This window comes from Streptomyces sp. NPDC048142 (assembly GCF_043202835.1).
GTDB lineage: Bacteria > Actinomycetota > Actinomycetes > Streptomycetales > Streptomycetaceae > Streptomyces.
Window position 1 is genome coordinate 283,066 of record NZ_JBIDBC010000003.1, and the last position, 113,709, is coordinate 396,774.

95 protein-coding genes, 3 tRNA genes and 3 pseudogenes (2 of these 101 cut by a window edge) are annotated in these 113,709 nt (G+C 71.3%); 44 read left to right on the plus strand and 57 right to left on the minus strand.

The window, feature by feature from the left end:
* On the minus strand, positions 1-448 hold the 5' portion of the coding sequence (locus ACGF2Y_RS06170; protein ID WP_392943509.1) for an NADP-dependent oxidoreductase. Its footprint begins 572 nt before the window's first position; 448 of the gene's 1,020 nt are visible here — the first part of the coding sequence; its start codon is at positions 446-448; its stop codon lies beyond the left edge, outside the window.
* 128 nt (positions 449-576) lie between these two features.
* Here ACGF2Y_RS06170 and ACGF2Y_RS06175 point away from each other — a divergent pair, with 128 nt between their 5' ends.
* Positions 577-1,008, plus strand: coding sequence for a MarR family winged helix-turn-helix transcriptional regulator (locus ACGF2Y_RS06175; RefSeq protein ID WP_392943510.1), 432 nt, complete (start codon positions 577-579; stop codon positions 1,006-1,008).
* Between the two features lie 95 nt (positions 1,009-1,103).
* Here ACGF2Y_RS06175 and ACGF2Y_RS06180 read toward each other — a convergent pair whose 3' ends face one another.
* A complete protein-coding gene (locus tag ACGF2Y_RS06180; protein ID WP_392943511.1) occupies positions 1,104-1,961 on the minus strand; it encodes a hypothetical protein in 858 nt (285 codons plus the stop codon).
* A gap of 124 nt (positions 1,962-2,085) precedes the next feature.
* On the opposite strand from ACGF2Y_RS06180, the gene ACGF2Y_RS06185 reads away from it, so the two are divergent.
* The 3 genes from ACGF2Y_RS06185 (at position 2,086) to ACGF2Y_RS06195 (ending at position 5,631) form a co-directional block, all read left to right on the plus strand.
* Positions 2,086-2,655, plus strand: a complete 570-nt coding sequence (locus tag ACGF2Y_RS06185; protein WP_392943512.1) for a hypothetical protein — start codon at positions 2,086-2,088, stop codon at positions 2,653-2,655.
* A 197-nt stretch (positions 2,656-2,852) separates the two neighbouring features.
* Positions 2,853-3,890 (plus strand): rod shape-determining protein, encoded by a 1,038-nt coding sequence (locus ACGF2Y_RS06190; protein WP_392943513.1) that lies wholly within the window; start codon positions 2,853-2,855, stop codon positions 3,888-3,890.
* Between the two features lie 97 nt (positions 3,891-3,987).
* Positions 3,988-5,631, plus strand: a complete 1,644-nt coding sequence (locus ACGF2Y_RS06195; protein WP_392943692.1) for a GAF domain-containing protein — start codon at positions 3,988-3,990, stop codon at positions 5,629-5,631.
* Positions 5,632-5,653: 22 nt separating this feature from the next.
* Here ACGF2Y_RS06195 and ACGF2Y_RS06200 read toward each other — a convergent pair whose 3' ends face one another.
* Positions 5,654-6,085 (minus strand): Lrp/AsnC family transcriptional regulator, encoded by a 432-nt coding sequence (locus ACGF2Y_RS06200; RefSeq protein ID WP_103533951.1) that lies wholly within the window; start codon positions 6,083-6,085, stop codon positions 5,654-5,656.
* A 329-nt stretch (positions 6,086-6,414) separates the two neighbouring features.
* On the opposite strand from ACGF2Y_RS06200, the gene ACGF2Y_RS06205 reads away from it, so the two are divergent.
* Both ACGF2Y_RS06205 and ACGF2Y_RS06210 read left to right on the plus strand, forming a co-directional pair.
* Positions 6,415-7,893 (plus strand): acyl-CoA synthetase, encoded by a 1,479-nt coding sequence (locus tag ACGF2Y_RS06205; RefSeq protein ID WP_392943514.1) that lies wholly within the window; start codon positions 6,415-6,417, stop codon positions 7,891-7,893.
* The gene (locus ACGF2Y_RS06210) at positions 7,883-9,253 is read left to right on the plus strand and encodes a carboxyl transferase domain-containing protein (RefSeq protein ID WP_392943515.1); all 1,371 of its coding nucleotides are present in this window, start codon (positions 7,883-7,885) and stop codon (positions 9,251-9,253) included. Before ACGF2Y_RS06205 ends, ACGF2Y_RS06210 begins: the two co-directional genes overlap by 11 nt.
* A gap of 232 nt (positions 9,254-9,485) precedes the next feature.
* Here the strand turns inward: ACGF2Y_RS06210 and ACGF2Y_RS06215 are convergent, their stop codons facing one another.
* Positions 9,486-10,115 (minus strand): TetR/AcrR family transcriptional regulator, encoded by a 630-nt coding sequence (locus tag ACGF2Y_RS06215; RefSeq protein WP_392943516.1) that lies wholly within the window; start codon positions 10,113-10,115, stop codon positions 9,486-9,488.
* A 100-nt stretch (positions 10,116-10,215) separates the two neighbouring features.
* On the opposite strand from ACGF2Y_RS06215, the gene ACGF2Y_RS06220 reads away from it, so the two are divergent.
* The 6 genes from ACGF2Y_RS06220 to ACGF2Y_RS06245 all read left to right on the plus strand — a co-directional run bounded on the left by ACGF2Y_RS06220 (position 10,216) and on the right by ACGF2Y_RS06245 (position 17,830).
* A complete protein-coding gene (locus ACGF2Y_RS06220; RefSeq protein WP_359151746.1) occupies positions 10,216-10,956 on the plus strand; it encodes a 3-oxoacyl-ACP reductase family protein in 741 nt (246 codons plus the stop codon).
* 93 nt (positions 10,957-11,049) lie between these two features.
* On the plus strand, positions 11,050-11,364 hold the full coding sequence (locus tag ACGF2Y_RS06225; protein ID WP_392943517.1) for a DMT family transporter: 315 nt from the start codon (positions 11,050-11,052) through the stop codon (positions 11,362-11,364).
* Between the two features lie 341 nt (positions 11,365-11,705).
* A complete protein-coding gene (locus ACGF2Y_RS06230) occupies positions 11,706-14,213 on the plus strand; it encodes an AAA family ATPase (RefSeq protein WP_392943518.1) in 2,508 nt (835 codons plus the stop codon).
* Between the two features lie 147 nt (positions 14,214-14,360).
* Positions 14,361-14,723, plus strand: a complete 363-nt coding sequence (locus tag ACGF2Y_RS06235; RefSeq protein WP_030078093.1) for a VOC family protein — start codon at positions 14,361-14,363, stop codon at positions 14,721-14,723.
* Between the two features lie 342 nt (positions 14,724-15,065).
* Positions 15,066-16,793 carry a class I adenylate-forming enzyme family protein gene (locus ACGF2Y_RS06240; protein ID WP_392943519.1) on the plus strand — a complete coding sequence of 576 codons (1,728 nt, stop codon included), beginning with the start codon at positions 15,066-15,068 and terminating at the stop codon, positions 16,791-16,793.
* Entirely contained in the window at positions 16,790-17,830 is a 1,041-nt protein-coding gene (locus tag ACGF2Y_RS06245) for a methyltransferase (protein WP_392943520.1), read from the plus strand. Before ACGF2Y_RS06240 ends, ACGF2Y_RS06245 begins: the two co-directional genes overlap by 4 nt.
* A 149-nt stretch (positions 17,831-17,979) precedes the next feature.
* On the opposite strand, the gene ACGF2Y_RS06250 is transcribed toward ACGF2Y_RS06245, so the two are convergent.
* The 3 genes from ACGF2Y_RS06250 to ACGF2Y_RS06260 are packed head-to-tail and all read right to left on the minus strand — an operon-like array spanning position 17,980 to position 21,249.
* Positions 17,980-19,089, minus strand: coding sequence for a 3-dehydroquinate synthase II family protein (locus ACGF2Y_RS06250; protein WP_392943521.1), 1,110 nt, complete (start codon positions 19,087-19,089; stop codon positions 17,980-17,982).
* Positions 19,090-19,141: 52 nt separating this feature from the next.
* Positions 19,142-19,969, minus strand: a complete 828-nt coding sequence (locus ACGF2Y_RS06255; protein WP_392943522.1) for a 2-amino-3,7-dideoxy-D-threo-hept-6-ulosonate synthase — start codon at positions 19,967-19,969, stop codon at positions 19,142-19,144.
* Between the two features lie 29 nt (positions 19,970-19,998).
* Entirely contained in the window at positions 19,999-21,249 is a 1,251-nt protein-coding gene (locus ACGF2Y_RS06260) for an aspartate kinase (protein WP_392943523.1), read from the minus strand.
* A gap of 250 nt (positions 21,250-21,499) precedes the next feature.
* Here ACGF2Y_RS06260 and ACGF2Y_RS06265 point away from each other — a divergent pair, with 250 nt between their 5' ends.
* Entirely contained in the window at positions 21,500-23,680 is a 2,181-nt protein-coding gene (locus ACGF2Y_RS06265) for an FAD/NAD(P)-binding protein (protein ID WP_392943524.1), read from the plus strand.
* Positions 23,677-25,116: a 3-carboxy-cis,cis-muconate cycloisomerase gene (gene pcaB / locus ACGF2Y_RS06270; protein WP_392943525.1), complete on the plus strand. Its 1,440-nt coding sequence runs from the start codon at positions 23,677-23,679 to the stop codon at positions 25,114-25,116. The genes ACGF2Y_RS06265 and pcaB overlap by 4 nt, the downstream gene beginning before the upstream one ends.
* Positions 25,117-25,170: 54 nt before the next feature.
* Here the strand turns inward: pcaB and ACGF2Y_RS06275 are convergent, their stop codons facing one another.
* Positions 25,171-26,790, minus strand: a complete 1,620-nt coding sequence (locus ACGF2Y_RS06275) for an FAD-binding oxidoreductase (protein WP_392943526.1) — start codon at positions 26,788-26,790, stop codon at positions 25,171-25,173.
* 232 nt (positions 26,791-27,022) lie between these two features.
* Between ACGF2Y_RS06275 and ACGF2Y_RS06280 the strand changes: the two genes are divergently transcribed.
* The gene (locus ACGF2Y_RS06280; protein ID WP_392943527.1) at positions 27,023-27,475 is read left to right on the plus strand and encodes a cupin domain-containing protein; all 453 of its coding nucleotides are present in this window, start codon (positions 27,023-27,025) and stop codon (positions 27,473-27,475) included.
* A 110-nt stretch (positions 27,476-27,585) separates the two neighbouring features.
* Here ACGF2Y_RS06280 and ACGF2Y_RS06285 read toward each other — a convergent pair whose 3' ends face one another.
* The 3 genes from ACGF2Y_RS06285 to ACGF2Y_RS06295 are packed head-to-tail and all read right to left on the minus strand — an operon-like array spanning position 27,586 to position 30,310.
* A complete protein-coding gene (locus ACGF2Y_RS06285) occupies positions 27,586-28,272 on the minus strand; it encodes a DsbA family protein (protein WP_392943528.1) in 687 nt (228 codons plus the stop codon).
* A complete protein-coding gene (locus ACGF2Y_RS06290) occupies positions 28,269-29,189 on the minus strand; it encodes an NAD(P)H-binding protein (protein ID WP_392943529.1) in 921 nt (306 codons plus the stop codon). The genes ACGF2Y_RS06285 and ACGF2Y_RS06290 overlap by 4 nt, the downstream gene beginning before the upstream one ends.
* On the minus strand, positions 29,186-30,310 hold the full coding sequence (locus ACGF2Y_RS06295) for an NAD(P)/FAD-dependent oxidoreductase (RefSeq protein WP_392943530.1): 1,125 nt from the start codon (positions 30,308-30,310) through the stop codon (positions 29,186-29,188). Before ACGF2Y_RS06295 ends, ACGF2Y_RS06290 begins: the two co-directional genes overlap by 4 nt.
* Positions 30,311-30,535: 225 nt before the next feature.
* On the opposite strand from ACGF2Y_RS06295, the gene ACGF2Y_RS06300 reads away from it, so the two are divergent.
* Entirely contained in the window at positions 30,536-31,345 is an 810-nt protein-coding gene (locus tag ACGF2Y_RS06300; RefSeq protein ID WP_392943531.1) for a potassium channel family protein, read from the plus strand.
* A 24-nt stretch (positions 31,346-31,369) separates the two neighbouring features.
* On the opposite strand, the gene ACGF2Y_RS06305 is transcribed toward ACGF2Y_RS06300, so the two are convergent.
* From ACGF2Y_RS06305 to ACGF2Y_RS06345, 9 genes are all read right to left on the minus strand, one after another.
* Positions 31,370-31,507 (minus strand): methionine/alanine import family NSS transporter small subunit, encoded by a 138-nt coding sequence (locus ACGF2Y_RS06305; RefSeq protein WP_392943532.1) that lies wholly within the window; start codon positions 31,505-31,507, stop codon positions 31,370-31,372.
* On the minus strand, positions 31,507-33,039 hold the full coding sequence (locus ACGF2Y_RS06310; RefSeq protein WP_392943533.1) for a sodium-dependent transporter: 1,533 nt from the start codon (positions 33,037-33,039) through the stop codon (positions 31,507-31,509). Before ACGF2Y_RS06310 ends, ACGF2Y_RS06305 begins: the two co-directional genes overlap by 1 nt.
* 275 nt (positions 33,040-33,314) lie before the next feature.
* Positions 33,315-35,438 carry a choline BCCT transporter BetT gene (gene betT / locus ACGF2Y_RS06315; protein ID WP_392943534.1) on the minus strand — a complete coding sequence of 708 codons (2,124 nt, stop codon included), beginning with the start codon at positions 35,436-35,438 and terminating at the stop codon, positions 33,315-33,317.
* Between the two features lie 793 nt (positions 35,439-36,231).
* Positions 36,232-37,917, minus strand: a complete 1,686-nt coding sequence (locus tag ACGF2Y_RS06320; RefSeq protein ID WP_392943535.1) for an SWIM zinc finger domain-containing protein — start codon at positions 37,915-37,917, stop codon at positions 36,232-36,234.
* A 248-nt stretch (positions 37,918-38,165) separates the two neighbouring features.
* Positions 38,166-38,591 carry an endo-1,4-beta-xylanase gene (locus ACGF2Y_RS06325; RefSeq protein ID WP_392943536.1) on the minus strand — a complete coding sequence of 142 codons (426 nt, stop codon included), beginning with the start codon at positions 38,589-38,591 and terminating at the stop codon, positions 38,166-38,168.
* A gap of 27 nt (positions 38,592-38,618) precedes the next feature.
* Positions 38,619-39,146: a glycoside hydrolase family 30 beta sandwich domain-containing protein gene (locus ACGF2Y_RS06330; protein ID WP_392943537.1), complete on the minus strand. Its 528-nt coding sequence runs from the start codon at positions 39,144-39,146 to the stop codon at positions 38,619-38,621.
* Entirely contained in the window at positions 39,100-39,411 is a 312-nt protein-coding gene (locus ACGF2Y_RS06335) for a hypothetical protein (RefSeq protein ID WP_392943538.1), read from the minus strand. Before ACGF2Y_RS06335 ends, ACGF2Y_RS06330 begins: the two co-directional genes overlap by 47 nt.
* Positions 39,408-40,262: a carbohydrate ABC transporter permease gene (locus tag ACGF2Y_RS06340; RefSeq protein WP_392943694.1), complete on the minus strand. Its 855-nt coding sequence runs from the start codon at positions 40,260-40,262 to the stop codon at positions 39,408-39,410. Before ACGF2Y_RS06340 ends, ACGF2Y_RS06335 begins: the two co-directional genes overlap by 4 nt.
* A 246-nt stretch (positions 40,263-40,508) precedes the next feature.
* Entirely contained in the window at positions 40,509-41,555 is a 1,047-nt protein-coding gene (locus ACGF2Y_RS06345) for a nuclear transport factor 2 family protein (protein ID WP_392943539.1), read from the minus strand.
* 122 nt (positions 41,556-41,677) lie between these two features.
* Here ACGF2Y_RS06345 and ACGF2Y_RS06350 point away from each other — a divergent pair, with 122 nt between their 5' ends.
* Complete coding sequence (locus tag ACGF2Y_RS06350) at positions 41,678-42,706, plus strand: GlxA family transcriptional regulator (RefSeq protein WP_392943540.1); 1,029 nt, start codon at positions 41,678-41,680, stop codon at positions 42,704-42,706.
* A gap of 135 nt (positions 42,707-42,841) precedes the next feature.
* Here the strand turns inward: ACGF2Y_RS06350 and ACGF2Y_RS06355 are convergent, their stop codons facing one another.
* Together ACGF2Y_RS06355 and ACGF2Y_RS06360 are read right to left on the minus strand one after the other, a co-directional pair.
* Complete coding sequence (locus ACGF2Y_RS06355) at positions 42,842-43,330, minus strand: DinB family protein (protein WP_392943541.1); 489 nt, start codon at positions 43,328-43,330, stop codon at positions 42,842-42,844.
* 55 nt (positions 43,331-43,385) lie between these two features.
* Positions 43,386-44,027 (minus strand): class I SAM-dependent methyltransferase, encoded by a 642-nt coding sequence (locus ACGF2Y_RS06360; protein WP_392943696.1) that lies wholly within the window; start codon positions 44,025-44,027, stop codon positions 43,386-43,388.
* Between the two features lie 102 nt (positions 44,028-44,129).
* Here ACGF2Y_RS06360 and ACGF2Y_RS06365 point away from each other — a divergent pair.
* Positions 44,130-44,739, plus strand: a pseudogene (locus ACGF2Y_RS06365) (helix-turn-helix domain-containing protein).
* Positions 44,702-45,157: pseudogene (locus tag ACGF2Y_RS06370) on the plus strand (alkene reductase); the annotation flags it as partial. The pseudogenes ACGF2Y_RS06365 and ACGF2Y_RS06370, both read left to right, overlap by 38 nt.
* Before the next feature lie 922 nt (positions 45,158-46,079).
* Here the strand turns inward: ACGF2Y_RS06370 and ACGF2Y_RS06375 are convergent.
* Together ACGF2Y_RS06375 and ACGF2Y_RS06380 are read right to left on the minus strand one after the other, a co-directional pair.
* On the minus strand, positions 46,080-46,382 hold the full coding sequence (locus ACGF2Y_RS06375) for a hypothetical protein (protein WP_392943542.1): 303 nt from the start codon (positions 46,380-46,382) through the stop codon (positions 46,080-46,082).
* 319 nt (positions 46,383-46,701) lie between these two features.
* Entirely contained in the window at positions 46,702-47,085 is a 384-nt protein-coding gene (locus tag ACGF2Y_RS06380) for a winged helix-turn-helix transcriptional regulator (protein ID WP_392943543.1), read from the minus strand.
* 101 nt (positions 47,086-47,186) lie between these two features.
* Here ACGF2Y_RS06380 and ACGF2Y_RS06385 point away from each other — a divergent pair, with 101 nt between their 5' ends.
* The gene (locus ACGF2Y_RS06385; protein WP_392943544.1) at positions 47,187-47,588 is read left to right on the plus strand and encodes a RidA family protein; all 402 of its coding nucleotides are present in this window, start codon (positions 47,187-47,189) and stop codon (positions 47,586-47,588) included.
* A gap of 1,035 nt (positions 47,589-48,623) precedes the next feature.
* Positions 48,624-48,821 (plus strand): hypothetical protein, encoded by a 198-nt coding sequence (locus ACGF2Y_RS06390; protein WP_109198464.1) that lies wholly within the window; start codon positions 48,624-48,626, stop codon positions 48,819-48,821.
* A 345-nt stretch (positions 48,822-49,166) separates the two neighbouring features.
* On the opposite strand, the gene ACGF2Y_RS06395 is transcribed toward ACGF2Y_RS06390, so the two are convergent.
* The 5 genes from ACGF2Y_RS06395 to ACGF2Y_RS06415 form a co-directional block, all read right to left on the minus strand.
* Entirely contained in the window at positions 49,167-56,114 is a 6,948-nt protein-coding gene (locus tag ACGF2Y_RS06395) for an RHS repeat-associated core domain-containing protein (protein WP_392943545.1), read from the minus strand.
* A 131-nt stretch (positions 56,115-56,245) separates the two neighbouring features.
* Positions 56,246-60,505: a LamG domain-containing protein gene (locus ACGF2Y_RS06400; RefSeq protein ID WP_392943546.1), complete on the minus strand. Its 4,260-nt coding sequence runs from the start codon at positions 60,503-60,505 to the stop codon at positions 56,246-56,248.
* 675 nt (positions 60,506-61,180) lie between these two features.
* Positions 61,181-61,254: transfer RNA gene (locus ACGF2Y_RS06405), tRNA-Ile, on the minus strand.
* Between the two features lie 236 nt (positions 61,255-61,490).
* Positions 61,491-61,563, minus strand: a tRNA-Asn gene (locus ACGF2Y_RS06410).
* Positions 61,564-61,568: 5 nt separating this feature from the next.
* Positions 61,569-61,641 (minus strand) — tRNA-Asn (locus tag ACGF2Y_RS06415).
* Between the two features lie 182 nt (positions 61,642-61,823).
* Between ACGF2Y_RS06415 and ACGF2Y_RS06420 the strand changes: the two genes are divergently transcribed.
* From ACGF2Y_RS06420 to ACGF2Y_RS06435, 4 genes are all read left to right on the plus strand, one after another.
* Positions 61,824-62,129 carry a YtxH domain-containing protein gene (locus ACGF2Y_RS06420; RefSeq protein ID WP_392943698.1) on the plus strand — a complete coding sequence of 102 codons (306 nt, stop codon included), beginning with the start codon at positions 61,824-61,826 and terminating at the stop codon, positions 62,127-62,129.
* A gap of 89 nt (positions 62,130-62,218) precedes the next feature.
* Positions 62,219-63,670 carry an FGGY family carbohydrate kinase gene (locus ACGF2Y_RS06425; protein WP_392943547.1) on the plus strand — a complete coding sequence of 484 codons (1,452 nt, stop codon included), beginning with the start codon at positions 62,219-62,221 and terminating at the stop codon, positions 63,668-63,670.
* Between the two features lie 276 nt (positions 63,671-63,946).
* On the plus strand, positions 63,947-65,680 hold the full coding sequence (locus ACGF2Y_RS06430; protein ID WP_392943548.1) for an ABC transporter ATP-binding protein: 1,734 nt from the start codon (positions 63,947-63,949) through the stop codon (positions 65,678-65,680).
* Positions 65,680-67,608, plus strand: coding sequence for an ABC transporter ATP-binding protein (locus tag ACGF2Y_RS06435; protein ID WP_392943549.1), 1,929 nt, complete (start codon positions 65,680-65,682; stop codon positions 67,606-67,608). Before ACGF2Y_RS06430 ends, ACGF2Y_RS06435 begins: the two co-directional genes overlap by 1 nt.
* 18 nt (positions 67,609-67,626) lie before the next feature.
* On the opposite strand, the gene ACGF2Y_RS06440 is transcribed toward ACGF2Y_RS06435, so the two are convergent.
* The 5 genes from ACGF2Y_RS06440 to ACGF2Y_RS06460 form a co-directional block, all read right to left on the minus strand.
* On the minus strand, positions 67,627-68,718 hold the full coding sequence (locus ACGF2Y_RS06440) for an RNA polymerase sigma factor (protein WP_392943550.1): 1,092 nt from the start codon (positions 68,716-68,718) through the stop codon (positions 67,627-67,629).
* 243 nt (positions 68,719-68,961) lie between these two features.
* Complete coding sequence (gene dnaG / locus ACGF2Y_RS06445; RefSeq protein WP_392943551.1) at positions 68,962-70,902, minus strand: DNA primase; 1,941 nt, start codon at positions 70,900-70,902, stop codon at positions 68,962-68,964.
* A 109-nt stretch (positions 70,903-71,011) separates the two neighbouring features.
* Positions 71,012-72,271: an NAD(P)/FAD-dependent oxidoreductase gene (locus ACGF2Y_RS06450; protein WP_392943552.1), complete on the minus strand. Its 1,260-nt coding sequence runs from the start codon at positions 72,269-72,271 to the stop codon at positions 71,012-71,014.
* 125 nt (positions 72,272-72,396) lie between these two features.
* The gene (locus tag ACGF2Y_RS06455) at positions 72,397-73,839 is read right to left on the minus strand and encodes a deoxyguanosinetriphosphate triphosphohydrolase (protein WP_392943553.1); all 1,443 of its coding nucleotides are present in this window, start codon (positions 73,837-73,839) and stop codon (positions 72,397-72,399) included.
* A 54-nt stretch (positions 73,840-73,893) separates the two neighbouring features.
* Positions 73,894-74,820, minus strand: a complete 927-nt coding sequence (locus ACGF2Y_RS06460) for a sirohydrochlorin chelatase (protein ID WP_392943554.1) — start codon at positions 74,818-74,820, stop codon at positions 73,894-73,896.
* Between the two features lie 224 nt (positions 74,821-75,044).
* On the opposite strand from ACGF2Y_RS06460, the gene ACGF2Y_RS06465 reads away from it, so the two are divergent.
* The gene (locus ACGF2Y_RS06465) at positions 75,045-75,881 is read left to right on the plus strand and encodes a vancomycin high temperature exclusion protein (protein WP_392943555.1); all 837 of its coding nucleotides are present in this window, start codon (positions 75,045-75,047) and stop codon (positions 75,879-75,881) included.
* Positions 75,882-76,020: 139 nt separating this feature from the next.
* On the opposite strand, the gene ACGF2Y_RS06470 is transcribed toward ACGF2Y_RS06465, so the two are convergent.
* The 3 genes from ACGF2Y_RS06470 to ACGF2Y_RS06480 all read right to left on the minus strand — a co-directional run bounded on the left by ACGF2Y_RS06470 (position 76,021) and on the right by ACGF2Y_RS06480 (position 77,569).
* Positions 76,021-76,533: a gamma-glutamylcyclotransferase family protein gene (locus tag ACGF2Y_RS06470; RefSeq protein WP_392943556.1), complete on the minus strand. Its 513-nt coding sequence runs from the start codon at positions 76,531-76,533 to the stop codon at positions 76,021-76,023.
* Entirely contained in the window at positions 76,530-76,871 is a 342-nt protein-coding gene (gene cutA / locus ACGF2Y_RS06475; RefSeq protein ID WP_392943557.1) for a divalent-cation tolerance protein CutA, read from the minus strand. The genes ACGF2Y_RS06470 and cutA overlap by 4 nt, the downstream gene beginning before the upstream one ends.
* A gap of 71 nt (positions 76,872-76,942) precedes the next feature.
* Entirely contained in the window at positions 76,943-77,569 is a 627-nt protein-coding gene (locus ACGF2Y_RS06480; protein ID WP_392943558.1) for an NADPH-dependent FMN reductase, read from the minus strand.
* A 170-nt stretch (positions 77,570-77,739) separates the two neighbouring features.
* Between ACGF2Y_RS06480 and ACGF2Y_RS06485 the strand changes: the two genes are divergently transcribed.
* The 4 genes from ACGF2Y_RS06485 (at position 77,740) to ACGF2Y_RS06500 (ending at position 80,803) form a co-directional block, all read left to right on the plus strand.
* A complete protein-coding gene (locus tag ACGF2Y_RS06485) occupies positions 77,740-78,552 on the plus strand; it encodes an aminotransferase class IV family protein (RefSeq protein ID WP_392943559.1) in 813 nt (270 codons plus the stop codon).
* Between the two features lie 89 nt (positions 78,553-78,641).
* Complete coding sequence (locus ACGF2Y_RS06490) at positions 78,642-79,106, plus strand: DUF5990 family protein (RefSeq protein WP_392943560.1); 465 nt, start codon at positions 78,642-78,644, stop codon at positions 79,104-79,106.
* Between the two features lie 445 nt (positions 79,107-79,551).
* Positions 79,552-80,088 (plus strand): hypothetical protein, encoded by a 537-nt coding sequence (locus ACGF2Y_RS06495; protein ID WP_392943561.1) that lies wholly within the window; start codon positions 79,552-79,554, stop codon positions 80,086-80,088.
* Between the two features lie 82 nt (positions 80,089-80,170).
* Positions 80,171-80,803 (plus strand): class F sortase, encoded by a 633-nt coding sequence (locus tag ACGF2Y_RS06500; RefSeq protein ID WP_392943562.1) that lies wholly within the window; start codon positions 80,171-80,173, stop codon positions 80,801-80,803.
* 54 nt (positions 80,804-80,857) lie between these two features.
* Here the strand turns inward: ACGF2Y_RS06500 and ACGF2Y_RS06505 are convergent, their stop codons facing one another.
* Complete coding sequence (locus ACGF2Y_RS06505; protein ID WP_392943563.1) at positions 80,858-81,649, minus strand: TSUP family transporter; 792 nt, start codon at positions 81,647-81,649, stop codon at positions 80,858-80,860.
* 186 nt (positions 81,650-81,835) lie between these two features.
* Between ACGF2Y_RS06505 and nirB the strand changes: the two genes are divergently transcribed.
* The 3 genes from nirB (at position 81,836) to ACGF2Y_RS06520 (ending at position 86,139) form a co-directional block, all read left to right on the plus strand.
* On the plus strand, positions 81,836-84,448 hold the full coding sequence (nirB, locus tag ACGF2Y_RS06510; RefSeq protein ID WP_392943564.1) for a nitrite reductase large subunit NirB: 2,613 nt from the start codon (positions 81,836-81,838) through the stop codon (positions 84,446-84,448).
* Entirely contained in the window at positions 84,448-84,807 is a 360-nt protein-coding gene (gene nirD, locus ACGF2Y_RS06515) for a nitrite reductase small subunit NirD (RefSeq protein ID WP_392943565.1), read from the plus strand. Before nirB ends, nirD begins: the two co-directional genes overlap by 1 nt.
* 165 nt (positions 84,808-84,972) lie before the next feature.
* Complete coding sequence (locus ACGF2Y_RS06520; protein WP_392943566.1) at positions 84,973-86,139, plus strand: alkaline phosphatase PhoX; 1,167 nt, start codon at positions 84,973-84,975, stop codon at positions 86,137-86,139.
* A 146-nt stretch (positions 86,140-86,285) separates the two neighbouring features.
* On the opposite strand, the gene ACGF2Y_RS06525 is transcribed toward ACGF2Y_RS06520, so the two are convergent.
* From ACGF2Y_RS06525 to ACGF2Y_RS06560, 8 genes are all read right to left on the minus strand, one after another.
* Positions 86,286-86,696: a VOC family protein gene (locus ACGF2Y_RS06525; protein WP_392943567.1), complete on the minus strand. Its 411-nt coding sequence runs from the start codon at positions 86,694-86,696 to the stop codon at positions 86,286-86,288.
* Positions 86,697-86,830: 134 nt separating this feature from the next.
* Complete coding sequence (locus ACGF2Y_RS06530; protein WP_392943568.1) at positions 86,831-87,874, minus strand: ArsR/SmtB family transcription factor; 1,044 nt, start codon at positions 87,872-87,874, stop codon at positions 86,831-86,833.
* 633 nt (positions 87,875-88,507) lie between these two features.
* Complete coding sequence (gene ppdK, locus ACGF2Y_RS06535) at positions 88,508-91,219, minus strand: pyruvate, phosphate dikinase (RefSeq protein ID WP_392943569.1); 2,712 nt, start codon at positions 91,217-91,219, stop codon at positions 88,508-88,510.
* A gap of 340 nt (positions 91,220-91,559) precedes the next feature.
* Complete coding sequence (locus tag ACGF2Y_RS06540; protein WP_392943570.1) at positions 91,560-92,252, minus strand: HAD family hydrolase; 693 nt, start codon at positions 92,250-92,252, stop codon at positions 91,560-91,562.
* Positions 92,249-93,412, minus strand: a complete 1,164-nt coding sequence (locus ACGF2Y_RS06545) for an ABC transporter ATP-binding protein (RefSeq protein WP_392943571.1) — start codon at positions 93,410-93,412, stop codon at positions 92,249-92,251. The genes ACGF2Y_RS06540 and ACGF2Y_RS06545 overlap by 4 nt, the downstream gene beginning before the upstream one ends.
* Positions 93,413-93,418: 6 nt before the next feature.
* A complete protein-coding gene (locus tag ACGF2Y_RS06550; protein WP_392943572.1) occupies positions 93,419-94,435 on the minus strand; it encodes an ABC transporter permease subunit in 1,017 nt (338 codons plus the stop codon).
* A complete protein-coding gene (locus ACGF2Y_RS06555; RefSeq protein WP_392943573.1) occupies positions 94,423-95,346 on the minus strand; it encodes an ABC transporter permease in 924 nt (307 codons plus the stop codon). Before ACGF2Y_RS06555 ends, ACGF2Y_RS06550 begins: the two co-directional genes overlap by 13 nt.
* Complete coding sequence (locus tag ACGF2Y_RS06560; RefSeq protein WP_392943574.1) at positions 95,346-96,524, minus strand: ABC transporter substrate-binding protein; 1,179 nt, start codon at positions 96,522-96,524, stop codon at positions 95,346-95,348. The genes ACGF2Y_RS06555 and ACGF2Y_RS06560 overlap by 1 nt, the downstream gene beginning before the upstream one ends.
* A 291-nt stretch (positions 96,525-96,815) precedes the next feature.
* Between ACGF2Y_RS06560 and ACGF2Y_RS06565 the strand changes: the two genes are divergently transcribed.
* On the plus strand, positions 96,816-97,571 hold the full coding sequence (locus ACGF2Y_RS06565) for a GntR family transcriptional regulator (protein ID WP_392943575.1): 756 nt from the start codon (positions 96,816-96,818) through the stop codon (positions 97,569-97,571).
* Between the two features lie 18 nt (positions 97,572-97,589).
* On the opposite strand, the gene dusB is transcribed toward ACGF2Y_RS06565, so the two are convergent.
* Positions 97,590-98,738, minus strand: a complete 1,149-nt coding sequence (gene dusB, locus ACGF2Y_RS06570) for a tRNA dihydrouridine synthase DusB (RefSeq protein WP_392943576.1) — start codon at positions 98,736-98,738, stop codon at positions 97,590-97,592.
* Positions 98,735-99,697 (minus strand): helix-turn-helix domain-containing protein, encoded by a 963-nt coding sequence (locus tag ACGF2Y_RS06575; protein ID WP_392943577.1) that lies wholly within the window; start codon positions 99,695-99,697, stop codon positions 98,735-98,737. Before ACGF2Y_RS06575 ends, dusB begins: the two co-directional genes overlap by 4 nt.
* A gap of 101 nt (positions 99,698-99,798) precedes the next feature.
* Between ACGF2Y_RS06575 and ACGF2Y_RS06580 the strand changes: the two genes are divergently transcribed.
* A complete protein-coding gene (locus tag ACGF2Y_RS06580) occupies positions 99,799-101,289 on the plus strand; it encodes an MFS transporter (RefSeq protein ID WP_392943578.1) in 1,491 nt (496 codons plus the stop codon).
* A gap of 105 nt (positions 101,290-101,394) precedes the next feature.
* Here the strand turns inward: ACGF2Y_RS06580 and ACGF2Y_RS06585 are convergent, their stop codons facing one another.
* The 4 genes and pseudogenes from ACGF2Y_RS06585 to ACGF2Y_RS06600 form a co-directional block, all read right to left on the minus strand.
* The gene (locus tag ACGF2Y_RS06585) at positions 101,395-102,363 is read right to left on the minus strand and encodes a glutaminase (RefSeq protein WP_392943579.1); all 969 of its coding nucleotides are present in this window, start codon (positions 102,361-102,363) and stop codon (positions 101,395-101,397) included.
* A gap of 246 nt (positions 102,364-102,609) precedes the next feature.
* Positions 102,610-103,152, minus strand: a pseudogene (locus tag ACGF2Y_RS06590) (GntR family transcriptional regulator); the annotation flags it as partial.
* A gap of 268 nt (positions 103,153-103,420) precedes the next feature.
* On the minus strand, positions 103,421-103,630 hold the full coding sequence (locus tag ACGF2Y_RS06595; RefSeq protein WP_392943580.1) for a DUF397 domain-containing protein: 210 nt from the start codon (positions 103,628-103,630) through the stop codon (positions 103,421-103,423).
* On the minus strand, positions 103,627-104,466 hold the full coding sequence (locus tag ACGF2Y_RS06600; protein ID WP_392943581.1) for a Scr1 family TA system antitoxin-like transcriptional regulator: 840 nt from the start codon (positions 104,464-104,466) through the stop codon (positions 103,627-103,629). Before ACGF2Y_RS06600 ends, ACGF2Y_RS06595 begins: the two co-directional genes overlap by 4 nt.
* Positions 104,467-104,559: 93 nt before the next feature.
* Between ACGF2Y_RS06600 and ACGF2Y_RS06605 the strand changes: the two genes are divergently transcribed.
* From ACGF2Y_RS06605 to ACGF2Y_RS06620, 4 genes are read left to right on the plus strand one after another with little or no spacing between them, the layout of a single operon-like run.
* Positions 104,560-104,820 (plus strand): hypothetical protein, encoded by a 261-nt coding sequence (locus ACGF2Y_RS06605; protein WP_392943582.1) that lies wholly within the window; start codon positions 104,560-104,562, stop codon positions 104,818-104,820.
* Positions 104,817-105,125, plus strand: coding sequence for a hypothetical protein (locus ACGF2Y_RS06610; protein WP_392943583.1), 309 nt, complete (start codon positions 104,817-104,819; stop codon positions 105,123-105,125). Before ACGF2Y_RS06605 ends, ACGF2Y_RS06610 begins: the two co-directional genes overlap by 4 nt.
* Positions 105,122-105,565 (plus strand): hypothetical protein, encoded by a 444-nt coding sequence (locus tag ACGF2Y_RS06615; protein ID WP_392943584.1) that lies wholly within the window; start codon positions 105,122-105,124, stop codon positions 105,563-105,565. The genes ACGF2Y_RS06610 and ACGF2Y_RS06615 overlap by 4 nt, the downstream gene beginning before the upstream one ends.
* Before the next feature lie 23 nt (positions 105,566-105,588).
* A complete protein-coding gene (locus tag ACGF2Y_RS06620; RefSeq protein ID WP_392943585.1) occupies positions 105,589-106,014 on the plus strand; it encodes a hypothetical protein in 426 nt (141 codons plus the stop codon).
* 99 nt (positions 106,015-106,113) lie between these two features.
* Here the strand turns inward: ACGF2Y_RS06620 and ACGF2Y_RS06625 are convergent, their stop codons facing one another.
* Positions 106,114-106,677, minus strand: coding sequence for a TetR/AcrR family transcriptional regulator (locus tag ACGF2Y_RS06625; protein WP_392943586.1), 564 nt, complete (start codon positions 106,675-106,677; stop codon positions 106,114-106,116).
* A gap of 91 nt (positions 106,678-106,768) precedes the next feature.
* Here ACGF2Y_RS06625 and ACGF2Y_RS06630 point away from each other — a divergent pair, with 91 nt between their 5' ends.
* Positions 106,769-107,149, plus strand: coding sequence for a DUF6463 family protein (locus tag ACGF2Y_RS06630; protein ID WP_392943587.1), 381 nt, complete (start codon positions 106,769-106,771; stop codon positions 107,147-107,149).
* A gap of 182 nt (positions 107,150-107,331) precedes the next feature.
* On the opposite strand, the gene ACGF2Y_RS06635 is transcribed toward ACGF2Y_RS06630, so the two are convergent.
* The 3 genes from ACGF2Y_RS06635 to ACGF2Y_RS06645 form a co-directional block, all read right to left on the minus strand.
* The gene (locus ACGF2Y_RS06635; protein WP_392943588.1) at positions 107,332-107,655 is read right to left on the minus strand and encodes a hypothetical protein; all 324 of its coding nucleotides are present in this window, start codon (positions 107,653-107,655) and stop codon (positions 107,332-107,334) included.
* 378 nt (positions 107,656-108,033) lie between these two features.
* Entirely contained in the window at positions 108,034-108,252 is a 219-nt protein-coding gene (locus ACGF2Y_RS06640; RefSeq protein ID WP_392943589.1) for a DUF6243 family protein, read from the minus strand.
* 329 nt (positions 108,253-108,581) lie between these two features.
* Positions 108,582-109,964 carry a glycine--tRNA ligase gene (locus tag ACGF2Y_RS06645; RefSeq protein ID WP_392943590.1) on the minus strand — a complete coding sequence of 461 codons (1,383 nt, stop codon included), beginning with the start codon at positions 109,962-109,964 and terminating at the stop codon, positions 108,582-108,584.
* A 176-nt stretch (positions 109,965-110,140) separates the two neighbouring features.
* Between ACGF2Y_RS06645 and ACGF2Y_RS06650 the strand changes: the two genes are divergently transcribed.
* From ACGF2Y_RS06650 to ACGF2Y_RS06665, 4 genes are all read left to right on the plus strand, one after another.
* Complete coding sequence (locus tag ACGF2Y_RS06650) at positions 110,141-111,181, plus strand: metal ABC transporter substrate-binding protein (RefSeq protein ID WP_392943591.1); 1,041 nt, start codon at positions 110,141-110,143, stop codon at positions 111,179-111,181.
* Complete coding sequence (locus tag ACGF2Y_RS06655; protein ID WP_392943592.1) at positions 111,178-112,095, plus strand: metal ABC transporter ATP-binding protein; 918 nt, start codon at positions 111,178-111,180, stop codon at positions 112,093-112,095. Before ACGF2Y_RS06650 ends, ACGF2Y_RS06655 begins: the two co-directional genes overlap by 4 nt.
* Positions 112,095-112,994 carry a metal ABC transporter permease gene (locus ACGF2Y_RS06660; RefSeq protein ID WP_392943593.1) on the plus strand — a complete coding sequence of 300 codons (900 nt, stop codon included), beginning with the start codon at positions 112,095-112,097 and terminating at the stop codon, positions 112,992-112,994. The genes ACGF2Y_RS06655 and ACGF2Y_RS06660 overlap by 1 nt, the downstream gene beginning before the upstream one ends.
* 103 nt (positions 112,995-113,097) lie before the next feature.
* Entirely contained in the window at positions 113,098-113,532 is a 435-nt protein-coding gene (locus tag ACGF2Y_RS06665) for a Fur family transcriptional regulator (protein ID WP_371623345.1), read from the plus strand.
* A gap of 95 nt (positions 113,533-113,627) precedes the next feature.
* Here ACGF2Y_RS06665 and ACGF2Y_RS06670 read toward each other — a convergent pair whose 3' ends face one another.
* Positions 113,628-113,709 carry the end of an isoprenyl transferase gene (locus ACGF2Y_RS06670; RefSeq protein WP_392943594.1) on the minus strand. Its footprint extends 764 nt past the window's final position, so only the last 82 of its 846 coding nucleotides appear in the window; its start codon lies off the right edge, out of view; it ends in the stop codon at positions 113,628-113,630.

A 113,709-nucleotide genomic window follows, 5' to 3' on the forward strand; every position in this document is an offset into this window, starting at 1 on the left:
CCTTGAAGGAGGCCACCTCGAACAGGCCCGCGTAGGCGGTGAGTCCGGTCATGCCGAGCACACCGAGGTAGGCGGAGAGCGGCGCGAGGTCGGGGTCGACCTTGACCGCGTGCTTGGCGGGCAGGTCGGCGATCTCACGCCAGCCGAGTCCGTGCAGGACGTGGTCGCCGACGGCGATCCCCTCGGCGTTCGAGGCGATGACCTCGCCGACCGCGCCGCCGTCCATGGGGTGGTCGAGCTTGAAGGGCGGGGTGTAGGACTTCACGTCGTTCATCCGGCCGCGCATGTACGGGTCGACCGAGAAGTGCTTGTTGCGGACGAGGATGCGGCCTTCGGCCGGAGCGGCGACCGCGGCCTCACGCAGCGCGAAGTCCTCGGCCTTGGGCCAGCCGTGCGGGCGGGCGACGAGGTGCCATTCACGGCTGGACGTGGGAAGTGCTGCAGACATGGGCTCGGGTTCTCCTCAATGTCCTACGGGGGAGGCTTCCGCGCCCACTGGCGCGAAAGCTTCATGACATGAAACAACCATGCTCTTGAATATTTCATGTTGTCAAGTAAATCGGTACGCTGTCGTCCATGGCCACTCGCACAGACACCCTGACCCTTGAGGTCGTCGAGCTCATCGGAACCGTCGTGGCGCGCTACCACGAGGAGTACGACCGGGCCGCCGCCGAGCACTCCCTCACGGGCGCGCAGGCACGGGTGCTCGGGCTGCTCTCACTGGAGCCCCTGCCGATGCGGAAGATCGCCGTCAGGCTGAAGTGCGAGCCGTCGAACGTCACCGGGATCGTCGACCGGCTGGAGAACCGGGAACTGGTCGAGCGCAGGCCCGACCCGGCGGACCGGCGGGTGAAGCTGGCCGCCCCGACGGAGAAGGGCCGGCGCACGGCCCGCGAGCTGCGGGACGCGCTGGACTTCGCCCGGGAGCCGCTGGCGGGGCTCTCCGACGCCGAGCGCACGGTCCTGCGGGACCTGCTGCGCCGGATGCTGGGCGAGGCGCCCCTCTAGGGTCTGTCACCCCTCATAGGGCGTGTCGCCCCTCTAGAGCCTGTCCGGGCCGTGCCGATGTGTCCGGGCTGCGCTGACGTGCACCAGGACTGTGCTTACGTGCACCACCACAGGAAGCGGGTGCAGGTCGGGGACGGGGACGGGGTTGGGGTGGACGTCGGCCCGGCCGGGGGCGGGGGTGCGGGCGCGGTCGTCGGCTCCTGCGGGTCGCCCGGTCCCGGCAGGCCGGCGGTCGGGCTGCCGGAGGCGTCGGACGGGTCCGCCTTCCCGGGGTCCGGGGAGGCGGTGGGCTCGTCCGTGGCGGAGGCCTCGGGGCTCGGCGACTCCGAGGGGCTCCCGCTGCGGGTGCCCGCCGGTGAGTCGTCCGTGCCGGGGCCCGCGGCCGCCCCGGCCCGCGATCCGACCGGGCCGGGATCGTGGGGTGCGTCGGCGGACGGCCGCCGGGGCGGGGCGTCGGTCGGGCCGCCCGGCGCCTCGCGTACGAAGTCGGCGGCGGTGTCCTCCCGCGCGGGCTCCATGGCCAGTTCCGCCAGGCCCAGCGCGCCCGCCGCGAGGAGCAGCCCGAGGGCGGCGAGCAGCACGGTCCGGCCGCGCCGGCGATGGCTGCCGCGGGCCCGCCGCCGCGAACCGGGGCGGGCGTCTCGTGGGGCGTGGCGTGAGGCCTCGTGCCGGGACTCGTGTACGGCTTCGCGTGCGGCGTCATGCCGGGACTCGTGTACGGCTCCGCGCCGGGACTCGCGTGTCGCTTTCCGCCGGGTGCCGCGTCGGGATTCGGACGCGTCGGTCAGGGCGGCCGTCCCGTCCGTCCTGTCCGGCCCGTCCGGTGTGGGCCCGGCGGACGCGGGCACGGGCACGGGCACGGCGTAGGGGCCCAGCGCCTCGGCGGGAGTTCCGCACCCGGCGCAGGCCAGGGCTCCGTTGAGATGCCGTCGGCACGGGTGGCAGTAATCCATGGCGCCCGCAGAGTAGGCGTGCGCGGAACCACCGGGGAAGCCGCACAGGTGTGGATCCTGTGAGGAAGTCCGGATTCCGCGGACACCCGGTCCGATACGCCTGACACGCGGGAGGATGGGAGGCATGACCGCTCCCACCCCCTTCGGCCCCCTCCAGTTCCAGCTCGTCCTGCTGCGTCGGATGGCCGACCACCAGCCCGGCCTGGTCGAGGAGGCCCGGCACGAGCTGAGCGCCTCCCTCGCCGATCTGCGGGAGGCCAACCGCCGCTGGCAGGCCATGGTGCGCGCACCCCGGGGGCGGGGATCGCTGCGGCGCTACCGCTCGGTGCTCGGCGAACCGGAACTGACCCTGCCGCGCCGGGTCGGGGACCTGGCGTGCGAGGCGCTGCTGTGGCCGGTGCCGCTCTGGCCGGACCTGCGGTTCGAGGTGATGGCCGGTCCCGGCGGGGCCGTGTGGAACGAGTGGCTGGTCCGGGCCCCGGGCGCGGCCGGGCCCGAGCTGACCTCGACGGACGCGCTGCGCCCGTGGTCGTGCACCGTGGACGAGGCGGCCCGCGCCTTTCCCCCGGCCCGGCCGATGGAGGGCAGCGCCCCGACCCGGTGGTCGCTGGCCGTCACCGACCCGGCCACCGGCCGGGAGCGCGTCGCCGAGTTCACCTGGGGCCTGTTCCAGCGGCTGCTTCCGGCCCGATGACCCGGGGAGCAGCCGAGGAGGCCCCTGCGAGGAGCCGAAGCGGAGTCAGGGGAGAACCGAGGGAGAACTGAGGAGCCGTCAGCTTCTGCCCCCCTTACGGCGCAGCTCAGCGCGCGCGGCGGACGGGAGAGCGCGACCATGCAAGGAGAGACCGGCTGCCGCCGGTGCCCCCATCCGCGCTCTCGGGAGAACTCTCCGTGACCGTCAGCCTTGAGCAGTTGCAGCGTTGCCATGTCGCCGTCGATCTGGGGGCCGCGAGGACCCGGGTGTACATCAAGGGGCTCGGGCTCGTCGTCGACGAGCCGAGCGTCGCCGCCGTCAACACCCGTAACGGCTCCCTCATCGCCGTCGGCGCGCTCGCCGAGCAGATGACCGGCCGCACCCCCGAGTACATCCGGGTGGCCCGCCCGGTGTCCGGGGGGACCGTCGTCGACATCGAGATGGCCCAGCGGATGCTGCGCCACCTGCTGGGCGACAAGCTCCGCCGCCAGTTGCGCCGCAAGCCCCGGCTGCGCGCCGCCGCCTGTACCCCGCACGACGCGGATCCGCTGGCCCAGCGCGCGACGGTGGAGACCCTGGTCGGGCTCGGCGCCCGCCGGGTCGAGCTGGTGGACACCCTGATCGCGGCGGCCGTGGGCTGCGGGCTGCCGGTCGAGCAGCCGACCGCCACCATGATCATGGTGTGCGGGGCCGCCACCACCCAGATCGCGGTGCTCTCGCTCGGCTCGATCGTGACCGCCGCCCGGATCCCGGTGGGCGGCAACGCGATCGACGAGGCGATCATCCAGCATCTGCGCCAGCACCACGAGCTGCTGCTCCCGAGCCAGTCCGTGCGCCCGCTCCAGCTGGCACTGCACGGCAACGGCCTCCAGCTCACCGGCCCCGCCCTCACCGAGATCCACGGCCGCGACGTGGCGACCGGCCTCGCCCGCTCGGTGCAGGTCGACACCGCCGCCGTACGGCAGGCCATCCACACCCCGCTCACGGCGGTGCTCGACGGGGTGGGCAAGGTGCTCCGCGACTGCCCGCCCGATCTGGTGGCCGACCTCGCGGACCGCGGGATCATGATGGTGGGCGGCAGCGCGCTGCTCCCCGGCCTCGACCAGATGCTGCGCGACGCGACCGGGATGCCGGTGCACATCGCGGAGCGCCCCGACGTCTGCTCGGTGCTCGGCCTGGGCGCGATGCTGGACGGCAAGATCCAGCCGATGGTCCTCAACCCGCTCGCGGGGTGAGACCGTCGGCAGGGACCGGACGCCGGCACGGACGATGCGGACGGCTCGGGTGAAAGGGCCCGTGGAGCCCGGTCCGGCCGCGGCCGGGCGGCTGCCGATGCTCCTGGAGGCGGTCCTCAGCGTCGGCAGCGACCTGGAGCTGGGCTCCACCCTCCAGCAGATCGTGGACACCGCCATCGCCCTCACCGGGGCCCGCCACGGTGCGCTCGGGGTACTGGACCCGGACCGGGACCGGATCGACGGGCTGTACACCGCCGGGATGACGAAGGCGGAGCGGCAACACCTCGACCTCTTCCCCGACGACGCCTCCGGGGGACCCGCCGCCCTGGTCAAGGACCCCCGGCAAGCCCGTACGCCGGGCCGTACGCCGGGCCGTACACCGGTGCGGAGCTTCCTCCGGGCCCCGATCCTGGTGCACACCGAGGTGTTCGGCCATCTCTGCCTCGCCCGGAAACCGTCGGGGCCGTTCACCGACACGGACCTGGCCCTGCTGCGGGTCCTCGCCGCCCAGGCCGGCATCGCGATCGGCAACGCCCGGCTGTACGCGAGCGCCCGGCAGCGCGAACGCTGGATCGAGGGAGCGGCGGCCGTCACCACGGCCCTGCTGACCGGCACCGACGCGGCCGACGCGCTGATGACGGTGGCCGAGCAGGCCCGGGTACTGGCGGGCGCGTCGGCCGGGGTGATCCTCCAGCCGACGGAGGGAGGCGGGATGGAGATCGTCACCGCGTCCACGCCGGACGATCCGGCGGGCATCGTCGGCACGGTGATCGAGCCGGGTTCCGCCGTGCTGGTGCAGCTGCTCGGCGGCGAACCGGTCTTCATCGACGACTCGGCCACCGACCCCCGGATGACCACCGGCGTACGCTCCCGGTTCGGGCCGAGCATGATGCTGCCGCTGCAGAGCGGCGGGCGGCTGATCGGCACGCTCGCCCTGCCTCGGCGGCGCGGCGAGCGGCCGTACACGGACGTGGACCGGCTGCTGGCGACCCAGTTCGCCTCGCAGGCGGCGCTGGCGCTGGTGCTGGCGGACGCGCAGGCCGACCGGGAGCAGCTCGCGGTGTACGAGGACCGCGACCGGATCGCCCGTGACCTGCACGATCTGGTGGTCCAGCGGCTCTTCGCGACCGAGATGATGCTGGAGTCGACCCGGCGGCGGGCCGCTTCGGAGGAGACCCACGGCACCGGGGACGGCGGCGGGGCCAGGACCCGCGATGGCCGGGAGGCGGAAGCCGCGGACGGCGGGGAGACGCAGACCGGGGACGGCGGCGGGGCGCAGGCCGGCGACGGCCGGGAAGCGGAAGCCGGGGACGGCGGCGAGGCGGAGGCCGGCGTTCTGCTGGGCCGGGCCGTGGACGAGCTGGACTCCACCATCCAGGAGGTCCGCACCGCGATCTTCGCCCTCCAGCAGCCGCCCGCCGAGGCCCCGAGCACCTTCCGGGGCCGGGTGCTGCGCGAGACCGGGGGCGCGGCGGCCCTGCTGGGCTTCCCGCCGTCGGTGCAGTTCACCGGGGCGGTGGACACCCTGGTGGGCGAGGAGACGGGCCGGGAGCTGCTGGCCGCCCTGCGCGGGGCGCTGGCCGCCGCGCACCGCAGGCCAGGAGTCTCGGCCATCGAGGTGGAGGTGGACGCCACGGTCCGGCTGCCGGACGGGCGGACCGGGGTGCGGCTGGTGGTCGCGGACGACGGGCGCGGCGAGGACGGCCGGCCGACGACGGTGACCTGGCAGGCCCCGGTCTGACAGTAAGGGATTGCCGGGGGCCTCAGCGTTTCGGGGCCGCCCGCAGGGCGATCCGGGTGTTGGAGTGGGCGATGCCCGCCTCCCGCTTCAGCCGGCGCAGCAGGGTGTCCAGCGCTCCCGGGTCGGCGGCGGTGGCCCGTACGAGATAGTCGTGGCCGCCCGTCACGTGCACCACCTCCGTGATCCCGGGCAGCATCAGCACCGAGCGCTCGAACTCCTCGTTCGTCGTGTCGAGGCGCAGCGTCACATCGATGAAGACGACCAGGCCCGAACGGGTGTCTGCGGCCGGGTCGACGATGACGGTGAAGCCGCGGATGACCCCGTCACGGCGCATCCGGCGGACCCGGTCGCCCGCCGCGTTGGCGCTGAGTCCCACACGTACGCCCAGATCCCGGTACGAGATCCGGGCGTCCTCCTGGAGAATGCCGAGGATTTCCCTGTCCAGCCGATCCATACCGCGATTGTCCCAGCTTGTGACGATATTGGCTGAGGGAACTCTCTGCCCCGGGCCGGCGCAGCCCGGGGGGCGTGGGCGCCCCGCACCCTTGACCCGCCCCTGTGGACACCCCTGCCCTTCCGGTCCGCCCTTCCGGGCGTGGAACGCGGCGACGATCGTGATCGGCTTCCCGCTCGTCCCGCTCCGGGACACGCTTCGCGCCGAGCGTGCATGTGCGTGTGCGTGTGCGCTCCGGCTCCCGCTTGCCGGGCTCACACCGAAAGCGCGGTTGGGTGCCCCGTACATCGATTTCGGCGGGGCTTCCCCCGACGCCCTAGGCTCCCGGTGTGACCCACCTTCTTCCCGCGCTCCAGTCCCCCGCCGGCCCGGCAGCCTCCCGGGAGGCCGTCCGCTTCGGGGGTGTCTCCCTGACCTACGGCCGGCTGGCCGGGGCCTCCGCCACGCTCGCCGCCCGCATCGCGGACGCGGGCCGGGTCGCCGTCTGGGCCACCCCGACGCCGGAGACGGTGCTCGCGGTGGTGGCGGCGCTGCGGGCCGGGGTCCCGGCCGTCCCGCTCAACCCCCGTACCGGAGAACGCGAGTTGGCGCACATCCTGGCCGACAGCGAGCCCACGGCCGTGCTGGCGGGCCCGGACGACGTGCTGCCGCCCGCGCTGGAGAAGCTGCGGCGCGTGACGGTGGACGCGCGGACGGAGACCGAAGCCCCGAAGGGGCACGGGGCGGGCGATGCGGACCCCGAGTCCCCCGCCCTGATCGTCTACACCTCGGGCACCACCGGCCCGCCCAAGGGGGCCGTCCTGCCCCGCCGGGCCATCGCCGCGTCACTGGACGCGCTGGAGGACGCCTGGGGGTGGACCGGCGACGACGTCCTGGTCCACGCTCTGCCGTTGTTCCACGTCCACGGCCTGATCCTGGGCGTCCTCGGCCCGCTGCGGCGCGGCGGCTCCGTGCGCCACCTGGGGAAGTTCTCGGCCCAGGGCGCGGCCCGCGAGCTGGGGTCCGGGGGCACGATGCTGTTCGGTGTGCCGACGATGTACCACCGGCTGGCGGAGGTGCTGGACGAGCCCGCGGGCAGCGCCGAACGGGACGTACTGGCAAGGGCGTTGACGGGGGCCCGGCTGCTGGTCTCCGGGTCGGCGGCGCTGCCCGTGCACGACCACGAGCGCATCGCGGCGGCGACCGGGCGCCGGGTGATCGAGCGGTACGGGATGACGGAGACCCTGATGAACACGGGGATCCGGGCGGACGGCGCCCCGCGCCCCGGCACGGTGGGCCCGCCGCTCGCCGGGGTGGAGCTGCGCCTGACGGAGGAGGACGGCACGGTGCTCGACACGGCCGGGGCGATCGGTGAGATCCAGGTCCGGGGCCCGAATCTGTTCACCGGCTACCTCAACCGGCCCGACGCCACCGCCGCCGCGCACACGGCGGACGGCTGGTTCCGTACGGGCGACATCGGCACGGTGGACGCCGACGGGTACGTCACGATCGTCGGGCGCAGCGCCACCGACCTGATCAAGAGCGGCGGCTACAAGATCGGCGCGGGTGAGATCGAGAACGTGCTCCTCACCCACCCCGGGGTCCGGGAAGCGGCCGTGACCGGCGAGGAGGACCCGGACCTCGGCGAACGGGTCGTGGCCTGGGTGGTCGCGGCCGACCCCGGCGCTCCGCCGCTCGCCGAGGAGCTGGCGGACCATGTGGCGGACCAGCTGGCCCCGCACAAACGCCCGCGCACCGTGCGCTATCTGGACGCCCTGCCCCGCAACGACCTGGGCAAGATCATGAAGAGGTCGCTCCATGCCGGATGAATCCCTCACCCAGCACGACGAAGCCCCCTTCCGGCCGACGGCCCGGGAGATGATCGCGCTGCTCACCGCTGGCGCGGGCTTCACCGAGCACCGCCCGCCGCCGCGCCCCCTGCCGCCGGACGGTCCGCTCGGCTGGTCGGGGTACGACGCGGCGCGGGAACGGGCCGGGACACGGACCGGCGAGGAGGAGTCCGTGGTGTACGGCACCGGGGTCGTCGGAGACCGGGCGTGCGTCCTGCTCTCCTTCGAATTCGGCTTCCTGGGCGGCTCGTTGGGCCGGCTGACCGGAGACCGCCTGGCGGCCGCGTACGAACTGGCCCTGACCCGGCGGCTGCCCCTGCTCGCTCTCGTCGCCACCGGCGGCAGCCGGATGCAGGAGGGCATGGTCGCGCTCACCCAGCTCCAGCGGGTGGCCGCCGCCTCCGCCCGGCTGCGCGCGGCCGGGCTCCCGCAGATCGCCGCGGTCCGCGACCCGACGACCGGCGGCGGCTGGGCCACGGTGGGGGCGGGCGCCGATGTGGTGCTGGCGCTGCCCGGCGCGCAGGTCGGTTTCGCCGGTTCCCGGGTACGGCCGCCGGGTGCGGATCCTCACGCGTACAGCGCCGAGGGCCAGTTCGCGGCGGGCCAGGTGGACGCGGTCGTCCCGCCGGGAGAGCTGGCCGCCACGGTGACGCACTGGCTGCGCGCGCTCGGCCCGCACGACGTCCTCCCCGCCGCCCCGTTGCCCCGTGCGTTGTCGGCGGCCCCGCTGCCGGAGACCGGGCGGGACGCGGTGGCGCGGGCCCGTGATCCGCGGCGGCCGCGCGCGGAGGCGTATCTGGCCGACCACTTCGCCGTACGGCTCCCCCTTCACGGGGACCGGTGCGGCGGCACGGACCCGGGGCTGCTGTGCGGTTTCGGGCTGCGCCCGGACGGGCTGCCCGTCGCGTACGTCGCCCAGTGCGGGACCCCGACCCGCCCGGCCGGATACCGGGCGGCGGCCCGGACGATCAGACTGGCGGACCGGCTCGGCGTCCCCGTCCTCACCCTCGTCGACACCCCGGGCGCGGCCAACGACGCCGAGGCGGAGCGGGCGGGGGCGGGCGCGGCCATCGCGGACACGTTCGCGGCCATCGCCTCGGCCCGGGTCCCGGTGACGACGCTGGTGATCGGCGAGGGCGGCTCGGGCGGGGCGCTGGCGCTCGCCGCGCCGGACAACACCCATGTCACGGCGGACAGTTACTTCTCCGTCATCGCCCCGGAACTGGCCGCCGCGATCCTCAAGCGGCCGCCGTCGGAGACCGGCGCCACCGCCGACCAGCTGCGGCTGCGCCCGCAGGACCTCCTGGAGCTGGGGTTCGCCCGCTCGATCGTCGGCTGAGCGACGCCACCACCGGCTGCGCCTACGAGCTACGGCTGAGGGTCACGGGTGCCGTAGCGGGCGAAAACCCGCCACTTCAGCGCGAGCAGGGGCACCCCGGTCACGCCGGACACGCCCGTCACGCAGAGGGCACCGCCGCCGGTGGCGGCGGCGGTGGCGGCGGCGGCGGCATCGGGCGGGAGAAGGCCGGCGACGGAGCCCGTCAGGAAGCCCCCGAGGCGGGGGCCGGCCGTCAGCCCACCGTCGGCCGCGGGGCCGGCTGCCGCACCAGGGAGTCCCACAGGGCCACCGCGTGGTCCACGGTGGAGCGGAGCCGTTCCAGGCAGACGCCGTCGCGGGCCTCGATCGACAGCCCGTGCAGGATCGTCGCGTAGAAGGCGGCGATCGAGCGGACGTCCGTGCCCGGAGCCAACTCACCCTCCTCGATGGCTCGTTCGAGCCGCTTCTCCAGCTCCCCGACCGAGGTCCGCCGCCACCAGGCCAGATGCTCGGCCACTTTCCTGTTCTGGTGCGAACAGTTCGTGGCCGACAGCACGATCATGCAGCCGCTGGGCGTCCCCGGGTCGGTGAAGGTGTCGATGTTGCCGCGCAGCATGGCCTCCACGGCGGCGCGCGCCGTCGGCGCCTCGCGCAGGGCCCGGTTGGTCGCCGAACCCGTGGTGCGGTCGTAGAGCGCGACGGCCTCGCGGAACAACTGCTCTTTCGAGCCAAAGGTGTTGTACAGGCTGGCGGAGTTGATGCCCATGGCGGCGGTCAGGTCCGTGAGCTTCGCGCCCTCGTACCCGAACTCCCAGAACGTCTCCATCGCACGCCGCAGTGCCGCGGCGCGGTCGAACGCGCGCGGTCGGCCTCTTTCGGCCATCTCAGCCTCCTCGGGGAAGGGTTGACCCCCGGTCATCCTGCCTGTTTAGTATTTCTGGATCGTCCGACCTAGATATATACCTTAGCGTGAATGGAGCGAGATGCCTCAGCTTGCGGGCAAGGTGGCACTGGTGACCGGAGGAAGCCGCGGCATCGGTGCCGCGACGGCCCTCCGACTGGCGGAGGAGGGCGCCGACGTCGCCCTGACGTATGTGAGCGCGGCCGACAAGGCCCAGGAGGTCGTCAAGTCGATCGAGGCCCTCGGACGCAAGGGCCTGGCCATCCAGGCCGACAGTGCGGACCCGGCGGCCGTCGTCCGGTCCGTCGAGCAGACCGCGGCCGAGCTCGGCCGGCTCGACATCCTGGTGAACAACGCCGGGATCTTCCCCTACGGCCCGATCGAGGGCGTGACGCTGGAGGAGATCGACCGCACGCTGGCCGTCCATGTGCGGGCCGTCTTCCTGGCCACCCAGGCCGCCATCCCCCACCTGGGACACGGCGGACGCATCATCAGCATCGGCAGTTGCTGGGCCAACCGGGTGCCGGTGCCGGACGTGACGCTGTACGCCATGAGCAAGTCGGCGCTGATCGGCTTCACCAAGGGGCTGGCCCACGACGTGGCGTCCAAGGGGATCACCGCGAACATCGTGGACCCCGGGCCCACCGTCACCGACATGAACCCGGACGGCACGGACGAGGCCGAGGAGGAGCGTCTGAGGACCGCGGCGAAGGTGCTGGGCGCGGGGGCCGACACCGCGAAGGCCGTGGCCTTCCTCGCCGGTCCGGACGCCCAGTGGATCACCGGTACCTCACTGGCGGTCGACGGTGGCTACACCGCCTGACCGCGACCGGGTCGCCGGACGGCGACGGACAGCGAGTGACGGTGCGTCGCCATGACCACCGACGGACCGGCGACACGGACGAGGGGAGGAGCGATGGCGTGGGTGATCCTGACGGTGGCCGGTCTCCTGGAGATCGTATGGGCCCTGGCCCTGAAGGAATCGAACGGCTTCACCAAGCTCTGGCCCAGCATCATCGGCGTCACCTTCTCCATGCTGAGCTTCGCCCTGCTGACCTTCGCCCTGCGTGAGGTGCCGGTCGGCACGGGCTACGCGGTCTGGGTCGGCATCGGCGCGGCGGGAGTCGTCTGCGCCGGCATCGTCCAGGGAGAGGCCGCGTCCGCGGCCCGGCTGGCCTGTGTCGTGGCGATCATCGCCGGAGTGGTGGGGCTGAGGCTGCTGGAAGCCTGAGCCCGCCCGCCGCGGTCACCCGGTTCCGCCCATCCAGGCCCCCGTCCCGACGCGGGGGCCTGGATGCAGACGTGCGAGAAGCGAAATCGCGACAACCACACACCGGTATCCCGACAATAGGCCACTGACTCGTGACAAGAACATTTCAGTCAGCTTGGGTATGCGTGAATGGGGTGGATCCCCCCAGCTCCGGTCGGACTCACTTCTCAGCAATACGCACCGCGCCAGGCACACTCTTCCCGCCCAGCCGCCCAGCCGCACCTGGGGCCTGCCACCGAGCCGTCTCGGACAGGAGGCCGGAAGTAATTCAGTGACGTGATCTGTTGAGGTTTCGGATGTTGATGGGCAACGATGTGAAATCCGCCGCGCCCGCGTTTCCGGGCAGAGAGACCATCCTCTACGAGATACGACAGGCCCTCGGGCGAACGGCGTCCGGGGGCGGCAGCTGCCTCGTCGTCGAAGGCGCCGCGGGGACCGGAAAGAGCGAACTGCTGCGCCTGGCCGGGATGCACGGGGAGGCCGCGGGCTTCGCTCTCGTCGCCGGCACGGCCGTACCACTGGACACCGGAGCCCCTTTCGGCACCCTGCGCCGCGCCCTCCGGGAGAACCTCCCCGCGCGGGACTACGCCCTCCTCACCGACCGTCAGTCCTTCGATCCACTCGCCCCGGTCGACCGCATCGTCGAGTTCCTCCGGCGCCGCACCCGAATCCGGCCGCTGCTCGTGGCCCTGGACGACGCACACCTCGTGGACGATCTCACCGCCGACGCCCTGCGGAATCTGATCGACGCCTCGGACTCGCTGCCGGTCCTGTGGATACTCGCCCGCGGCGCTTCGCGCACACCCGGCCATGCCCAGGAGACCATCGACTGGCTCATCCGGGAAGGGGCCGCACGCCACCGGCTGGAATCGCTCTCACCGGAAGCCGTGGCGGAGATATCCGCGGAACTGCTCGGCGCGTGCCCCGACGAGGACGTCCTCGCCCTGGTGGCCCGCGTCAACGGAAATCCCTTTCTGCTCAACGAACTTATCGCCACCTCCCTCTCCGACGGAAGAATCTCCGTCCAGGACGGTGTCGCCGTCCTCCTCGACGCCGAGCCCGCGCCCGCGTTCCGGCAGGCCGTCGTCCATCATCTGCGCGGGCTCTCCCACGAGTGCCTGCGGATTCTGGATGCCGTGGCCGTGCTGGGGCCGAGGTTCTCCATCCACGAGGCCGCCGGGCTGCTGGGCCGCAACCCCGTGGAACTGCTGCCGCTGATCGGCGAGCTGATCGCCGCATCGGTGCTGGAGGACGAGGGGCCCACCCTCTCCTTCCGCCACCCGCTGGTCCGCGAGACCCTGTACGACCGGCTCTCCGGGCCCACCCGGACCGCCCTGCACCGGGAGGCCGCCGCCGCCCTGTGGCGCGAGGGCCGGCCGGCGCCCACTTTCCTCGAACACCTGATGCTCGGCGGGCGCGGCGAGGGCGACGACCTCACCCCGGCCGCCCCGCCCCGGGAGGCCCGGTTCGTGCCGTCGGCCGGGCGGTTCGCCCTGGCCGGCACCGCCGGGGGAACCGCCACTTCCACCGCCCCGCCGCCCGCCCGGTACGCCGAGCTGATGTACCGGACGACGCTGCGGTACTCGGCCGCCCAGGTGCAGGGCCTCCACGGTCAGATGGTCGCGCACGCCCGCGCGGCGCTGCGGATCGCCCGCGATCACGGGGACCGGACGAGCCTGGCCCACCACCAGCTGTGGCTGGCGGTCGCGCTGACCGCGTCGGACGAGTTCGACCAGGCCGGTGAGATCCTCGCCGAGCACTGCGACCCGTCCGACCACGAGGCGCTGCCCTGGGTGCGGCCCATGTGGCACTACCACCGCGCGCAGCTGAAACTGGCGGCCGGGAGACTCCAGGACGCCGACGAGGACGCCGGCGAGGCGGTGCGTATCTGCGAGCGGCTCGCCGCCCCGTCCCTCGCCGTCGGCCCGCTCGCGCTGCGCGTCCGGGTGGCGGTCCACCGCAACGAGCTGACGGAGGCCCACCGCCATGCCGACCACGCCTCCGGGCTGTCGGCGGCCGCGAGCGGTGCGGCGCTGGAGGAGCTGTCCTGGGTGAAGTCCCTGCTGCACAGTGCGGAGGACGACCGGGAGTCCGCGCTCGACACCCTCACCCGCGTCTACTCCGGCGTCCCGAAGCGGCCCCTGCTGCTGACCCGGGAACCGCACGCGGGCGCCTGCCTGGTCCGTACGGCGATGAGCGCCGGACACTCCGAACGCGCCACGGCCGTCGCCGAGGCGGCGCGCCTGGTCGCCACCCGCAACCCCACGGTGACTTCGGCGGTCGCCGCCGCCGCGCACGCCGAGGGCGTCCTGTGCAACGACGTGGACCGGCTGCGCGCCGCCGTGTCGGCGTACCGGTCCGGGCCCCGGCCGCTCTCGCTGGCCGCGGGCACCGAGGACCTGGCGACGGCGGAGAACGACGCGGGGGCCCGGAGCACGGCGATCGGGCTGCTCAACGAGGCACTGGCGCGCTACCAGAACCACGGCGCCCGGGGCGACGCCCTGCGCGTACGCAAGACCCTGCGCTCCCTGACGGTGCGCCGCCGCACCCGGGGGCGGGACCGGGACCTGGACCCGGTCGAGGGACCCCGGGCCCGGTGGAGCCAGCTCACCCCGTCCGAACTGCGCGTCGTTCGGCTGGTGGCGCAGGGGCTGACCAACCGGGAGGTGGCGGAGAAGCTGTTCCTCTCCCCGCACACCGTGGACAGCCATCTGCGGCACAGCTTCACCAAGCTCGGGGTGACCAGCCGGGTCGAGCTGACCCGGCAGGTGCTGACCCACGAGGAGGTCCCGCCGGCCGGCTCCGCCTGAGCCGCGCCTCCGCGGTCTCCTCCGCCCCCTGTACTCCTCCGCTTTCGCTCTCGCCGAGTTCACGAGAACACGTGATGCCGCGTATCCCGTGCCCCAACACACTTGAGCCGTCCAAGGGTTGGTGACGCAACGGCAGAGAGGCACTTCATGACGAACGCGATCGGACCCAACTTCCTCACCCTCCAGGTCCGTGACGTCGAACGGGCCCGGCGCTTCTACACGGAGGTGATCGGCTTCAAGGAGACGGAGTCCAAGGTCCCCACCGCCGCCGTGCTGGAGACCGAGCCCATCAAGATCGCCCTGCGCCAGGCCACGGTGGACCTGGACTCCGTGACGGAGCTCGGCTGGGGCGTCGTCCTGTGGATCAAGGCGAAGGACCCGGACGGTCTGGCCAAGACGGTGGCCGACCACGGCGTGACCATCACGAAGCCGCCGTGCGACGGGTTCTGCGGCCGGGAGTTCCAGTTCAAGGACCCCGACGGTTACGAACTGACGGTCTACGAGGGCTGATCCGGCCGCTCCCGACCGCTCCCGACCGCCGCCGCACGCCCCCGCGCGGGCGGCGGCGGTCGCGGGGAGGGCGGTCGCGGGGAGGGCGGTCGCGGGGAGGGCGGTCGCGGGGAGGGACCCGTGGCACGTTCGCCCAGGTCCCGTCGCACTTCTCCCGGGGCTCCGTCGCGCTTCTCCCAGGCCCCCTCGCACTTCTTCCAGGGCCCCGTCGCACCTTCTCCCGGGGCTCCATCGCACCTTTCCCAGGGCCCGTCGCGCCTCTCCCAGGGCTCCATCGCACTTCTTCCAGGCTCCATCGCACTTCTTCCAGGGCTCTTCGCCCCTTCTCCCAGGAAGGAACGCATGCGCGAAAATACCGGCGTCATCAGCATGGGCCTCGCGCCGGCGGCTCGGATGCCGCTGCGCGCCCGGCTCCGGCTCCTGGCCGAACCCACCCTCGGGGTGGGCAGTTTCCTCGATCATGCCCGTGCCGTCAGCCCCGACCCGTCGGCCCCCTTCCTCCTCGCGCAGCACACGCAGCACACGGAGGGCCCGGAGGAGGACGGTCTGGAACGTCTGAGCCTCGACCGGCTGACGGAGATACGTGATGCGTACGCCTCCTGGTACCACGAGGCCGGCGTGCGCAAGGGCGACCCGGTCGGCGTCTACGCCGGCGAGGGCATCGACGCCTTTCTGCACTTTCTGGCGCTGAGCTCCCTGGGCGCCATCGCCGCCCTGGTCAACGGCCGGATGAAGCCGGCCGTGGCCGCCGAGTACCTGGGCCGGATCGGCGTGTTCGGCCTGGTCGGCACGGCCGGGGGGATCGACCGGCTCCGCGAGTCGGGCGGGCTGCCGAAGACCCTGGCCTTCGAGAAGGACCTGCGCTCCTTCCCGCGCACCCGGACCGCCCGGCCCTCGCTGCCCGGCGTCTTCCCCTACCGGCACGGCGAGGACGACCTCGTGATGCTGTGCCACACCTCCGGCACGACCGGGCCGCCGAAGGCCGTCACCTTCGGCCACCGGCAGTTCTTCCGCGGCAAGCGGCACCGCCTGGTGAGCTTCCCCGACGCGGGGGCCAACAGGATGCTGTCCGCACTGCCGCAGACCCACTCGGCGGGCATCAGCTATCTGATGACGGCCACCCTGCTGGGGCTGCCGACCCTGGTCATGGCGGACTCCTCGGGCGAGGCGGTGCACGACGCGGCCGGGTGGTTCCGGCCGACCCTGGTGGTCGCCTTCCCCCAGACGTACGCCGAACTGGCCCGGCTCGACCTGTCGCCCTCGGCGGTCGGGAACGTCCACACCTGGATCAACACGGGCGACTCCGCGCACGAGGCGCACATCAAGGCCCTCATCCGGCACGGCCGGCGGCCCGGCAGACGGGGTTCGCGCGCCGGCTCCCGGTTCATCGACGGACTCGGCTCCTCCGAGATGGGCATGGCGCTGTTCCGCAAGGTCAGCGAGCCGGAGCGACAGGACTACGACCGGTGCGTCGGCAAGCCGGTCAAGGTGGTCGAACGGGCCACCGTGCTCGATCCCGACGGCCGGCAGCTCGGCCCCGGCCGGGCGGGCAGGCTCGGCGTCATCTCGCCGACCCGCACGCCGGGTTACTGGGGCAACACCGAGCTGACGGGGAAGTCGTCCGTCTCGGGCTTCTGGCTGACCGGGGACATCGTCTACCGGGACCGGCGCGGCCGGTTCTTCCATCTGGACCGGGTGCCCGACGTCATCGACACCGCCGAAGGGCCGGTCTACAGCCTGCCGATGGAGGAGGCGATCCTGCTCGGCCGCCCCGAGGTGGCCGACTGCGCGGTCGTCGCGGTCGACGCTCCCCCGCCGCTCGGCAAGCAGGTGCCCTTCGCCACGGTCCTACTGAAGCCCGGGGCGAAGGCTCCGGCCGACCTCCTGGCCTCGCTCAACGACGTACTGCGCGCCCGGGGGCTCACCGGCCTGAGCGCGGCGGTGCTCGCCACCGAGCCGGAGCACTTCCCGACCGGCGCCACCGGCAAGGTCCTCAAGCGCAGCCTGCGCGAACACTTCGCCGACGTACTCGTCCGGCCGTCGCCGGGCACCGAGGAGAGCAGCTCATGACCCGCTACCAGTTCGACCCCGAACCGACCGGCGACGTTCCTCCGCCGGTCCGTATGTACGAAATGCTCTACAGCTCCCTGGTGAGCCAGCTGATCATCGCCGTGGCGGACCTCGGTGTCGCCGACGCCATCGGCGACGAGGTGCGCCATGTGGACGACATCGCGGAGCGGACCGGCACCCACCCGGGTGCGCTCTACCGGGGGCTGCGGGCGCTGGCGAGCGTCGGGGTCTTCACGGAGGTGGAACCGCACTCCTTCGCCCTCACCCCGCTGGCGGCCACGCTGCGCAGCGACGTACCGGGGTCGATGCGGGACCTGGCGCGGTACGTCGGTCTGCCCCAGCGGCAGAACTCCTTCGGGGCGCTGGCCCACAGCCTGCGCACCGGGAAGCCGTCCTTCAACCACCTGCACGGCACGGACTGGTGGACGTACTTCTCCGAGCACCCGGAGCTGGCCTCGCTGTTCAACAGCGCGATGAGCAGCATGTCGGTGATGGTCAACTCCAGCACGCTGGACGCCTACGACCTGTCGGACGTGCGCCGGCTGGTCGACGTCGGCGGCGGTCACGGGCGGCTGGTGGGCTCGCTGCTCCAGCGCTACCCGGAGATGACCGCGGTGGTCCACGATCTGCCGCGGGTGGTGCCGGACGCGGAGGCGGTCCTGGCCGGTCTGGGGCTCTCCGAGCGGGCCGAGTGCGTCGGCGGGAACTTCCTGGAGTCGGTTCCGGCGGGCGGTGACGCCTACGTACTGTCCTGGACGATCCACGACTGGGACGACGACGACGCCGTACGCATCCTGCGCAACATCCGGCGGGCGCTGGGCGGTTCGGGGCGGCTGATCATCATCGACGAGGTGCTTCCGGAGGGCGACACCCCGCACTTCGGCAAGTTCGAGGACATCGTGATGCTGACCCTGCTGACCGGGCACGTGCGGACCGAGGCCGAGTACGTGGACCTGTTCGAGAAGGCCGGGTTCCGGCACAAGGAGACCCGGCCGACCCGGGCGCCCACGAGCGTGATCGTGGCGGTGCCCGCTTAGGGCCTCTCGTTTGGATCATGTCGGGCTCGCGGGGTCCGACCGGATCCAAGCGAAAGGCCTGGGCCTGCCGATGAACGGCCCGGGGCCCGGGGAACCGATCGGTTCCCCGGGCCCCGGGCCGTCGTGATGACCGTCGGCGGTGGGCGGGCCTACTTCTCCAGGCAGAATTCGTCGATCGCGTAGCCGACGTGCCGGTCGGCGGTGGGCAGGTGGCCGAGGACGACGTCGCCCGGCCGGAGTTCGGTGCTGTTGTGCACGACCCCGCCGGGGCCCAGCACCCGGACGTGCCAGTCGTCCTGGAGGATCAGGTTGACCGTGGTCCCGTTCGCCGCCACCGCGTCCACCGAGAGCAGCGGACGGCTCTCGATCTTGACGCGGCCGACGGCGACGACCCGGGTCTGGCCCTTGACGTCGACGGCGAGCACCTTGCTGCCGGCGGTGAGTTCGCTGAGGTAGTGGGTGCGTGAGTTCTGGGACAGCGTGTACGAGTGGATGGCGCCGGCGTTGACGCGGAACGGCCGGGTGGGCATGTAGGGCAGCGGATGGGTCTCGCTGACACAGAGGATCATGCCCTTGGAGTGCGAGCCGACGAGGATCCCCTCGTCCTGGCGGAAGTGCGTGACGGTGTCGACGCAGGCCCGCTCCCCCATGCCGATGTGGGCGGTGGCGGTGATGGTGAGCTCGACCATGTCGAGGTCGGGGGTACGGGAGACCGCCGACGCCTTGAGGCCGGTCGCGTCGCCGACCTTCGCGGGGGCCATCATCACGCCGTCGGAGCCGAGTTCCAGCACGCCGAAGATGATCTCGGCCTCCTCGACGTCCTGGGCGAGGGTGACGATGCTGCCGGTCCCCTTGGCGGCCTTGCCGGCCGCGATGACGATCTCCAGCGGGATCTTCGTGGGGTCGCGGAACCACAGCAGGCTCCACCGCTCGGTGGCGGCCGCCCGGCAGGCCACCTCCAGGGTCGGGGCGTCGACGATCTCCACGTACCGGCCGAACTCCACGCCGGGGTGGCGTGCGGCGAGAGCGGCGGGCTCGCCGTGCTGCTCCGGCCTGACGATCACGATGTCGGCCTGGCCGAAGTCCTCCGGGAGTTCCGGGCCGTCGGGGAAGAGCACCTTTTTCACGGTCGGCGGGAGATCCGCCAGGTCCGCGGCCGAGGACGCCACCACACCGTCCAGCCGCTGGTGGACCGCCTCCTCCAGGATCGCGGGGGTGAGGTCGTTCTTCTTGCGCAGATCGAGCCAGCAGAGCTTCATGGTCCTCTTCCTCAGTGAGATCGGGATGGGGCGAGGTGGTGACTCGGTGGTCCTAGGGCAGCCGGTGCGGGGCCGGGCCGGGAGTCCCGGCCGGGCCGTACCCGACGGGCGGGGCGTGCACCAGGTCGGCCACCTGACGGGCGCGTTTGCCCGGGTCGTCGGCCTGGAAGATGTTGCGTCCCATGGCGAGCCCGCCGACGCCGGTGTCGAGGATGTCGCCCACCGCGTCGAGGAGTTCCTCGGTGGTGGCGGCGGTCTGTCCGCCGGCCACCAGGACGGGGACCGGGCAGGCGCTCACGACGTCGGCCAGGTCCGTCACCGAGCGGGGGCAGGGGACCTTGACCAGGTCCGCGCCCAGGTCGGCGGCGAGGGTGGCGACATGCTTGATGAGCACGAGGTCCCGGGGATCGCTGATCTCGGGGCCACGCGGATACATCATCGCCAGCAGCGGGATGTTCCACCGGTCGCAGGCGTCCGCGACGGCGGCCATGTCGGCCACCTGGGCGGCCTCGCCGGCGGAACCCACGTTCACATGGACGCTGACGGCGTCGGCGCCCAGGCGCAGGGCGTTCTCGACGTCGCTGACCAGGTACTTGGCGTCGGGGTCGGGGGCGTACATGGTGCTCACGCTGAGGTGCACGATCAGCGAGGTCCTGGTGAAGGGCTCCGTGTCGAGCCGGCGCAGGGTGCCCTTGTGCAGCACGATCGCGTCGACCCCGCTGTCGGAGAGCCGGCCCACCATGTGGTTCAGGCCCGCCGCGGAGGCGATGGGCCCGTCGGTGACGGAGTGGTCCAGCGGGACCACCAGCAGCCGGTCGGGAGAGTTCCGGTAGAGCTTGCGGGCGCGCAGGCGCGCGCCGAACGAGCCGTTGAGCGTCATGGGGGTGCTCCTTCTGCGCTCGTCCCCGGTCACGCCGTGACCAGCGTCTGCGCTTCGATGTCGTCTCGGCCGAGGCCGAACTCCTGGTGCAACGCGTTGACCGCCTCCGGCACCCGGTCCAGGGGGATGATCACCGAGACCCGCAGGTTGGTCGAGGAGACCCAGCTCGGGGCGGTTCCCAGCCGGGCCAGGACGGCGAGGAGCCGCGCGGTGCAGTCGGGCCGGTTCAGCAGGCCCACCCCCACCAGCGAGACCTTGCCGACCTTCTCGTCCACCTCCGTCTCGCAGCCCAGGTGTGCGGAGATCCTGCCGATGGCCTCCCGTGCGGCGGGCAGCCGGCTGCCGGGCACGGCGAATCCCATCCGGAAGCCCGGACCGTCCGGGACGCCGAAGGAGAGCAGGTCGATGGGTACGGCGGACCGTGCCAGTTCGGTGAGGACGTCCGCCGCGAGACCGTTCCGTGCGCGGTCCGAGCGGGTGAGGGCCATCGCGATGTTCATGTCGTGCGCGACAGCGGTGACGGGTCCCTGCGTTTCGAGCATGTCGGTGCTCCGTCCGAGGATGATGGTTCCGGGTTCTGCCGAGAACGAGCCGCGTACCACCACGTCCAGATCGTTGGCCGCGGCCAGTTCCACCGCACGCGAATGCATCACCCGCGCCCCGGCGAAAGCCATTTCGGCCATGACCGCCGCATCGACGACTGGCAGCACGCGCGCTTCCGGTACGACCCGGGGGTCGGCGGTGTAGATCCCCGGAACGTCCGTGTGGATCTCGCAGGCGCGGGCGCCGAGCACGGCCGCCAGCGCCACCGCGGTGGTGTCCGAACCACCGCGGCCGAGTGTGATCACGTCTCCTCTCCCGTCGTCGCCCTGGAAGCCGGAGACCACGACGATCCGCCCGCGCCGCAGTTCGGCGCGCAGGCGGCCCGTATCGATCGCGGAGATCATCCCCGCGCCGTGCGTACCGCTCACGCCGATGCCCGCCTGCGGCCCGGTCAGGGAGACGGCGGGCAGCCCCCGGTCGTGCAGGGCGATGGCGAGCAGCGCGGCGGCGGCGTTCTCCCCCGTGACGAGCAGTTGGTCGAGCTCCCGGGGCGGCGGCGCGGAACCGAGCTCCGCGGCCGCCGCCAGGAGGACGTCGGTCTCCTCGCCACGGGCGGAGACGACGACCACCGAACCCCGCTCCGCGGAATGGGAGCGGGCGACGGCCTCCGCGACCTGGCGGATTTTCTCGGGAGTCGCCAAGGAACTCCCGCCGAACTTCTGGATCGCTGCTGGCATATGTCCTCGCACCGGATGATCGGGGCACATGACGTTGCGCGAATTCATTTCTACACATCGGCGATGAGTACCGGATCACGGATACACGTGATGTACGGGGTCGGCGTTCCGGAAATCCCCGGACGCCCGAAGTCCGCCCGCAGGTCGCCGATATCCCGCGTTGGCGTGATGTGCCGCCGGCCCGATACGCATAACGTCCGCGGGGTAGTCCGATTGTTCTCCGTGTACGGCCCGGGGCCCGAGGAGTGTCATGGCGAATGACAGCGGAAGGCCGTTCACCGGCCATGGGGTGAACGAGGACCGGACAGCCGGGAATCCGGCGTCGGCTTCGGCGCCGGTTTCCGTGCCGGATCCGGTGCCGGATCCGGTGCCGGATTCCCGGCCGGCTTCGGTGCCGGCGGAGGAGGGCGTCACCCGGATCTGTGTGATCGGCGCGGGCCCCCGCGGCATCTCGGTGGTGGAGCGGCTCTGTGCCAACGCCGGGCTCCCCCACCTGCGGGAGCGCCGGTACGCCGTGCACCTGGTCGATCCGTGTCCGAGCGGCGGGCAGGTGTGGCGCACCGGCCAGCGGGCCGAGTTGCTGATGAACACGGTGGCGTCGCAGATCACGCTGTTCTGCGACGAGTCCGTCGACTGCGCGGGGCCGGTCGTGCCGGGCCCCAGCCTCCACCAGTGGGCCACCCTGCTGGAGGAGCTGGGCTCGGGCGGCCTGCCGGACGATGTCCGCCGGGAGGCGACGGCGCTGGGCCCCGACGCGTATCCCACGCGCCGGCTCTACGGGCACTACCTGATGTGGGTCCTCGACCGGCTGCGCCGCGGGGCTCCCCCCAATCTCTCCATCACGGTCCATCACGCCACGGCCGTGGCGCTGCGCGACGCCCCGGGCAGCCGGCGGAGCCAGGTGGTCACCCTGGACCGGGGCGGCGAGGTGGCGGAGCTCGCTGCGGTGGTCCTGGCCCAGGGCCACATTCCGGTCGAACACACCCCGCGTGAACGCGAGTTCGCCCGGTACGCGCAGCGCGGCGGGCTCCTCTACTTCCCACCGGCCAACCCCGCCGACGTCGACTTCGCCCGGATCGGGGCGGGGCAGCCGACCGGGCTGCTGGGGATGGGGCTGACCTTCTTCGACATCGTCGCGCTGCTGACGGGCGGGCGCGGAGGGGTGTTCGAGCGCGACGGCCGGTCCCTGGTGTACCACCCCTCGGGGCAGGAGCCGGTGCTGTACGCGGGGTCGCGGCGCGGCATTCCGTACCACGCACGCGGAGAGAACGAGAAGGGCGTCTCCGGGCGGCACGAGCCGCTCTTCCTGACCCCGGCGGCCATCGAGGAGCTGCGCGAGCGGCAGCGGAGCACCGGGACCCTGTCGTTTCGCGGGCACGTCTGGCCGCTGGTCTCCCGGGAGGTGCGCGCGGTCTACTACCGGGCCCTCCTCACCGAGCGGGGCGAGGCGGCGGCCGGGGCGGTGTTCTGCGCGGAGTTCGTGGCCCGGGGCGGGCCCGAGGGGGCCGAGGAGTCCGCTCTGCTGGACCGTTACGGCGTTCCCGCGGAGCGGCGCTGGAGCTGGCAGCTGATCGAACGGCCCTACGGGGAGCGGAAGTTCACCGAGCGGTGGATATTCCAGGGGTGGCTGCTCGGTCATCTGCGGGACGATGTGGCCGAGGCGCTGAAGGGCAATGTGAGCAGCCCGCTGAAGGCGGCCCTGGACGTGCTGCGCGATCTGCGCAACGAGATACGGCTGGTGGTCGACCACGGCGGCATCAGCGGCCGTTCGTACCGCGACGAGCTCCGGGCCTGGTACACCCCTCTCAACGCGTATCTCTCGATCGGCCCGCCGGCCCGTCGCATCGAGGAGCTGATCGCCCTCGTCGAGGCCGGTGTCGTGCGGATGTGCCTGCCCGGCGTCCGGGCCGAACCGGAGCCGGACGGCAGCGGGTTCGCCCTCCGGTCGGCCGGGGCTCCCGGCTCCGGGGTCCGGGTCTCGGCGCTGATCGAGGCCCGGCTCAGCGAGCCCGACGTCCGCTCCACCACCGACCCGCTGCTGCGCGAGCTGCTGCGCTCGGGGCAGTGTGCCCCGTACCGCATCCCGGACGGCGACGGCGGGTTCCACGAGACCGGCGGGGTGGCCGTCTCCCGCAGGCCGTACCACCTGCTCGACTCGGCCCACCGCCCGCATCCGCGCAGGTTCGCCTTCGGCGTGCCCACCGAGTCCGTGCACTGGGTGACGGCTGCGGGCGTCCGGCCGGGGGTCAACTCGGTCATCCTCGGCGACAGCGACGCCATCGCACGCCGCTGCCTGGCGGCGGACCGGCCGGCCGCCGGGACCCCGGCCCGCCACGACGCCCCGCTGCGCCGCCACATCCCGCTGCCCTGGCTGCCCACCAGCTGCCCACCGGCGGCGCTTCCCGCCCCCTCGGCCCAAGGAGCCTCATGATCGGCGACCGGCACGACGTGGGTCTGCTCTCCCCTCTCTGGGCGGGAGGCGGCGTGGAGCCGCTGGTGTCCGACCGCGCCTATCTGGAGGCCATGCTGGAGGTGGAGGTCGCGCTGGCCGAGACGCAGGCCGGGCTGGGTCTCATCCCCGCCTCCTCGGTCGGCCCGATCAGGGCGGCGGCACGCTCGGGCCGCATCGATCCGGTGGCGCTCGCCCACGGCTCGCGCCGGGCGGCGAACCCCGTCGTCGGCCTGGTCGGGGCGCTGACCGGGGCGGTGGCGGCGCTGTCCCCGGAGGCGGCGGAGCATGTGCACCACGGCTGCACCAGTCAGGACGTGCTCGACACGGCGACCGTCCTGGTCGCCGCCCGCGCGCTGCGGTACACCGACGACGCCCTGGTCAGGGCGGCGGACGCACTGGCGCTGCTGGTGGCGCGGCACCGCGACACCCCGATGGCCGGAAGGACGCTGACGCAGCACGCCGTGCCGGTCACCTTCGGCCTCAAGGCGGCGGGCTGGCTGAGTCTGGTGCTGGACGCATCGGACCGGCTCCGGGTGGTGCTGGCCACCGGCCTGCCCGCCCAGCTCGGCGGGGCGGCGGGCACCCTGGCCGCGTACAACGAGTACGCCATCGGCACCCCGGCGGCGGGTGAGGGCGGGCTGCCCGGCCGGGGCACCGAGCTGCTCGAACCGTTCGCCCGGCGGCTCGGCCTGACCGCGCCATCGGTGCCCTGGCACGCGCTGCGCACACCGTTCGCCGACCTGGGCGCGGTGCTCGCCTTCACCGCGGGCGCGCTGGGCAAACTCGCCGTCGACGTACAGGGAATGGCCCGTACGGAGGTGGCGGAGGTGGCCGAGCCGTCCGGCGGGGGCCGTGGCGCCTCCTCGGCCATGCCGCAGAAACGCAACCCGGTGCTCGCCACCCTGATCGCCTCGGCCGCCCGCCAGGTGCCGCCGCTCGCGCTCGTGCTCACCCAGGCGCTGGTGTCCGAGGACGAGCGCTCGGCGGGCGGCTGGCACGCCGAGTGGCAGCCGCTGCGGGAGTGCCTGCGGCTGACCGCGGGCGCGGCCGACAGCGCGGCCGAGTTGGCCGCCGGTCTCACGGTGTTCCCGGACCGGATGCGCGCCAACCTGGAGTCGGGCGAGGGCGCGCTCCTCGCGGAGCGGCTGAACGCCCTGCTCGCGCCGGCCATCGGCAAGGCGGCGGCCAAGAAGCTGCTGGCCCGGCTGTCGGCGGAGGCGGCGGAAGCGGAGGCGGCGGAAGCGGAGGCGGACGGTCCTGGCGCTTCGTTCGCCGAGCGGCTGGCCGCCGTACCGGAGGCCGCCGGGCTGTTCACCGGTCCCGGGGCGCCGAAGGACCTGCTGGATCCCTCGGGCTATCCGGGCGCCGCCGGGATTCTGGCGGACCGCGTCCTGGCCCGGCACGCGGCGCGTTGATCCGGGGCGCCCGGCGCCGGATTCCGGGGTCCGGGCGCCCCGCCGTCCGTGCGGTCAGGATCCGAGCGGCCTGACGGACTGCGCGTGGTGGAAGACGTTCCGCCGGTCCCAGCGCGACTTGGCGCGCTGGAGCGCGGGGTAGTTCTGCTTCCAGTAGAGGTCGTGCCAGGCGACGCCCGAGCGGTTGCTCCGCACCCGGTCGGTGAGATCGGCGTCGGCGTAGTTGATGTAGCAGCCGTCGGTGACGTCGTCGAGGACGGGCACCCCGCCGGTCGAGGCGTAGACGGTGGAGTAGGCCCGCCGGATGTACGCGAAGTGCTTCGCGTCGTCGCCGGGGTTGGCCCACGCGGTGCCCCACAGCAGCTTCAGCACGCTGTCGCGGTGCGGCTGGGCCGTCGCGGTCGGCGACACCGCGTTGACCTGGCCGCCGTGCGCGGCGATGGAGACGACGAAGGCCGGGTGGTCGTAGTCGGAGTCCGTCAGCACCTGGTAGAGGCCGGCCGTCTGCTCGCCGGTGAGCCCCTTGCGGTGGTAGCTGGACTTGTACTTGTAGCGGTCGGTGGGGTTGCTCAGCCAGAACCCGGGCCAGCCGGTGGCCTGGAACCAGGGCAGCCGGTGCAGCTCCTGGACCTCCACGGGAGTCACCCCCACGCCGTCGTTGACGGCGGCCAGGAAGTCGGCGAGCAGCCGGCGGGCGCCCGGCACGGCGGTGTCCATCTGCACGGCGAGCAGGACGCTGCCGGCGGCCTTCGGCCCCGGCTCCAGACGGGCCGTCAGCCCGGTGTACGGGGAGGTGGGCGCGCTGTTCCGCTCGTTCCAGAGGCCGTAGTTGTGTACGAGGCGGGTGAAGCTCCGCTCGTTCAGCCGGTCCCAGGGCCACTGGAGCCAGGTCACCAGGACGTCGGAGGGCGGGGCGGGCAGCAGGGTCGAGGGGGCGGTGCCGGTCGCGGTGGGCGAGCGGAACCAGTAGCGGGTCACGACGCCGAAGGTGCCGCCGCCACCGCCGGTGTGGGCCCACCACAGGTCCCGGTCGGGGTCGTCGGCCTCGCGGGTCGCGATGACCGAACGGGCCCGGCCGTCGGGGTCGACCACGACGACCTCGACGGCGTACAGGTAGTCGACGACCAGTCCGTGGAGCCGGCTCAGGTTGCCGTAACCGCCGCCCGTGACATGGCCGCCGACGCCGACCGAGTAGCAGGCCCCGCCGGGCAGGGTGACGCCCCACTGCCGGAACATCGTCTGGTACATCTCGCCGAGCGTGGCGCCGCCCTCCACCGAGAACGCGCACATCCGCGGGTCGTACTCGACCGCGCGCATGGCCGACATGTCGATGATCACCTCGACGTCCGGGTGATCGACGAAGTTCTCGTAGCAGTGGCCCCCGCCGCGGACGCTGATCCGCCGGCCGGCCGTCACCGCCTCCTGCACCGCGGAGACCACCTGGTCGGTGCTGGTCGGCAGCCGGATGGCCTCGGGTCTGCTGCGGAACAGCTGGTTCTGACCGCTGGTCAGCCCCGAGTAGCGGATGTCCGTCGGGGCCACGGTCAGCGCGCGGACCGGGCGGGTACGGGCGGAGCTCCCGGACGCCACCGCCTCGGCCGGCCCGACCAGCGCCGTGGCCCCCACCGCGGCCGCGGTACCGGTGATGAGTCGTCTGCGCGATACCGGGTTCATGGTTCGTCCTCCGTTGTCGACGATGCCCGGCGAGGCGCCGGGTGCCTGTTCCGGGGAAGATGCCATCGCGGCGCGCACCGCCACATCACGTGATCACGTGATGCCCGGCGCGGGGCTCGCCGGTTGACTTGGGCACGGCAACGACGCGAAGACCGTGACGACCGTGAGGAAGCCGATGAGTATCCCGTGGGGCCCCCAGGGCGCTGGAACAGGATCGGAATCGATTACGTACGTGGCTCCCGGCGAAGGGCCCAGCGTCTGGGCCCTGCAGGGCGACAAGTACACGGTGAAGGCGGGAAAGGGCACCACCGGCCCGGGGTTCACTCTGCTCGAAGGGGAGATAGCCCCGGACAACGGACCGCCGATGCACATCCATAACGACGCGGACGAGATCTTCTATCTTCTCGACGGTGAACTCACCGTGGCGTCGGGGGACGAGGTCATCAAGGCGGAGAGCGGGGCGTTCATTTTCATTCCGCGCGGCGCCAAGCACAAATTCCGCAACGATTCCAGCAAGATCACGAAGCTGCTCTTCGTGCTCGCTCCGGCCGGCTTCGAGAACTTCTTCATGGAGATCGGCTCGCCGGTCGTGCCGGGGAAGGACCGGCCGGACGAGCCGGTCGGCTACGAACAGCTCGTGATACAGCGGGCCGAGGACTTCGGCATGATCATCGTCCCGGAATGACCGGTGGCCCTCGGTGGCCGCCGAGGGCCACCGCGACCCGTGCGTCAGCGTCGGGAGGCCGCCCACCGGATCTGCTCCGGTGGGCGGCCTCCCGATTCTGTCGCGTGGGCTCAGCCCCGCGCGGCCCGCTTCAGCAGCGCCTCGTACACGGGTCCGGGCTCGTCCCGGTCCACGACGGGGAAGCCGGTCCCCATCTCGCCGATCCAGTGCCGCTCGACGCCCGGGTTGTGGGCGTCGAGGCCGCCGGGAGCGAACACATGCGGACTGCCCTGCACGGCGTCGCTCAACGAGACGGCCAGGTGCTCCTCGATGACGGCCCGGGAACGTCCCCGCACCAGGGCCCGCTTGAGCTCCTCGGCGTCCACGCCGGCGCACTCCCGGGCGACCGCGAGGATCTCGTGGCGCATGGTGATGTTGCGGCTCTGCCCGAACAGCGCCGCCCGCAGGGCCAGGTCGAGGGTCTCGCTCGCCGCGCGCCCCTGGTCCTTGGCCGCCTCGACGGCCTCCATCGCCGGCAGGGTGCTCACCGGGTAGGTGTGGTCGGGGCCTTGCCACAGCTGCCAGCCGGCCCCCGGCTCCAGCGCGCCGACGACCGGGGTCTCCGCGTCCAGGATCAGCTTGGGCGTGGACATGTCGTTGATCAGTTCCAGGGGGAACGCCCGGATGTCGAAGCGCACCCGCTCCCCGAGCCCGAGCGCCGCCCTGGTGGTGTGCAGCCGGTACACGGCGAGGTGGGCCCAGGGGCATCCGATGTCGGCGAAGACGACCAGGGTGCCCGGAGCGACGTCGAGGCTCATCGGGCCGCCTCCGCCGCGCCGGGGGCCGGCAGGGCCCTGATCCGCTCCGCGAGAAGCTGCGCGAAGTCCGCGAACGGCCGCGGCGGACGCCCGGTCAGCTCCCGCAGCGCGCCGGTGACCGTCTCGGCCTCCCCGGCCGCGTAGGTCGCGTACAGCTGGAGCCGGGCGGCCACCGCCCAGGCGGGGACGCCCGCCCCGAGCATCGCCTCGCGCGCCACGTCCTCGGAGACGTCGAGGTAGCGGATCTCCCGCCCGGAGGCCGCCGCCAGCTCCTCGGCGGCCTCCGCGTATCCCAGGGCCCGGGGCCCCGTCAGCTCGTACACCTCGCCGCAGCCCGGCGGGCCGGTGAGCAGGGTCGCCGCGGCCGCCGCGATGTCCCGTACGTCGACCATGCTCACGCGGGCCCGCCCGACCGGGAGCAGCACGGCCCCCCGGGACGCGATGGTGCCGAGCCACTGGGCGGCGTTCTGCGTGAACGCGTTGGGGCGCAGGACGGTGTGGCCGGCACACCGGTCGGCCAGGGACCGTTCGGCCAGGCCGTGCTGCCGGTGGACGAGCACCGGCGAGTCCGGGTCCGCGCCCAGGGCCGACAGCTTGACCACATGGGCGACCCCGGCGGCCGCCGCCGCTTCGATGACGGTCCGCTGGAGCAGGTCCTGCCGGGGGTGGAAGGGGGTCAGCAGGAACAGCGCCCGGGTGTCCGACAGCGCCCCGGCCAGCTGCCGCACGGCGTCCGGCCCGCCGTCGCCCAGCTCCGCCTCGACCGGATCGGCCGACCCCGCCACCGCCCCGCCCCGCCCCGGCCGGACGAGCGCCAGGGGTCGGTGGCCGCGCCCCGTCAGCTCCCGTACCAACGCGCTGCCGAGCGTGCCGGTGGCTCCGGTCACTGCGATCCGGCCGCTACGAGCGGCCGTCACGGCGCGACCAGAGCTCCGGCCCCGGCGTCCGCCAGCCGGTCGGGCAGCCGGTCCTCCAGGGCGGTGTCGGCGAGCAGTTCACCGAGAACGGGGGCCATCTTGAAGAGGTTGTGCCCCGCCACGGCCGTCACCCCGGGGGTGTGCCAGGCCCGCAGCGCGTCGCTCCCCGCAGGCAGCTTGGTCATCACACAGACGCGTACGCCCACGGGTTCGGGGTCGAGGCCGGGCAGCGCCCGCTCGACGTAGTCGACGACCCGCCGGGCGTCGTCCAGGGTGGTGCTGCCCTCGGGCAGGGCCCCGTCCGGGCCGAACGGGATGTCGACCTCGGCGCCGATGAGCCCGATCACGTACCGGCCGGTGTCACCGATCGGCGATCCGTACACGGTCTCGCCCCAGATCCCGGCGCGGTCGACCCAGCACGGCAGCGCCCGGGTGCGGCCCGGCTCGTGCCCCCGGACCCGGAAGTGCGGGCGCACGTGCAGCCGCGACTCCAGCGGGATGTCGATCCCGGCCCCACGTGCCAGGGCCGGTGCGCCGGTGCCCGCCGCGATCACGACGTGCCGGGCCCGGTAGATGGACTCGGTGGTCTGGATCTCCACGCCGTCCCCGTCCGCGGGCACGGTGACGCTGTGGATGTGGGCGCCGACGATCCGGTCGCGCACCCAGCCGACGAGCGCGTCGATGGTGTGCCGGGCCCGTATCGCCCCCGCCCCCGGGTCGACGAGCAGCGGACCGTCCACCGGAGCGAGCCCGGGGAACACGGAGTCCTGCCCGGCCGCCTCGACGAAGTGGTGCGCCACCCCGTGCAGGGCCAGCCCCTTCACATCGGCGGGCCCCATCCCGGCGTAGACGGCGCCCTCGTCACCGATGAGCACCTTCCCGCTGCGCCGCTCCCACTCGGCGAACCCGGCCCGCCCGTCCATGGCGAGCGCGACGTGCCGCTCGTCGTCGTGCCGGTGCCGGAACGTCCGGGTCAGCCCGCCGGACAGCCCGCTGCCGGGAACCCGACCGTCGAAGCAGACGACGTCGGCGCCCCGGCGCACCAGACTGTCCGTGGTCGCGAGCCCGAGCACGCCCGCTCCGATGACCGCGATATCGATGTCACGCCGGTGTTCACCCATGGTCAGGGCTCCCGAGCGGGGAGTTCGTGGGCACAGAACAGGTCACGGTGGGCCTCCTGCCGCAGCATCCGGTCAGCTTGCGGACCGAGCATCCTGGAGCGGCCGCGGGCTGCCATCACGCGTTCGCGTGATTCGTGACGCCCCGAAGAACACGGGAAGGCCCCTGCGGGCTCATGACGGACGCCCCCTGGAGGGTGTCTCCTGCCCGGTTCCTACGATGCCCGTATGAAGCATCGAATCGACCTGGACCAGTGGGATCAGCGCCTTCGGACCCCGTTGCTGGCGCTGGCCGTGATATTCGCCGTCGCCTACGCGGTCCCCGTCCTCGCTCCGGACGCACCGGTCTGGACGCACACGGCGTGCCGGGCTGCCGAGTGGGTGGTGTGGGCGGCGTTCGCCGGGGACTACGTGACGCGACTGCTGCTCGCTCCCCGGAGATGGGCTTTCGTCCGGAGCCATCCCCTGGACCTGCTGGCCGTGGTCCTGCCGCTGGTCCAGCCGCTGCGCCTGCTGCGGCTGGTGTCCACACTGCTGCTGGTGGGCCGACAGGCCAGGCACGCACCGCAGGTCACGATGACCGTCTACGTCTCCGGGTCCGTCGTCGCCCTCATGATGTTCGGTTCGCTCGCGGTGCTCCAGGTGGAGCGGGACGCGCCGAGCGGCAACATCCGCACGATCGGGGACGCGGTGTGGTGGTCCTTCACCACCATGACGACGGTGGGATACGGGGACCTGGCGCCCACCACCGGGCTCGGCAGGCTGCTCGCCGTGGGACTGATGCTCTCCGGCATCGCGCTGCTCGGTGTCGTGACGGCGAACATCGCGGCCTGGTTCATCTCCCGATTCGAACGGGACAACGCCGAAGGAATAAGGCAGACGGCCCTTCTGGAAGCCCTGACCACGGAAGTCGCCGCTCTGCGGGCCGAGGTGGCGGGCCTGGCGGGCACCTCCGGGCCCGAAGCGCCGAAGGTGCCCGGCCCTTCCTCCGCCGGCCCCTGCTCGCACACGGGCCGGCGCGTGGTTCCGGGTGAGTAGACAGACGCTACCGCCGGGGCCCGGTCACTCGGCCGGGTGAGTGCCGGGCGGCATCTGTTCCGGAGTGTCCGGGTGCTTCCTCAGCCGGAGGATGGCGGTGACCAGTCCACCCCACACGATGAGGATGGCAATGATCATCATGATGATCGCGCTGGTTGACATCAGCGGTCCTTCCGGTCGGCCGGCGATTCCATGTCCAGGTCGATGTCCTCACCACCGGCCGGCCATGGCATCAGCGTGAGGATCACTCCGACCAGCAGTGCTCCGATGGCGACGCTCCAGCCCGCGGAGAGCAGGAACCCGGTCGAGTAGCCCTCGTAGTTGTCCTCGAACTCGGCCCGCAGGCTGTCGACCATCATCCAGCCCAGCACCAGCGGCGTGATGACACCGAGGCAGATACGCCACCAGTGGCCGAGCCGGACGGCGGAGGTGGCGTCGGCGTTGGCCTGGAGGCCGGGGAGCTGTCGCAGCACCCAGACGATGACGATCAGCCCGACCAGGGCGGCCAGTGCGATGCCGTACTGGTTGATGAAGTGGTCGGACGCGTCGAGCAGGTAGATGCCGGACTCGGTCGGGAAGAGCAGGATCGACACCAGCGCGATCAGGCCGCCGATGCCCATGACCGCCGGGATGCGGCGCATGCCGGTCCGGTCCTGCACGGCGGAGACGACCACCTGCACGATCGAGATCAGCGAGGAGAGTCCCGCGATCACCAGGGAGCTGAAGAACAGCACCCCGAAGAGGCTGCCGAGCGGCATTTCCGAGATCACCGCGGGGAAGGCGACGAACGCCAGGCCGATGCCCGCGCCGACGACTTCGTCGACACCGGCCCCCGAAGCCGTCGCCAGATAGCCCAGGGTCGCGAAGACCCCGATGCCCGCGAGGATCTCGAACGAGCTGTTGGCGAAGCCCGCCACCAGCGCGGAGCCCGTCAGGTCGGCCCGGCGGCCCAGGTACGACGCGTACGTGATCATGATGCCGAAGCCGATGGACAGCGAGAAGAAGATCTGCCCGTAGGCGGCGACCCAGACGCTGCCGTTGGCGAGTTCCGACCAGTTCGGCGTGAAGAGGGCGTCGAGTCCGAGGGCCGCCCCCTCCAGCGTGAGCGCGCGGATCACCAGTGCGGCGAACAGGACGAAGAGCAGGGGGATGAAGATCTTGTTGGCCCGCTCGATGCCTCGCCGGATACCGAACGCCAGGATGACCAGCACGACCGCCCACACGGCGACGAGCGGCCAGAACACCCCCGGCACGAAGCCGTCCAGGAAGGCCGGTGTCTCCGGCGCCCGCAGGAAGTCGCCGAAGAGGAACGCCTCCGGGTCGTCGCCCCATTGCCGGCCGAAGGAGAAACCCACATAGCGCACGGCCCAGGCGATGATGACGGCGTAGTAGGTGGCGATCACGAAGGAGATCACGACCTGCCACCATCCGATGACCTCTGCGGGCCGGGCCATCCTGCGCAGCGCGGCGGGAGGCGACAGACGGTATTTCCGCCCGATGGCGTACTCCATGATCAGCAGCGGGATGCCCGCTGTGAGGAGTGCGATGAGGTACGGCAGCAGGAAGGCGCCGCCACCGTTCTCGTAGGCGATGGCGGGGAACCGCCAGATATTGCCGAGCCCGACGGCCGAACCGATGGCGGCCAGCAGAAAGCCGGTGCGGGTGGCCCATTGCTCACGTGGCTGCTCTGTCATATGCAGTCCTCGGGTCTCCTCATGACGCTGCGGATCGAGCTGATGGCACGTTAGCGCGGGAGCGGGCCCGAGGACGCGATGACCGGGCCCGGCAGATGTGAATCACCCCGGGTTCGGCGGCGATCCTCGGTCGATGGCGGTGAGCTGCTGTCCTGGCCGGCCGGCGGTGCCGACGAGGTCCGTCGCCGCACGCCTGACATCCCTCGGCGCGCCCGCGTGACCGGCGGCGTGACGGACCCCGGCCTCGGGCCGGGGTCCGACCGCTGCTCCGGCCGCTATTCCGGCTGGTCCGCGTCCGGGGCGTCAGGACGGTGGTCGGGGAAAGCCGACCCTGCCGCCGCCTCGTGGTGCAGCCGCAGGAACTCCAGATGCCGCTCGTACTGGTCGAGGGTGTCGCCGATGAGCTGCTCCCTGGTGTAGCCCATGACGTCGTACCCCTGGTTGCCCTCGGACAGCTGGACCTCGAAGCGCACATAGCTGTCGTGGGTGCTGACCGACCGGGTGGCGAAGCCGGGGGTCGGCAGTTCGACCGGCCAGACCCGGTAGACGAACTGGTCCTTCGGGCCCATCGGCACGGCGAGGCCGACGTGCGGGAGGCCGCTCTCCTCGTCGGTGCCGGAGAGGACTTCCGCGTCCGCCCCCTGCGCCCGCAGTTCCTGGGCGACTTCCTCGAACGCCGGCCGGCAGACGTCCGCCACGAATCTGGTGGCTGCCCGCCTGCCGGGGAACGCCATGGCCCGCGACAGCCGCTGCCGCCAGTTCCGGGCTCCCGAAGCCCCCTGCTGCGTCGTCCGCCCGGAGAGGGACCCCGGCAGGGTGGTGGTCAGCGCCTCCTCGCGCATCCGTTCGGAGCGCAGCGCGAGGTAGAGCCCCGCCATGATCAGAAACATCACGAACGAGAAGGGCAGCCCCATGATGATCGTGGCGTCGGTGAGCGCCTGCACCCCGCCCACCAGGAGCATCGCGAGGGTGAGCAGGCCCGTCGTCACCGCCCAGAAGACGCGGATCCAGGTCGGTGCGTCGGTCACCGGGGTGGGGAGGTGCGAGCTGAGGTTGCCCATGACGAGGGCTCCGGAGTCGGCGGAGGTGACGTAGAGGAGCAGCCCGACGAAGGTCGCGAGTCCCGCGCTGAACAACGCCCCGGGGTACTGCTCCAGCAGTCCGTAGAAGGCCTGCTCGGGAGAGTTGAGTGCGGTCTCCCCGAAAGCGGAGTTGCCGTCGCGCACCACGAACAGCGCGCTGTTGCCGAAGACCGCCAGGAAGATACCGGTGAAGAGGAACGGGATGATCAGGGTCGCGGCGACGAACTGGCGCAGTGTGCGGCCTCGCGAGATCCGGGCGAGGAACAGCCCGACGAACGGCGCCCAGGCGATCCACCAGGCCCAGAAGAACAGCGTCCACGCATCCAGCCATTCGGTCGGCTGGTCGTAGGCGAACGTGTTCAGCGTCATCGACGGAAACCCGCTGAGGTAGTCGCCGATGTTCTGAACCAGGGCGTTGAGCAGCCGGAACGGTTCGCCGACCACCAGGATGTAGAGCATCAGCAGCACGGCGAGGAGAACGTTGAGCTGCGACAGCCGGCGGATGCCCTTGTCGACCCCGGACGCCGCTGACACGGTGGCGATCACCACCGCGACGGCAATGAGTCCGATCTGCGCGGGAAGACCCTCCGGTACACCGAAGAGGAACTTGAGCCCGTAGTTCAGCTGCACCACGCCGATGCCGAGCGACACGGAGATTCCGAAGACGGTACCGATGATGGCCGCCAGGTCGACGGCGTCACCGATCCTGCCGTGGATCCGGCGGCCGATGATCGGATAGATCGCGGAGCGGATGGCGAGCGGCAGCTTGTAACGGAAGGCGAAGTAGCCGAGCGCCATGCCCATCAGCGCGTACATGGCCCAGCCGGTGATGCCGTAGTGGAACAGCGTCCACACCACGGCCTGCCGGGCCGCCTCCAGCGACTCGGGGTCCCCTTCCGGCGGCACCAGGTAGTGGCTCACCGGCCCGGTGACGGAGAAGAACATCAGATCGATGCCGATGCCCGCCGCGAACAGCATCGCGGCCCAGGCGAAGAGCCCGTAGTCGGGCTTGTAGTGCTTGGGGCCGAGCTTGATCGTGCCGTACTTCGACACCCCGATGAACACGACGAACGCCAGATACAGGGTCGCGGCGAGGAAGTAGTACCAGCCGAACCAGCCGGAGATCTTGTCGACCACCACGCCGATGACCTTCTCGGCACCGGAGGGGGTGATGATCGCCCAGATCGAGATGGCCAGGATCAGTGTCGCGGATCCGAAGAAGACCAGCGGCTTGAGCGAGCCCGCCTCATCCGCACCGGGCTCGACCTGCGGCTCGTCCGTGTCGGGGCCGGGATCTTTGCCTCCTACGGTCGACATGGTCGGTTCCTTTCTTGGTGGGACGGGTAGCTGCGGCCTCCGGTGCGCCGGAGCCGGGTCAGCCTTCGATCGGGGCGGCGGCCCGTTGGCGGCCGGCCGCATGGTCACGCCGGGGCCGAGGGGCGGCGTCATCGTGTGCGCCTGAGCGAAGGCGGGGCCCACGACCGGGGCCCGGCACCTCCTCGACGGACTCGGTACGGACGGTTTCCTCCTTGGCACGCGGCAGGATTCGGTGAACGGGAGACGGACGCGGCGCCGGGGGCCCCGGCCCCGGATGCGCCTCGGCTCGCAGCCACCAGGTGGCGTGCGCCGCACGGTCACCGCCGGAAGGCTCGTGGCCGGCGGCGTCACCGCACGGGCCGTCCACCTCACGCCGCCGATGGCCACTCGCAGCGGATGTGCGGCCCACCCGGCGTGGTCTCCTTCGCCTCCAGCCCTTGCCGCCCTGATGTCAGCAACATGGCCTGTGCGACGGCCGCCGGTCCACGGGACGCACCGACGCGGCGCCGAGCTGGTCGCCCAGGCACCCCGGGCGGGCTAACGCCCTTGCCGTGAACCGTGGCTACGAAGCGGTGGCTGCGGCTCCGGGGAAGGGGGGAGAGCTGGGCCCGTCGGCGCATCGGCCGGGGCGGTGTCGGCGGGGCGCCGGCCTCGCTGCGGGTCCCTCCCCCGGAAGCCGAGGGACAGTCCAGCGGGCTCGGACCTGTTCGCGGGACCCGCGGATGTGATCGGCCTCAGGGAGTGAGAAGTGCCGCCCGGCCTGCGGGGAGCCCGCACCGGGCCCGCGCCCCCTTCACAGCCCGCACCGGTCCAGGATGCTCAGCAGCTTGCGCCGGCGTTTCCGTTCTGCCCGCAGGCCGCCGAGATACTCGGTGAACGCCTCCTGCGTCCCGAGCGCACGGTGGCAGTCACGGGCACGCAGCAGCAGCCGCGCCAAGTGCTCGTAGGCACGGTCGCCGGTCGGCTCCCGCAGCCGCTCGGCCAGCCGCTGGTAGACCGCGAGCGCCTCGGCCGGGTGCGTCTCGCGCGACACGTCGGCGAGCCGCTCCCACTGCCGGTCGTCGGCGAGACCGGCGGCCTCGCGCCAGGCCGCGTCCACATCGCCGTCATCAAGCAGCGCGTCGATCAGCACGGCTCCGACGTACCGCCCGCCGTGCTCACGGCGGGCGCTCTCTTCCCTCAGCGCGGCCAGCGCGGCCCCGCGCTCGGCCTCCCAGCAGTCCGCCTCCCGAGCGGCGGAGCGCAACTGCCGGTAGGCGGCCAGGGACCGCTCGGCACGCAACCGGTCCCGGCGCACCCCGACCGCGTCGGCCGACCGCCCCTCCTTCGCGTAACGGGCACACACGTAGTCGGCCACGCGGCCATCGATATGCCTCTGGCCCGCGCAGTCCCGAAGTCCGCGCTCCGCCCACGCGAGCGCCTCGTCCGCGCGGCCCGCCGCTTCGAGTTCCCCGGCGATGCGCAGATGCGTGGCACCGGACGGGGCGAGGTCCTGTGCGTACAGGGCGACCAGCGCGTCGACGTCACCCTCCGCCTCGACCAGGCGCTCCATCAGATACCGCTCCGCCCAGCCGGACGGCCTGCGCCGCAGCGCCCCGGACGCCAGCTGCCGCAGACGGGCGAGCCCACTCGGCCCCAGCACCTCGGCGTAGTCGAGCGGGTCCAGGTCCGGCACGTCGTTGCTGTCGCCGAGCACCTGGCCGGCCAGCCACTCGGCCAGCCGCTCCGGATCGGTACGCGCGACTCCGCACGCTTCCCGATGGGCCTCGGCCACCTCGGCGGCGGCCTGCCCCACCACACCGTCGGAGTCGTCGATCTCCCCGTACGCCTCCCCCAGCACCCGGATCGCCTCCTCGGCCAGACCGACCGCCTGCGCCGCCCGCCCGCCGACGGTCAGGGCGCGCAGCGCGGCCGCCGCCTCCGCCACCTGCCGCGCGTACCCGGGGGCAGCGGCGTACTCGACGTATCCGTACCGGGCGACAGGCCGCGGGTCGACCAGCGCCAGGACCCGGTCCCGGACCGTACCGAGGTCAGAGCGAGCTGCGGCGGCCCGCAGCTCCAGGCGCCGGCGCAGCCCGCGGTCCTCGGCGATCTGCTCCCGTACCAGCGCCAGGAGTTCGTCCCGGGACAGCTCGGTGAGCCACGCCTCCAGGCCGGAGGCCCGTGCCCGTGCCGCTGCCCGCTGACGCGGGACGGACTTCGCCCGCCGCAGCACGGTCAGCCCCACCGCCACACAGTGCTTGCAGAAGTTGCCCTCCTGCCCGAAGGGGCAGTCGCACCGTCCGGCGAGCCCGCCGTCCCCGCCGAGGGCGAGCTCCACCTCGTAGACCTCCGTGCCGTGCACCACGGCGGTGACCGAACCCGCCCCCGCCTCCAGACCGCTCACCGCGTCCAGATATCCCAGCCCCCGCTCGAAGGACCGGGTCCCGGCCAGCGCCCGCAGATCGTCCTCACCGAATCCCACGACTTTCCGTGCCATACGGGTATTCAATCGCAGGTCGCGGCTCTCGGTGTCGCGAAGCATCCGCAGGGTCAGAACGCTTCTTCGACCGGGGTGCAGGTCCACGGGCGGAGGCGCTTGTTGCGTACTGCCTCACCTGTGGGCTCCCGCCGGAGCGGCGACTTCGGGGTGCGGCCCAGCCCGCAAGTGCCCCCGGATCGCGGTGCGTCCGGTCAGGAGCGTGTGAGCCCGGGGTGGCGGGCCGAGGGCACGCCACCCCGGGGCAGTCAGCCGGCCCTGGTCATGTTCCACTGCTGCGGGGAGCCGCCGTTGGCGGTCCACTGGATGACCGTGCTCCCCTCCGCGTCGCTGTTGGCGTTGTCCAGCACCTTGCCGCTGTGCCGGTTGGTGAGCCTGAAGGCGACGACCTCGTCGGCGGCGGTGAAGTCGAAGACGCCACGCCCGGGCTCGGTGGCGTACCACTTCATGGCGTTGCCGGGGGTGGTCTGCCCGAACTCGCTGCCGAGGAGCTGCAGATAGGCGGCGTCGGTGAACTCGGGGTTGTCGGTGGCGGAGCCGAAGTACTTGTGGTGCTTCTTGGCCAGTTCGCCGAGCGTCCTGGGACGGGGCTCGGCGGCTGCGGGCGCGGCGGCGAGACCGACCGCGAGCCAGATGGCGGCGGACAGGGCGGGGAGAGTCCGGGACACGGACATAGGACTGCTCCTCGGGTGCTGGGCGCTTCAGTCGAGGACGATCGTGGTCAGTGCGCGCGGGGCGAGCTTCGCCGTGAGGGTCGTGCCGTGCGTGGAGACGATGTCGGCCGGGGTGATCGAGCGGGTCTCGTCGGTGACGTGGCCGTCGGGGTGCCGGTCATGCCCGCCGCGAAGAGCGAACGCGGCGCCCTTCTCGGTGGTCGCGGTGTTGGGGATCTCGATCACGCGGCTGCCGTCGGTGTTACGGAAGGCCGTGATCCGCAGTGCCGGGTCGGCGTTCGTGACCGGCACGCGGACGGCGTCCGGGCGGACGAACCGGCTGAAGGCGGCCAGCGCCCAGTACCTCTTGGACACCCGGTGGTCGTCACCGGAATCGGCGAGCTGGATGAGTCCTCGGGTCGTGCCGAGGGACGCGCCGAGCCAGTAGCCATAGGCGTTGGCGTTGCCGACGGTCAGGGTGTTCTGGATGTCGGCCGCGACGGCGAGACCGTCGTAGCCGCTGCCGTCGTCACAGTTCTCGTTCCAGGTGGTGCCGTCCGGCGACCATTCCGACATCCATACGCGCCACCGTGCAGCAGGTCGTGCCGATCGCGATGCCCGCGCTGTTGGCGATCTGCCGCCAGAACATTCCGTCGCCGAGCATGCCGGTGTAGTTGGCGGTCTTCCAGTGCTCCGGCAGCCCGAACGGGTTGGTCGTCAGCTCGCCGGTGCTCTTGAACCCGGAGATCACCGCGTAGATCAGCGGTACGACGACGAACACGGCGATCAGCCACACCACGGCGTGCAGCGACAGGCCGCGTGCCGTCCTGCGGGCGTTCATCGGCCGCCTCCCGTGGTGACGGCCCCGCTCAGGTCACGGCGGAGCACGTAGCGCTGGCAGAAGAGGGAGAAGACCAGACTGATCATGAACATCACCACGCTGATCGCACTGGCGTAGCCGACCTGGTAGCGCTTGAACCCGAACGGGAACATCGAGATCGCCATCGTCTCGGAGGAGTGGTTGGGCCCGCCCGCGGTCATGACCCAGACGAGGTCGAAGAGCTGGATGGCTCCGATGACCGAAAGGAAGACGCTGATCCGGATCGTCGGGCCGAGCAGCGGCAGCGTCACGTGCCGGAAGCGCTGCCAGGCGCCGGCGCCGTCGATGGAGGCGGCCTCGAGGATCTCGCGCGGGATGCTCTGCAGCCCGGCGAGGAGGAGCATCATGTGGAAGCCGAAGTACTTCCAGGTCATGACCACGAACAGGGTCGGCATGACCGTGGCGGGATCGGCGAGCCACTTGCCCTGCAGCCCCTCCAGGCCGAGGACGCCGACGAGATGGTCGGCCATGCCGTCGCCGGGAAGGAAGATCATCGTGAAGAGGACCGCCGTGACGACCTCGGACAGGATGTACGGCGCGAAGAACAGCATCCGGTAGACCGCCCGGCCGCGCAGCCTCTGGTTGAGCAGGACCGCGGTGAACAGCGCGAACGGCAACTGCACAGTGACCGACAGGACGATCAGGTACAGACCGCACCCCAGATCGCCGAGGAAGACCTGATCGTCGAACAGCTTGGTGTAGTTCGCGAAGCCGACGAAGTCCTCCATGGGGCCGATCCCGCCCCACTTGAAGAAGCCGGTGCAGACGGCGACGACGATCGGGGCGAGGACGAAGACGAGGAAGAGGACCAGAGCCGGGACGAGGAACCTGCCGCGTCTGCGGGGGCGTTGGCGTCGCCGTACCCGTGTTCGACTCCGCCGCCGCCAGCAGTCTCGGCACCCTCCGCCTTTCGACAGCGAACGCGCCCGCGAAGCTTCTCGCTCTCGTCCCCGGGCTCGGTGGACTCGCCGCCGTACGGCAAGGCGCCCTCTCATCCCGCCGTCCGGCCGGGGCGCGGCCATCGCACCGGGCTCCGTCCGGCCGGGGCGCGCGGAGTCTCAGTCGTTGAACGACGGATCGTCCACGACGTACAGCCAGCGTCCGTCGGGCCGGCGCCGGGCGACCTCGGTGGTGACCGTGGTCATCTGAGGGCGGCCGGGGACGTCGACGGTCGCGACGGACGACAGCAGCGCGAGATCACCGGTCTCGTGGACGCGCCGCAGCTCAAGGCCGATCCGTACACCGTCTTCGACGTACTGCCGCAGGCTCTCGCGCACGGCCTGGACGCCGGTGGCCGCCGTGCCGGGCCCGGGAACGAACACGGCGCCGGGCTCGTAGAGTGCGGTGAGCCGGTCCAGGTCACCGGCCGTCAGGTGGCGGACGAAGAGTTCGCCCAACTCCCGCGGGCTGCGTGCCGCGTCCTCCTCCCCAGGCGTGGGCCGGTCCCCCCAGCCCGCGTCGGCGATGAGGTCGTACCAGTCGGGCAGGGCCCGCGGCGGCAGATGGCGGCGCAGCAGTCCGCCGGGGAAGGACAGCGGACCCGCCTTGAGCGGGTTGTCCTGGGCTTGCGCCACGATCGCGCCGGTCAGGGCATAGGCGAGGTCCTCGCGCGGGAACGCCGCGTGCACGCGGTCCGCGAAGCCCTCGGGCAGGTCGGTGCGGCCCTGGCCGAGGATGTCCGCGGCGATACCTGCCTGGCAGAGCGCGACCTCCGGCCCCTTGCGCGCGGCGATCTGGTCGGAGGTGTGCAGAGCGATGGCGTCCCACACGATCGCTATATCGCCCTCGGGGACCGCGTGCTCGCGCAGAAACCGGGCGGACAGATCCGCGCCGTCCACCTCGAAACGCTGGTCGCCGTTACCCTCGTCCGACAGCCCGATGTCGTGGAGCACACTCGCGACGAACACCAGCTCGTCGTTGTAGTCGGCATCCGGGCACAGCCCCTGCCGCGCGGCGATGGACCGGCCGAACAGGTAGCCGCGCACGCTGTGCCGGAAGACGTACGGCTCGGTCAGCTCCTCGGCGTACCGCAGCGCGGCCACGGCGAGATCGCTGCCCGGCAGATCGAAGCCGGCGTACGTCCGGGTCGTCGAACGGGATGTCACTGGAATCCACTCCTCACAGGTCATCGCGCCACGGCACGCACCGCGGCGGATGCCTTGATCCTGTTGCCCCCGGACTCACCCCCACCAGTGGCTGGAATGCCACCATGCGCTAGCTTCTGGCCATGACTGTTGTGGCGATACTTGCGCTCGACGGCGTCGTGCCGTTCGAACTCTCCGTCCCCGGCCAGATCTTCGGCACGGCCAACGAGGCCTTCGGCCGCACCCACTACGAGGTCAGGGTCTGCGCCCCCGGCGGGCGGGTGGCCACTCCCACCGAGTACGGCGGCTTCCACATCGCCACCGACTGGGACCTGAAGGCCCTGACCGAGGCGGACACCGTCGTCATCCCCGGACACGCGGGCTTCCTGGACGCACCGCCCGCCACGGTGGTCGCGGCCCTGCGCGCGGCAGCCGGGAACGGCGCCCGGCTCGCGTCCGTGTGCGTCGGCGCCTTCACCCTCGCGGCCACCGGCCTGCTCGACGGCCACCGCGCCACCACCCACTGGCAGCACGCCGGCGAACTCGCCCACCGCCACCCGGCCGTCGACGTCGACGGCAGCAGCCTCTACATCGACAACGGCCCCCTGATCACCTCCGCCGGAGTCGCCGCCGCCCTCGACCTGTGCCTGCACCTCGTCCGGCGCGACCTGGGAGCAGCCCTCGCCGCCGCCACCGCCCGCCGCACCGTCATGCCCCTCCAACGCGACGGAGGCCAGAGCCAGTTCATCGAGCACCCTGACCCCGCCGACCGTGACACCACCCTCCAGCCCCTCCTGCACTGGATGGAAGCCCACCTGCACGAGCAGCTGACCCTGGACGACATCGCCCGGCACGCCGCGATGAGCGTCCGCAGCCTCAACCGCCACTTCCGCACCCAGACCGGCACCACCCCCCTCCAATGGCTTCTACGAGCCCGCGTCCACCGCGCCCAGGAACTCCTCGAAACCACGGCGATCCCCATCGAACGCATCGCCACCGAAACCGGGTTCGGCGCCCCCTCGACCTTCCGCCAGCACTTCGCCCGCCACACCGGTACTTCCCCGCAGGCATACCGGGCCGCCTTCCGCTCCCCCTCACCCTCTTCCGTGCCTGCCTTCGACCGGCGGGACCGGCGGCCTGGGTCGACCACGGGCGCGCGGTGGTGCGGGTGAACTATCGCGGGTCCACCGGTTACGGACGTGCCCCAGCACGCAGACCAGCAGTCCCCGCACCCGCCCGACCCTGAACGCGTGGGCGATGGGAGTTCACCCGGACGCCGCGGTGCTGCGCGGTTCGGTCCGGACGATTCAGCGGCCCGTGGTTCCGTCGAGGAGTTCGCGCAGGATGTCGGCGTGGCCGGCATGACGTCCCGTTTCCTCGATCATGTGCGTGAGCGCCCACCGCAGGGACGGTCCTTTCGGCCGGGACGCCGGGCGGGCGACGGTGGCGGTCAGGTCGGAGGCGGCGCGGACGACCATGTTCGACCGGGCGGCCGCGTCGCGGTAGGCGGCCAGGACGTCGTCGACCGCGTCGCCGGGAGCCGCGGCGAAGGTGGCCTGCCAGTCGGCGACCTGCTCGCCGAGGAACAGGGAACGCTCCACGTGGGCAAGGTGGTTGACCAGACCCAGCAGGTTGGTGCCTGACGGAACACCGGGCGTGCGGACCTGCGGCTCCGGCACGCTCTCGACCTTGGCCGCCATGCAGGCGCGTAAGTAATCGAGGAAGCCGAGCAGTACGTCCTTCTCCGAGGAGCCGGTGCTCGGCGGCGGCAGGTCACGGCGGCGGGCGGACCTCATGAATGTGCCCTTCTGTGCGAACGGTTGAGCAGGCGCGTGAGACGGGCTGTGCTGCTCAGCCGGTGGTCCGGCGGATCAGCAGGACGTGGTCGACGACCTCGGCGGTTTGACCGTCCGGCCCGGAGGCGATCCGTCGTGGCGAGGCCGCCCTTTCGATCGACCAGCCGTCCGGGTCCAGGGCGAGGTCAGCTGCGATCTCGTGCGGTGCGGGGTGCGAAGCGTCGTGGTCCTGGTTCCACGACCACGGGGCGACCGATCCGTGGTCGACGATCAGCAGCCGTCCGCCCGGTGCCAGCGCCCGCGCCGCGGTCCGCAGCACCTGCGTGCGCGGCAGGTCGAACGGCGACTGCAGGTACAGGGCGGTCACCAGGTCGAAGCGGCCTTCGGGAAAGCCGACGGCCAGGTCGTGCTGCTCGGCATGGACCCGGTCACCGAGCCCGCGTTCGCGAGCCGCGTCGGCGACCTGTGCCGCGGCCGTACCGGAAAGGTCGACGGCGGTCACCCGCCAGCCCGCACCGGCCAGCCAGAGAGTGTCACCACCGGCGCCGCAGCCCAGGTCGAGTGCGGTCGCCGACGCGAGACCGGAGGCGATCTCCACCAGCAGGGGATTCACCCGGCGCCCGGTGGCCACATCACGGGAACTGTAGTGCTCTTCCCAGAAGCGGCCCGCATCGGAGCGCCCCTCGGGAGTGGTCATTTCGGTCATGGACGGTGCTCCTCATCGGACGTAGTGAGACGAGACTGCCCGAGCACTGGCGGGAATTGCACGAGAACTTGCTGTATCGGCATGGTGCTGACCATGGACGACGACCGGAGCGACCCGAACGACTCGGACGGTCTGGAGGGCGTGCTCGACGCCGTCGGCCCGCGGCTGCGCGCGCTGCGTCGACAGCGCCGGATCACTCTGGCCGAGCTGGCCGCGACCACGGGGGGTCTCGGAGAGCACGCTCTCCCGGCTGGAGGGCGGCCGGCGCCGCGCCAACCTGGAACTGCTCCTCCCGCTGGCCCGCGTCTACGGCGTCCCGCTGGACGACCTCGTGGGCGCCCCGCCCACCGGCGACCCCCGGGTCCACCTCAAGCCGCTTCACCGGCATGGCATGACGTTCATTCCGCTGTCCCGCAGGCCGGGCGGGGTGCAGGCGTTCAAGATGCTCATCCCCAGCCGGGACGTCCCTGCCGAACCGACGCCGCAGACGCACGAGGGGTTCGAGTGGCTGTACGTCCTCAACGGACGGCTGCGGCTGGTCCTCGGCGATCAGGACCTCGTGTTGCCGCCCGGCGAGGCCGCGGAGTTCGACACCGGACTCCCTCACTTCCTGGGCAGCGCCGACGGCAGAGCCGTCGAGCTGCTGATCCTCTTCGGCCGGCAGGGTGAACGCGCACACATCAGGGCACGCAGCACCACCTGAGCACGGCTACCTGATCTCCCAGTTCCTGTCATCCAACGCCAACCTGCGCGACGACCGCTACGGCGGCTCGATCACCCACCGGAACCCACCGGATCCGTTTCGCCGTCGAGGCAGCCGCCGCCACTGCCGAAGCCGAGGGCGCAGCCCGCACGGGCATCCGCCTGTCGCCCGGCGGCGGATTCTGGGGTGTGACCGAGGACGACGCGGCCGAACTGAACACCGCTCCGCTGACGGAGCTTGCCCGCCTCGACCTCGCCCGAAGCAGACCGGGAGGGCGGAGGCCGACAGCTGGCTGGGCCTGGGCACCGACCTGATCGCTTTCGGTCGCGGCTTCCTCGCCAACCCCGACCTGGTCGAACGCCTGCGCTCAGGCCTGCCCGTCGTGCCCGCCGATGAGAACACCTTCTACGAGGGCGGCGGCATCTCGCGGCGTTGCCGAAACGCCCCGGGCGACCGACGCGGTGCGGGCCGATCACGCGGCGGAAGCGGGCTCCACGCGACAACCGTGATGCGCTGCACGGACGCCCTACGAACCCTGCTGGACCATACCGACCAGACAGACCCGCAGGCTGACCACGAACCCGCGGCTCCATCCCCCGGATTCGGGACACACACCCAGACCCGGCGTGCCATGGCGAGCATGTGCCCAGCGACCTCGGTTACTCGGGGCGGCAGTACGGCCGCCACCCGGGAACGGGCGACGGCCGTCGCGCTGTGGGCTGGGCACGGCTCACGCCGCCGTCTGGATGCCCTGCTGCTCCAGGACGGGGGCGGCGCTCTCGTTGCGGCCGGCGCCCGGGGGGCTTGAGGGCCTGACGGGCATCGACCAGGTCGGGCCCCTTGCCTTCTTCGGTCACGCAGACCGCCCACCAGGGGGTGAGCTGGCCGTGGGGCGTTGTGTAGAGCGGTGTTCAGCTGGTCGTGCTCGGCGGCCCACCCGGGCGACGTTGGCCGAGCCGTGCGTGCGGGCGATGGTTGTCAGGAACTGGGCGCGTTAGCTGCCACTTGCCTTTATGCCAGTTCCGTACGGGTACGCAGGTCGCCTACTCGTGCTGGCCGATGGCGTTGTTCAGGGTGCCGTCGGCGCGGGTGTTCGCGTTCTTGGCCTTCATGTCCTGATCAGATCTATCCGGCTCCGGCCATGGCGCCGGCCCCTGCAGTGACAGCGCCGCAGCCTGCAGCGTTCACAGCCACACCGGAAACGCTGCGAGGCCCTGACGGACTTGCCGTGGAAGGCCGGCCCGGCCCGTGCATCCGCCGCGGCGTCACCACTGCCCGCCAATCCACTCCACTGACGGCCGCCCCTTGCACGCCGGAGCGATGTGCCAGCCCGCCACCCCTCAGGCGACCAGCACCCCTGACCCCGTGGCTCCATCGCCTGCCACCCGCGCCCGCGCCGCCGACTCCCGTGCCCGTGCCCGTGCCGACGCGACCACAGCGCCGCGCGCTCGGCCGCCCGCGCACAGCACGAGACCACCGAGCTCATCGGCCGCGCCGTCCACGAGGAACTCAAGCGCGCCGCAGGCGACACGGCAGCCGCACTCAAAGCCCTCGTCAAGCGGGCGATCCCCGACGTCATGTGCCTGTTCAACGAAACGCGCGCCACCGCCCGCTACCAGTTCGAACCGAAGTTCGACGGGCATCGGATGATCATGCGGCGTACCGACGGAACCGTGATTCTGTATGCCAGGTCCGGCCGGGCTGTCACCGCGACCCGGATGGATCTGGCTCTCGCCGGCATGAGACTGCGCGCTCATACCCGTCCTGGACGGGGAGGTGGTCATCTGAAGGGACGGCCGCCTGGACTTCGGAGCCGTGCAGTCCCGGGCCGCATCATCTCCGGCACGCGCCTGGGCCCTGGCCGCGCAGCCCCCTGCGGCATTCACCTGCTGGGATGTCCTGCACCACCCGGCCCCCGATCAAAGGAATCGCGCAACGCGCGAGGGTCTCGCTGCGCGCCCGTCAGGCGTCGAAACGGCCGCGTGCACTTTCGATGTGACCGAGGTGCTGGTGGGTCCAGCCGCATATGGCGTCGACTGCGGTGCGCAGGGCCCGGCCCGGCCCGGTGAGGGTGTACTCGACTCGCGGCGGCACGGTGGGGTACACCTTCCGGTCGACCAGGCCATTGCGCTCCAGCATGCGCAGATTCTGGGTGAGCATCTTGTGGCTGACGCCCTCGACCTCGTTCCGCAACTCGCTGAAGCGCAGGGTGCGCTCGCCGAGCGCCTCGATGATCAGGAGCGCCCACTTGTTGGCGACGTCCGAGAAGATCTCCCGCGCCAGGGAGTCCGCGCGCCGCAGGTCAGCGTCCTCGGGCAGGCCCTTGAGCAGTTGCTTGGTCACCATGAGGTTCCTCAGTCACCGAAAAGTGCGTTCTTCCAGGTCAGCCTTCACTCTCCTACAGTTTCCGAGTAACTACAAGAGAGCGAACCGGAAGGGTGAGCATCGTGGCCACCATTGATGCCTTCAACTACAACGTGCCGGCCGAGAGCGAGTTCGGCTACTCACAGGCGATCAAGTCCGGCGAAATGATCCACGTCTCTGGACAGCTCTCCTTTGATGAGGCGGGCGAGTTCCTCTACGCGGGCGACTTCGCCGCCCAGCTCAAGCAGACCTACGCCAACATGGACAAGGTCCTGGACCACTACGGCGCCACCCGGAACCAGGTCGTCTCGCAGACTCTGTACGTGGCGAACCTGCCGCAGAATGCCGCGGCGACGGCGGAGGGCAACCTGGGGTACTTCGGCGACCACCGCCCGGCCAGTACGGTCTTGGGCATTACTGAACTGACCTTGCCCGGCCAGGTCATCGAAATCAGCTTCGTCATCGACACGAAACTGCCCGCTTGAGGCCTCCTCCTCGCAGGTCCCACAGCCCGCTGGGGGCTCCGTTCGTGGAACAGTCACACTGACCGTTCCACGAGCGCTCCCACAACCCTCCTCGGCGTCATGTTCCTCGATCAGCCGGTGGAAGATCCGGGCGACCGTGCCCCGGAGCGCAGCGCTGGGGCGAACACACCCTCTCCGGCCGGGCGGAACTCCAGTCTGTGATGGGCGTGGCCTCCAGCAGCGGCCAGCTCGGCCCGGAACCGCGTACAGGGCGCAGGACCGGTGCGCGGTGTCGTGTATCTGAATGACAGAGACGCCGCCTGTAATGTCGAGGTCGCGTGTGCTCCGCATGCTGCAGAGCCTGACCCGGACGAAGGCCGGCCCACCCAGCGCCCCGGCGATGCAGGCGGTGTCTCCTGGCAGATCGGGTACAGCAGGGACAGCGGGAACGTCATGCGATGTGGCGGGGCGCGGACGGAGCGCGAAGCCTCCCTCGACGGCCGTGGGACCGCGCCACGGCGCTCCCTCAGGCAATCGCCGTAAAAGGCCAGGCCAGACGCATCTGAAGCGTGTTGACATACTGCGACGGCGGGCCAGTACCGCACGGCGCGCGCGGCTAGTACCGCACGGAAAACCGCCGCGCAATCCACGTTTCCCCAGGTCAGAACGATTCTGCCTGGGGAAGCTCGGTGGGGCGGGTGGGACTCGAACCCAAAAGGGAGACGCGTCTCACCTGCGGAAACGCCACAGAGGCGGACATTCACATCCTGCTGGATCCCCCTCAGTCCGGCTCGATCCCCGGCAACTGGACTGCTGTGCGGTACGTACCGCACAGCTACGGGCGGCCCTGACACTGCAGGCAGAAGGAGAAGAGTGCCCGGCACCTCCGCTGGCAGCCAGCCAATCGCGCGGCTCACCCGCAGCGCAGGCTGTCGAGTCCACTATCCCTCTCCCCTCCCGGCGCGGTCACGCTCCGTATCGACTAGGCACCGGGAACCGCAGGCGTATCGGTCCCGCAACCTCCGTCAGGCGACACCCCTCCTTCTGGAGCAGGGAGTGGAACGCGTAGTGATCAAAGAACTCCTCGGGCACGCCCGCATCGGCGTCGCCGCCACCGTCTACGCCCACGTCCGGCTCCGCCTCCAGCGCGACGCCATCGACCTTCTTGGCAACGCCCTCCGCAGCTCCGCCGAGATCACCGGCAAGCCCGACGACGGCGACGAATCACCGCTCTGCGCGGTCCCCGTCCGCTGACGTTGCCGTCAACTACCGCCGTCAGAGCACGCCGAAGCCCCGCCAGGAGACACCTGACGGGGCTTCGAATTTGCTAGCGCGACTTTAGACTAGCGAGCACCTTCACCCCTCAAGGCCAGACTGAAGCCGCTGCCAATCCTCCTGCTGATCACACCAGGCGGCGCTCGCATAGATCGCGGTCTTCGCCTCAGGCAAAGACAGGCCAAGTACACGAGAAGCTACGTAGATCGCTTCGATTGGCGAGAGGCCCAGTTCTCGCAGTTCCCGAAATACCGGTTCCCGCTCCACTTGCCCTCGACCCGCGATGCTCAATACCAACTCGTCCAGTCGAGACCGATCCATTCTCTAATCTCCTAGGATCTTTGCGACGTCCAAGGTCATCGACCATGGGCGCTTGTAGATACTGCCGTCCGGTTTCGGGATATGCCTCTCATAGTTCAGAACGACGGTTCCATACCCCTGGGATCTCGCCTGCTCGGCGATGGAGCGCTTCATCTGCCGGATTGCATCTGGTCCAATCGGGGCGCGACTCAGCCCCTGAGTCCCCTTCGGGAAGACCATCAATCCGTCCAAATGTACGGTGTTTCCGGCCGCCCTGACGGTCGCCATGGCCTCAACCGTCTGCCCTCCAACATCGAATGAACCGTCCCAGATATCTCCGTCGGTGAATGGAGAACAGTTGCTGTTGTGAACCAGGACCGGCGTCGCCCCAGCGAGCACATAGTACGTGTGCAGTTCAGCGATGGTGAGGTCGTATGTGCGGCCGACAGTTTGGAAGTGCGCGACCTTTTCGATAGTCGAGGGCGTCCCGTCAGCGGTGAGCAGCCTGGTGTCGGGATTGAGGTCGGCGGCGTTCACCCATGCCTGGGTGTCCTGGTTCCAGAAGGGGTGGTGGTCGGTGGCGGTGATATCGGCTTCGCCGTCGGGGGTGGTGATCGTGAGCCGGGTGTAGTGCTTGTCGTCGTCCTTGGTGATGGTGGCGACCACTTCGCGGGCCTGTGCCCGGCCCGTGACGGGATCGGTGGCGAGGGCCTGGTCGCCAACCTCCACCTGTTCGATGGGTTTGCTCGTGCCGTCGGCCATCGCGACCTCGGTGCCCGCCACGAAGCTGTGCCGCACCGCGCAGGTGGCCAGCTTGCCGGCGTCGGCGTGTTTGCCAGCCTTGAGCAGCTTGGCTACCTTGCCGATCTTGCCCCAGGGGGTGAGGCCCACCGCGGTCCACAGACAGCCGCTCACACTGCCATGGGCACAGTCGATGGCGTCCTGGATCCCGAACAGGTCGAAACCGGGCCGCACCCAGCCGAGGGCGTGGGCGGCGGCGCAGACCTCGGAGCCGGAGTCCGACTGGCACTGCCCCTCGGACCAGCGCATCACCTGGGCCTGGTAGTCGTCCCACAGGTCCTGGTAGCCGGAGCGGTAGTTCATCTCCTTCGGCGTGGGGATGCGCACGCCGGCCAGGAAGATGGGTTCGGGTTCGGCCACCGGCTTGGAGGTGGGCTTCGGGCCCCGGCCCGCCGAGGACTTGGCGCTGGGCGGGGACCAGGCTGTCTTGCGTACTTCGTAGGCGACGCTGCCGTCCTGGTTGTAGCAGTTGTAGTGCGTGCAGCCGGGGCCGCTTCCCGGTCCCCAGACGCTGTCGGGATTGTTGTAGCTGCAGCTGTCGCAGTACAGGCCGGTGGGGTCGGAGCCGGCTACGGGTGAGTGGTTGGCATAGGCGTAGCCATTGATCTGCTGGGGACTGGCCGGGTCCATGATGGGGTCGACGCTGATGAAGCGGCCGGTGGACGGGTCGTATTCGCGCGCTCCCAGGTGGGTCAGACCGGTGCTGGTGTCGGTGGTGCCACCGACGAATCCCTTGGTTCCCGGCCAGTGGGCGGGTGTCTGTCCGCGTGGACTGCCGAAGGGAGTGGTGCCGCGCCGGCTGATGGACATGTCCGTCGGGTCGACGGCCAGTTGTCCGGTGCCGTGATGGTCTCCGAGTGTGAAGGAGATGCTGCCGTCGTCACTCTGGACCGCTTGGTTTCCGCCGCCGAGGTCGATGTAGCGCGTGGCCTTCGGTGAGGCGGTCCCCTTCGCCAAAGTGATCTCGGTGGAGCCGAGGTAGAGCGTGGTCTCGGTGGGGGTGCGGCCGATCAGGCGCTGCCCCTCGGTGTCGTAGAGGTATTCGGTGACTTCGTCGGCGGAGCCTTCGACAGGCTTGGTGACCTTGGCGAGATGACCTTCCGCGTCCCATTCGAGGACCTGCTGGTCCCCTTGGAGCGTGCGGGTCCGGGTGTTGCCGGTCTCGTCGTAGGTGTAGGAGTCACGTGACGTGCCGTTCGGGCCGACCGCAGTGACCGAGGCCAGGGTGTGCGGCTGCGCGGTGCCCGGGTCGGGGTAGTCGTAGGTGCGGTAGGTGTCCTTCGAGGTGTCACCCGCGATGTCGTGCCGGGTCTCGGTGAGGCGGTTGCCGGCCTTGTCGTAGGTGTAGGAGTTCCAGTACGGGGCCGGACCGCCGACCGAGCTGCCCGAAGGTGATCCCGCACAGGTGGTCGTGGCCTGTGTCCACTCCGTGGTGAGCCTCTGGAGGTGGTCGTAGGTAAAGCACTGGGAGTCGGTGCCGGTGCGGTTGACGTCCGCGACGCCGAGGATGTTGCCGGCCTCGTCGTATGTGTACGTGGCGAACTTGTCGACGCCGGGCTGGTCCTCACGGTCGACCCTGCTGGTCTCCAACCGCTGGGTGCCCCGCTGGTAGGTGTTGTCGACCTGAGTGATCTTCCCGGCCGCACCGTTGGTCAGCTGCGTCTGCAGGGGCTTCCCGGTGTAGCTGTACCCGGTGACGGCCTTCATGCCCTGGCTGCCGGTGATCTGGACCGGGCGCAGCGTGTCGTCGTAGCCGTAGGTGACACCCCCGCCGGGCAGTCCCCCGGCCGCGGGGAAGCCCGTACCGGAGACGGTGCCGTCGGTGTTGTATCGGGTGTTGAACTGGTAGCTGCCCTGCAGGGCGCCCTCGGCGGCCGGAACGGTGATGCTGGTGCGTGTGGCACGGTAGAGCGGGTCGTAGTCCAGCACCTTGGTGGTGTAGGCGGCGGAACCGCTGTAGCGGGTGGTGGAGGCGAGGAAGCCCTTGGCGCCGGAGACGGTGTCGTAGGTCCAGTCGGCCAGCAGGGTGCCGGTGGCCGAGCCCTCGCGCAGTTCGGTGCGGCGGCCCAGGTTGTCGTAGTCATAGAAGAGCTTGTTCCTGCTCTTCCTCGTGTTGGTGGTCGAGGTGAGCTGGCCGCGGTCGTCGTAGGTGCTGGTGGTGGTGCCGCTGTCCGGGTCCTTGCTGGAGACGTTCTGTCCCCGCTGGTCGTACGTGTGGGTCCACATGTTGTCGGCCGGGTCGGTGACCTTGGCCAGCTGCCCTGCGGAGGTGTACTCGTAGCGGGTGGATTCGTAGGCGGCGTCGGCGTTGCGCGAGTGGTGCTGCCGCATCTCCGTCGTCATCCCGCGGGCGTCTGTCAGGGTGGTCGTGGCGGCGCCGCCCACCGGCGGGATCACGGTCGTCCGGTCGCCGCCATAGAGGGTGCGGGTGGTGCCGAGGCGTTCCCCTCCGTCGCTGTTGCCCGCGATCTGGGTGGCTTCGGTGAGACGGCCCAAGCCGTCGTAGGTGTTCCAGCCCTGAGTCTCGACGCTCATGGCGTCGTCCAGTTCGAACAGCCCGGTCTGCGGCGCACCGGTGGTGTAGTAGGGAGCGAACGTCTTGGTGGCCAGGCCCCGGTCGTCGTAGAAGGTGTCCGTGATCAGGCGTCCGCCGTCGGGGCCGGGCAGTTGTGCCTGGCGGGGACGGAGGAATCCGTCGTAGAGGGTGTAGGCGGTGAGCTGGACGGAGTTCTTGCCCAAGGTCTTGGAAGCTACGGCCACCGGTCGGTTCTCGGCGACCGTGTAGGTGTACTCGTGGTTCGGGGTGTGGTTGCTTGCCTTGGAACGGTTGGGCAGCCAGACCTTCAGGGAGCGCCCGAGGGCGTCGTAGGTCAGGTCCGTACGCAGGTTGTTGGTGTCCAGTTTCGTGACGGGCAGGCCGCGCAGCGGGTCGAGCGTTGTCCTGGTGGTCTGCGCGGAGGCGACGTCGGTGGTTCTGGCCGGCGGTGTGGTGACCGTGACCTGTATGGCCCGGCCGGTCGCGGGCGTGTAGGCCGTGGTCGTCGTGCGGCCGTCGGCGCGTGCGGTCTTCGACACCTGTGCGCCGGCCGCGTCGAAGACGAGCGTTGCGGTGAGATCGGTCGCTTTCAGGGGCCGGCCGTAGCCGTCGTGGGTGGTGGTGTTCTCCAGGTAAGTGGCGCGGCTGCCGGTGTGTTCCTTGAGCGTGGCGGTGTGGGTGGCGTCGCCCTTGCTCGGGGCCGCTCCGTGCGCACCGTTGTCGTAGGCGGTGCGTGTGTCGGCGATGACCGCCTTGCTGCGGTCGACGTCGGTCGCGGTGCAGGCGGCGGCCACGGTCTCGACACGGGCGGGCAGGGACAGGATGTTTTTGGCTGTGTTGGTGGCGTACGTGGTGCGGGTGCACTGGTCGTCGCCGGGGAGGGAGGTGTCGGCGAGGTCGTTCACCTGGGCGACACGGCCCGCGACGGTGTCGTAGGTGGTGAAGGTGCTGGTCTCGCGCCAGCGGTCACCCGCTCCATTGTCGAGAGAGGTGAGAACGCGGGTGTTCGACGCGCCGGTGAAGTTGGCCGTGATCGCGCCCCAGGAGCGGGTCCGCTTGGCCGTCTCGTGGTGCCACGGCCTGCTGACGGTCTTTTTCAGGACCTTGCCACCCGGGGCGGAGTACACGGCGGACTTGTACTCGAAGCCTCCTGCGGCTTCGTGGTCGATGATCGGTTCGCCCTCCCCCGCGCCCAGGGAGACGGACACGTCCTTCGTGCCGCCCGAGGGAGCTTTCCGGTCACCGTGCATGCCGCGCAGGAAGAAGTGCTCCTCCTGGGACTTCATGGCGCCGACGCCGCCGGCCTGAACACGGACGTGACCGTAGCCACGCCACTGGGACCAGGTTTTGAACTTCTCCTTGGTCAGCCCGTCATCGTCGTCGAAGTGCCAGGCGGCGTCACCGAGGTAGGTGTAGCGGGTGATCTGGTCCGGTGCGTTCCCGGTCCGGTCGGTGAGGGTGACGGCGTCGACGACGTACTTGTTGAACCACTGCTGGGTAGGGTCGTCACTGGCACTGCCGCCGATGTACTGGGGGAAGCAGCGGGTGGTGTTGGTCTGCGGGGTGGGCAGCGCGTCCCAGGCGCAGGCGGGAGCCGAGTAGTCGACGCCGATCTGTCCGCCGTACTCGTCGAAGACATCGGAGAGGCGTTCCTTGATGAAGGGCGCCTTGCCGTCTCCCGTTCGGTCCAGCCGGTTGGCCGCCTGGACGTAGCCGAATGTCGTCTTCGGCAGGGTGATGGCAGGGGTCGCTGAGTGGCCGGTGTGCTGGATCGAGTCCAGGAGCAGCTGGTAGTCGACGTCAGCCGTACCCCAGCGGTGGCCGAGTTTCCAGGAGTCGATGTCGGCGTAGGTGCTGTCGCTCTTGAGGACCTGGGTGGTGATCGAGGCCAGGCGCTTGCGGGTCCAGAAGGTGGGTGACAACCGGCCCTGATCGCAGGTGGTGCCCGAGGCGCAGTGCATGTCGTACGGGGTGTCGTACCAGTGGAAGGACTTGTCGCCGATGGTGTCCTCGGCGCAGGTCACGCCTGTTACGGGAAGGCAACGTTCGGCGTTGGTGAAGTCGACCTTCGCCAAGGCCTTGTCCGCGTAGAGGTCGGCCGACTTGAGGCCGTATTCGATGCGGTCGAGGGAACCGCCGCGTGTGTAGGGGGTGTCGTCGGTGTCCTTGAGGTTGCGGCCGTAGGAGTTTCCTTCTTTGTCGTAGTAGTACGCGACGGCGTTGCCGTGGAGGTCGACGGCGTAGTCGAGATTCCACCGCCAGGCCTGCTGGCACCATGAGTCGGCGAATGCCGTGGCATGGCACTTGTCGCCGTCGTCGTCGCCGTAGACAGGAGTGGTCCAAGTGGAGTCGGTGCTCTCCTTGCCCGTGGCCCAGCCGGGCAGCCTGTGGTAGCCGAAGTAGTAGCGGGTGCCCTCCGGGGTGGTCAGCTCCCAGTACTCGCCGTCGTTGTCCCCGTTGCCGCGGGCCGTATCGGTCAGTCTCTTGATCTTCGTGCCGTCGTCGCTCTGGAGCCTGAACGTGTCGGTCCCCGCCGGGACCAGCTCCCCCGCCTTACCGTTGAAGGATATGAAGGCGTTGTCGTAGCCCCAGCACAGATCGCCGGGAGTATTTCCGTCGGCGTTCTTGATGTCGTCGTCCCCACACGGCTTGTAGCGGCGTTCGATGGAGCCGGGCCACAGGTCGAATCCGTCGCCCACCCAGCTGGACTGGTTGTTGGTCGTGCCGGTGCGGCCGTCGATACTGCCGGAGGAGTAGCTCATCCCGAGGATGGGACGCATACCGCCGGGAACGTCCGGTACGGGAATGTCGTAGGACCAGGTGAAGTCACCGGTGTTCACGTTGGTGTGCCAGGCCGCGGACGGCGAGAGCGGGGTGGCCGTGTAGTCGCCGGCCTCGCTGGACACACCCGCTGCGGCGGCCAGCACGGTCACGGCGCCTGTCTCCAGAGCCAGATCGGTGGTGGTGAGCTGGTGCTTCTCGGTGTCGTTGGTGGCTGTGACGGGCCGGCCGGCGCGGCAGTTCGGCTCGGCCGGGGTCGTCAGGGAACAGGCCGGCAGCTCGACCAGCCGCATACGTGAGGCGTAGGCGCCGCCGTAAGCCTGAGCGAACGAGGCGTAGTCGACCCGGACCCCGGTGTTGACCGTGTCGGCCTGCTCCTCACCAGAAGGAGCCGCAGGCGTGAGAGTGAACAGCAGGCCCTCGACGCCGGCCTTCGACGCCTGTTCCCGGCCGAGCACACGCACGGCGGCCGATTCTGCGGCCGGCCGCACGTTCTTCTGCCGGGCCGCGGTCGGCGACGGCGCGGTGAGGGCGATGGGCAGGTCCCCGGCCTGGCGGGCAGCCTGCCCCCTGCCAGGAGCCATCACGGTTGCCGTGCCGGGCCGTGCCCAGGCGGCTCTGGGCTTGCTCCTCGGAGAGGTGGGCGCGCCGTCGTCGATACGGGGCTCGGTCTTGACGGTGTGTCCGGTCAGTGGCTTCTCGGAGGCCGGCAGCCCGGGCAGCCCCGTGCCGTCATCGGCGTTCGCCGGGGCGGTGATGCCCTGGAGGAGTGTGCCGACCAGGACGGCCGACACGCTCAGGCACACGCGCCGGCGAAGCACGATCCATCTGCGAGATCCGTCTCTGCCGTTCATTCGTCGTCCTCACTGGATCCGGCCACGGGCGCGGCTGCCCGGTGACACACGTGGGTGATGCAGTCGCGCGTGGTGCATGGAGACCGATGCGTTGGGCCGCCGTCCGCAGAGGTACGGCGGCCCGGGCCGGGTCAGCCCTCGGCCGGTACGCGAGTGGGCAGACCGGGCCAGCCCTGCGCCAGCATGCTGATCTGCGTCTCGTCCAGTGCTCCCTGGAAGGCCCAGATGTCGTCGATGCCGCCCGGCCAGTACTCACCGGCGGTGGCACCGTCCAGGACGCGGCCGACTTGCAGGGACTTCGTCGCCGGGAAGGCCGCAGTGTTGGCCGCCCACGACACCCGGTCCGTGCAGGATGGGTCGTCCGGAGTACCGTCCTCGTCAGTGTCCGGGCAGGTCACCTGCTCCAGCTGGCCGTTGACGTAAAGGCGCGCCTGATCGGCGAAGCCGTCGTACACGAGCGCCAGGTGATTCCAGTCGGTGGCGCTGTAGAAGGACTGGTTCTCCACCCTGACCGGGATTGCGGTGGCGGAATCCGCGCCGGCCATTTCGATCTGCCAGCGCCCTATGCCCAGTGCGTCGGGAACGTAGCGAACGGCGAAGGCACTTGTGGCAGCGCCTACGGCGCTGATCACGGTGGCAGGCCCGTCGGGGACGGCCGCTGCCTGGGCCCACGCGGTGACGGTGTAGCTGGCACCGGTGTCCAGTGGGACACCGGTGGTGGCCGCGTAGTCGTCGACGCCGTCCAGGACGAGTCCGCCGTCATCGACCCAGCCGGACCCGATCGCGGCATTGCCATTCAGCGTCAGTGGGTACGCGCCGGCGGCCGCGTTCGGGGAGGTGGCCGGCGCGGCGGGGTTGCTCTCCAGCAGCCAACGGCTCTTGACCAGCGGGCGTTGCTTGAACAGCTGCCGCACCTCGTCGTCGGAGATGGTGCGGTCGTACAGCTGTATGTCGTCGAGGTTGCCCTGGAAGAAGTTGCTGAATCCGCTGCTGTAGCCGGAGGCTCCCAAGGTGACGGATCCGGAGGCGAGCCAGGGTGTGGTGAAGGGTTGGGTGGCTTTGAGACAGCCGTTGACGTAGAGGCGGATCTGCTGGGCGTCGATGTCGTAAACACCCACCGCGTGGGCCCATTCGCCCGGGGCGGCCAGGGGGCAGTTCGGGTCACTGGTCGCTGTCTCCACCGCGCGTACGAGAGGGGCGTCGGCGGTGTCGGCGGTGGCACGCTGGAAGACCCACCCCGTGGTGGAGTGGTACAGCTCGAAGCCCCGGTTGGAGGTGCCGTTCTGATGGGCCACCACCATGGCCCGGTTGGGTTTGTTCTTCGGCACCCGGGCCCACGCGGAGACCGCGAAGCTCTGATAGGTGTCCATCACGGGACGTCCGGTGACGGCGTGGTCGTCGGCACCGTCCAGTTCCAGACCGGTACCCGCCACCCCTTCCGCCCCGCTCTCGGCGCCGCCCTTCAGCGTGGCATCCGCCTGCTGGGCGCGCCCCGTCACCGCTGTCGCCGCACTGTCCTCGTCCAGCGGCCATGCGAGCTTGGCCGGACGGTTGGTGTCCACCGGCTGCTTCGCGTGCAGCCGTGCCACCTGGCCGTCGACCAACTGATAGTCGAACAGCTGCACCTCGTCGAGATCGCCGCCGAAGAAGTTCTCCGTCGTACCGTAGTGCGAGGCCGCCCCCAGGATCGTCCTGCCTCGCGCGTCCCACGGCCCCGTGAAGGGAGCCGAGCCAACGAGCTTGCCGTCGACGTACAGCTTCAACTGCCGGCCCGGGTTGTCGAACACCCCCACCAGATGGGTCCAGACTCCGAGCCGGCCGCTCGCGCACAGGGTGTCGCCCGCCGGGCACGCGGGCTGTACGGCGCGCACCGTCGTGGTCCCCGCCGCGTCCGCGGTGTGCCGCAGGAACGCCCAGCCGCCCAGCGCCGAGGAGTGGTAGATCTCGAACCCACTGGCGTTGTGGCCCGCCTGGGAGACCGCCACCGTGGCGGCGTCCGGCTTGTCGGCGGGCAGCCTCGCCCACAGCGACACCGAGAAGCTCTTCCCGGTGTTCAGCACCGGTGAGAGTGTGGCCGCGTGGTCGTCCACGCCGTCCAGGTGAAGGCCGTTACCGGTCACACCGTCCGACCCCGGCTGTGCACCGCCGTTCAGGTGCGCCGGCCAGGTACCGCCCTGGCCCTTGGCCGCGGCTGCCCCGGTGGGTTCGTCGAAGTCCCAGCTCAGCCGGTCGGGCTGGCCGACCCTGACCCGGAACTGGTAGGTGCTGATCTCGCTGCCGTTGCCCGCCGTGTCGAAGGCTTGCGCGGTGATGAAGTTGACGCCGGGCCTGGTCGGCATGACCTTCATGGTCTTCGCGCCACCGCCCGAGGTGGTCAGCGCGTGCTTGCTGCTCGGATCACCGTTGACACCGAACCAGTACTTCGACACGTCAGTGGAGGAGGAGTCGACCGTGAAGGTGCCGTACCGGCCCACGCCGTCGAGCCATGGGTCCTGGGGATCCTCGGGGTCGGAGGATGGGTACTGGCCGGAGGCGATGGAGGGGCCTGCCGGTACGGAGGTGTCGTAGACCATGTTGCAGGCGGTCGCGGAGCCGACCCACGACCAGGGCGACCACTGCGCCCCGTCGTTCGAGCGGGCCGACCAGCCGATCGTCCTGTTCTTCGGGATACTGCTGGGCAGCGACAGGGAGAAGTCGGAGCCCGACGTCTTGTAGGTGGAGACGGCCGAGGTCCAGCGGCTGACGAAGCCCTTGCCGTCCCCGGAATCCCATGAGGCTTCGAACTGCACCCGCACCCGGTCCCTGTCCGGGTCGGTCACGTCGTTGGCCCGCAGTGTCGGCAGGATCCGCACGCGCTTGGCCGCGCCCGGCTTGCCACACGCGCCACCCGGGTTCTGCGTCAGCTGCGCCTCCCTGATCTGCGCGGGCGGACGGTTGTACTGAACCCGGAGGAACGCGTCATCCGAGAACCGCTTCCACGTATAGGGATCCGACTCACTCGTGGCCCGCATACCGAAGGTCAGAGTCGACCACTTCCCGGCCGCCGCCTGCGCGACCACGCTCTTCACGTTGAACTCGGCGTCGGCGGCCGCACAGCCATCGGCACCGTAGGCGAAACTCCGGTTCTCGATGTGATCCACCCAGAACCCGGAGGCGTTCTGCGAGTTCCAGGTGGTGGAGGAGTTGATCCCCTTCGTCCGCCACAACTGGACCTCCCGCTTCTCGCAGGAAGCGGCATGCGTCTCACGCACCACGAACTCCGCCGACAGGATCGACTTCCCCGCGAACCGGGACGTAGGAATCTGGTAGAAGAGCCGCTTGGTGTCGTAGGGCTTGCAGAACACCCACCCGCAGTACCCGAGCCCCGCATCGGAGTGCCCGTTGAACTTCCACTGCGGTGAACTCGCCCAGTACTTCGAGGCCATCGTCCAGGCCGACGCCTTGGGCGAATACCACTGCGGATCGATGAACACCGGGTACACCGTGTCCTCGCCCACCAGGACGTCTCGGTCGGGTGTAAGGACCAGCTCACCACCCCCGGCCGGCACGTCCACGCCGACCGGTGCGAGCTGCCCCGACTCTCCGGCACCGGGCTCCTCGGATCCCCCGGTCCCTGCCTGTGGCACGGAACGCGCCGAAGCGCCCGAGGACGAGGCATCTGTGGCCTCCCCCGGGCTGGAGTCCCACATGACGGGAGTGGGTGCTTCGAACACCACGCCACCCGCTCCCCGGTCGACCGCCTCGATCCCGCCCTCGGATGTCTCTCTCACCTCCATGCCGCTCGTGGCAAGCCGCAGCCGCAGCTCAGCAAGATGAGGGCTGCTGGCGGCTTCGGCTGACTTGACGACCAGCAGTTGGGTGAAACCGTCCGGCGTGGCCGTGAGCCGCAGGTCCACACCGGGGATTATGTCGGCGTACGTCGCCGTGTCATCAGCGAGAGTCGGCGCCGGCACAGCACCGGGCCAGGACAGCTCAAGTGCCCGGCCCGCACGCGCGAGACGAACCAGCGGCCCCTCGCCTCCCCCCGAGAATGAGAGCTCGGTCGTGGACGCCCTGGGAGCCACCGTGCCATCTGAGGCGACCAGCGACGTGTCGACCGCCTTCCACGTCCCGTCCTTGCGTGCCCACACCGGCCGCAGATGCTCCCGCGCCTCCAGCAGACCTTCAGGTGTAGCGAAGACTTCACTGGACTCACCGCGCAGCGACATCACTTCCACGTGCTCGCCCGTGCGCTTCGCCTCGTTCAGGGCATCCGTCTCGGACGACGCTCCCGGGACACCCGCAGGAGCCTGCTGCGCGGCCGGCTGCACACCGTCGCCGTCACGGGCCGAGGCCGTGGGCGCTCCCGAGCCACCGGACAGACCGGCGGCCAGAACACAGACCAGACTCACCGCCGCAGCTCTACCGATCGTTCTGCGCAAACGGGCACGACACAACATCCCCCAGCCCCTCCCCCACCCCCGCCATGCCCTCACATATTGCGAGAGCGATGTGACGGTAGGTACGGGAGTGCCGTAAGTCCACCTGCGTAAATCAGGACATCGACCCAGGTTTCACGCGCACCACGAAGAGGCCCGAGTGATGTCGGACACATCCGTCGACCACAGGGGAGCGGTGGGTTTCTTCCCGCCGAACTCACGGAACACCCCGCGTGAATGGGCAGAGTCGGTCACCCGCCTGGCCGGTCCACAGAGGCGTCCTTGAGCGTGCGCGAGTCCCAGGTGCGAAAGTGCGGATTCTGGAGCGGGGTGAAGGCTTCGAGGGGCAGGGTGGATACTGCGACAACATCCGTCAGAGCCTCGAGCCGGCAGCCGACAGGTCACGCACGAAGCGGCCGATGTCGCATCGATGCGGGTCGGGCTGGGGCGGGGGGCGGACCCTTCCTCAACGGCCGTGGGATCGTTCACCACGCGTCCCACGAAGGAATGACCAAAATGCCAGGTCACAGCAGTACGAAAGCTCACAGGCAATCAGAACGCTGCACGTTCGCCGCACCGTTGCGGAGCCCGCAGTTTCCCAGAAACGCGTTTCCCCAGGTCAGAACGATTCTGCCTGGGGAAGCTCGGTGGGGCGGGTGGGACTCGAACCCACGGCCGACGGATTATGAGTCCGCTGCTCTAACCGGCTGAGCTACCGCCCCGTTTCGGCGTGGCGCGTACAAGTGTGCGCACCGTCTGCCGCAGCATAGCCGGTCATACGATCTCTCGCTTCGGATGGCCGACTTCACCTGATCTTGAGGACTCCGCCGCGCGCTGCCCGGTTCCGGGCGGGACGAAGGAGACCCCAACGGGTGATCGTGGAGCCGCTTCGGGCACCTGGCGAGCGACCCGCGACCCACACGCGAAAGAGGACCCCGAAGGGCCCTCTTCCGTTCCGCTCCCCCGACTGGACTCGAACCAGTAACCCTCCGGTTAACAGCCGAATGCTCTGCCAATTGAGCTACAGGGGATCGCGCTCCCCCGACTGGACTCGAACCAGTAACCTGCCGGTTAACAGCCGGCTGCTCTGCCAATTGAGCTACAGGGGATTGCTGCGTCGCTGCGAAATCGTACCTGCCTGGCGGCTGCCGGGCGGCGCGCGTTCGCTGCGACACATACATTAGCGCAAGCAGGGGGGTGCTCCGCCAATCGGTAGCGCCCGGGGTGATCTCGGGTGCTCGAGGGTAGGCGGGCTGCACACGTCGCACGAAGCGCAGGAAGGGTGGCAGCCATGCGGTACCGGCTCACGTTCATCGCCGGAGTGGCCCTCGGTTACGTGCTCGGCACGCGAGCCGGGCGCGAGCGTTACGAGCAGTTGAAGAGGTCGGCCCGGCAGTTCACGGAGAACCCCGCCGTGCGCAACGCCGCCGAGAGTGCCGCGCACAGCGGGCGGGACATCGCGGGCAAGGCGTACCACTCGGTCAGCGACAAGGTCGGGGACAAGGTGCCCGCCTCCGTCGCCGAGCGGGTCCGGTCGCTGCGGGACCGCAGCAGCCAGAACGGCTTCGAGGACGACTGGGGGACCACCAACACCTGAGCCGGGGGCCACCAGCACCTGAGCGGCGGGGCCCCGGGGTTCCCGGGCGGCGGTTACGGGAAACTCGCGGGGTGCGGCAGAATCTCCGTATGGGCATAGTCGCGGGGTTGGACAGTTCTTCCGCCTTCACTCACATCGTCGTCTGCGACGCGGATACGGGTGCCGTGCTCCGGGAGGGGTACGCCGCCCACCCGGTCGAGGCCAAGGCCACCGAGGTCGATCCGCAGGCCTGGCTGCTCTCGCTCGGTGAGGCGGCCTCCGGCGGGCTGCTCGAAGGCGTGCAGGCCATCGGGGTCTCCGCGCAGCAGCACGGGCTCGTACCGCTGGACCAGCAGGGCAGTCTCGTACGTCCCGCTCTGCTCGGCAACGACCGCCGGGCGCAGGTCGCCGCGGTCGATCTCGTCGACGCGCTCGGCGGGCGGCAGGCCTGGGCGGAGGCCGTCGGGGCCGTGCCGGGGGCCGCGCAGCCGGTGGCGAAGCTGCGCTGGCTGGCGCGGACCGAGCCGGAGAACGCCCAGCGGGTGGCCGCGGTGCTCCAGCCGCACGACTGGCTCGTGTGGCAGTTGCTGGGCCGGCCCGCCCGGCGCACCACGGACCGGGGCGCGGCCTCGGGCACCGGGTACTGGTCGGCCGGGTCCGCCTCCTACCGGCCCGATCTGGTCGAGCTTGCCCTCGGGCACGCCGCCGGGCTGCCGGAGGTGCTCGGCCCGGCCGACTCCGCCGGGATGACGCCCGAGGGGCTGCTGATCTCCGCGGGCACCGGCGAGACCATGGCCGCGGCCTTCGGGCTCGGAGTCTCGGTGGGCGACGCGGTGGTGTCGCTCGGGGCCTCCGGGTCCGTGATGGCGGTGCACCACGAGGCGCTCGCCGACCCGAACGGGATGATCACCTCGTTCGCCGACGCCACCGGGATGCATCTGCCCGTGGTGCACCTCTCCAACGCCGTGCGCGCGCTGCGCGGGACCGCCGAGATGCTGGGCGTGGACGGGCTGGATGAGCTCTCCGCGCTGGCCCTGAAGTCGACGCCCGGCGCCTCCGGCCTGGTCCTGCTGCCGTATCTGGAGGGCGAGCGCACCCCGCAGCTCCCGCACACCGCGGGAACCCTGAGCGGGCTGCGGCGCGAGTCGATGAAGCCGGAGCATCTGGCGCGGGCCGCGTTCGAGGGCATGCTGTGCTCGCTGGCCGACGCCCTGGACGTACTGCGCGGGCGGGGGGTGGAGGTGCGGCGGGTGTTTCTGCTGGGGGCCGCCGCCGAGCTGCCCGCCGTGCAGGCGCTGGCTCCGGCGGTGTTCGGCACCCAGGTCGTGGTCCCGCAGCCCGCCCAGTACGCGGCGATCGGCGCGGCCCGGCAGGCGGCCTGGGCGCTCGGGGTCTCGCAGGGATCCCTCGACCCGCGCACTCCCCCGGCCTGGCAGGGCGCCGCGGCCCAGGTCCTGGAGCCCGGTGACGAGCCGGCGGTCGGCGGGGCGGTGCGTCAGCAGTACGCGGCGACCCGGGACCAGATCCACCCCGGAGCCTTCGGCGGCGCGCACCCGGAGTAAGCCCGTTCCGGGGGTGGGCCCGTTCCGGGGGTGCGTGCACCGGCCGCGCACCCGGAGCAGGCCGTTTCCGGTGCGCGCCCGCGTGCCCGGAGTGGCCCTCCCCGGCGGCGTACCGGACACGGCGCGCACCGGAGTGAGCCGGTGGATCCGGAGCGCCGGGGCGCTGTTGGCGCGCTCCAGGTTTGACCTGGGCTTGGCGAAAAGGGTTCGCCCTCGGAGTACGGCGTACGCGAAACTGGGGCGGCCTCTGCCTGCCGCCGATTCCGAGAGACCCGCGTGCTCATAAAACTCCTGCGGGCCCATCTGGGCCCGTACAAGAAACCCATCGTGCTGCTGGTGTCGCTCCAGCTGCTCCAGACCTGCGCCACCCTGTACCTGCCCAGCCTGAACGCCGACATCATTGACAACGGTGTCGTCACGGGCGACACCGGCTACATCCTGGAGTTCGGCGGTCTCATGATCGCCGTCAGCGTTCTGCAGGTCCTCTGCAATGTGGGGGCGGTGTATTACGGGGCCCGGACCGCCTCCGCCCTCGGGCGCGATGTGCGGGCCGCCGTCTTCGACCGGGTGCAGTCCTTCTCGGCCCGTGAGCTGGGGCGCTTCGGGGCACCCTCGCTGATCACCCGGACCACCAACGACGTCCAGCAGGTCCAGATGCTGGTGCTGCTGGCGTTCACCCTGATGGTGTCGGCCCCGATCATGTGCGTCGGCGGCATCATCATGGCGCTCGGCCAGGATGTGCCGCTCTCCGCCGTGCTGCTGGCGGTCGTGCCGGTGCTCGGTGTCTCGGTCGGCCTCATCGTGAAGAGGATGGGGCCGCTGTTCCGCAGCATGCAGGAGCGGCTGGACTCGGTGAACCGGGTGCTGCGCGAGCAGATCACCGGCAACCGAGTCATCCGCGCCTTCGTCCGGGACGGGTACGAGGAGAAGCGGTTCCGGGGTGCGAACACCGAGCTGACCGATGTGTCGGTGGCGACCGGGCGGCTGATGGCGCTGATGTTCCCGACCGTGATGACGGTGGTCAACCTGTCGTCGGTCGCGGTGGTGTGGTTCGGCGCGCACCGTATCGACAGCGGCGGGATGCAGATAGGTGCGCTGACCGCGTTCCTCGCCTATCTGATGCAGATCGTGATGGCCGTGATGATGGCCACCTTCATGTTCATGATGGTGCCGCGCGCCGAGGTGTGCGCCGAGCGCATCGAGGAGGTGCTCGGCACCGATTCGAGCGTCGTGCCGCCCGTCGCACCGGTCACCGAGCTGCGGCGGCACGGGCATCTGGAGGTGCGCGGCGCGGAGTTCCGCTACCCGGGCGCGGAGGAGCCGGTGCTGCGGGCGGTGGACCTGGTGGCCCGGCCCGGGGAGACGACCGCGGTCATCGGGTCGACAGGCAGCGGGAAGTCCACGCTGCTCGGGCTCGTACCCCGGCTGTTCGATGTGACGGACGGCGAGGTGCTGGTCGACGGCGAGGACGTGCGGACGCTGGATCCGGTGCTGCTGGCGAAGACGGTGAGCCTGGTGCCGCAGAAGCCGTACCTCTTCTCGGGGACGGTCGCCACGAACCTGCGGTACGGGAATCCGGACGCCACCGACGAGGAGCTGTGGCACGCGCTGGAGGTGGCGCAGGCCAAGGAGTTCGTCGAGGCGCTGGAGCACGGGCTGGACGCGCCGATCGCGCAGGGCGGCACCAACGTGTCCGGCGGTCAGCGGCAGCGGCTCGCGATCGCCCGGACGCTGGTGCAGCGCCCGGAGATCTATCTGTTCGACGACTCGTTCTCCGCGCTGGACTACGCGACCGACGCCGCGCTGCGGGAGGCGCTGGGGCGGGAGACGGCCGGGGCGACCGTGGTGATCGTGGCGCAGCGGGTGTCCACCATCCGTGACGCGGACCGGATCCTGGTGCTGGACGAGGGCCGGGTCGTGGGGTCCGGAACCCATCACGAGCTGATGGACGGCAATGAAACCTACCGGGAGATCGTGCTCTCCCAGCTGACGGAAGCGGAGGCCGCCTGATGGCCGGTCCTGGCGGACGGGTAATGGCCGGGGGCGCGCCCACCGACCGGTCGATGGATTTCAAGGGGTCGAGCAAGCGGCTGCTGAGGCGGTTCGGCCGGGAGAAGTCCTCGCTGTGGCTGATGCTGGCCGCGGTGACGGCGAGCGTCGGTCTTTCGGTGGCCGGGCCGAAGATCCTCGGCAGGGCGACGGACCTGATCTTCGCCGGTGTGGTCGGGCGCCGGATGCCCGAGGGCACGACGAAGGCGCAGGCGATCGAGGGGCTGCGCGAGGAGGGCCGCGGCTCCATGGCCGACATGCTCTCGGGGGTGGACTTCACCCCGGGCGAGGGCATCGGCTTCGGGGCGGTGGGGAACGTCCTGCTGCTGGCCCTGGTGATCTATGTCGGGGCCGGGCTGCTGATGCTGGTCTCCACGCGGCTGTCGGTCCGGGTGATCAACCGGATCGTGTTCCAGCTGCGCGAGGACCTCCAGACGAAGCTGGCACGGCTGCCGCTGTCGTACTTCGACCGGTCCAAGCGCGGTGAGGTGCTGAGCCGGGCGACGAACGACATCGACAACATCGCGCAGACGCTCCAGCAGACGATGGGGCAGCTCATCAACTCCCTGCTGACCATCGTCGGCGTCCTGGTCATGATGTTCTGGATCTCGCCGCTGCTGGCCCTGGTCGCGCTGGTGACGATCCCGCTGTCGGTGGTCGTGGCGACGCAGGTCGGCAAGCGGTCGCAGCCGCAGTTCGTGCAGCAGTGGCGGGTGACGGGGAAGCTCAACGCCCATATCGAGGAGATGTACACCGGGCACAGCCTGGTGAAGGTCTTCGGCCGGCAGGAGGAGTCCGCGCGGGACTTCGCCGAGCAGAACGACGCGCTGTACGAGGCGGGCTTCAAGGCCCAGTTCGCCAGCGGGATCATGCAGCCGCTGATGATGTTCATCTCGAACCTCAACTATGTGCTGGTCGCCGTGGTCGGTGGGCTCCGGGTCGCCTCGGGCGCGCTGTCGATCGGTGACGTCCAGGCGTTCATCCAGTACTCGCGGCAGTTCTCGATGCCGCTGACGCAGGTCGCCTCGATGGCGAACCTGGTGCAGTCCGGCATCGCTTCGGCGGAGCGGGTCTTCGAGCTGCTGGACGCCGAGGAGCAGGACGCGGATCCGGAGTGCGGCGAGCGCCCGGAGCGGCTGGACGGCCGGGTCTCGTTGGAGAAGGTGTCCTTCCGCTACGAGCCGGAGAAGCCGCTGATCGAGGATCTGTCGCTGAGCGTGGATCCGGGGCAGACCGTCGCGATCGTCGGTCCGACCGGGGCAGGCAAGACGACGCTGGTCAACCTGCTGATGCGGTTCTACGAGGTGACCGGCGGGCGGATCGCGCTCGACGGGGTCGACGTGGCGAAGATGTCCCGGGACGACCTGCGGTCCTCCATCGGCATGGTGCTCCAGGACACCTGGCTGTTCGGCGGTTCGATAGCCGAGAACATCGCGTACGGCGCTTCGCGCGAGGTCAGCCGGGAGGAGATCGAGGAGGCGGCTCGGGCGGCGCACGCGGACCGGTTCATCCGGACGCTGCCCGACGGGTACGACTCGGTGATCGACGACGAGGGCAGCGGGGTCAGCGCGGGTGAGAAGCAGCTGATCACCATCGCGCGGGCGTTCCTGTCCGACCCGGTGATCCTGGTCCTCGACGAGGCGACCAGCTCGGTGGACACCCGGACGGAGGTGTTGATCCAGAAGGCGATGGCGCGCCTGGCGCACGGGCGTACGTCGTTCGTGATCGCGCACCGGCTCTCCACGATCCGGGACGCGGACGTGATCCTGGTGATGGAGAGCGGCTCGATCGTCGAACAGGGCACGCACGAGAAGCTGTTGGCGGCCAAGGGCGCGTATGCGCGGCTGTACGCGGCGCAGTTCGCCGAGGCGCCGGCCGAGGTGGACTGAGCGCTTCGGCCGGGTGGATCAGTCGAGGTAGCCGCGGAGCTGGTCGGCGAAGGCGTGGTCCCGCAGCCTGCTGAGGGTCTTGGACTCGATCTGGCGGATGCGTTCGCGCGTCACGCCGAAGATCCGGCCGATCTCCTCCAGGGTGCGGGGCCGCCCGTCCTCCAGGCCGTACCGCAGTTGGACGACCTTGCGTTCGCGCTCGCCGAGGGTGGAGAGCACCGCCTCCAGGTGTTCGCGCAGCAGCAGGAAGGCGGCGGACTCGACGGGTGAGGCGGCGTCGCCGTCCTCGATGAGGTCGCCGAAGGACACGTCGTCCTCCTCGCCGACGGGGGCGTGCAGGGAGACGGGCTCCTGGGCCAGGCGGAGGATTTCGGTGACCCGCCCGGGCGTCAGGTCGAGCTCGGCGGCGACGTCCTCGGCGCTGGGCTCGACGCCGCTTTCCTGGAGCATCCGGCGCTGGACCCGCACCACACGGTTGATCAGTTCCACGACATGGACCGGGACGCGGATGGTGCGGGCCTGGTCGGCCAGCGCGCGGGACATGGCCTGGCGGATCCACCAGGTCGCGTACGTGGAGAACTTGTAGCCCCGGGCGTAGTCGAACTTCTCCACGGCCCGGATCAGTCCGAGGTTTCCCTCCTGGACCAGATCGAGCATGGTCAGCCCGCGGCCGACGTAGCGTTTGGCGACGGAGACGACGAGGCGGAGGTTGGCCTCGATGAGGCGGCGTTTGGCCGTGCGGCCCATCACCACCAGGCGGTCCAGGTCCCCGGCGAGGCGGGAGTCGAGGTCCGGGGTGCCCGCGAGGCGTTCCTCGGCGAAGAGTCCGGCCTCGACGCGGCGGGCGAGCTCGACCTCCTCGGCGGCGGTGAGCAGCGGGATGCGGCCGATTTCGCGCAGGTACTGCCGGAACAGGTCGGAGGTGGGTCCGCCGGTGTCCGCCCGGTTCCGCGGCTCCGGTGGGTCGGGGAGGTGCGTTGCTTCCACCATGACTGCCTCGGGTGCGTGTCCGGGCGGGCCGGCTGCGGTCTCCGGGTGGTGCAGGGCCATGCTCTGCGCCGGGATGGCCGCGCTGGGCTCGGTCGTGGTCGTCACGGTCCGGGTCTGCACGGGGGCGACCTCCAGGTGATCGCTGCCGGATGACGGTGGGGATGGGGATGGGGATGGGGATCCGTGCGGCCCCGGGGTGTCTTCCCGGCGGACCGGTCGCTCCGATGACTCAGGCACCGCCGGGGTGTCAGGCACCCCCCAGTGTGGGGTATGACACACGACTGCCACGAGGGGCGTGCGGTGACTTTTTGATTCCGGTCCGTCACCGGCCGATTACCGCTCCTGCCGGGGGGGGCGGCCGGCTCAGAGCGCGGCGGCGCCGTGGGCGCGCAGGGACTGGGCGTACTGCTGGAGCACCCAGACCTCGTTCTGCGCGGCGGCCAGGTCCTGGGGGGCGACGTTGCTGCCGAGGCGGGCGAGGCTGCCCTGTACGTCGTTGATGCGGCGGTCCACGGCGCGCAGCCGGACGTGGACGAGCTGCATGCCGGCGTAGGTCTCGTCGATGGTCTTGCCGATGAAGACCTCGACGGCGAGCTCGGTGACGAGGCTGCGGACGGTGTTGTCGGGGGCCGCGTCCATGACGGCGACCAGATATTCGCGGTTGTCGGCGAGGCCCTGCTCGGCGCCGCCCGCCTCCTCGATGCACCGGCGCACGGCGGCGTACGGCGGGGCGGTGAACTCGTCCATGCCGTAGGCGTCGAAGGCCGGGGCGACCAGGGCGGGCTTCTGGAGGGCGAGCTTGAGCAGCTCGCGCTCGGTGCGGTGGGCGGGGCTGCGGAGGTTGAGCGCGGGGCCGGAGAAGCCGGGGGCGGGGGCGGTCTGCTGCGGGGACCCGCCGCGTGCGCCCCGGGGGCCGCCCCGTGCGCCCTGGGGGCCGCCGCGACCGCCGCGCTCCCCCTGGTCGCCGCCCTTGTCGCGGGACCAGCGGGCGAGCTGGGCGACCCGGTGGACGACGAACTCCTGGTCGAGGATGCCGACGAAACCGGCGAGCTGGACGGCGACCTCGCGCTGCACGCTGCTCGTCTTGATCTTGGCGACGACGGCGGCGGCCTCGTCGAGGGCGGCGGCGCGGCCGGCCGGGGTCTCCAGGTCGTACCGGCCGACGATCTGGCGCAGGGCGAACTCGAAGAGCGGGGTGCGCGGCTCGACCAGGTCGCGTACGGCGTCGTCGCCCTTGGCCAGCCGCAGGTCGCAGGGGTCCATGCCGTCCGGGGCGATGGCGATGTAGGTCTCGGCGGCGAACTTCTGGTCGTCCTCGAAGGCGCGCAGGGCGGCCTTCTGACCGGCTGAGTCGCCGTCGAAGGTGAAGATCACGCGGGCGCTGCCGTTGTCCATGAGGAGGCGGCGCAGGATCTTGATGTGGTCGTTGCCGAAGGCGGTTCCGCAGGTGGCGATGGCGGTGGTGACCCCGGCGAGGTGGCAGGCCATGACGTCGGTGTAGCCCTCGACGACGACCGCGCGGCTGGCCTTGGCGATGTCCTTCTTGGCCAGGTCGATGCCATACAGCACCTGGGACTTCTTGTAGATCGGGGTCTCGGGGGTGTTGAGGTACTTCGGGCCGTTGTCGTCGTCGCGGAGCTTGCGGGCGCCGAAGCCGACGATCTCCCCGGCGGTGTCGCTGATCGGCCACATCAGCCGGCCGCGGAAGCGGTCGATGGGGCCGCGGCGGCCGTCCTGGGAGAGGCCGGAGGTGATCAGCTCCTTGTCGCTGAAGCCCTTGCCGCGCAGATAGCGGGTGAGGTGGTCCCAGCCGGCCGGGCTGTAGCCGACCCGGAAGTGGGTGGCGGCGTCCTGGTCGAAGCCGCGCTCGGCGAGGAACGTGCGGCCGATCTCGGCCTCGGGGCTCTCCAGTGCGCGGACGTAGAACTCGGCGGCGGCCTGGTGGGCCTCGATCAGCCGGATGCGTTCGCCGCGCTGGTGGGAGGGGTTGTAGCCCCCCTCCTCGTACCGCAGGGTGATGCCCGCCTTGGCGGCGAGGCGCTCGACCGTCTCCGAGAAGGAGAGGTGGTCGATCTTCATCACGAAGGCGATCGTGTCGCCGCCCTCCTGGCAGCCGAAGCAGTGGAACAGGCCCTTGCCGGGGCTGACCTGGAAGGAGGGGGACTTCTCGTCGTGGAAGGGGCAGAGTCCTTTGAGGTTTCCGCCGCCCGCGTTGCGCAGCTGGAGGTATTCGGACACGACGGAGTCGATCGGGACCGCGTCCCGTACCGCCTTCACGTCGTCGTCATTGATCCTGCCAGCCACGCATGAAGTCTACGGGTGGGGTCGGACAGCCGGACGCACGGCGGGCGGCCTGCCGGGGCGCGGCCACTCCCGCCCGGCGCCCCGGCGCCCCGGCGCCCCGGCGCCGCCGTCAGAGCAGGGAGTCCAGCGGGACGGACGGGTCGGCGAGGGCTTCCGGGTCGTGCTGCTGCCGGGCCCGGACGAGCTCCTGGATCGTTTCGGTGACATCCCACACGTTGACGTTCATCCCGGCCAGGACGCGGCGGTCCTTCAGCCAGAAAGCGATGAACTCCCGCTTCCCGGCGTCGCCCCGGATGATCACCTCGTCGTAGGAGCCGGGCGGGGCCCAGCCGGAGTATTCGAGGCCCAGGTCGTACTGGTCGGAGAAGAAGTACGGGACGCGGTCGTACGTCACGTCCTGGCCGAGCATGGCGCGGGCGGCGGCCGGTCCGCTGTTCAGGGCGTTCGCCCAGTGCTCGACGCGCAGCCGGGCGCCCAGCAGCGGGTGGGCGGCGGCGGCGACGTCCCCGGCGGCGTAGATGTGCGGGTCGGAGGTGCGCAGCGAGGCGTCCACGGCGATGCCGCCGCCGTGGGCGCGCTCGGCCATCTCCAGTCCGGCCGCCTCGGCGAGGGCGGAGCGCGGGGCGGCGCCGATCGCGGCGAGGACGTCGTGGGCGGGGTGTTCCTCGCCGTCGTCGGTGCGGGCGGCGAGGACCATGCCGTCCTGGCCGGTGATCTCGGTGAGGCGGGCGCCGAAGTGGAAGCGGACGCCGTGTGCGCTGTGCAGTTCGGTGAAGATCTGGCCCAGTTCGGGGCCGATGACCTGGTGCAGGGGGGTGGGCTCGGCTTCGACGACGGTGACCTCGGCCCCGTAGCCACGGGCGGCGGCGGCGACCTCCAGGCCGATCCAGCCGGCTCCGGCGATGACCAGGTGGCCGTTGTCGCGGCCGAGGGCGGCGAGCACGTTGCGCAGCCGGTCGGCGTGGGCGAGGCGGCGCAGGTGGTGGACGCCGGCCAGGTCGGTGCCGGGGATGTCCAGGCGGCGCGGTTCGGAGCCGGTGGCCAGCAGCAGCTTGTCGTAGTGGATGACGGTGTTGTCGCCGAGCTGCACGGTCTTGGCGTACCGGTCGAGCGCGGTGACCGGCTGGCCGAGGTGCAGTTCGATGTCCGCGCCCGCGTACCAGGGGCGTTCGTGGGTGAAGACGCTGTCGCGTTCGGCCTTGCCGTCCAGGTAGCCCTTGGAGAGCGGCGGCCGTTCGTAGGGGTGGTCGCGCTCGTCGCCGATGAGGATCACCCGGCCGGTGAACCCTTCGGCGCGCAGCGTTTCGGCCGCCTTCGCCCCTGCGAGTCCTGCTCCGACGATGACGAACGTCTGGTGTGCGTCGACCACTTGATGCCTCCTCAGTGCTGTGCTGCGCGGCGCCCCCAGCTGCGAGCGTCCCGCACGCAGCGTGATGGCGAAAGAGGGAGTGCCCGGGACAGGTCACCCCCAGTGGTCAGGTTCCAGTCTGCCGGTCAGCCGCGGCGGGCGGTGAGCGCGGCGTGCAGGGATCGTGCGGAGGCATCGGTGAGTGCGGCGATCTGGTCGACGAGGACGCGCTTGCGGGCGTGGTCGTCGGGCGCCTGGTCGAACAGGGCGCGGAAGTGCGGTTCCAGGGCTTCGGGGGCGCGGGCGGTGAGGGCGGCGGCCAGCTCGGCGATCACGATGCGCTGGTCGGCGCGGATGGCCTCCTGCTCGGCGCGCTGCATCACGTAACGGTCGGCCACCGCTTTGAGCACCGCGCACTCGTGGCGCACCCCGCGCGGAACGACCAGCTCGGCGCCGTACCGCCCGAGGCGGCCGGGGCCGTACACCGCGCGGGTGGCGGTCTCGGCCGCCATGCAGAAACGGCCGATGAGCTGGCTGGTGGCGTCCTTCAGACGGGCCTGGGCCACGGCGGAGCCGTCGTAGCCGTGCGGCCACCAGTCCTGGTCGATCAGCCGGTCCAGAGCCTCGGACAGCTCCCGCGGGTCGGTCCCGGCCGGGACGTAGCGGCCGATGGCGACGGCCCAGATCTCCTCGCGCTCCGGCTCGGCGTAGAGGCAGTTGGGGTCGATGTGCCCGGCGTGCAGCCCGTCCTCGAAGTCGTGCACGCTGTACGCCACGTCGTCGGACCAGTCCATGACCTGGGCTTCGAAGCAGGTGCGGTCCTCGGGGGCGCCCTCGCGGGCCCAGGCGAAGACCGGGAGGTCATCGGCGTACACCCCGAACTTGGCGGAGTGCGGGTCGGTGGGGTGCTCGCCGCGCGGCCAGGGGTACTTGGTGGCGGCGTCCAGGGCGGCCCGGGTCAGGTTGAGGCCGACGCTGACCAGATCGCCGGTGCGCGGGTCGCGGACGAAACGCTTGGGCTCCAGGCGGGTCAGCAGGCGCAGCGACTGGGCGTTGCCCTCGAAGCCGCCGCAGTCGGAGGCGAAGTCGTCGATCGCCTGTTCGCCGTTGTGGCCGAACGGCGGGTGGCCCATGTCGTGGGCCAGGCAGGCCGTCTCGACCAGGTCCGGGTCGCAGCCGAGGACCGCGCCCAGCTCGCGGCCGACCTGGGCGCACTCCAGGGAGTGGGTGAGCCGGGTGCGGGGGCTGGCGTCCCAGACGAGGGAGCGGGTGCCGGGCGTCACCACCTGGGTCTTGCCGGCGAGCCGGCGCAGGGCGGCGGAGTGCAGGACCCGGGCGCGGTCGCGCTGGAAGGCGGTGCGGCCGGGGCGCTTGTCCTCCTCGGTGTCGAAGCGCTCGGTGTCGGCGAAGCCGTAGGGGCTCGCGGCCCGGCGCGCAGTCGGTCCGGCCGGTCCGGTGTGCGTGCCCTGTCCGCTGTGCGTGCCGTGGGTGCTCTGGGCACTGTGTGCACTCTGTGTCCCGTGCGTGCCGTGTGTGCCGTGTGTGCCGTGTGCCGGATCTGCCCCGTGTGCGCCCTGTGTGCCGTCCATGGTTCCGACAGTAGCGACCGGGACCGACAACGTGGCGTGAGCGGGCCCGGGATGTCAGGCGGAAGCGAGCAGGGGCGCCGCGTCGGCCGGGCACTCCCTGGACAGTGCCTGGTCGTAGCGGTGCAGCACGAGGCGGGCCATCGCCGGGTGCGCGCCGAGCGGGGCGGCGGCCCGGCGCGGTGCGGCGTCGGCGCAGGCGCTCGCGAAGCGGCCGGGGGCGGTGAAGTACGAGGCGACGAAGACCCGGTGGCGGCCTCGGGCGGCCAGCGTGCGCAGGGCGGCCGGGACGGTGGGCGTGGCGGCGGACGCGTACGCGGGGACGACGGGTGCACCGAGGCGTTCGGCGAGCATACGGGCGGTGCGCCGGGTGTCCTGGGCCGAGTCGGGATCGCGGGATCCGGCGGCGGCGAGGACCACGGCCGCGCCCCGGCCGCCCCGGTCGGCGGGGTCCCAGCCGGCTTCGACGAGCCGTCCGTACAGCGCCTCGACGAGCAGGGAGTGCGGCCCGAGGGGCGCGGCGATCCGGGTGCGTACACCGGGGGCGGCGGCCGAAGCGGCGGGTAGGTCGCGCTTGACGTGGTGGCCGCGCCCCAGGAGCAGCGGTACGAGGACGGCGTCGGCTCCGCGCAGGCCGTCCAGGGTGTCCGGGAGCAGCGGCCGGTTCAGCTCGATGTGGCCGAGCCGGACATCCAGGCCGGGGCGCAGTTCGCGTACCCGGTCCAGCAGGGCCAGCACGGTGCGCAGGGCCTCCGGATCGCGGCTGCCGTGCGCTACGGCGACCAGGGAGGGGGCGGGCGCGCCGCGCCGGTCCGGTGCGGGGCGGTCGGACTGCCGGGTGCGGTGCATGGGCCTGCGGGTTCCGTTCCGGGAGACGAGGCTGAGCTGGGCGCCGAGCCGGTCGGTGATACGGGTGAGGAGCTGCGCGGTGCTGTCGGGCATCGGGGGCGACTGGTGAGGCTGTTCCGGGGCCGGCTCCGTCATGGACCGATGGTGCCGGTCGGAGGTTGCCGGGCCGTTGCGCGAGGGTCACGAGCGTTTTCCGCCGCCTCACGGCGGGGACGGCAGCGGTGTGCGTACGCCGGTGCCGTCCGCTCCTCCGCCGGTGTCGTCCGCTCCCCTGCCAGTGCCGGATGCCACAAACGGGACGGCGGGCGAACCGGTGCGGCACTCCGGTCGTCAGGTGGGGTGAACGGACAAACGGATGAGTGGGGGTTCTGGTGCGCGGGAAGAGCGGAGAGAGCAGGGCGAGCGGGGCGAGAACGACGGTCCTCGGGCTGCTCGGGCGGCGGCTGAAGGTGCCCCGGCGGCCTGCCCGGTCCGCCCTGCGGCTGCCGAAGCGACCCGCCCTTCTGCGGCTGCCAGCCCGGTCCGCCGTTCTGCGGATGCCGCGCACCCGGCGGGCTCAACGGTGGCTGGTCCAGGGGCTGATGGCCGCCTGTGTGCTGGCCCTCGTGCCCGCGACCTGGATGCGGCTGGAGGCCGGCGACCGGGTGGGTACGACAGCCGAGGCTCCGGCGCGGGAGGTCGCCGTGGTGTTCGGCGCCGGGCTGTGGAACGGCCGGCCGACCCCGTACCTCGCGCACCGGCTGGACGCGGCGGCCGAGCTGTACCGCACCGGGAAGGTGAAGGTCGTCCTGGTCACCGGGGACAACAGCCGGGTGGAGTACGACGAACCGGACGCGATGCGCACGTACCTCACCGGGCGCGGGGTGCCCGACGAGCGGATCGTGAGCGACTACGCCGGATTCGACTCCTGGGACTCCTGCGTCCGGGCCAAGAAGATCTTCGGGGTGGACCGGGCGGTGCTGGTGAGCCAGGGCTTCCACATCCACCGGGCGGTCACCCTCTGCCGGTCCGCCGGGATCGACGCGTACGGCGTCGGGGTCGACGAGCCACGGGACTCCACCTGGTACTACGGCGGCGCCCGGGAGCTGGCGGCCTCGGGCAAGGCGGCCCTGGACGCCCTGTTCCGGCCCGACCCGCGCTTCCTGGGGCCGGAGGAGCCGGGCGTGACGGAGGCCCTGGCCGCCGGCGCACGCTGACGACCCGGGCCCCGGGCGGGGGGTGCACCCACTGACCGTCCGGGCCCCGGGCACAGGGCACACGGCACAGGGCACTCTGACCGTCCGGGCCCCGGGTCCTGGGCATAGCCCCGTTACGCCTGGCGGGTGAATCCCGACGTCAGGGGGAGCTCGGCGGGAGGCCCTCGGAGCCGCCCGGTGTGCGGCCGGTGGTCCACCGCCCCCCGGGGATGAGAGCGCCGCCGGTCCGCAGCGAGCGGGTGACGGCGGTCGCGGCGAGGTAGACCCAGGTCCGCACGGACTCGGCGGCGCCCGGCGCCCCCGTGGCCGGCAGCTCGACCTCGCGGACGACCCGTTCGTACAGGTTGCGCGGGTGGCCGGGGCCGAGGAACTCCTCCAGGTGGTCCAGCAGCCCGAGCAGTTCCCCGTACACCCCGGGCGCGGCGACGAGCAGGGTGCCGTGGACACGGCCGTGGCCGTCGATCGCGTACGGGTAGCCGGGGCCGTCGTAGAGCAGGGCCCGGGGCAGCACGGCCGGCCGCTCCCCCGCCGTGCGGCCCCGGAGGAACAGATCGTGGTTGGGTTCGCCCGGCAGCAGCGTCCCGTACACGAAGAAGGGCAGCTCGGCGGCGACGGGGCCGCCGGGGACGGGCGTGGTCACGGCCGCCGTCACAGGGCTGCCGGGGGCGCCGTCTCCGCCGTCACCCAGCCGAGGTAGCGGGCGCTGCCCCGGATCACCGGCAGAGCGATGATCTCCGGCGTGTCGTAGTCGTGCTCCCGCTGGAGGTGCTCCTCCAGTTCGTCGTAGCGTTCCGACGTCGTCTTGAAGAACACCTGCCACTCCTCGGTCGCCTCGATGGCGCTCTGCCACCGGTAGACGGAGGTGACGGGGGCGGAGATCTGCGCGCAGGCCGCCAGCCTGGCCTCCACCGCCGACCGGGCCAGGGCGTGCGCCTTGCCCTCGCTGTCGGTCGTGGTCAGTACGGTCAGCCATGCCGGCGGCGCTGTCATCGTCGGTCTCCTCGGAGTACGGCGGGTTCCTTGCCCGTGGGCCTTCGATGCGATTGTCGGCCCACGGAGCGTCAGGCGCCGTACGGATGGAGATTCCGGGCCGTGCGCAGGGCGGTTCCCCACCACACCAGCTGGTCCAGCAGCGTCTTGGCCGCCGCGTCGGCGCGCTCCGGGGCCAGATGGCGTCCCTCGTCGTCGAAGAGGGCGCCGGCGTTGTGGAAGGACACGGTGTCGCGGACGGTGACGGCGTGCAGTTCGGCGAAGACCTGCCGGAGCTGTTCGACGGCCCGCAGCCCGCCGGAGATGCCGCCGTAGCTGACGAAGGCGACGGGTTTGGCCTGCCATTCCGCGCTGTGCCAGTCGATGAGGCTCTTCAGCGGCGCGGGGAACGAGTGGTTGTACTCGGGCGTGAGCACGACGAAGGCGTCGGCCGCCGCGAGCCGGGCGGAGACCGCGCCGAGCCGCGCCGCCTCATCGGGCCCGGGGCTGAAGGTGATCGCGGTGGGCAGGTCGGCCTCGGCGACGTCGACCAGTTCGGTCTCGATACCGAAGTGCCCTGCCGCGCGGGCCAGGAACCAGTCGGCGACGACGGGCCCGAAGCGGCCGTCGCGGTTGCTGCCGAGAATGACGGCCACCTTGAGGGGGGCGGGCTCGGTGACGGACGTGGCGGGCGATGCGGATGCGGTCGTGATGTCCATGGCGTTGAGCCTTCCGCCTCAACCATGATTGAGGTCAAGCCCGTCCGCCCGGAGCCCATCCGCCCCGGGTCCGCCCGGAGCCCGACCATCCGGAATCCGTCCGTCCAGCCCAGTCCGACTCGACCCGACTCGACCCGACTCGACCCGGTCAGCACGCATACGGTGGCCGCATGACGACGTACCCGCCGAGCACACCCGTGCCCCACATCGAGTTCGACGGCCGGCCCGCCACCGAGGAGGATCTGCGGATCCCCGCGCTGTACGGCTTCGGTCACTTCACCGCCCTTCAGGTGCGGGACGGCCGGGTACGGGGTCTCGGGCCGCACCTCGCCCGGCTGGACGCCGCGAACCGGGAACTGTTCGCACTGCCGGTGGACGGTGACCGGGTGCGGGAGCTGGTCCGGCACGCCCTGGACGGCGCGGGGCGGCGGGACGCCTCGGTGCGGGTGAACGGTTACCTGCCGCCCGGCGCGACGCGCACGACCCTGATGGTGACGGTCCGGGAGCCCGCCGCCATGCCGTCCTGGGCGCGGAGCCTGATGTCGGTGCCGTACGCGCGCACGGCCCCGCACATCAAGCGGCCGGGCGAGTTCGGGCAGACGTACTACGGGATGCTGGCCGTGAGGGCGGGGTTCGACGAGGCGCTGCTGACCGCGCCGGGCGCAGTGGTGACCGAGGGGGCGACCACCAACATCGGCTTCTGGGACGGGGCTTCGGTGGTGTGGCCCGGCGCCCCGGCGCTCGCCGGCATCACGATGGCCCTGCTGGAACAGGGGCTGGCTCGGGCCGGGCGGCCGTCGGTGCGCCGCCCGGTGACGCTGGAGGGCCCGGACGGGGTGGGCCGCTACCGCTCCGCCTTCGTCTGCAACTCCCAGGGCATCGCGCCGGTGCGGCGGATCGACGGCATCGAGTTCGCGGTGGACGAGGAGCTGATGAGGGACCTGGGGGCGGCGTACGACAGCGCTCCGGAGGACGCCGTGTGAGACGCCCCGCACGGAAGTGCGGCAGGACGGAAGAGCGAGGGGCGGAAGGGCCGACGCCGCCCGCTCGGCCGTGCCGGACGATGGGGGGCATGCAGATCCATATCGAGGCCTCAGCCCTTCCCGGCCGCAGCTGCGGCCCGGACAGCGACTTCCCCGGGTACGAGAACATCCACGTCGGCGTCCAGCGCAAGGACCGGCCGGGCGAGTTGATCGGTCTGCACCCCGCGGACGCCCCCTCCGCCTCGTGGGTGCTCGACTGCACGGCCACCGCGACGGCGGACGGGATCGAGGTGGCGGGGCCGTTCGTCCAGAACCGGCTGGGCGGGCGGTTCGTCTATCTGTCGTGGGGCACGGTGGACGACGCCGGGGTCTTCACCATGTTCCGGCGCGCCAAGCTGATGTTCGACGACATCGCCCCGGACGTCCTCGAAGCCGCCGCGCGCACCGGGCACCTCACCGGGCGGCTCGGGCTCACCGACGCCAAGGGACAGCCACTGTGCGCCCGGGTGCGCCCGCCGCAGATCGCCTGGAGCGCCACGGACGGGCCGGGCTGAGCGGGCGGGCGGGCGGGCGGGACAGGCTGGGCAGGCAGGCAGGCAGGCAGGCAGGCAGACGAGGCGTAACCGCCCGAAACCGGGGGCGGATCCGGCACCGCCTCCACCGGTCCAGGGGGGAGTGGACCGGTGGAGGCGGGCGCCGTGGGGGGCGGGGATGTGTCCCGTGGGGGGGTGTATTGCATGTGCCCGGGGCTCGCGATGCCATTCATGTGACCTGCGTCACACCACACATGCGCGCCTCACCCGATCGGCACCCGGACCGACAGTACGGACCGAACGGCCCAGCCGCACCGCCGCCACCTGCGGTGATCCATTCCGGCAAGGGTGCCGCGCCGGTCCGTACGGGTGAAAGCTGACCTGGCGTCAGAAGGCGTGGCGGGCCGCACCCCCGTTGGCTCGGGTCAGGACACACCCGCTCGCGCCGTCTGCCCGGAGGATCCCCATGCGCAGTCCTGCCCGCCTCGTGACCGGCACCGTCGGTGCCGCGTTCACCGTCATCGCGTTCGGTCTCACCGCCGCCGCTCCGTCCGCGTACGCGGGTGACTTCGGCCGTCTGGAGATCACCCCGGCGACCGCGGCCCCCGGCGCCACCGTCACCGTGAACACCACCGCCTGCGGCAAGAAGGGCTCGGGCATCGGTGACGCGAACTCCCTGGACGCCGGGGACTTCGAGGTACGCCCCGGCACCCACAAGGAGGTCGTGGTCGGCCGGTTCACCGTGCCGCACGACACCCGGGCCGGCACCTACGAGATCATCGTCTCCTGCGACAACGGCAAGGACGCGGTCGGCGACCTCAGGGTGATCGGCGGCGGCAAGCCCATCCCCGACCGCCCGTCCGGCCATGTGCGGACCGGCGTCGGCGGCAGCGTCGAACCGGACTCCACGCAGGTCGCCCTCGGCGTCGGCGTGATCGGGCTGGCGGCCGTCGGCGGGCTGTGGCTGCTGCGCCGCCGCTCCGAGGGCACCGAAGGAAGCTGAACCTCCGCTTCCCCCCTGACCGGGCGGGGCGCGTCCCCGAGCGCGCCCCGTCCGCCCCGGACCACCGACCGAGGACGACGCCGTGTCACCGAGCGCGCAGAAGGCCAAGGGCTGGCTGGTGGGCATCGCCGTGCTGTGCGGCATCTGGCTCATCCAGAACGGCCCCGGCGGCCAGCTGATCCCGCCGCAGCCCTCCAGCGCCCAGGCGTTCACCGCCGGGCCCCAGCTCCAGCCCGGCTCCCCGGTCGCCGAGCCGCTGCACCCCTCCGAGCCGGTCCGCATCCGCATCCCGAGCATCGACGTGGACGCCCCGATGACCCGGCTGGGGCTGGCCGCCGACGGCAGCCTCGACGTACCGCCGGACGAGGACCGCAACCTCGCGGGCTGGTACGGGGACGGCGTCCCGCCCGGCGCGCAGGGCACCGCGATCGTCGCGGGGCACGTGGACAACGCGGACGGCCCGTCCGTCTTCTACGCCCTGGGGGCCCTGACCAAGGGGACCACGGTCGAGGTGGTCCGCCAGGACGGGCGCACGGCCGTCTTCTCGATCGACGCCATCGAGGTCTACGACAACGACGACTTTCCCGACCAGCGCGTCTACGGCGACTCTCCGCACGCGTCGCTCCGGCTGATCACCTGCGGCGGCGGGTTCTCCGAGGAGACCGGCTACCAGGGCAACGTGGTGGCGTACGCGCACCTCACCGACGTGCGGTGAACGCGCCGTCCCGGAACGCCCAGGGCTGTCCCGCGATCCCCGGCGGGCGAGCCCCTACGCGTTCCACTGGTCGAAGCCCAGCTTGGCGACCAGCGAGAACACCACCGTCAGCAGCACCGCCCGGACGAAGCCGCTCCCCCGGCTCAGCGCCATCCGGGCCCCGATCATCCCGCCCGCCAGGTTGAACACCGCCATCACGGCCGCGAGCTGCCACAGCACCGTGCCCTGGTACGCGAACATCGCCAGCGCCCCCGCGTTGGTGCACACGTTGACGATCTTCGCGGTGGCCGAGGCGGTCACCAGGTCCAGGTGCAGCACGGCGGTCAGGGCCAGCACCAGGAAGGTGCCGGTGCCCGGCCCGAACAGCCCGTCGTAGAAGCCGATCCCGCCACCGACCAGAACGATCGCGGTGACGACCCGGGCCCGGCCGGCCGGCCGGTCCGTGCCGTCGCCCGCCGCGGCCGTACCGAAGGACGGGCGCAGCATCACGAAGGCCGCGACCCCCAGCAGCACCACCATGATCACCGGGCGGAGCGCCTCGCTGCTGATCCCGGCGGCGAAGAACGCCCCGGCCATCGACCCGGCGAGCGCCATCAGACCGACCCGCACCGCCAGCCCCACCCGTACCGGGGCCTTGCGCAGGAAGGTGACGGCCGCGCCCGAGGTGCCCACGATCGCGACGGCCTTGTTGGTGCCGAGGACATGGGCCGCCGAAACGTGCGGCAGGCCGAGCAGCAGCGCGGGCAGGAGCAGCAGTCCGCCGCCGCCCACCACCGCGTCGATCCAGCCCGCGGCGGCCGCGGCGAGGCAGAGGAGGATCAGGGTCGTCAGGGGTATGTCAGGCACGCCCCGACCTTAAGGGCTGCCCCTCCTCTCCCCTCCCCTCCCCCTGTCCGCCCGCGCCCGGCCCCTCACAGGGCCCCCGCGCGGGCGCTGAGCGCAAGGTTCCGCCCGGGAAACAGGCGGGATGCGGCCGGGTAACACCTCCCGCCCAGTCTCATGGCATGAGGACAACCGACGGAGGCCACTGAGATGCCGGAGCCCACCTTCGACCCGCGCACCACCGCCGCCGCCCCGAACGGCACGGCGCACACCGCCCTGCCCACGATCGTGGTCGTCGGGCACGGCATGGTCGGCCAGCGGTTCCTGGAGGCCCTGGCCGACCGCGGGCTGACCCCGGCGGCCGGCGCCGCCCGGGTCGTCGTGCTCTGCGAGGAGCCCCGGCCCGCCTACGACCGGGTGCGGCTCACCTCGTACTTCGACGGGCGCAGCCCCGAGGACCTCTCGCTGGTGGCGCCGGACTTCATGGACCGGCACGGCATCGAGCTGTACGTCGGGGACCCGGCGACAGGCATCGACCGGGCGGAGCGGACGGTGACCGCGCGGTCCGGGGCGGTGTTCCCGTACGACACGCTGGTGCTGGCGACGGGTTCGTACCCCTTCGTGCCGCCGGTGCCGGGGAAGGACGCCCGGGGCTGCTTCGTGTACCGGACCATCGAGGACCTGCTCGCGATCGAGGAGTACGCGAAGGGCGCGGTCACCGGTGCGGTGGTGGGCGGCGGGCTGCTCGGTCTGGAGGCGGCGGGGGCGCTGAAGGGGCTCGGGCTGAGCACCCATGTGGTGGAGTTCGCGCCCCGGCTGATGCCGGTCCAGGTGGACGAGGGCGGCGGCGCGGCGCTGCTGCGCACGATCGAGGAGATGGGACTGACCGTCCACACGGGGGTCGGTACGCAGGAGGTCACCGCCGGGGAGGACGGGGCGGTGAACGGGATGGCCCTGTCGGACGGTTCCTCGCTCGCCACCGACCTGGTGGTCTTCTCGGCGGGCGTGCGGCCCCGCGACCAGCTGGCCCGGGAGTGCGGTCTGGCGGTCGGGGAACGCGGCGGGATCGTCGTGGACGAGGAGTGCCGGACGTCGGACCCGGCGGTGTTCGCGATCGGCGAGTGCGCGCTGGCCGCCGACGGCCGGGTGTACGGGCTGGTGGCGCCGGGCTACGAGATGGCCCAGGCGGCGGCCGAGGTGATCGCGGGCGGGCGGTCCGCGTTCACGGGAGCGGACCTGTCGACGAAGCTGAAGCTGCTCGGCGTGGACGTGGCCTCGTTCGGCGACGCGCACGGGGCGGCCGACGGGGCACTCGACGTCGTCTACTCCGACGCCCGGTCGGGGATCTACAAGAAGCTGGTGATCGGGCCGGACGGGACGCTGCTGGGCGGGGTGCTGGTCGGGGACGCGGACCAGTACGGCACGCTGCGGCCGATGACGGGCACGGTACTGCCGGTGGCCCCGGAGCAGCTGGTGCTGCCGGCCGGGGCGGGCGGCCCGGTGGCGCTCGGCCCGTCCGCGCTGCCGGACGAGGCGGTCATCTGCTCCTGCCACAACGTGACCAAGGGCGCGGTCTGCGAGCACACCACGCTGCCCGAGGTGAAGAAGTGCACCAAGGCCGGTACGGGCTGCGGCAGTTGCCTGAAGGTGATCGGGCAGCTGATGCCGCCGCCCGAGGACGCGGGGCTGTGCGGCTGCTTCCCGTACAGCCGCAGCGAGCTGTACGAGATCGTCCGCACCCTGGAGGTCACCTCGTTCGTGGAGCTGCTCGACTCGCACGGCCGCGAGGAGGCGCGGGGCGGGGACGGCTGCGAGGTCTGCAAGCCGACGGTCGGCTCGGTCATCGCCTCGCTCGCCCCCACGGTCGGCGCGAGCGGCTATGTGCTGGACGGTGAGCAGGCGGCACTCCAGGACACCAACGACCATTTTCTGGCCAACCTCCAGCGCAACGGGTCGTATTCGATCGTGCCGCGTATCCCCGGCGGCGAGGTCACCCCGGAGAAGCTCATCGTGATCGGCGAGGTGGCCCGCGACTTCGGCCTCTACACGAAGATCACCGGCGGCCAGCGCATCGACCTCTTCGGCGCCCGCGTCGACCAGCTGCCGCTGATCTGGACCCGGCTGGTGGACGCGGGCTTCGAGTCCGGGCACGCGTACGGGAAGTCGCTGCGTACGGTCAAGTCCTGTGTGGGGCAGACCTGGTGCCGCTACGGCGTGCAGGACTCGGTGAAGATGGCGATCGATCTGGAGCTGCGCTACCGGGGGCTGCGCTCCCCGCACAAGCTGAAGTCGGCGGTCTCCGGCTGCGCCCGCGAGTGCGCGGAGGCCCGGAGCAAGGACTTCGGGATCATCGCCACCGCCCAGGGCTGGAATCTGTACGTCGGCGGCAACGGCGGGGCCACCCCGCGCCACGCGGACCTGCTGGCCCAGGATCTGTCGGATGCCGAACTGGTGCGGCTGATCGACCGGTTCCTGATGTTCTACATCCGCACCGCCGACCGCCTGGAGCGCACCTCGGCCTGGCTGGAGCGGATCGACGGCGGCCTGGACCACGTCCGGGACGTGGTCGTCCACGACTCGCTGGGGCTCTGCGAGGAGCTGGAGCGGCTGATGGCCGACCATGTCGCGGGCTACCGCGACGAGTGGGCCGAGACCATCAACGACCCGGAACGGCTGCGTCGCTTCGTCACGTTCGTCAACGCCCCCGACGCCCCCGACCCCTCGGTGAAGTTCGTTCCGGAGCGGGACCAGATCAAGCCGGATCTGGAACTGCTCGCGGGACCCGTACTCGCCGTCCGCACCCTCGAAGGGACCGCATCCTGATGACCACCGCGACGATCACGACAGCACAGGGCACCGGATCCGTCCGGCTCGCCCACGGGAAGGACTGGCTGACGGTCTGCGCACGGGGGGCGCTGATCCCCGGGCGGGGTGTCGCGGTGCTGCTGCCGGACGGGGACCAGGCGGCCGTCTTCATGGACCGGGCCGGCCAGGTGTACGCGATCGGCAACCGGGATCCGTTCACCGGGGCGTACGTCCTCTCGCGCGGGCTGCTCGGCTCCGCGGCCGGCCGGCCGTTCGTGGCCTCTCCGCTGCTGAAGCAGCGCTTCGACCTGGCGACGGGCGCGTGCCTGGACGACGAGGGGGCGGCGGTGCCGGTCTTCACCGTACGGGCGGACTGAGCGCCCCGGGGACCGGTGCGCAGGCCGCGGAGGGGCGGCCTGCGCAACCCCTCCGCCGCCCGTTCACCCTCTCTTGACGCCCTGTCAACTCCGTACTCCTACAGTCCTGGGGCGCGACCCGCCGGTCCGTCCGGAGCGGCGGGCCTCACTCATGCGGGAGTGATCGTGGAACGTCGGACCTTCTTGCGCACCGCGGTGATCGGCAGCTCGGCGGCGGCCTTCGGCGGCACGCTGTGGCGGGGCGCCGCCTTCGCCGACCCGGCCCAGCCGGCCCCCGGCCCGTACGGCGCCCTCCAGCCGGCCAACAGCGACGGCATCAGGCTGCCGAGCGGCTTCACCAGCCGTGTCGTCGCCCGCTCCGGGCAGACCGTGCCCGGCACCTCCTACCGCTGGCACAGCGCGCCCGACGGCGGCGCGACGTACGCCGACGGCTCGGGCTGGATCTACGTCTCCAACGCCGAGGTGTCCCCGCGGAGCGGGGGCGGGGCGAGCGCGGTGCGGTTCGACTCCTCCGGGTCGGTGACCTCCGCGTACCGGATCCTGTCCGGCACGAACAACAACTGCGCGGGCGGCGCCACCCCGTGGAACACCTGGCTGTCCTGCGAGGAGGTCACCCGGGGGTATGTGTACGAGACCGATCCCTGGGGCGTGAACGCGGCGGTGCGGCGTCCGGCGATGGGCCGTTTCAAGCACGAGGCGGCCGCCGCCGACCCGGACCACGGTTACGTCTATCTCACCGAGGACGAGAGCGACGGCCGCTTCTACCGCTTCCGGCCCACGACCTGGGGGGACCTGTCGAGCGGCACGCTTCAGGTCCTGGTGGCGGGCTCGGCCACCTCCACCCCGGTGACCTGGGCGAATGTGCCGGACCCGGCCGCTTCCTCCACCCAGACCCGGAACCAGGTGTCCGGGGCGAAGGTCTTCAACGGCGGTGAGGGCTGCTTCTACGCGGCGGGCACCTGCTGGTTCACCACCAAGGGCGACAACCGGGTGTGGGCGTACGACGCGGACGCCTCGTCGATCTCGCTCGTCTACGACGACTCGCTGGTGACGGGCGGGACGCCCCCGCTGACCGGCGTGGACAACGTCACCCGGTCCGGATCCGGTGACCTCTACATCGCCGAGGACGGCGGGAACATGGAGATCTGCCTGATCACGCCGGACGACACGGTGGCCCCGTTCCTGCGGATCACCGGCCAGTCCCGCTCGGAGATCACCGGGCCCGCGTTCTCGCCGGACGGCGGGCGGCTCTACTTCTCCTCGCAGCGCGGGACCAGCGGACGGTCCTCCGGGGGCATCACGTACGAGGTGAAGGGGCCCTTCCGCAGCTGACGGCTGCTCCGGCCGGGGGCTGCTCCGGCCTGGGGCTGCTCCGGCCGGGGGGCGGCTTTCGGCCACTGATCGCGGGCCGGGGCGCCTCCGGGCGGCGGGCCGGGCCGGCGCGGACTGCCGCGCCGGCCCGGCGTACGGCCGTGCGGTCAGGCCTGGCCCTCGACGGCGGACGGGGCCATCCACACGACCTCCCAGATGTGGTGGTCGGGGTCCTGGAACGAGCGGCCGTACATGAAGCCCATGTCCTGCGTCTCGCCCGCCGGGAACCCGCCGGAGGCCAGCGCCGCGTCGACGATCTCGTCGACCTTCTCGCGGCTGTCGGCGCTGAGCGCGAGGATGACCTCGGCCGCCTTCGAGGCGTCGACGACGTCCTTCTTGCTGAACTCCTTGAAGCGCGGCTCCGTCATCAGCATCGCGAAGATCGTGTCGCTGATGACCAGACAGGCGGCCTTGTCGTCGGTGAACTGCGGGTTGGTCGTGAAGCCGAGCTTCCCGAAGAAGCCCACCGTGGTCTCCAGGTCCTTCACCGGCAGATTCACGAAGATCATCTGAGCCATGGTCGTTTCCTCTTTCCGTTTTCTGTGGCGCTCTCGATGGTTGGACTGCGGGGCCGCACAGAACTCATCGTCGCCCGGCGGACGGATTCTCGCCGCCCGCAGGCGGAGGGGGGCGGCCCGGGGCAGGACGCGGCTCAGGGCAGGGCGAGCGGGGCGCCGCCGCGCAGCAGGGAGCCGCCGAGCGGGGTCAGCGTGTGCAGGACCGAGCTGCCGTGGCGCAGCGTCAGGACCAGGCCCGCCTCGCGCAGCACGGAGGCGTGCTGGCTCGCGGAGGCCAGCGACACCCCGGCCCGGCGGGCGAGTTCACTGGTGGTGCAGCCGTTGCCGATGGACTGCAGGACGGCCGAGCGGGTGTGTCCGACGAGCCGGCCGAGCCAGGGGCCCGGCTCGGCGAAGACCGGGGCGCCGGGGTTGGTCACCGGGTAGACGAGCACCGGCGGGAGTGACGGGTCGCGGTAGACGACCGGGGTGCCCCGGCAGAAGAAGGACGGCTGGAGCAGCAGTCCGCGCCCGTCCAGGTGCAGGTCGCGGTCGACCGGGTAGTCCGCCTCCAGCACGGGTGAGCGCCACCGGATCATCGGCGGCAGGGTGGCCAGGAGCCCGTCCGTGCCGCCGTCCATCAGGGCCCGGCCGCGGACGGCGCGGTCCGCCTCGACGCTGGCCCTGATGTGCGGCCAGTAGGGCTCGACGGCCGCGTGGTGGTAGCTGCGGAGGGCTCCGATGAGCCGGGCGAGCGGCTCGGCACGGTCCTCCATGAGCGCGGCGGGCAGCGCCGCGATCGCTCTTCCGGCTCCGGCGTCCCGTTGCGGCGGGCCGGCCGTCCGGCCGGCCCGCTGCCGTATCCGCCCGGCGGCCAGCAGCTCCAGCTCCGCGTGGACGCGGTCGGCGGGTGTGTCGCGCAGCGCCTCCATACCGGCGTCGAGCCCGAAAGGCTCGGCGCCTTCCTGGGAGGGCGTCAGGAAATCCGGGAAATAGCCGCGGGGCGGGACGACCGCCGCCAGCAGCTGCGGTTCACCATTCAACCGCGCCCGGGATTCCGTACGCCATTTTCCGAACACCGCCGAAGCGCGCCGGTCCCTGAGCCGGTGAAAACTGAGAATGGTTTCCCACAGCGCGTCCGGCCTCGTGGCCATCCGCACCCGCGAAAGGTCCAGCCTGGACACATGGATACGCAGCACTACTCCCCCACCTGTTGCATCCGCAATTGCCCCCACCGAAGGGTATGCGGACCGTCACAGGAGGTCACCACGGGGTTTCGGCCAGAAGTGAAAGGTGTCGCCCCGTTCCACTTCACCCGAAAGGCTGTACGACGTCGGGTACGCATCCGGTGCCCACCGGATGAGCACGTGAAGGCCGTGGGGGGCTTTGTGTGTTCGGCGGCGGTGGGCGGCGGTGCGGCTCCGTACCCGACGGGGGTAAGCCGGGTGCGGTCCGTGGGTGGGGATCCATGGACCGCACCCCGGTCCCCCGCCCGTCACTCGAAATTCTTTGCGCATTAAACGAAGCAATGTGCTCTGCGCCACATTCTTCGCGCGGATTTCGGTGCGCACTCCTGACGGCTTCCCCGCCCGGCCGGTCATTTCCGCGCACACCCCTCCCGTACCGCCGGTCACATCCGGGCGCATCGGGGCCCCGTACCGCCGGTCACTTCCGGTCAGCGCGAGCGCAAGGCGAAGCGGCGGCACCCCCGCACAGGGTGCCGCCGCTTCTCGGTGGGCCTCCGAGAGGCCGTGGTCGATGGGCAGGGCTGTTCGCGCAGCCCTGCCCAGGAGGTCCGGGGTGTTCGTGCACCCCGGACCGGTGAGTCCGGGTCAGCGGCTGTCACTGCCCTTGGACTCGGCTGCGGCCCGGCCGGCCTCCAGGCGGGCGACCGGGATACGGAACGGTGAGCAGGAGACGTAGTCCAGGCCCACCTCGTGGAAGAAGTGCACGGACTCCGGGTCGCCGCCGTGCTCGCCGCAGACGCCGAGCTTGAGGTCCGGGCGGGTGGCCCGGCCCGCCTCGACGGCGCTGCGGACCAGCGCACCGACGCCGTCCCTGTCGATCGTCTCGAACGGGGAGACCCCGAAGATGCCCTTCTCCAGGTACGCGGTGAAGAACGAGGCCTCCACGTCGTCGCGGGAGAAGCCCCACACCGTCTGGGTCAGGTCGTTCGTGCCGAAGGAGAAGAACTGCGCGGCCTCGGCGATCTGGCCCGCCGTCAGCGCGGCGCGCGGCAGCTCGATCATCGTGCCGATGGTCAGCTTGAGGTCGGTGCCGGTGGCCGCCTGGACCTCGGCGATGACCCGGTCGGCCTCCTCGCGGACGATCTCCAGCTCCTGGACCGTGCCGACGAGCGGGATCATGATCTCGGCGCGCGGGTCGCCCTTGGCGTTCTTGCGCTGGGCGGCGGCCTCCGCGATGGCCCGGACCTGCATGGCGAACAGGCCGGGGATGACGAGGCCCAGGCGCACACCGCGCAGACCCAGCATCGGGTTCTGCTCGTGCAGCTTGTGCACCGCCTGGAGCAGGCGCAGATCGTTCTCGTTGGCGTCCTTGCGGGACTCGGCGAGCGCGACGCGCACCGACAGCTCGGTGATGTCGGGGAGGAACTCGTGCAGCGGCGGGTCCAGGAGCCGTACGGTGACGGGCAGTCCGTCCATCGACTCGAACAGCTCGATGAAGTCGGCCTTCTGGAGCGGGAGAAGAGCGGCCAGCGCGCTCTCGCGCTCGTCGTCGGTGTCCGCGAGGATCAGCTTCTCGACCATCTCGCGGCGCTCACCGAGGAACATGTGCTCGGTGCGGCACAGGCCGATGCCCTGGGCGCCGAAGCGGCGGGCGCGCAGGGCGTCCTCGGCGTTGTCGGCGTTGGCCCGCACGCGCAGCCGGCGCACCCGGTCCGCGTACGCCATGATCCGGTGCACGGCGGCGACCAGCTCGTCGGCGTCGTCGGCCCCGGCGTGCATCCGGCCCTCGAAGTACTCGACGACCGGGGACGGTACGACGGGTACCTCGCCCAGGTAGACCTTGCCGGTGGAGCCGTCGATGGAGACGAGGTCGCCCTCCTCGATCACCCGGCCGCCGACCGTCATCCGGCGGCGCTTGGTGTCGACCTCCAGGTCCTCGGCGCCGCAGACACAGGTCTTGCCCATGCCGCGCGCCACGACCGCCGCGTGCGAGGTCTTGCCGCCGCGCGAGGTCAGGATGCCCTCGGCGGCGATCATGCCTTCGAGGTCGTCGGGGTTGGTCTCGCGGCGGATCAGGATGACCTTCTCGCCGGAGCGGGACCACTTGATCGCGGTGTACGAGTCGAAGACGGCCTTGCCGACGGCGGCGCCCGGGGACGCGGCGATGCCCCGGCCGAGCAGCTCGGTCTTCGCCTCGTCGTCGAAGCGCGGGAACATCAGCTGGGCGAGCTGGGCGCCGTTGACGCGCTGGAGGGCCTCGGCCTCGTCGATCAGGCCCTGGTCGACGAGCTGGGTGGCGATCCGGAAGGCGGCGCCCGCGGTGCGCTTGCCGACCCGGGTCTGGAGCATCCAGAGCTGGCCGCGCTCGATGGTGAACTCGATGTCGCAGAGATCCTTGTAGTGGTTCTCCAGCGTCTCCATGATCTGCATGAGCTGGTCGTACGACTTCTTGTCGATCGACTCCAGATCGGCGAGCGGCACCGTGTTGCGGATACCGGCGACGACGTCCTCGCCCTGCGCGTTCTGGAGGTAGTCGCCGTAGACGCCCTGGTGGCCGCTGGCCGGGTCGCGGGTGAAGGCGACGCCCGTGCCGGAGTCGGGGCCGAGGTTGCCGAAGACCATCGAGCAGACGTTGACGGCCGTGCCGAGGTCGCCGGGGATGCGCTCCTGGCGGCGGTAGAGCTTGGCGCGGTCGGTGTTCCACGAGTCGAAGACCGCGTTTATGGCGAGGTCCATCTGCTCCCGCGCGTCCTGCGGGAACTCCCGTCCGGCCTCGGTCTCGACGATCTTCTTGAACTGCTTGACGAGCTTCTTGAGGTCGGCCGCGGCGAGGTCGGTGTCGATGCTGACCTTCTTGGCGTGCTTGGCCGCCTCCAGGGCCTCCTCGAAGAGGTCGCCGTCGACGCCGAGGACGGTCTTGCCGAACATCTGGATGAGGCGGCGGTAGGAGTCCCAGGCGAAGCGCTCGTCGCCGGACTGGGTGGCGAGACCGGCCACCGAGGCGTCGGAGAGACCGATGTTCAGGACGGTGTCCATCATGCCGGGCATGGAGAACTTGGCGCCGGAGCGGACGGAGACCAGCAGCGGGTCGTCGGCCTGGCCGAGCTGCTTGCCCATGCGCTCTTCCAGCGCCTTGAGGTGCGCACTCACCTCGTCGCGCAGCGCGGTCGGCGCGTCACCGCTGTCGAGGTAGACCTTGCATGCCTCGGTGGTGATGGTGAAGCCCGGAGGGACGGGCAACCCGAGGTTGGTCATCTCGGCGAGGTTCGCACCCTTGCCGCCCAGAAGATCCTTCAGATCCTTGTTGCCCTCGGTGAAGTCGTAGACGAACTTCTGGGGATCTTTGTTTTCCGACACGGGTCTCGACTCCTCGAGGACGCGGTGGCTGCCCTGACGGCGAGGAACATACCCAGATCGAAGGTGTATGGGTACGTCCACTTGGTCGTCATGCGGCCGCAACCACCCGTCCGCCAGCAGATCGAAAGGGCCGCCCGACCGAAGCACCTGAACTCCTGCCTTCACCTCCTGAAGGCCGCATGGCCGAAACTTGACCAAAACCGCTCAGGCGAGCGGCTCATTCACCAGGTGAGTACACTTCTCAAAGTCAGCAAGGTGGCACTGAGTGCCACGCCTTCCAGAAGTGCAGCCATCCTCATTTCGCTCATCTGAGCGCAACCCTGATCAAGGGTGGCGTGAATCACGCTCGTTTCGGACCCCGGATTTCAGGATCCGGACGCCTCAGGCAGTCGCTGAGCACCCCGAGGTCCACCTCTTCCAGGCTACGGGCGAAGGTCCGCCCCCGCGCGGGATCCACCGGCAGCAGCGAGGGCACCACCAGCACCGCGCAGCCCGCGGCGTGCGCGGATGCGGTGCCGTCCGGGGAGTCCTCGACCGCGACGCAGGCCGAGGCCGGGACGCCGAAGCGGGTCGCCGCCGCCAGGTACGGGTCCGGATGCGGCTTGGTCCGTACGGTGTCGTCGGCCGACAGCGTGAAGGCGAAGGCCACCCCCGCCAGCGACCCCGCCACCACCGCGTCCACCACACTCCGGGGCGAGGCGCTGACCAGGGCGAACGGCACCCGGGACCGGTCCAGTGCGGCGAGCAGCGCAGCCGCCCCGGGGCGCAGCGGGGCGCCCGCGTCGACCTTGCGGAAGAAGGAGTCGGTCAGCTCGGCGGCCACGCCGGGCAGTGCGGCGGCGGCCCCGCCCGTGACGCCGATCAGATGAGCGGCGGTGTCCGCGACGGCCCGGCCGACGACCTGCGGCGCGGCCGCGTCGGAGAGCCGGTGACCGAGTCGGGCGGCGACCTCACGGGCCGTCTCCCACCACAGCACCTCGGTGTCGACGAGGGTGCCGTCCATGTCGAGGAGCACGGCGGCGGGCGCCGTCATGCCGCTGCCTTCGAGGCCGACGGCTCACGTACCGGCGCCACGGGGACGACGAGCACCGGACGCGGTACGGGCGTCACCCGGGCCCGTACGCCGGGCAGCAGGTCCGCGGCGTCGCGGGAGGGGAGGTCGGCCTTGACCGCGACGCCGTCCGGGAGGTCGAGCAGGACCCGGGTGACCGAGCCGAGGAACGACGCGGAGACGACGGTGGCCGTGCCCTCGGGGCCGGCCTCGACGCGGATGCCCTCGGGGCGGATCAGCACGTCGACGGGCCCGCTGCCCGCCGGGACCTCGCCGTCCACCGGCAGGGCGCTGCCCGCGACCTGGACCGAGCCGGTCCCGGTCAGGCGGCCCGGCAGCCGGTTCATGGTGCCGACGAACTCCGCGACGAACGCGGTGGCGGGGCGTTCGTACAGCTCGGCCGGGGGCGCGCACTGCTCCAGGCGGCCCGCGTTGAGGACGGCGACCCGGTCGGCCATGGAGAGGGCCTCCTCCTGGTCGTGGGTGACGAAGATGGTGGTGATCCCGAGCGACAGCTGAAGGCGGCGGATCTCCTCGCGGAGCGCGAGCCGTACCTTGGCATCGAGTGCCGAGAGCGGCTCGTCCAGCAGCAGCACCCGGGGCCGCAGCGCGAGCGCGCGGGCCAGGGCGACCCGCTGCTGCTGGCCGCCTGACATCTGGTGCGGGAAGCGTCCGCCGTGGTCGGGCAGCCCGACCAGGTCGAGGAGTTCGGCGGCGGTGGTGTGCCGCTCGGCTGCGGACACCTTGCGTACGCGCAGGCCGAAGGCCACGTTGTCGCGGGCGTTCAGGTGCGGGAAGAGGCTGTAGGACTGGAAGACCATCCCGGCGTCGCGCCGGTTGGCGGGGATGCGGGTGATGTCCTCGCCGTCCACCAGGACCTCGCCGGAGTCCGGCTGCTCGAAGCCGGCGAGCACCCGCAGCGCGGTGGTCTTGCCGCAGCCGGAGGGGCCGAGGAGGGCGAGCAGCTCGCCTGGTTCGGCGGTGAGGTCGAGTCCGTCGAGGGCCACGGTCGGGCCGAACGCCCGGCGCAGCGAGCGGAACTCCACCCGGGCTCCGGTGGCGGCGCGCCCGTGCGGGGCGCCGGTGGCGGCGGGCCGGACCGGCTCGGGACGTCCGGCGGTGGCGGTGGGCAGGGCTGACATGGGTGGCTACTCCTTGCCGGGTACGGAGGTGGGGGCGGCGGCCGGGCCGGAGGCGGAGGTGGCCGGGGCCGTGCCGGAGGGCCCGGCGGCGGGGACGGAAGGCCCGGCGGAAGGCCCGGCGGAAGGCCCGGCGGAAGGCCCGGCGGAAGGTCCGGCGGTGGGAACGGAGGCGGACGAACCGGTTCCGGCGCGGGAGAGGACCAGCAGCAGGGCCCAGGTGATCAGCAGGCTGAGCAGGGACACCGCGACCGACATCCGGGCCTCGGCGCCGGAGACGGAGACGATCCACACCGCGAAGGGGCGGAAGCCCAGCAGCGAGGCGACGGTGTATTCGCCGAGCACCAGCGCCAGGGTCAGGAAGGAGGCCCCGGCGAGCGAGGAACGCAGATTGGGCAGGATGACGCGGAGGATCACGTACAGCCGCCCGGCCCCGCAGTTCCGCGCCGCCTCCACCAGCGTGGGCACGTCGACCGCGCGCAGCCCGGCGTCCAGCGAGCGGTGCACGAACGGCAGCGCCAGCACGGTGTAGGCGAGCACCAGCACCACCGGGAACGACTCGTTCTGCACGGCGAGGAAGGTCTGGTAGAGCGGGGTGCGGGAGAAGTGTTCGGGCCCCCAGCGCAGCACCGTGGCGATCCCGGTGACCAGCGCGATCGGCGGCACCACCAGCGGCATCATGCAGACGATCTCGACGACGGCGCGCAGCCGGGGCGGCCCGAGCCGGACCGCGACCAGCGCGGGCACGACGAGCAGCAGGGCCAGCGCGATGGTGGCTGCGGCGAGGGAGAGCGAGAGGAACAGGCTCTCGGTGAAGCCGTCGGCCGACAGGATCCCGCTGTACGCGGCGAAGGTGACGCCCTGGTTCGGCACATGGACGGTGAAGACGAACGAGGAGACGAGCGGGGTGAGGAAGTACAGCCCGGCGACCGCGAGCACCGCTCCGCGCCAGTAGCGCGGGCGGCGACGGGCCGTCCTCACCGGGGCGGCGACGGGAGCCGCGGAGACGGGGGTCAGTGCAGCCATCGGGAACTCCGTCGCTGGAGGGGCAGGTAGACCGCCATCACCAGTCCGGCGATCACGATCATGTCGAGGCTCAGCGCCAGGGCGACGTTCTCCTGGCCGACCAGGACGTTGCCCGAGAGCGCGTCGGCGATCTTCAGGGTGACCAGCGGGACGGAGCCGCCGACCAGGGCGGCGGCCGTGGCGTGCGCGGCGAAGGCGCTGCCGAAGAGCAGGACGAACCCGCCGAGCAGCGAGGGCGCGAGGACCGGCAGGCCGACGTGGCGCCAGAACTGCCAGGTGGTGGCCCCGGTGTTGAGCGCGGCCTCCCGCCACTGCGGGCGCAGCCCGTCCAGTGCGGGCACGACGACGAGCACCATGAGCGGGATGAGGAAGTAGAGGTAGATGACGGTGAGTCCGGTGAAGGAGTAGAGGTTCCAGCCGAGAGCGTCCAGGTGCCCGAGCTCCGTGACCACGCCGGAGATGCCGAGGGTCGCGACGAAGGCGAAGGCGAGCGGGATCCCGCCGAAGTTGGCGAGCACCCCGGAGGCGGTGAGCACCGCGCCGCGCAGGGCGCCGCGCCGGGAGGTGACGACGGCCTGGGCGATCAGCACCCCGAGCACGGTGGCGAGCGCGGCGGTCAGCGCGGACAGTTCGACGCTGCCGGTGAGCGAGCCGAGGTAGGGCCCCTGGAGCGAGCGCGACAGGTGCTCGCCGGTGATCTCGGTGGTGCCGGCGGCCGGGTCGGTGCGGGTGAGCGCCCCGTACAGCAGGGCCCCGGCGGGCAGTCCGAAGCAGAGTCCGGCGAAGAGGAGCAGCGGGAGCGCGCCGAGCCAGGCGCGGGGCGGCCGGCGGCGGCGCGTACGGCCTGCGGCCTGCCGGCCGGCGGCGGCCGCCCCGGGTCCCGGGGCGGCGGACGGGTGGGGGACGGTCATCAGGAGACGGCCTTGTCCCAGTTCTCGGCGAGGGTGACGTTGGCCTGGTCGAGCTCCTCGGAGCTCGGGAAGGCCGGGGCGCCCTCGACGGCGGGCAGCTTGGCGACGAAGGTCTTGTCGGCGGTGCCGTCCTCGGTCATGGCGGGCAGCAGCACGGGGCGGGCGTAGCCCTTGAGCCAGAGGTTCTGGCCCTCGGCGCTGTACAGGTACTCCATCCACAGGCGGGCGGCCGCCGGGTGCGGGGCCTCCTTGTTGATGGCCTGCGAGTAGAACTGGGCGTAGACGCCGTCGGCCGGCACGGAGACCTGCCAGTCGACGCCTTTGCTCTTGAACTGGTCGGCGTACCCGGCGTTCAGGTAGTCCCAGTCGATGCTGATCGGCGTCTCGCCCTTCTCGACGGTCGCCGGGGTGGACTCGACGGGGATGAAGTTGCCGCTCTTCTTCAGCTTGCCGAAGTAGTCGATGCCGGGCTGGATGTCGCCGAACGAGCCCTTGCTCGCGAGGGCCGCCGCGTACACGCCGCCGAACGCGGAGCCGGACTTGGTCGGGTTGCCGTTGAGGGCGACCTTGCCCTTGTACTCGGGCTTCAGCAGGTCGGCGAAGGTCTCGGGGCAGGTCGTGATGCGGGCGGCGTCGCAGCCGATGGAGACGTAGCCGCCGTAGTCGTTGTACCAGCGGCCGTCCGCGTCCTTCTGGCTGTCGGGGATCTTGTCCCAGGAGGTGACCTTGTACGGGGCGAAGAGGTTCTCGGCGGCGCCGCTGCGGGCGAAGGCGATGCCGAGGTCGAGGACGTCGGGGGCGCGGTCCTGGCCCTTGCGGGACTTGACGGCGGCTATCTCGTCGGAGCTGGAGGCGTCCGGGGTCTCGCTCTTGATCTTGACCTTGTACTTCTCCTGGAAGGCCTTGATGACCTCGCCGTAGTTCGCCCAGTCCGGCGGCAGGGCGATGACGTTCAGCTCGCCCTCCTTCTCGGCGGCGGCGACCAGCTTCTCCAGCCCGCCGAAGTCGGCGGCCGAGGTGGCCTCGGTGTGCTTCACCCCGTTCACCCCGGCCGCGGCCTTCTCCTCGGGTGCGGCGCCGCACGCGGTGAGCACGGTGAGGGCGGCGGTGGAGAGGGCGAGAGCGGCAACGGCGGGGCCGTTGGCGCGGGTACGGGGGCGGGGTCGGGCTCTGCGCACGGTGTGTCTCCCGGGAGCGAGGTGAGTGCCACTTGTTCATACAAGCTGGCACCAGTTCGCCCGCCTCAGGTGTCTGGTGCGTTAACGTCCGATGTCCGGTGCCGCAAGAGCCGAGGAAGAGGAAAGCCCGTCATATCAGGGCTGTGGTAGATACGGATCCGTGCACGGCGACGACCTGAGGGGGCGTTAGAGTGAGATACCGGACCGTGGCGGATGCATGAACCTGTGCACAGCTCGGACTCCGTCCAGGATCCGGTCAGGATCCCGTAGCAGCCGACCGATGGGGGGCACGTGGGCCGTTCACGCTACGAGGAGATCGCCGAGTCGCTGCGACAGGCGATCCGGGACGGCAGCTTTCCGCCGGGCTCCCGGCTGCCGTCCGAGAGCGACCTCGCCGCCCACTGGGAGGCCTCGCGCGGAACCGTGCGGCAGGCGGTGGCGCTGCTGGCCGCCGAGGGCCTGATCGGCTCCCGGCAGGGGGCCCGCAGGGTGGTCCTGCGCCAGGAGCGCCGCCAGAGCTTCGAGCAGCTCAACAGCTTCGCCCAGTGGGCGCGGGCGATGGGCTGCGAGGTCTCCAGCCGGATCCTGGCCCGCACCACCCGGCCCGCGACCGACGAGGAGGCGGCCCGGCTGGACGCCGAGCCGGGCAGCGAGGTGCTGTACGTGCTGCGGCTGCGCCGGCTCGACGGGGAGCCGGTGATGGTCGAGCGGACGGTGTACGCGGACTGGGTGGCCCCGGTGGTCCGCGCGCTGCCCGAGGACTGCGTCTCGATCATGGACAGCATCGCGGAGCGGGCCGGCATCGTCGCGCACCACGGCGAGCACCTGATCGACGCGGTCGCGGCGGGCAGCGAGGACGCCCGGCTGCTGCGGGTGCGCCGGGCCAGCCCGCTGCTGCGGCAGCGGCACCTGACGTACACGGCGGCGGGCCGGGCCATCGAGTGGACGGACGACCGCTACCGGGCGGGCAGCGTCGTCTTCAACGTGATGAACTCCGCGGCGGCGGCCCCCCTGGAACGCCACGCGGGCCCGGACGTAGGCGGCTGAGGCCGCCCCCGTACGGAGTCAGCCGCCGGAGGTGTCCAGCTCGGCGTCGGCGCTGATGCCGGAGCAGTCGTACGGGTCCTTCAGCCAGCCGTCCGGCAGGACGACCCGGTTGTTGCCGGAGGTGCGCCCGCGCGGCCCGTCGGCGCCGTCGGGCCAGGGCTGGGCGAGGTCCAGCTCGTGCAGCTGACCGCTCAGCTCCTCCAGCGAGGAGGTGACCGCCAGCTTCTTGCGCATCTCGGAGCCGACCGCGAAGCCCTTGAGATACCAGGCCACGTGCTTACGGAAGTCGATCACGCCACGGGTCTCGTCGCCGATCCACTCCCCCAGCAGCGTCGCGTGGCGCACCATGACGTCCGCGACCTCGCGCAGCGCGGGCGCGTGCCGGTCCGTACGCCCCTCCATGGCGCTCACCAGATCGGCGAAGAGCCAGGGCCGCCCCAGGCACCCACGCCCGACGACGACACCGTCGCAGCCGGTCTCCCGCATCATCCGCAGGGCGTCGTCGGCACACCAGATGTCACCGTTGCCGAGAACGGGGATCTCCGGGACGTGTTCCTTGAGCCGGGCGATGGCGTCCCAGTCGGCGGTGCCGCCGTAGTGCTGGGCGGCGGTGCGTCCGTGCAGGGCGACGGCGGTGACGCCCTCCTCGACGGCGATGCGGCCCGCGTCCAGGAAGGTGATGTGGTCGTCGTCGATGCCCTTGCGCATCTTGATGGTGACGGGGAGGTCACCGGCGTTGGAGACGGCCTGGTTGAGGATGGCCCGCAGCAGGGGCCGCTTGTACGGGAGCGCGGAGCCGCCGCCCTTGCGGGTGACCTTGGGGACCGGGCAGCCGAAGTTCAGGTCGATGTGATCGGCCAGATCCTCGTCCACGATCATCCGGACCGCCTTGCCGACGGTGACCGGGTCCACTCCGTACAGCTGGATCGAGCGCGGGGTCTCGGCCGCGTCGAAGTGGATGAGCTGCATGGTCTTCTCGTTGCGCTCGACCAGCGCCCGCGTGGTGATCATCTCGCTGACGAACAGCCCCTTGCCGCCGGAGAACTCCCGGCACAGCGTCCGGAACGGGGCGTTGGTGATGCCGGCCATCGGGGCCAGCACGACCGGCGGCCGCACGGTGTGCGGGCCGATGCGGAGCTGCGGGAGGGCGGGGGCGAGCGTGGTCATTGCTCCATTGTCGCGTACGCCGGACGGGTGGCGGTCCGGGCCGCCCCAGCGTCCGAGGGAGCGCCGGGCCCGGTGTCGAGGGCTATCCGGTGCAACCGCTCCAGCCCGGCGCGGGTCCCGGCGTCCACCGGCGGGTAGCTGACCAGCCGCGGCCCGCTCGCCGGGCCGAGCCAGAGACTGGTCTGCTCGACGTGCAACAGCCCCACATGGGCGTTGCGGATGTACTTCGTCGGCCCCCGCTGGTCGATCACCTCGTGGCGCTCCCACACCTCCCGGAACTCCGGCGACCGCGTCTCCAGCCGGTGCAGCAGCGCCTTCCAGGCCGGCTCGGCCAGGTGCCGGGCCGTCGAGGCGCGGAACTTGGCGGCCATCATCCGGGTGGCTTCGGGCAGGTCGACGGTCGAGGCCCGCCAGTCGTCGTGGGTGAAGGCCAGCAGCAGGCAGTTGCGGTCCTCGGGCGGCACTGCATCCAGGTCGCAGAGGAGCCGGGCGTAGGTGCGGTTGTAGGCGAGGATGTCGTACCGGCTGTTCTGGACGCAGGCCGGAATGGGGGCCAGCTGTTCCAGCACGGCCCGCAGCGCCGGGGTGACCGTGGCGCAATCCGTGCCGGGGGCCGGGTCAGGGGCGGCGGCGAGCACGAAGAGGTGGGCGCGTTCGCTCGGGTCGAGCAGCAGGGCGCGGGCCAAGGCGTCGAGCACCTGGGCGGAGACCTGGATGTCCCGGGCCTGTTCGAGCCAGGTGTACCAGGTGACCCCGACCGCGGAGAGCTGGGCGACCTCCTCGCGGCGCAGCCCGGGGGTGCGTCGGCGGCGGCCGCGGACGAGACCGACCTGTTCGGGGGTGATGCGCTCTCGGCGACTGCGCAGGAAGGCGGCGAGTTCATGCCGCCTGACGTCGGACGCGGACGTCTCGCCCGGCTCACCCGTCGCGGGCCGGATATCGGCTGCCATGGTCGTCATGCCTCCAGCCTGCCGGGTACCCCGGCCTGTCGCCAGGTACCGCTGGTACCAGGATAAGGAGACTCTGGTACCACTCCGGGTTCGGCGGAAGGGTCGACGCCGTGAGTGAATCTTCCGTACATCCGTCCCTCCGTACGACCCGGGCGACCCCCGCCGCCGTCGGTCCGGAACCCGTCCGGCACGACGGCTCCGCCCCGGTGCTCGGCCCGCTGGGCCTGTTCACCGTGCTGCTGGGTGCAGCACTCCCGCTCATCGACTTCTTCATCGTGAACGTCGCCCTGGCCACGATCGACCGCGATCTGGACGCGGGCACCGCCCTGCTCGAACTCGTGGTCGCGGGCTACGGGCTCGCGTACGCCGTCCTGCTGGTCATCGGCGGGCGGCTCGGCGACACGATGGGCCGCAGACGTCTGTTCCTGACCGGGATGGCGGCCTTCGGACTCACCTCGCTGGCCTGCGGACTCGCTCCCGGCGCCTGGAGCCTGGTCGGCGCCCGCGTCGCGCAGGGCGCCGCCGCCGCGCTGATGCTGCCGCAGGTGCTGGCCACGATCCAGGCGGCGACACGGGGCCCGCGCCGCGCTCGGGCGATGAGCCTGTACGGGGCGACGGCCGGCCTTTCGATGGTCACGGGCCAGATCCTGGGCGGTGCGCTGGTGGCGGCCGCGCCGATGTCCTCGGTGTTCGGCGAGAGCGCCGGCTGGCGGTCGGTGTTCCTGGTGAACGTGCCGGTGGCGATGGTGGGCCTGGTCCTGGCAGCCCGTGCGGTACCGGAGACCCGCTCCGACCGCCCCGCACCCGTCGACGTGCCCGGGACGCTGCTGCTGGCCCTGTCGCTGGTGACGCTGCTGGCTCCCCTGACGGAGGGGCGGGCCGCCGGGTGGCCGTGGTGGGCCTGGGTCTCGTTGGGGCTGTTCCCGTTCGCGGTGTACGCCTTCTTCCTGGTGGAGCGGCGGGCCGACCGGCTGGGCCGCGTGCCGCTGGTGCCGCCGAGCCTGCTGCGCCTGGAGTCGCTGAGGCGGGGCCTGGCCCTGGTGGTGCCGTTCTCGATCGGCTACGGCGGCTTCCTGTTCGTGATCGCGGTGGCACTCCAGCAAGGTCTGCGACTGGGCCCGGCGGCGGCCGGCTTCTCCCTGGCCCCGATGGCGCTGACGTTCTTCGCTGCCTCGCTCGCCGGTCCCTGGCTGGTCCGGCGCTACGGCGCCCGGGTCGTCACCGCGGGCGGGCTCATCCAGGCAGTGGGCGTGGTGGTGCTGGCGCTGACCGTGCACTACGCCTGGCAGGATCTCGGGCCGTGGGGCCTGTCGCCCGGGATCGCGATCGCGGGCCTCGGCCAGGGCTTCCAGCTCCCCGTACTGTTCCGGATCGTGCTCTCCGACGTACCGCCGCAGAAGGCCGGAGTGGGTGGCGGCGTGCTGACGACGGCCCAGCAGGCGGCGCTGGCCCTCGGGGTGGCCACGCTGGGCACCCTGTTTCTGGCACTGGTGCCGGTCCTGGGCATGCGGGACGCTCTGGTCGTGACGCTGCTGGTGCAATTGGCGGCGGTGGCGCTGACTACCGGGCTGAGTCTGCGGCTGCCGCACCCGGTGGCCTGACCGGCCGCACGGGTGGTGACCGATCGGCCACCGGCACGGCAATCCGCAGCTACCGACGCGGGAAGCCGGTGGATCGTATGCTGCCGACCCGGTCCACGAGACTCGTCAGAAAACGGACAGCCCGGTGAGCGTGGTGAACCGGTCCAGGGCCGACACACCCGCCACCGAATTGCCGCGCCGGTCGAGCCCCGGGCTCCATACGCACAAGGTGCACACCCCGGGCACGATGGCGATGATCCCGCCGCCGACGCCGCTCTTCCCCGGCAGCCCCACCCGATAGGCGAACTCCCCAGCCGCGTCGTACGTTCCGCAGGTGAGCATGACCGCGTTGACCTGCTTCGCCTGGCTGCGGGTCAGCAGTGCGGACCCGTCGGCCCGGACACCGTGCCGGGCCAGGAACCCCGCCGAGAGGGCCAGGTCCGCGCACGACGCCTCGATCGAGCACTGACGGAAGTAGGCGGAGAGCAGGTCGGGGATCGGGAGCGTGATGTTGCCGTAGGAGGCCATGAAGTGGGCCAGCGCGGCATTACGGTCACCGAAGGCCGCTTCGGATGCGGCGACCTCCGGCATGAAGTCGATGGCGGGATTGCCGCTCTCCGACCGCAGCAGTTCCCGCACCTGGCCGGCGGCGTCCCCGGTCAGAGCCTGGAGCCGGTCGGTCACCACCAGTGCTCCGGCGTTGATGAACGGGTTGCGCGGAATCCCGTTCTCGTACTCCAGCTGCACCAGGGAGTTGAAGGGGTTGCCCGAAGGCTCCCGGCCCACGCCCCGCCATATCTGCTCGCCGTCCAGGGACAGCGCCAGGGCCAGGGCGAACACCTTGGAAATGGACTGCGTCGAGAACGGCTGCTGCCAGTCGCCGACCCCGTAGACGGTTCCGTCCGGCTCCGCGACGGCCATGCCGAACCGCCGGGGGTCGGCGCCGGCGAGCATCGGAATGTGGTCGGCGGGGCTGCCGTGGTCGCCGAGTGCCGCCATCTCCTCGGCGATGCGACTGATCACAGCACTGAAGCGGTGGGATTCGGCGCGCGGAGCCGGACTGCTTGCCGGAGGGGCGGCGGAGGTGTGGGACACGGCGATTCCTGACGGGGAGGGGAGCGTGGCCCCGGGAGGGGCGGAGTCGAAACAGAGGGCCGCCCCTAGTCTGACCCCCTCACCGGAAGCGGCCAAAAAGCCCCCGCACCGCGCGCCCCGGACGCTTGCCCGAGCCCCCGGGCCCCCGAGCCCCGGGCAGCAGGACGCCCCACCGCGCTCGGCGCGGCGGGGCGGTGCTGGACCTCAGCGGTCAGACAGCGCCGAGCTGTACGCCCGCGACGACCGTCACGCGTCGAAGTCGTACTCCAGAACATAGGCAGCGGCGTCCAGGATCATCTCGTTGACCTCGACGGGCCGACCCTCTTCCGCGTAGGCGGTCCGGCAGATAAGCACGACGGGCGTACCCGCCGGAAGGCTCAGTTCGGCCGCCTCCTCCGGCAGAGGCATGCGGGAACGGATCTCCTCCCGGAAGCGGACCGGCCCGTGGCCCAGCTCGGCCAGCCGTGCGTAGATCCCTCCCGGCCCCGTGTCCTGCTGGGTGATGGCTGATCCCTCGACCAGGGACGCCGGAAGGTATGACGTCGACAGGAGCACCGGCTTGCCGTCCAGGACGAACCGGCGACTCCTGATCCAGACGCCCTCCCCAGCCTGAAGGTCGAGCGTCCTCGCCACGCTCTCCGAGGCGGCCCCCTCGCGCACCTCAATCTGGTCCACCACCAGGTCCCGCCCTGCGCGGTCCGCCTCCCAGACAGAACGTCCGGTCCCCCACTGCTCGCGTGCCAATCGCTGGACCCCGCGACGCCTGAGCGGCTGGAAGTCCCGGCCGAACTCCCACGTCTTCCGCACGCTTGTACGCCCTTCTCCGAAGCAGGCCCAGCGCCTACCAAGCCGTCATGCACGCTACGCCGTAGTGCCTTTCCCGGCTTCGTCATACCGGAATCAGGCCGGGGCGAACGGATAGTCCCGAGCCCATTCCCGAGGTCAGTCGTGCACCAGCCGTTTCTGCTCCCGACCGGAAGCAGGGCCTCTGGTCACATCCGGGCAGCAGGACGCCCCACCGCGCTCGGCGCGGCGGGGCGGTGCTGGACCGCAGCGGTCAGACAGTGCCGAGCTGCCCGGCCTGCACGCCCGCGACGAAAGCGGTGAACGCGCCGACGGGAACGTTGACCACCGGGCCGTCCGCATTCTTGGAGTCACGGACCGGGACGACGCCGCGCGAGGCGGCGAGATTGGCGGCGACCTCGACGCAGTCACCACCGTTGTTGCTGTACGAGGATGTGAACCATCGGGGGGATTCGGTCGTCACAGGGTGCCCTTTCGCAGCTGGCTGATCTTGGTCACAGACGCCGTCTGCGACAGCGACGCGCCCTGAAGCTGATGGTAGGCCGTCAACATGGGCAGTACGAAGGAGCTTTCCCGGTCCAGATGCCCCTGGGTCTGCGACTCGGCGTAGCAGATCACGGACCGGTCGGGCAGCGTCAGGATGTTCACCGGCAGATCGAACGTCCGCTGCTCCCCGATCTCGTACGGCGCTACCTGGAGCAGGGTGTTGGGCAGTTCGGAGAACTCGATCAGCCGCTCCAGCTGGGCGTCCATGACCGCTGGACCGCCAACCGGCCGAAGGATGCAGCTCTCGTCCATGGTCACGAACAGCATGGGCGGTCTGGGCCTCACCAACGCCGCCTGCCGCTCCGCCAGGAAGGACACACGTTCGTCGGCCTGCTCCGGCGTGATCGCCCCTCGCCGTACGGCGCTTTCAGCGAGCACTCGCGCGTACTCCGGCGTCTGCAACAGCCCCGGGATGATCCCCACTTGATACAGCCGGAGCTCCACGGCCCGGCCTTCGTACCCCACGTACTCCGGGAAGCCCTCCAGCAGGCTTCCGTGCTTCATATCCTGCCACTGACGCTCGAACGATTCGGACGAACCGATGAGATCGAACAGCCGGTCGGCTTTCCTCGCGAAGGGCAGAGTCGCCGGTTTGCGGCCAGTTTCGATCGCCGAGACATGCCTGCCCGAACAGCCGACCAGCGCGGCCACCTGATCCTGGATCCAGCCGCGCTCCTCGCGCAGACTGCGCAGACGGGCACCGAAGGCCGCTTGCGGGCTCGCCTCGGGGTTGAGTTCCTTGATGTTTACCAACGTGCCCTCCCGAATCCCCACGTTGAAGACAGATCGACCCTAGGTCACGCTGAATCGCCCCGGTAGCCGAACAGCTACGGAGAGGAGCGAACGGTGTACAACGAGAACTTACGCCCGAATACCCATGAGCCTCCTGGCTTCCCCTCCCCCGGCACCCTCCTGGTGGACACCACGCGCGGCGACCGCGTGGGCGAGTTCCGTGGGGTCGCCGGCCTCTACTGGTCCCTCCGCCCCGTCGGCGGCGGCATCGAGTGGGAGGTCGAGCCCCGCCACGTACGCCCCGCGCTCCCCATGGAGCAGCTCCGCGCCCGTACCGCGCGGGCCAACGCCCGCAGCCGGGGTGAGGTGCTGTGAGCCCCCTCGCCCGGTTGAGGGTTCGGCTCGCCCTCGCCCTCGGGGCCGCCGAGGTCCGCCTGCGGCTCCGCCTCCCCCGCCTCACCTGGGCGCTCACCCGGCGCCCGGCCAGGCCCGCCCCACCCTTCGCCGAGCTCGTACGCATCGAGTCCGACCCCGCCTACCGGGCCCTGTTCTTCGCCGAGTTGGACGCAGCCATCGCGGATCGGTTCGCAGCGCGCGGTGCCGTGGTCGACGAGATCGAGGCGGCGGCCGACCGGCTTCGGGCCCTGGTCCGGCCCGACGCCGACGAGCGTGCCGCATGACGCGCACGGGCTACGCGGCCGAGGTCACCGTGACCGACGGGCAGCGGTCCGCCTCGCTCGGCGGTGTCACCGTACGCAACCGCCGACTGGTCCTCCTGTGGCTCCGCGGGCAGGCACTCCGCCTGGCGAACGGACACGGAAACGGAGGCGGAGGCGGAGGCGGAGGCGGAGGCAGACACGGGCACGGGCACCGGCACGGGTTCATGAGGGCCGCTGTCGACTCACTGCCGCCGCCACGGGCCAACGACGTGCGACCGGCCGTCTTCCACGGCTCCGACGCCCCGGAAGAGTTGAGGTTCTGGGCCACCGACGGCCGGCACCAGGACGACGCGATACGAGCCCTGGAAGCGGGCTTTCCCTTGCTGTTCACCGTAGTCGACCCCGCAGTCGGGCTGAGCCTGACTCTCGCCGGGTGGCGTGGTTCCCCGGCCGACCTGTAGGCCCCTGCGAAGAAGAGACCGACGTGCTGCAATGCACCGCCGTAACCCCCTTCCCCGACGATGACACGCTCGCCTGTCTCGCCACCGTGGACGACCGCCCCGGCCGTCCGGACCCCTACCTCCTGTGCGAACTCGGCGAGCACGACGACCGCGTCGAGCATGCCGCGCACCTCTGGCCGGCCGAGACGCCGGATGCCCCGGCCCCGTGGTTCTTCTGGACCGGTACCGGCACGGACCGCGCCCACCGGGTCGACACGGTGCCGTGGTGCCCCGCCCTCCTCCGCGACCTCGGCACGGGCGTCGTGCGGCTGTGCGCGTTCTTCGACCACCACGTCACACCCCACTCCTGGAGCGTGACGGACCCGCTCGGCGACCTGATCGCCGAGCGGGTCATATCCGGCGACGACCACGACGGCCCCGGCAGCCCGAGCGGATGGCCTCAACGGTGAACCAGTGCACCGCCGTCGGGCCCGGGTCCGGTGACGGGTCGCCGGCCGGACCGGCCGGACCGGTGGGTGCATCGTGCGGAGGCCGCCGGACACGGGAGGTCAGGCCCCGGTGAGAGCGTCGGCGGCGATCCGGCCCAGTCGTTCCGCCAGGCCGTCCGGGGAGCGGTTCTGGAGGTAGACCGTGGCGAAGACCGGGCCCGCCACCAGGGCGTGGACGAGGTCGATGTCCGGGGATGACGGGAGTTCGCCGCGGACGACCGCCCGGCCGAGGAGATCGGCGAGGCCGGCCTGCTGGACGGTGACGAAGGCGTTGTGGAAGCGAGCGGCCAGCTCCGGCGAACTGCGTATGTCGGCGAGCAGCCCGGGGATCGCGGCGGCGGCCGCCGGGTTGGTGACGTGGTCCACGATCTCCTGGACGAGGGCCGTCAGATCCCCGACCAGGCTCCCCGTATCGGGGGGCGGGGGCAGGTCCGCGCTGTGCACGGCTGCCGCGAACACCATCTCCTGCTTCGTCGCATAGCGCCGGTAGATCGCCGCCTTGCCGATGCGCGCGCGCTCGGCCACGGCGTCCACCGTGAGCCCGGCGTATCCGCTCTCCGCCAGGAGACTGCGGGTGGCGGTGAGGATCGCTTCGTCGACCCGGCTGTCTCTAGGTCGTCCCATGCGGCCATGTTACGGTACCTCCGGTTCCGAAACTCACAGTTCCGGAACTAACGGTTCCGACACTTGCGGTTTCGAAAAAGGGGGAGCGGTAATGGGACGCTGGGCAGGGCGGATCCTGATGATCCTGGGAGCGGTGCACCTCATCGTGCTGGGCGTGCAGAACATCCAGTACGCCGACGAGTGGTTCACCGGAGCACTGTGGGGGCTGCCGCGTGACGAGTTCATCCACCCCCGTGACGCGAACGGTGCGTTCTGGGTCTCGATCGGCAGCTTCGCCGTGCCGATGATGCTGCTGGGTGCGCTCGTATCCGACCTGGCCCGGCGGAGCATCGCCCCGCCGGCGTCCATCGGCTGGGGGCTGGCGGTGTGGTGCGTGGTGGCGTCGGCGGTCCTGGAGCCGACACCGATGTTGCTGGGGCTGATCCCGGCGGTGCTGCTGATCCGAGGCGCGCGCGCTGATCGTTCGGCATGAGGTGTGAGGTGTGGGGTGCGGTGCGTGGGGGGCGTGTGGCGTGTGGGCGGTGCGTGGGGGGCGTGTGGCGTGTGGGCGTGTGAGGTGTGTGTGGGGCGCGTGGGGCGTTCAGTCGCGGCGTCGGCAGGCCTGCATCGCTTGGTCATGACGTTCGCCGGGGGCGGTGTCGCGGCGGATCAGGGTCACAAGGGGTCGAGTCCCTCGTAGGGATGCCGGGCATCCCGGCGCTGCTGCTCCAAGGCCCTCTCCACCGCGTCGCGCAGCGGGCTTTCCCGCTTCGCGCGTTCTTCCTCCCGCTGGGCCTCCGCGCGTCGCATGGCCACCAGATCCCGCCGCGCACGGGACGCTGCCGCTTCCCGCCACTTGCCGACCGGCCACCACAACAACCCGGTGCGGTGCGCGGTTCCCCCCGAGTGGACCCCCAGGCCCACCCAGACGGCTGGCGCGTATCCCCTGACCTGACCTGATTCCTTCAGGTCCCGCAGCAGGGCGACTACCACCTCCACCGCGGCGCACGGCCCGGGGTCGTCGAATGCGGCGAATCGCGCCTGCGGGCGCCCCCGTAGCGCGTCAACAGCCTCGGCGACCACTTCCGGGGACGAAGGGCGCGCCAACGACTCCACCACCGCCAGAACTTCCTGCCTGCTCGGAGCGTACGTCCGTCGGCTCTCCCCGCTCGTGTCCACTGTCCGGCCCCCCGGTTCCGTGTCATGCACCTCACCGCACGATCTCACCCGGCCCTGAAGAGAGCGTGTACGGGAACTTCCCCTGGCTGACATGGACATAGACATAGGCACGGTGCGGACGGGGGTACGGGTGTGGGCCAGGATCACGGATGATCCGGGCCCACGGTCGTACGGGATGTACGGGGTGCAGCTCGGGTGTCAGCTCTGCGCGGGCGACGCGTCCTGCTCGCCCGGCTCGGTGGTGGTGGCAGCCTGGGCCTCGGCGCGCTCGCGCATCTTGCGGACCAGCTCCTGCTTCTTGTCCTCGGCGGCCTTGCGGTCGGCGCCCCGCGCGGAACCCGCGCCCTGCTGCTCGGCGCGGGACAGCTTCTTGCGCTGTCCGCCGACGCCGAGGAGGTTGTTGCGGCTCTTGGCCACGGCGTTCTCCCATTCGTGGTGAAGTGAGGAAGGAATTGATCGAGTGATCGAGATCGATCCGGTGGGCGGCGGATGCTGCGACCCGCCGCGCTCTCACTCGTAGATCTGGAAGAACGAAGACATGCGGAAACCGTACCCCGCTCCCGGAACGCCCCGCACCAGCTTTTCCCGCCGTCCAGGCCCGGCCGCCGACCTCGCTGGTGGTGATGGACGCCGTCGCGTACCTCCCGGACCTGCGGGGCTCCGGGCGCACGACGAAGCCCCCGGCTCCGTAACCGGAACCAGGGGCCTCACGCACCCGCGCGGGTGGCAGCGGGTGTCGGTGGACGTCAGCAGCCGAGCAGACGGGAGCCGAGGTACGCCTGGATCTGGTCCAGGGAGACGCGCTCCTGCTTCATGGTGTCGCGCTCGCGCACGGTCACCGCGTTGTCGTCGAGGGTGTCGAAGTCGACGGTGACGCAGAACGGGGTGCCGATCTCGTCCTGACGGCGGTAGCGGCGGCCGATGGCGCCGGCGTCGTCGAACTCGATGTTCCAGTTCTTGCGCAGGTCCGCCGCCAGGCCCTTGGCCTTCGGCGAGAGCTGCGGGTTGCGGGAGAGGGGCAGCACCGCGACCTTGACCGGGGCCAGGCGCGGGTCGAGACGCATCACGGTGCGCTTCTCCATGACGCCCTTGGCGTTGGGCGCCTCGTCCTCGACGTAGGCGTCGAGGAGGAACGCCAGCATCGCGCGCCCGACACCGGCCGCGGGCTCGATGACGTACGGCGTCCAGCGCTCGCCGGCCTCCTGGTCGAAGTACGACAGGTCGGTGCCCGACGCCTCGGAGTGCGCCTTGAGGTCGTAGTCGGTGCGGTTGGCCACGCCCTCCAGCTCGCCCCACTCGCTGCCGCCGAAGCGGAAGCGGTACTCGATGTCGGCGGTGCGCTTGGAGTAGTGGGAGAGCTTCTCCTTGGGGTGCTCGAACCAGCGCATGTTCTCCTCGCGCATGCCGAGGCCCGTGTACCAGTTCCAGCGCTGGTCCATCCAGTACTGCTGCCACTCCTCGTCCTCGCCCGGCTTGACGAAGAACTCCATCTCCATCTGCTCGAACTCGCGGGTCCGGAAGATGAAGTTGCCCGGAGTGATCTCGTTCCGGAAGGACTTGCCCATCTGCGCGATGCCGAACGGCGGCTTCTTGCGCGACGTCTGCTGCACCTGGCCGAAGTTGGTGAAGATGCCCTGGGCGGTCTCGGGGCGCAGGTAGGCGACCGAGCCGGAGTCCTGGGTCGGGCCGAGGTGGGTGGAGAGCAGACCCGAGAACTGCTTGGGCTCGGTGAAGGTGCCCTTGTTGCCGCAGTTGGGGCAGTTCAGGTCGGCGAGGCCGTTGACCGGCGGCTTGCCGTGCTTCTCCTCGTACGCCTCCTCCAGGTGGTCGGCGCGGTAGCGCTTGTGACAGGAGGTGCACTCGGTGAGCGGGTCCGAGAAGGTGGCGACGTGGCCCGAGGCGACCCAGACGTCCGAGGCCAGGATGACCGACGAGTCGAGACCGACCACGTCCTCGCGCGCGGTGACCATGTAGCGCCACCACTGACGCTTCAGGTTCTCCTTCATCTCGACGCCCAGCGGCCCGTAGTCCCAGGCGGCGCGCTGACCACCGTAGATCTCACTGCAGGGGTAGACGAAGCCACGGCGCTTGCTCAGGCTGACGATGGTGTCGATCTTGTCGGCGGCCACGGTGCTCTCTTCATTACGACGGTGACGAACGGCGAATGCTTCAGATTACCGGCGGGCGCACCCCTGGGATCAAATCGGAGGGACGTGAAGGATCTTCCCGGCATCCCTATGTGACCTTCCGGGCATCCCATCAGCCTTGTTGACAATCGTTTCCACTTTAGTTGAAAATGACTGTCATGAACGTACGCCGCCTCATACCCACCACCGCCGTCGCCGGAGCAGTCGTCCTCGGTCTGACCGCTCTCTCGGCCTGCTCCACCTCCGACGCAGCGGAAGGGGGCAACGGCGACAAGCTGAAAGTGACGGCGTCGTTCTACCCGATGCAGTTCCTGGCCGAGCGGATCGGCGGCGAGCACGTCGCGGTCACCAGCCTCACCAAGCCGGGCGTCGAGCCGCACGACCTGGAGCTCTCCCCCCGCCAGATCGGTTCCATCAGCGAGTCCGACTACGTGCTGTACCTCAAGGGCATCCAGCCCGCCGTGGACGACGCGATAAAGCAGTCCGGTGTGAAGAACACCGTCGACGTCACGACCCTCACCACGCTGGAGAACCACGGCTCCGAGGTCAGCGGCCACGAGGGCGAAGAAGAGCACGCGGACGAGCACGGCGAAGAGCACGCGGACGAGCACGGCCACGAGGAAGAGTCCCACGAGGAGCATTTCGAGGGCGACGGCCACAACCACGGCGAGGAGGGCGGCGCCGACCCGCACATCTGGCTGGACCCGGTGAAGTACGCCGAGGTCGCCAAGGGCGTCGGCAAGTCCCTGGAGAAGGCCGACCCCGACCACGCCGCCGACTACAAGAAGAACACCGACGCCCTCGTCGCCGAGCTGGGCGAACTGAACACGGCGTACGAGACCGGGCTGAAGAACACCTCCACCAAGACCTTCATCACCACCCACTCCGCCTTCGGCTACCTCGCCGAGCGCTACGGGCTCACCCAGCAGGGCATCGCGGGCATCGACCCCGAGGCCGAGCCGAGCCCCGCCCGGATCCAGGAGATCCACACCATCGCGGAGAAGGAGAAGGCCACCACCGTCTTCTTCGAGACGCTCGCCAGCGACAAGACGGCGAAGACCCTCGCGAAGGACACCGGTCTGAAGACCGACGTCCTGGACCCGCTGGAGGGAATCACGAAGAAGTCCCAGGGCGCCGACTACATCGAGGTCATGGAGTCCAACCTCACCGCGCTGCAGAAGGCACTCGGCGCGAAGTGACCCGCACCGCCCTGTGGACCCGCACCACCCCCGGATCGGAGGCGCTCATGCCGGAGCGTGAGAGCACCACCCACGAGCCTGGCCCCGGGCCCGCTCACGAGGACGCCCGCGAGCCCGCCTCCGAGCCCGCCCGCAGGCCCGCTCACGAGGACTCCCACGAGCCCGTCGTCGCCCTGCGCGGCGCCACGGCCACCCTCGGCGCGCGCCCCGTGCTGCGCGGGGTGGACCTGACCGTGTACCGCGGCGAGGTCGTCGCCCTGCTCGGCGCCAACGGTTCCGGCAAGTCCACCGCCGTACGGTCCGCCATCGGGCAGGTCCCGCTGACCGGCGGCACCGTCGAGCTGTTCGGCACCGAGCTGCGCCGCTTCCGTCGGTGGGGCCGGATCGGCTACGTCCCGCAGCGCACCACGGCCGCCGGCGGCGTGCCCGCCACGATCCGCGAGGTCGTCGCCTCCGGCCGGCTGTCCCGTACCGGACTGCGGTGGCCCGGGAAGGCGGACCGGGCGGCCGTGGACCGTGCCATCGCGCTGGTGGGCCTGGCCGACCGTGCCAAGGACTCCGTGAACGCGCTGTCGGGCGGCCAGCACCAGCGGGTCCTGATAGCCCGCGCCCTGGCCGCCGAGCCGGAGCTGCTGATCATGGACGAGCCGATGGCCGGGGTGGACCTGGCCAGCCAGGAGATCCTCGCCTCGACCCTGCGCGAGCAGGTGGCGCTGGGCACCTCCGTGCTGCTCGTGCTGCACGAGCTGGGCCCGCTGGAGCCCCTGATCGACCGGGCCGTCGTCCTGCGCGACGGCTGCGTGACGCACGACGGGCCGCCGCCCGAGGCGCTCGGCCAGCACGCCCTGCCCGGCCACGACCACGTTCACCCCCACGCGGCCGCCGAGCCCGTCCGGACGGGACTGCTGACCTGATGATGCTGGAATTCCTGAACCCTCCCTTCATGCAGCGGGCGCTCATCGCGGCCGTGCTGGTCGGCATCACCGCGCCCGCCATCGGCATCTATCTGGTGCAGCGCCGTCAGGCCCTGATGGGCGACGGCATCGGGCACATCGCGATGACCGGCGTCGGTCTCGGCTTCCTGCTCTCCACCAGCCCGGTCTGGATGGCCACGGCCGTCGCGGTGGCGGGTGCGGTCGTGATGGAGCTGATCCGCTGGTACGGACACACGCGCGGCGACCTCGCCCTGGCGATGCTGTTCTACGGTGGCATGGCGGGCGGCGTCATGCTGATCAACCTGTCCGACACGGGTTCCAACGCCAACCTGACCTCGTACCTCTTCGGCTCGCTCGCCACGGTCTCCGAGTCGGACGTCATCGCGATCTGCCTGCTGGCGGCCTTCGTGGTGCTGGTCACGGTGGGGCTGCGGCGGCAGCTGTTCGCCGTCAGCCAGGACGAGGAGTTCGCCCGGGTGTCCGGGCTGCCGGTGCGGGTGCTGAACCTGCTGGTCGCGGTGACCGCCGCCGTGACCGTGACCGTCGCGATGCGGGTCGTCGGCCTGCTGCTGGTCAGCGCGCTGATGGTGGTGCCGGTGGCGGCCGCGCAGCAGATCACCAAGTCCTTCAAGGTCACCTTCGTGCTGGCCGTGGTGATCGGCACGGCCGTGACCCTCACCGGCACCGTGACCTCCTACTACCAGGACGTTCCGCCCGGCGCGACGATCGTGCTGCTGGCCATCGTGGTGTTCGTCGCGCTGACCGCGCTCGCCGCTCCGCTCGCGAGACGCCGGGCGCGGACGAGCGAGGTGAAGGTGGCCGAGTGCACCCTGGAAGTACCGGCAGCCCGCCGGGGCAGGGACGACGTACGCGTGTGACGCTGTGCGTGTGACAACGTCGCACCGTACGTGTTCGCCGGGGGCACCCGGACGGGCTGGCACAATGGCCCGACACATGTACGGGCGACACGAGGAGGCAGCTGTGGCCACGGCGCCGATCAGTGGCACGAACGCAGCGCCGGTACGCGGCCGGTCCACCCGGCAGCGGGCGGCGGTGGCGGCGGCGCTCGACGAGGTCGATGAGTTCCGCAGCGCCCAGGAGCTGCACGACGTCCTCAAGCACCGCGGCGACTCCGTGGGCCTGACCACGGTCTACCGGACCCTGCAGTCCCTCGCCGACGCGGGTGAGGTCGATGTCCTGCGCACCACCGAGGGCGAGGCCGTCTACCGGCGGTGCTCGACCGGTGATCATCACCACCATCTGGTCTGCCGGCTCTGCGGCAAGGCGGTGGAGGTGGAGGGGCCGGCCGTCGAGCAGTGGGCGGAGACGATCGCCGCCCAGCACGGCTATGTCAACGTCGCGCACACCGTCGAGGTCTTCGGCACCTGCGCGGAGTGCGCCGCGAGCAAGGCGTAGCGGACGGAACGCATGAGAGAGGCGGGCCCGGGGCGTTGTACACGCCCGGGGCCCGCCTCTTTCACGTCACTGCTTCTCGCGTCTCACTCTTCACGTCACTTCCCGGCGGACTCCGCCGCCTTCGCCGCCTTCGCGGCCTCCACAGCCTCCGCCCCGCCGAAGCGGCGGTCGCGCTGG

Excerpts from the sequence above, each read along its gene's own strand:
- ACGF2Y_RS06300 (WP_392943531.1), top strand. The coding sequence starts at position 30,536 with ATGAAGCATCGAATCGACCTGGACCAGTGGGATCAGCGCCTTCGGACC.
- ACGF2Y_RS06490 (WP_392943560.1), top strand. The coding sequence starts at position 78,642 with ATGCAGATCCATATCGAGGCCTCAGCCCTTCCCGGCCGCAGCTGCGGC.
- nirD (WP_392943565.1), top strand. The coding sequence starts at position 84,448 with ATGACCACCGCGACGATCACGACAGCACAGGGCACCGGATCCGTCCGG.
- ACGF2Y_RS06195 (WP_392943692.1), top strand. The coding sequence starts at position 3,988 with ATGCTCCTGGAGGCGGTCCTCAGCGTCGGCAGCGACCTGGAGCTGGGC.
- ACGF2Y_RS06310 (WP_392943533.1), bottom strand. The coding sequence starts at position 33,039 with ATGACAGAGCAGCCACGTGAGCAATGGGCCACCCGCACCGGCTTTCTG.
- ACGF2Y_RS06350 (WP_392943540.1), top strand. The coding sequence starts at position 41,678 with ATGACTGTTGTGGCGATACTTGCGCTCGACGGCGTCGTGCCGTTCGAA.
- ACGF2Y_RS06360 (WP_392943696.1), bottom strand. The coding sequence starts at position 44,027 with ATGACCACTCCCGAGGGGCGCTCCGATGCGGGCCGCTTCTGGGAAGAG.
- ACGF2Y_RS06295 (WP_392943530.1), bottom strand. The coding sequence starts at position 30,310 with ATGGGTGAACACCGGCGTGACATCGATATCGCGGTCATCGGAGCGGGC.
- ACGF2Y_RS06480 (WP_392943558.1), bottom strand. The coding sequence starts at position 77,569 with ATGGACATCACGACCGCATCCGCATCGCCCGCCACGTCCGTCACCGAG.
- betT (WP_392943534.1), bottom strand. The coding sequence starts at position 35,438 with ATGTCGACCGTAGGAGGCAAAGATCCCGGCCCCGACACGGACGAGCCG.
- ACGF2Y_RS06275 (WP_392943526.1), bottom strand. The coding sequence starts at position 26,790 with ATGAACCCGGTATCGCGCAGACGACTCATCACCGGTACCGCGGCCGCG.
- ACGF2Y_RS06625 (WP_392943586.1), bottom strand. The coding sequence starts at position 106,677 with ATGGGACGACCTAGAGACAGCCGGGTCGACGAAGCGATCCTCACCGCC.
- ACGF2Y_RS06200 (WP_103533951.1), bottom strand. The coding sequence starts at position 6,085 with ATGGATCGGCTGGACAGGGAAATCCTCGGCATTCTCCAGGAGGACGCC.
- ACGF2Y_RS06455 (WP_392943553.1), bottom strand. The coding sequence starts at position 73,839 with ATGGACGGCACACAGGGCGCACACGGGGCAGATCCGGCACACGGCACA.
- ACGF2Y_RS06185 (WP_392943512.1), top strand. The coding sequence starts at position 2,086 with ATGACCGCTCCCACCCCCTTCGGCCCCCTCCAGTTCCAGCTCGTCCTG.
- ACGF2Y_RS06225 (WP_392943517.1), top strand. The coding sequence starts at position 11,050 with ATGGCGTGGGTGATCCTGACGGTGGCCGGTCTCCTGGAGATCGTATGG.
- ACGF2Y_RS06375 (WP_392943542.1), bottom strand. The coding sequence starts at position 46,382 with ATGCCCGTCGAACTTCGGTTCGAACTGGTAGCGGGCGGTGGCGCGCGT.
- ACGF2Y_RS06540 (WP_392943570.1), bottom strand. The coding sequence starts at position 92,252 with ATGACGGCGCCCGCCGCCGTGCTCCTCGACATGGACGGCACCCTCGTC.
- ACGF2Y_RS06230 (WP_392943518.1), top strand. The coding sequence starts at position 11,706 with ATGGGCAACGATGTGAAATCCGCCGCGCCCGCGTTTCCGGGCAGAGAG.
- ACGF2Y_RS06495 (WP_392943561.1), top strand. The coding sequence starts at position 79,552 with ATGCGCAGTCCTGCCCGCCTCGTGACCGGCACCGTCGGTGCCGCGTTC.
- ACGF2Y_RS06420 (WP_392943698.1), top strand. The coding sequence starts at position 61,824 with ATGCGGTACCGGCTCACGTTCATCGCCGGAGTGGCCCTCGGTTACGTG.
- ACGF2Y_RS06355 (WP_392943541.1), bottom strand. The coding sequence starts at position 43,330 with ATGAGGTCCGCCCGCCGCCGTGACCTGCCGCCGCCGAGCACCGGCTCC.
- ACGF2Y_RS06630 (WP_392943587.1), top strand. The coding sequence starts at position 106,769 with ATGGGACGCTGGGCAGGGCGGATCCTGATGATCCTGGGAGCGGTGCAC.
- ACGF2Y_RS06485 (WP_392943559.1), top strand. The coding sequence starts at position 77,740 with ATGACGACGTACCCGCCGAGCACACCCGTGCCCCACATCGAGTTCGAC.
- ACGF2Y_RS06250 (WP_392943521.1), bottom strand. The coding sequence starts at position 19,089 with ATGAAGCTCTGCTGGCTCGATCTGCGCAAGAAGAACGACCTCACCCCC.
- dusB (WP_392943576.1), bottom strand. The coding sequence starts at position 98,738 with ATGACCACGCTCGCCCCCGCCCTCCCGCAGCTCCGCATCGGCCCGCAC.
- ACGF2Y_RS06175 (WP_392943510.1), top strand. The coding sequence starts at position 577 with ATGGCCACTCGCACAGACACCCTGACCCTTGAGGTCGTCGAGCTCATC.
- ACGF2Y_RS06335 (WP_392943538.1), bottom strand. The coding sequence starts at position 39,411 with ATGAACGCCCGCAGGACGGCACGCGGCCTGTCGCTGCACGCCGTGGTG.
- ACGF2Y_RS06245 (WP_392943520.1), top strand. The coding sequence starts at position 16,790 with ATGACCCGCTACCAGTTCGACCCCGAACCGACCGGCGACGTTCCTCCG.
- ACGF2Y_RS06325 (WP_392943536.1), bottom strand. The coding sequence starts at position 38,591 with ATGTCCGTGTCCCGGACTCTCCCCGCCCTGTCCGCCGCCATCTGGCTC.
- ACGF2Y_RS06435 (WP_392943549.1), top strand. The coding sequence starts at position 65,680 with ATGGCCGGTCCTGGCGGACGGGTAATGGCCGGGGGCGCGCCCACCGAC.
- pcaB (WP_392943525.1), top strand. The coding sequence starts at position 23,677 with ATGATCGGCGACCGGCACGACGTGGGTCTGCTCTCCCCTCTCTGGGCG.
- ACGF2Y_RS06180 (WP_392943511.1), bottom strand. The coding sequence starts at position 1,961 with ATGGATTACTGCCACCCGTGCCGACGGCATCTCAACGGAGCCCTGGCC.
- ACGF2Y_RS06265 (WP_392943524.1), top strand. The coding sequence starts at position 21,500 with ATGGCGAATGACAGCGGAAGGCCGTTCACCGGCCATGGGGTGAACGAG.
- ACGF2Y_RS06215 (WP_392943516.1), bottom strand. The coding sequence starts at position 10,115 with ATGGCCGAAAGAGGCCGACCGCGCGCGTTCGACCGCGCCGCGGCACTG.
- ACGF2Y_RS06550 (WP_392943572.1), bottom strand. The coding sequence starts at position 94,435 with ATGGCTGCACTGACCCCCGTCTCCGCGGCTCCCGTCGCCGCCCCGGTG.
- ACGF2Y_RS06615 (WP_392943584.1), top strand. The coding sequence starts at position 105,122 with ATGACGCGCACGGGCTACGCGGCCGAGGTCACCGTGACCGACGGGCAG.
- ACGF2Y_RS06380 (WP_392943543.1), bottom strand. The coding sequence starts at position 47,085 with ATGGTGACCAAGCAACTGCTCAAGGGCCTGCCCGAGGACGCTGACCTG.
- ACGF2Y_RS06575 (WP_392943577.1), bottom strand. The coding sequence starts at position 99,697 with ATGACGACCATGGCAGCCGATATCCGGCCCGCGACGGGTGAGCCGGGC.
- ACGF2Y_RS06285 (WP_392943528.1), bottom strand. The coding sequence starts at position 28,272 with ATGAGCCTCGACGTCGCTCCGGGCACCCTGGTCGTCTTCGCCGACATC.
- ACGF2Y_RS06260 (WP_392943523.1), bottom strand. The coding sequence starts at position 21,249 with ATGCCAGCAGCGATCCAGAAGTTCGGCGGGAGTTCCTTGGCGACTCCC.
- cutA (WP_392943557.1), bottom strand. The coding sequence starts at position 76,871 with ATGACAGCGCCGCCGGCATGGCTGACCGTACTGACCACGACCGACAGC.
- ACGF2Y_RS06395 (WP_392943545.1), bottom strand. The coding sequence starts at position 56,114 with ATGAACGGCAGAGACGGATCTCGCAGATGGATCGTGCTTCGCCGGCGC.
- nirB (WP_392943564.1), top strand. The coding sequence starts at position 81,836 with ATGCCGGAGCCCACCTTCGACCCGCGCACCACCGCCGCCGCCCCGAAC.
- ACGF2Y_RS06330 (WP_392943537.1), bottom strand. The coding sequence starts at position 39,146 with ATGTCGGAATGGTCGCCGGACGGCACCACCTGGAACGAGAACTGTGAC.
- ACGF2Y_RS06305 (WP_392943532.1), bottom strand. The coding sequence starts at position 31,507 with ATGTCAACCAGCGCGATCATCATGATGATCATTGCCATCCTCATCGTG.
- ACGF2Y_RS06210 (WP_392943515.1), top strand. The coding sequence starts at position 7,883 with ATGCCGGATGAATCCCTCACCCAGCACGACGAAGCCCCCTTCCGGCCG.
- ACGF2Y_RS06660 (WP_392943593.1), top strand. The coding sequence starts at position 112,095 with ATGATGCTGGAATTCCTGAACCCTCCCTTCATGCAGCGGGCGCTCATC.
- ACGF2Y_RS06235 (WP_030078093.1), top strand. The coding sequence starts at position 14,361 with ATGACGAACGCGATCGGACCCAACTTCCTCACCCTCCAGGTCCGTGAC.
- ACGF2Y_RS06320 (WP_392943535.1), bottom strand. The coding sequence starts at position 37,917 with ATGGCACGGAAAGTCGTGGGATTCGGTGAGGACGATCTGCGGGCGCTG.
- ACGF2Y_RS06220 (WP_359151746.1), top strand. The coding sequence starts at position 10,216 with ATGCCTCAGCTTGCGGGCAAGGTGGCACTGGTGACCGGAGGAAGCCGC.
- ACGF2Y_RS06545 (WP_392943571.1), bottom strand. The coding sequence starts at position 93,412 with ATGTCAGCCCTGCCCACCGCCACCGCCGGACGTCCCGAGCCGGTCCGG.
- ACGF2Y_RS06555 (WP_392943573.1), bottom strand. The coding sequence starts at position 95,346 with ATGACCGTCCCCCACCCGTCCGCCGCCCCGGGACCCGGGGCGGCCGCC.
- ACGF2Y_RS06425 (WP_392943547.1), top strand. The coding sequence starts at position 62,219 with ATGGGCATAGTCGCGGGGTTGGACAGTTCTTCCGCCTTCACTCACATC.
- ACGF2Y_RS06255 (WP_392943522.1), bottom strand. The coding sequence starts at position 19,969 with ATGACGCTCAACGGCTCGTTCGGCGCGCGCCTGCGCGCCCGCAAGCTC.
- ACGF2Y_RS06460 (WP_392943554.1), bottom strand. The coding sequence starts at position 74,820 with ATGACGGAGCCGGCCCCGGAACAGCCTCACCAGTCGCCCCCGATGCCC.
- ACGF2Y_RS06525 (WP_392943567.1), bottom strand. The coding sequence starts at position 86,696 with ATGGCTCAGATGATCTTCGTGAATCTGCCGGTGAAGGACCTGGAGACC.
- ACGF2Y_RS06240 (WP_392943519.1), top strand. The coding sequence starts at position 15,066 with ATGCGCGAAAATACCGGCGTCATCAGCATGGGCCTCGCGCCGGCGGCT.
- ACGF2Y_RS06650 (WP_392943591.1), top strand. The coding sequence starts at position 110,141 with ATGAACGTACGCCGCCTCATACCCACCACCGCCGTCGCCGGAGCAGTC.